Below are 115,111 nucleotides of genomic sequence, written 5' to 3'. Positions count from 1 at the left end.
ATGGTTGAGGGTGCCGATCTGGTCCTCGGCGCCCCAGCGGCCCCAATTGGACAGTGCGTCGGCGGCTTCATAGATGGCAGCCTTGTTGACTTTCATGGCGTTTCCTCGACTTTTTTGATTATCGATCGATAATTTGCACCGGTCGGCGCCGGTCCGCAAGGGGCGACCGCGCCGATGTGAAGCGGGGCCGGTCGCCACCTCCCGTCTTTGCGATGCGGGGGCGGGAGGGCTAGCATGGCCGGCCTCTGGGCGTGCAGGCGGCGAGCGAGGACGGGTCAGGGGCGATGGTCAAAGTGGCAAAACGCGCCGTGGTTTCCACGGCGGAGGCGACTGTTCCGGGGGCACCTGCCGCCAAGCGCCGGTTGGCGCCGGAAGACCGCCGCCGGGACATCCTGGCCAAGGCCATCGAATATTTTGCCCAGGTGGGCTTCGACGGCGGCACCCGGGAACTGGCACGGCATCTGGGCACCACCCAGCCCCTGCTCTACCGCTATTTTCCCACTAAGGAAGCGCTGATCCAGGAGATCTACAAGGCGGTCTTTCTCGACATCTGGCAGCCGAGCTGGGATGCGCTGCTCAGCGATACCACGCGCCCGCTGCGCGACCGGCTCCAGCAGTTTTACGAGGAATACATGGCGGCGATCCTGACGCCGCAATGGATCCGGATCTATTTCTTCGCCGGCCTGAAGGGCGTGACCATCAACGTCCAGTATCTGGCCATCGTGGAAGAGCGGGTGCTCAAGCGCATCATCCGCGAATTTCACCGCGAGCTGGGCCTGGCGGTGCCGGACGAGGTGGCCCCCGAAGACCTGGAGACCGCCTGGACGCTGCAAGGCGGCATCTTCTATTACGGCGTGCGGAAATATGTCTATGGCAGCCCCATGCACACCTCCGCCAAGACCGTGATCTCGCAATCCCTGGACGTGTTCTGCGCCGGATATCGCGCGGTGCTGGAACAGCGGGCGGCGGGCGCGCCGCGGACCACAGCGGCAGAGACGCCCGTGCCCCCGGCCAAGCCCACGCGACGCGCAGCGAAAGTCTGAGCCGCGCGGCCTGTTGCGTGCGCGTGAGGCTTCTGTTATTTTTCGATCGATAAATAAGAAGGCCGCGGCACCCGCATGGGATCGGGCTTGCCCCGTTTCGCGCCGCCGGCCCGCCCGATCTGGAAATGACCCCCGCCAAGGAGCCCGGCATGACCACCACCGGCATCAACCATCTGTCCATCGGCGCCACCGATCTGGACGCCTCCATCCGGTTCTATGAGACGGTGTTCGGGATGACCTGCATCCCCACCTACAATTTCGGCTTCCGCACCCAATACATGCGCTGCGGCAGCCAGCAGATCCACATCTTCCATCTGCCCGATGCCGTGCCGAAATATCAGCACTTCGCGCTGAACGTGGATGACTTCATGGCGGTCTATGACCGGGCCAAGGTGCTCGGCATTCTGGACCGCGAGACCTTCGGCAATCCGGTCAACGAACTGCCCGACGGCTCGGTGCAGCTCTATCTGCGCGACCCCGGCGGCAATCTGGTGGAAGTGGACTGGCCGGACATCACCACGCTGGACCGCGCCCGGCTGCCGGAACTGCGCCGGCTGGCGGATCGCTTTGAACAGGTGGGCGAGAATCTCGAAGCCACCCTCTATCTGGACAGCAAGGCCGTCGTCGCCTGACCGCGCCCCCGGCCGGCCCTGCCGGCCGGGGTGCTGGGCTTCGGCACCCTGTGTCTCTGCGGCCTTTCTATGCGGCCTTGGGGTCGGTCGTCGCCGCCGCCGGCGCCCCGGCGGGGCGGGCCATGTCCTTGAGCACCGAGAACAGCGCCGCGGTGTCGTCCGCATCCCGTCCCTGGGCCAGGGCGGCCACATAATAGGGCACGCTGGCGGCCATCAGCGGGGTCGGCGCCTTCATCTGGTGGGCAAAGTCGGTGATGAGGGTGAGATCCTTCATATAGACGTCCATCTTCATGGTCGCCGGCTGATAGCGCTCCGCGATCATCAGCGGCCCGCGCACCTCGAACATGCGCGAGTTGCCGGCGCCGTCGCGCACCGCATCGAACACCATGTTGAGGTCCAGCCCAGACTTGTCCGCCAGCACCAGGGCCTCGGCCGCCGCCAGATTGTGGATGGTCACCAGCAGATTGGCGATGAACTTCAGCTTGATGCCGGCGCCGAACGGCCCGACATAGCGGGTGTTGCGGGCAAAGCCGTCAAACACCGGGCGGATCTTCTCCACCACCGCTTCCGCGCCGCTGGCATAGATCACCAGATCGCGCACCGCCGCCTGGGCGCCGGTGCCACTCACCGGACAATCCAGCACCTCGACGCCGAGCGGCTCCAGCCAAGCCTTGCAGTGCTCCTTTGCGACCAGGGGCAAGGTGCCCATCTCGGCCACAACGCTCCCCTTGCGCAGCGTCTTGGCCAGGCCCGCCTCGCCCACGCACACGGTCTCCAGCGCCTTGATGGAGGCCAGCGCGATCAGCACCACATCGGCCTTGGCACCCACATCCGCCGGCGAGGCGGCGGGCACGCCGCCCACGACCGCGAGCGCCTCCATGCTGGCGGCAGCCACGTCATAGCCCACCACGTCGAACCCGCTCTCGCGCAGGTTGCGGGCATAGGACATGCCCATGATGCCGAGCCCGATGATGCCGACCACCGGCTTGTTGTCTGCGTCCATTGCCACGCTCAAACTCCCGACTGCGTTCACGCACAAACTGGCCCGCCCGCGTCGCAGGCCGGCCAGGCGAGGATGCCGGATCCCTGAGGGACGGCGATTTCAGGCGACGGCGGCGGGCGCCGTGGCCGTCCCGTCGCGCGCCCCTGCCCCCAGCGCCGACACCAGCAGCGCGTTGAACGCCTCCGCGGCATCGATGGGGGGCACATGGGCAGCGGCGGGAATTTCGATGAAGTCCGCATGAGGCGTTACCGCCGCCATGGCGCGCATGATCTCCGGCGGCGCGCCCGCATCTTCGGACCCGACCACATAGAGCACATGGGGGGTCATGGCGCCGAGGCGGGCCATCACCCCATGGCTCTGCAACGCCCGCGCGCAGCCCATATAGCCCACGGGATCGGTGGCGCGCAGCATGGCCGCGGTGGCGGCGGTTTCCGCCGGATGAGCGGCGCGGAAGGCCGGCGTCAGCCAGCGCTCCACCGTGCCCGCCACCACCGGCTCCATGCCCTGGGCGGCAACGGCGGCGATGCGGGTGTCCCAACTGTCCAGGAAGGCCGGGGCCGCATCGGCGCGCGCGTCGCAGCACAGGATGCGCCCCACCCGTTCCGGATGGTCGAGGCCGAGATTGAGCGCCAGGACACCGCCCAGAGACAGGCCCAGCATATCGGCGCGGGCGATCTCAAAATGGTCCATCACCCCCAGCAGGTCGGCCATGAGATCGGCCATGGCATAAGGCCCCGCCGGGGCGTCGGTGCGGCCATGGCCGCGCATGTTGGTGCGCAGGACGCGGTGGGTGCGCGTCAGTGTCTCGATCTGAAGATCCCACATGCCCAACGTGGTGCCGAGCCCATTGGACAGGACGATCCACGGCTTGGCGGCGGCACCTGCCCCTTGGGTGCCATCCACCCGCGCCTCGATGCCGAGGCAGTTTACCATTACCCGGTGCGCCCCACTCATTCGGCCGCCTCCACCTGATCGCGGGGCAATGCCGCATTCACCCGCGGCAGCACCTCTTCGGCCATCAGCCGCATGGATTTCTTGTCCAGAGCCGGCTCGCGCCAGTCCTTGCCCGCATAGAGCAAGGTGCCGAAGGCGCCCACCTCCTCGCGGAAGGCGAGGATCTCGTCGGCCACCTTGTCGGGGGTGCCGTAGATCACCAATTTGTCCAATACGCCCTCCAGCGTCACCGCGCTGTCCGGCTGGGCGCGGTCGTCCTTGAACAGTTCCGCCCGGCCGTTCTTCACCAGCTTGGTGAGCAGCTGCTGATAGTAGAACACATAGGCACTTCCGGCGCCGCGGGCATATTCCCGGGCGGTGGCCAGATCATCGGCCACGAAGATGCTTTTCGCCACCCGCCAGTTGGCGAGATCGCCGGGCCGCCCCCCCTGCTTGCACCCCTCCAGATAGGACGCCCGATGGGTCGCCACCCATTTGGGCATGAGGAAATTGGCCGAGATCGGGTCCCAGCCCCGCGCCGCTGCCGCCGTGACGCCCTTGGAGAATGGCGCCACCGCCGTGACCACGATGGGGGGATGCGGCCGTTGCATCGGCTTGCCGATGAAGCCCTGGCCGATGTCGGTCATCATGGTCCGGGCGGTGCTGATGGTCCAGTATTTGCCATGGATGTCATAGGGCGGCTCGCCGGCCCACAGCGCCAGGATGGTGTCGATGCTCTCCAGGAACATGGCCTGGCGATCCGCGTCCAGATTGCCGAACACTTCCGCATCCGACAGCAGGCCGCCGGGGCTGATGCCGAAATTGAACCTGCCTCCCAGCATATGATCCAGCATGGCCACCTGGCTTGCCACCGCGGCGGGATGGGCGTTGGGCAGGTTCACCGTGCCGGTCCCGAGCCGCATCTGCTTGATGCGGCCGGAGAGGCTGGCGAGGAAGGCGACGCAGGAGGTGATGGTCTCCGCCGCATCCGTGGTGTGCTCGCCCACATAGCCTTCGGTGTAGCCCAGCTCATCGGCCAGCAGGAACGCCTCCTGGTCCTCCCGCAAGGTGTCGGCCCAGGGCCGGGTGGTGGGATGCACCGGCATGGTGAAGAAGCCGAGCTTCATCCGCGCGCTCCATGGCGAGGGTGGGGATCTGTCGGCGCGACGCTAGCGGCTTCGTCCCGGCCTGCGAAAGCATAAGAACTGATGCGACCCGTGCGTTTTCCTAATGGGGCTGGCGCGCGAAACTGCGCTAGCCTTCACTGCCGAACCACCGACAGCCAATGCCGGGGCGCGGACGGGAGACGATTGACAAGGCGCCACGCCGTGCAATTATCGACCGATAAACAATAACCGTTGCATCGACGACGGCAAGGGAGAACGCCCGTGAAGCCAGCCACTTTCGCTTTTGCGAAAGCGCGTTCGGTCGAGGAGGCAACCGCCATGCTCGCACAGCATGGCGAGGACGCGCGCATCATCGCGGGCGGCCAGAGCCTGATGGCCATGCTCAATATGCGGCTCGCCAAGCCCAGCGTGCTGGTGGACATCAATGGGGTGCCCGGCCTTGCTGAGCTGGAGCACAGCGGCGAGGATCTGCGCATCGGCGCCCTGGTGCGCTATGCGCAGGCCCTGCGTCATCCCTTGCTTGCTATTTCCGCGCCGTTGCTGGCCCGCGCCTTGCCGCACGTGGCCCATGCGGCCATCCGCAACCGCGGCACGCTGGGCGGCTCCGTCGCCTTCGCCGATCCCGCCGCCGAAATGCCCGCCTGCCTGCTGGCTCTGGGCGGCGCGGTGGAGATCGCCGGCCTGGATGGCCCGCGCACGGTGGCCGCCGACGATTTCTTCCACGACCTCTACGAGACCGCCTTGGCCCAGGGCGAAATGCTGACCGCGCTGCGCATTCCCGGCCATACACCGGACCGGCGGGTGGGCTTTGCGGAATTTGCCCGCCGGGCGGGCGATTATGCGCTGGTGGGCCTTGCCGCCAGCGCCCGGGCGGTGGACGGGCGCCTCACAGAGGTTCGCCTGGTCTATTTCAGCGTCGGCGCGACGCCGGTGCGCGCCCGCACCGCCGAGGCCGCGCTGGAGGGCGCGCCGCTGGACGCCTTGCCCCTGGACGCCGCCGTGGCGGCGCTGGAGGACGACCTCGATCCACCCACGGACATCCAGGCCAGCCGCGACACCCGCCTGCATCTGGCCGGCGTGCTGCTGCGGCAGGTGGCCGGGCAATTGACGGAGCCCGTGGCATGACCGGCACCCTCCCCCCGGCCCGCGAACACCTCACCTTGCGCCTCGTGGTCAATGGCGCGGCGGTGGAAGAAGAGGTGGAAGCCCGCCGAAGCCTGGCGGATTTCCTGCGCGAGACGCTGGGCCTCACCGGCACCCACCTGGGCTGCGAGCACGGGGTCTGCGGCGCCTGCACCGTGCGGCTCGATGGCGCCATCGTGCGCGCCTGCCTGATCCTGGCCGCCCAATGCGAGGGCGCGCAGGTGGAGACCATCGAGGGCCTCAGCGACAGCGGCGAGATCGCCGATCTGCAACAGGCCTTCCACCATCGCAATGCGCTGCAATGCGGCTTCTGCACCCCCGGCATGCTGATGGCCGCCGCCGAACTGCTGGCGGACGGCGGCGTGCCGGAGCGGGACGCCATCCGCGAGCATCTGTCCGGCAATTACTGCCGCTGCACCGGCTATCACGCCATCATCGATGCGGTGGAGAGCACCGCCAAGGCGCGCGCGGACCAAGCCCGCGCGGAGGCCGGAGCATGACCAAGGGCCTCGACACCCCCGGCACGCCGCACGACACCGCCCCCGGACTCTCGGCGCTGGACCGGCCCAACTCCTATATCGGCCGCTCGGTGCCGCGCCCGAACATCGCCCGCCTCACCCAGGGGCGCGGGGAATATGTGAGCGACCTTGTGCTGCCGCGCATGCTGCATGTGGTCTATGTGCGCTCGCCTTATGCCCATGCCCGCATCCGCGCCATCGACACCATGGCCGCCAAGGCCGCACCGGGCGTCGCGGCGGTGGTGACGGGGGCGGAGCTGGCCAAGGTCTGCACCCCGTGGGTGGGGGTGCTCAGCCATCTGGCGGGGCTGAAATCGGCGCCGCAGCATGCGCTCGCCGTGGATCGCGCCTGCTGGCAGGGCGAGGCGCTGGTGGCGGTGCTCGCCCGCAGCCGCGCCTTGGCCGAAGATGCCGCCGAGCTGGTGGAGATCGACTACGAGCCGCTGCCGGTGGTCGCCGACATGTTCGCCGCTTTGGAGCCCGGATCGCCGGTCATCCATCCCGACTTGGGCGACAATCTCGCCTTCGAGCGCCGCCTCTCCGCCGGCGACCCGGACGGAGCCTTCGCCACCGCCGATCATATCGTGGAGGCGGACTTCGGCTTCGGCCGCCATACGGGCGTGACGCTGGAGCCGCGCGCCATGGTGGCCGACTATCAGCCCGGCACCGGCCGCCTCACCGCCTATCTGGGCACCCAGGCGCCGCACATGATGCAGAATATCCTGGCGCTCCACCTCGGCCTGGAGGAGGCGCAGGTGCGGGTGGTGTGCAAGGATGTGGGCGGCTCGTTCGGCATCAAGGTGCATGTCTATGCGGACGAGATGGCCACCGCCGCCTTGTCCAAGCATCTGAAGCGCCCGGTGAAATTCGTCGCCGACCGGCTGGAGAGCTTCGTCTCCGACATCCACGCCCGCGACCATCAGGTGAAGGGCCGCATCGGCGTGATGGCCGACGGCACCATCACCGCCTTCGAGATCGACGATGTCACCGGCATCGGCCCCTATTCGGTCTATCCGCGCACCAGCGCGGTGGAGGCCAACCAGGTGGTGAACCTCACCGGCGGCCCCTACACCTGCCCCAATTATCGGGCGCGGGCGCGGGTGGTGTTCCAGAACAAGACCCCCACCTCGCAATATCGCGCCGTGGGCCATCCCATCGCCACCGCCGTCACCGAGGGGCTGGTGGATCTGGCGGCCCGGCGCATCGGCATGGACCCGGTGGAGATCCGCCGCAAGAATCTGGTGCGGGATGATGCCTATCCCTGCGCCTCGGCCTCCGGCCTGAAGTTCGAGGCGCTCTCCCACCATGCGGCATTGGATAAACTGCTGGGGATGATGGACTACGCCGCCCTGCGCCGCGACCAGGCGGAGGCGCGGGCGCGCGGCATCTATCGCGGCATCGGCTTTGCCAGCTTCATCGAGATCACCAATCCCGGCGCCGCTTTCTACGGGGTGGGCGGGGCGCGCATCTCGTCCCAGGACGGGGCGGCGGTGAAGATGGATGCCACCGGCGCCATCACCTGCCAGATCAGCGTCACCGAGCAGGGCCAGGGCACCGAGGCGGTGATCGCGCAAGTGGTGGCCACCGCGCTCGGCGTGCCGCTGGAGCGGGTGCGGGTCATCACCGGCGACACCGACAACACGCCTTATGGCGGCGGCACCTGGGCCTCGCGCGCCGCCGGCATCGGCGGCGAAGCCGCCTGGCAGGCGGGCAAGGCGCTCAAAGCCAACATTCTCACCGTGGCCGGCGCCATCCTCCAGGCCGATCCCGCAACCCTGGACGTGCAAGGCGGCACGGTGGTGGACGCGCTGGATGCCCGCGAGCGCATGTCCTTGGCGGAACTGGGCCGCATCGTCTATTTCCGCCCCGATACGCTGCCCACCGGCTTCCAGGCGGAAATGATGGCGGTGCGCCATTATGTGCCGCGACAATATCCGTTCGCCTTCACCAATGGCGTGCAGGCCTCCTATCTGGAGGTGGAGCACGGCTTCGTGCGGCTCTTGAAGCATTGGGTGGTGGAGGATTGCGGCACCATCCTCAATCCGCAACTGGTGGACGAGCAAGTGCGCGGCGGCGTGGTCCAGGGGCTGGGCGGCGCGCTCTATGAGCACTGCGTCTATGATGGCGATGGGCAGATGCTCAATGCCAGCATGGCCGATTATCTGGTACCCATGGCCGGCGAAATGCCGGATATTGCGGTCGCCCATGTGGTCTCGCCCACCTCCGACAGCGAGCTGGGCGCCAAAGGCGCCGGCGAGGCCGGCACCGCGGGCGCACCGGCGGCGGTGATGAACGCCATCAATGATGCACTCAGCCCGCTGGGGGTGACGCTCACCGCCATGCCCTTTTCCCCCGACCGCATTCTTTCCGCTTTGAAGCGCGCCGCGCCAACGGCCGCCTGACGACGAACCAAGCCCGCACCAAAAGCGGGCACAGACCGGGAGCAACACGCCATGGATAGGTTTGACGCCAAGACGCCATTGAAAACCCCACCCACCGCCGCCCTCTCCCGCCGTGGGCTTTTGAAGGGCGCCGCTTTTGGCGGCGCCGCCCTCATCGCCGCGCCCGCATTTCTGCGCAGCGCCCGCGCCCAGAGCGGGCCGATCAAGATCGGCTTTCCGGTGCCGCTCTCCGGCCCCTATTCCACCGAGGCCCAGGATCAGGTGCGCTGCGCCCAGATCGCCATCGCCCAGTTCAACGACAAGGGCGGGCTGAATGGCCGGATGGCGGAACTGCTGGTGCGCGACGACAAATTGGACCCCGGCGAAGCCGCCACCCGCGCGCTGGAGCTGATCGAATCCGACAAGGTGAATTTCCTGTGCGGCTCGCTGTCCGCCTCGGTGCAGCTCTCGGTGAACCAGGTCGCCAAGCAGCGGGGCGTGATCTACAATTCCATCAGCCAGTCGGACAGCATCAATCAGGTGTCCGACTTTTCCAAATACACCTTCCATGAGGCGCTGAACCCGCACATGACCGCGGGCGCGGTCGCCCGCTATGCCTTCCCGAAATTCGGCAAGAAGGTCGCCTTCCTCATCGCCGATTATGCCTATGGCCATGAGATGGAGCGCGGCTTCAAGCGCGCCGGCAAGGAATTCGGCATCGAGGATGTGGTGGAGATCAAGCACCCGCTGGGGCAGGCGGATTTCTCCACCTTCTTCCCGCGAATCCAGGCCGCCCGCCCCAATGTGCTGGTGGTGTGCAATTTCGGCCGCGACCAGCTCAATCTGGTGAAGCAGGCCACCGACTATGGCCTCAAGCAGCAGATGAAGATCGTGTTCCCGGTGCTGCTGTTCTCCCAGCGGCTGGCGGGCGGCGCGGGGCCGTTCGAGGGTGTGATCGGCGGCGCCAATTATTATTGGGGCCTGGAGAGCGAATACGCCTCCGCCAAGCGCCTGAACGACGCCTATCGCGCCAAGCATAACAATGCGGTGCCCAGCGACTATGGCGCGCTGGGCTTTGCCGGCGTCTATGCTTTGCTGGAAGGGGCGAAGAAGGCCGGCGGCACCGATCCCGATGCGGTGATTGCCGCCCTGGAGACGCTGAAATACGACGCCTACAAGGGCGAGCAAACTTACCGCAAGTGCGACCACCAGGCGGTGCAGTCAGTGCTGGTGGTGGAATCCAAGCCCCAGGCCGAGGTAAAGGGGCCGAACGACGTGTTCAAGATCGTCGCCACCCAGCCGGCGGGGGACCAGTTCCTGCGCTCCTGCCAGGAACTCGGCCACAGCTGAGCTGCTCTCCACAGGCGGCCCCGGCCGCCTGTGTCCGCGCCAGTCCTGACCTGCCGCCCGCGGCAAGACGAAGGTGCCACCGTGACCCTTGATCTTCTTTTGCTCCAAGCCTTCACCGGCGTGGCGCTCGGCTCGATATTCGTGCTGGTGGCGCTCGGCCTGTCGCTGATCTTTGGTCTTCTGACCATCGTCAATTTCGCCCATAGCCAGTTCTTCATGGTGGGCGCCTATGTGGGCGTCGCCGTCATGGCCTATACCGGCAACTTCTGGCTGGCGCTGGTGATCGTGCCTTTGGTGGTGGGGGCCATCGGCATGGTGTGCGAGCGGTTCCTGATCCGCCCGCTCTATGGCCGCGGCATCGATTATCCGTTGCTGCTCACCTTCGGCCTCGGCCTGATCCTACTTGAGCTGGTGCGCATCATCGCCGGCACCGAGGGCTTTCCCTTCAGCGCCCCGGCGGAACTCACCGGCGCGGTGGATCTGGGCATCTTCTTCTTTCCCAAATACCGCCTGTTCCTGATCGGCGTCACCGCTTTGATATTGCTGGCCCTGTGGGTGTTCCTGGAGAAGACCCCCTACGGCCTCATCATCCGCGCCGGCGCCCGCGACCAGGAGATCGTCCAGGTGCTGGGGGTGGATGTGTCCAGGGTCTGGCTGGTGGTGTTCGGCATCGGCACCGGCCTTGCGGCGCTGGCCGGCGTGCTGGCGGCGCCCATTCGCGGGGTGTTTCCGGAAATGGGCGTGCCGGTGCTGGTGGAGGCGTTCGTGGTTACCGTGGTGGGCGGCATGGGCTCGCTCTTGGGGGCGGTGATCGCCGGCCTCCTGGTGGGCATCACGGTCAGCATGACCTCGCTGTTCTACCCGCAGATGACCACCCTCTCCATGTTCCTGCTGATGGCAGTGGTGCTGGTGTTTCGTCCCCGCGGCCTGTTCGGCCGCGCTGGCGTGATGGATTGAGGAGCGCGCCATGACCTCCGACGCCTATCTGGGCAAGCGCGCGCCCGCCTCCCGCCCCCGCGCCACCGGCGCGCGCCGGGCGCTGCCGCTCATCGCCTTCATCGCCCGGCACCGGGTGCTGTCGGCGCTGGTGGCGCTGGCCATCCTGCCGTGGCTGACGCCCTATCAGGCCCTGGCTGTGAACATCCTGATCTTCGGGCTCTATGCCATGGGGTTCAACCTCATCTTCGGCTATGCGGGCATGCTGTCGTTCGGCCATGCGGCGCTGTTCGGGCTCGGGGCCTATGGCTGCGGCATCCCCATCGCCAAGTTCGGCGTGCCGTGGTTCCTGGCCATCCCCTGCGGCATCGCGGTGGCGGGCGTGGCCTCGGTGATCATCGGCTGGTTCGCCATCCGCTCCCGCGGCATCTATTTCGCCATGATCACCTTGGCGCTGTCGCAGGTGGTCTATTATTCCGCCTATCAATGGACCTCGATGACCGGCGGCGAGGACGGGTTGCGCGGGGTCACGGTGCCGCGCATTTCCCTGTTCGGGCTGGAGCTGAACATGCTCAACCCGACGGTGAAATATTATGTGCTGTTCGCCATGGCGGCAGTGGCCATCTGGCTGTTCTCGCGCATCCTCGCCTCGCCCTTCGGCGCCACGCTGGAGGCGATCCGCGAGAATGAGAAGCGCGCGCTCGCCTGCGGTTATGACGTGGCCCGCACCCGCTGGCTGGCCTTCATCCTGTCCGGCCTGTTCTCGGGGTTCGCCGGCACGCTCTACGCCATCCACCTCTCGGTGGTGCCCATCGAGACGCTGCATTATTTCAACTCCGCCACCATCCTCATGATGACCTTGCTCGGCGGCATGGGCACCTTCTTCGGCGGCTTCGTCGGCGCCTTCGTCTACATCATGCTGCAGGATGTGGTGACGGTGATCACCGTGCATTGGCAATTGGTGGTGGGCACGCTGTTCGTGGTGCTGATCCTGTTCTTTCCCAGAGGCATCTGGGGCTCCCTGCTGAATTGGGTGAAGCCATGAGCGCCGTCTCGTCCCTCGCCTCCCCCTCCCTCGTGCCCGAGCCGATCCTGCGGGCGGAGGCGGTGACCAAGCGCTTCGGCGGCTTCACCGCGCTGTCGGGCATTTCCGCCAGCTTCCTTGCCGGCCAGCTCACCGCCATCATCGGCCCGAACGGGGCCGGCAAGAGCACCTTCTTCAATGTGCTGTCCGGCTCGTTCCCGCCCAGTTCGGGGCGCATCTTCCTGGATGGGACGGACATCACCCACACGCCCCAGCACCAATTGGCGCACATGGGCATCGCCAAGTCGTTCCAGATCACCAATCTGTTTCCCAAATTGAGCGTGCACGAAAATGTCCGCATCGCCGCACAGGCCTTGCGCTCGCGCTTCAACCTGTGGGCCGCGCGGGATGCGCTGGACCTGGACGGCGAGGTGATGGCGCTCCTCGCCCGCGTCGGCCTCACCGACCGGCGGTTCGAACAGGCCGATACCCTCGCCCATGGCCAGCAGCGCTGCCTGGAAATCGCCGTGGCACTGGCCTGCAAACCGCGGGTGCTGTTGCTGGACGAGCCCACCGCCGGCATGAGCCCGCAGGAAGCCCGCGAGATGATGGACCTGATCCTGGCGCTGAATGAAGAACGCACCGTGATCCTGGTGGAGCACCGGATGAAACTGGTGATGGGCATTTCCGACCGCATCGTGGTGCTGCACCACGGCACCTTGCTGGCGGAAGGCGCCCCCGACGACATCCGCCGCCATGACGAGGTGCGGCGCGTCTATCTCGGACAATCGGTGTAGCGATGCTTGAGGTCTCCCATCTCAACGCCTGGTACAAGCGCGCCCATGTGCTCCAGGGGGTGGAATTTTCCGTCGGTGAAGGCGAGGCGGTGTGCCTCATCGGCCGCAACGGCGCCGGCAAGACCACCACGCTGCGCTCCATCATGGGGCTGGTGGCCAAGCGCACCGGCAGCGTGCGTTTCAAGGGCGAGGACATCCTGGCCCAGCCCACCCATACACGGCTGGCGCGCGGGCTGGCCTATGTGCCGGAAGACCGCCGCATCGTGCCCGGCCTCAGCGTGCTGGACAATCTGCGGCTGGGGCTGGTGGCCTCGCCCAACCGCTCCCGCGAGAGCTTCATCATCGACCGCATCGCCGAGACCTTTCCGCGTCTGAAGGAGCGGTTGCATCAAGCGGGGGATACCTTGTCCGGCGGCGAGCAGCAGATGCTGGCCATCGCCCGCGCCATGGCCGCCGATCCGCAGCTCATCATGCTGGACGAGCCCTCCGAGGGCATCATGCCGGTGCTGGTGGACGAGATGTTCGAGCTGTTCGCCCGGCTGAAGCGCGAGGGCCTCACCATCCTCCTGGTGGAGCAGAATGTGGAGCGCGCGCTGCAACTGGCGGACCGCGCCTATATTCTCGACCAGGGCGAGATCGTCCATGCCGGGGACGCCGCTGCCCTGCTGGCAGACAGCGAAATCCAGGAGCGATATTGTGCGGTCTGATCGCCGCTGCGCGGCCCCTGCCCTGCCTTGCCCCGCCGCGAAAGGATCCCGCGTTGAGTGACCGTTTCCAGGAAATCGACCCGGCCCGCCTCTCCGCCGCGGCGCGGGCGGTGTACGACACCATCGCCGCCGGGCCGCGCCAGAGCGTGCCCTATATCTTCCAGGCGCTGGTCAAGAGCCCGGAACTGACCGAGCGCACCCAGGCGCTGGGGGTATTCTGCCGCTACAACACCGAATTCCCGCCGCGGCTATCGGAACTGGCGATCCTGGTGGTGGCCAAGCACTGGGACGCCACCTACGAATGGTCGGTGCATGAGCATGAAGCGCGCAAGGCCGGCGTCCCCGATGCGGTGATCGCCGCCATCGATGCCGGGCACGAGCCGGCATTCGCCGACCCGGACGATGCCCTGATCTACGCCTTCGCCCGCACCTTCTTCGCCACCAACGAGGTGCCCGATCCGCTGTTCGCCCAGGCCCAGGCGCGGTTCGGGGAAAAGGCGGTGGTCGAGCTGGCCGGATTGCTGGGCTATTATTCCATGCTGGCCATCATCCTGCGCATCTTCCGCGTACCGCCGCAGCGATAGGGCGGGCCCTCCCGCCCCTCGCCCAGGATTGCATTGACACATTCCAAGCTATTAAGTCTGACGGATGCCGATGCCCATCCCATGGCGGGCGGTGGGCGCGACGAGCGCACACTGAGCCCCAAGCCTTCAAGGTCACCTCATGATGCGAACGGTCACTCTTCACATCAATGGCGCTACGCACATGGTGACGGCCGATGAGGACACCCCTCTCCTGCACGTCCTGCGCAACACGCTGGACCTGAAAGCCAGCCGGTTCGGCTGCGGGCTGGAACAGTGCGGCGCCTGCATGGTGCTGGTGGACGGCAAGCCCAGCTACGCCTGCACCTTGTCGCTCTGGCAATGCGCGGACACAGCCATCGAGACCGCCGAAGGACTGATGGCGGGCGAGACGCCCCATCCTTTGGTGACAGCGTTCCTCGGCGAACAGGCCGGGCAATGCGGCTATTGCCTTTCGGGAATCCTGATGTCCGCCAAGGCTTTGCTGACCCACACGCCCACGCCGCAGCGCGCGGAGATCATCGCCGCCCTGGAGCCGCATCTATGCCGCTGCGGCGCGCAGCCGCGCATGGTGCAGGCGGTGGAGCGCGCGGCCCGCGCCATGGCGGGAGAGCCCGCATGATCGCCAATACCTTGCCCGCAAGCCTCAGCCAGAACCCGCGCCTCGACCACTGGCTGGATTTTTCCGAACCCGGCCATGTCACCGTGCGCACCGGAAAGGTGGAACTGGGACAAGGCATCCTCACCGCTCTCGCCCAGATCGCCGCCGACGAATTGGATGTGCCCATGGCGCGTCTGCGGCTGGTCTCCGGCGACACCCGCACAGCCCCCGCCGAGGGCTATACGGCGGGCAGCCTGTCGATCCAGCAATCGGGCGGCGCCATACGCCTGGTGTGCGCGGAAGTCCGGGCCAAGGTGCTGGATGCCGCTGCCGCACAGTTGGGCTGCCCGTCCGCCGCCCTGACACTGAGCGCGGGCGCCGTCATGCGCGGCGACAGCCCCACCGGGCTCGACTATTGGTCGATCGCGCCCCGGCTCGACCTCACCGGTGACGCCACCGGCAGCGCGCCGGTGAAGGCCCATGGCGAGTTGCGCGTGGTGGGCACCGACGTGCCGCGCCTCGATCTGCCGGCGAAGATCGGCGGCGCGCCCTTCATTCACGATCTGGCGCCGGCCGGACTGCGGCACGCCCGGATGCTGCATCCGCCACGCTGGGGCGCCCTTCTGACCCGCCTCGACACCGCCGTCCTGCAGCGTCATCCCGGCGTGGAGCTGATCCGCCACGGGCACCTGGCGGCGGTGCTGGGGGACGATGAGTTGGCGGTGGCCGCAGCCGCCGAAGCTCTCAAGGCCCGTGCCATTTGGACCGGAGGTGCCGTGCCCGCCGACGGGCTGGATGAAGCCGCGTCCCTGCGCAATATGCCCACCGATATCACCCGCCGCGACATCGGCACGCCGGGCACGGTGACGCGGCGGTTCAGCGCCGCTTATTCCCGGCCCTATCTGGCCCATGGCTCCATCGCCCCCTCCTGCGCCCTCGCCCAGTGGTCGGCAGATCGGCTGACGGTCTGGACCCATTCCCAGGGCGTCACCTTGCTGCGCGGCGCGCTGGCGACGGCGCTGCGCCTGTCGCCGGCGCAGGTGGACGTGATCCACCATCAGGGCGCCGGCTGCTATGGCCACAATGGCGCCGACGACGCCGCCTTCGATGCGGCAGTGATCGCCTTGCAACGTCCCGATGTGCCGGTGCGCCTGCTGTGGAGCCGCGCCGACGAGATGACCGCCGCCCCGTTCGGCGCCGCCATGGTGGTGCAGGTGGACGCCGGGCTCGATGCGGACTTCCGTCCCACCGAGTGGACGCTGAACATCTGGAGCGCCTCCCACGCCCGCCGGCCGGGCATCAATGGCGCCGTGCACCTGAACGGCGCCGCCGCCTTGCCCGAGCCGATCCTCGATCCGCTGGCCCCCGACCTCCCGGACGCCGCCGGCGGTGGTGCCAACCGCAATGCCGTGGCCCTGTATGATTTTCCCCACCAGCGCATCGTCCAGCATTTCGTGGCCCAGCCGCCGGTGCGCACCTCGTCCATGCGCGGGCTGGGGGCGTTCGCCAACACCCTGGCCATCGAGGGCGCCATGGACGAGGCGGCGGAACTGGCAGGCATGGATCCGGTGACCTACCGCCTGCGGCATATGTCCGATCCGCGCGCCCGCGCCGTGATCGAGGCAGCCGCCCGCATGAGCGGATGGTTCGAGGGCGCGGATGGCAACGGCCGGGCCAAGGGCTTCGCGTTCGGGCGCTACAAGAATGTGGCGGCCTATGTGGGCCTGGTGGCGGAAGTGGAGGTGGACGAGGCCCCGCGCCTCACCCGCGTGTGGTGCGCGGTGGATGCGGGCCTGGTGATCAATCCCGACGGCGCCCGCAACCAAGTGGAGGGCGGCATCATCCAGGGCGCCAGTTGGGCGCTCAAGGAGCAGGTGCGCTTTGCCGAAGGTGCCATTGCCACCGCGGATTGGGACAGCTATCCCATTCTGCGCTTCTCCGAGATCCCGGACATCGAGACCCGTTTCATCGGCGACCCGCGCAGCCCGGCCCTTGGGATTGGCGAGGTGACGCAGGGTCCCATCGGCGCCGCCATCTGCAATGCGGTGGCGCGCGCGCTGGGCGCGCGGGTGCGGGACCTGCCGCTCACCGGCGAGCGGATCGCCGCGGCGCTCCTGGCGGAAGGGTAGGCGTTCCGGTGCGGTCGAGCCGGGCGGCCCGGCGCGCGGTCACGCGGCGGAGGATTTGACCTGGGCTTGGCGGGCCTGACGCCCGCACCGGGCGGAAATGGCCTGCTGGAACGCCGCGAACAGACGGTGCATCACCGGCTTCTTGTAGGGGAAGGTGCGGGCGCAATCCGCATCATGGATCACCATCGCCACATCCGCCTCGAACAGCAGCAGGCGGCCATCGGGCAGTTCGGCGCTGTCGATGGCGAAATAATCGAGGCCGATCCGCTCGGACAGGGCCTTGAAGGCATCCGCGTGGCGCACCGCAAAGTCGCGGTCGAAGCCCGCCATGAAGGCCGCCTCTTCCGCCCGGCGCTCGGGGAAATGGCGCATGCTGGCATTGACGTAATGCACCATCCAATGGGCGGACGTCGCCGCATGGCTGGCATAAGCCTTGCCGTCGATGAAGGCGATGCGCTGCTTGCGGAACATGCCGTCCGCGCCGCGATAATCGATGAACGGCGAGAGGAAGAAATCCGGCTCGCGGCGCTCCAGCAGATAGACCAGCAAGGTGGCGGGATCGTCGATCTTCTCCAACCCCTCGCCCGCATGGCTGCCGATCGGGCGCACGATGAGCGGAAACGCGGTGCCCGGCATCACCGCCCCCACATGCTGGTCGCCGCGCGCGATATCCAGCAGCGTCTGGCGATCGACCCGCCTGGTGGCGGGCGCCAGGACCGAGGGCACGTCGGCGAACAAGGCGCATACCTGATCCCGCGTCAGCGCCGCGATGCGCATCGGCGGGCCATTGACGATCGGTGCCGGCCAATCCTTGAGCAGGCGGGCAAGCGTGCTCAGTACGGCCTGGTTCTCCGGCGACTCGCCGATGGCCACGATGGCCACATCATGGGCCGGCACGTCGGCCAACGTGGCGGTGTCCTTGTCCACATAGAACAGGTGCAACTCGAAATCGGAACCGGTGAGCAGAAAATCCAGCGGCGTATTGGCCATCAGGTCGCCGGCGGTGACAAAGGCCAGCAGGCGCACCCCGCCGCCGCCGCCATAGGTGCGGAGATAATCCCGGCGCAGGTTCAGGGCTGCAGCCTGGGCGGCCTCGCCCTTGCGGCGCGCCTTGCGAATGAGCAGCAATGTCGACATGTCCATCAATGCGGCCGCATCGGTGGGGTCGCTTTCAGCCCGGGCGACAAGATGGTCCCACACCGGTGCGAGATCGTGCCCCTCCTCGAACCACCGCACCAGGGCGGCTGTACCGATCAGCGCCCCTGAAGCGCGCGAAGCGGGGCCCGGCATCGCCGGGACTAGGACGGCATTCGTCATGAAGGCACAGTCACTCCAATAGTCCCACGTCCACCCTCGTGGGAGTGCTTGCGCCAGCCCTCATGGCCGTGCAGAGCGCGGGATACCGTGTGGGGACGAGCTTGCCTTGAGCTTGCATCCGGCCGGAACCGACGCCGGAAACCGTAATCAAAGCAGCACATTCGATTAGCGGGGCGCGATGACGGCGATGCGACATGCCCGAGGCTCGTGGGATTTTCGCCGCCATAACCCGCAAATAATACCTCCCACAAAACCTGTGGGCGCTTACCCCAAACGCGGCATGAAATCCGTTGTGTCCGCCCGGTGGGGTCTCAAGGTCGTGCCGCAGGCCCTACTCCGGTGGCGGCGTTCCGCCCTGAAGGGTCAGGCGCACGCAGAACCCCTCCGCCGCGGTCGAGAACGAGACCGCGCCGCCATGGGCCTTGGCCACGTCGGAGGCGATGGCGAGGCCGAGGCCGGAACCGGCCGTATCCGCAGCGCCGGTCTCGAACGGCGCCAACAGGCGCTCGCGCTCGGTCGCCGGAATGCCCGGCCCATCGTCGCACACCGCCAAGAACACCCCATCCCCGTCCTGGCCGACCCGCACGGTCAGGCGCGAGGTCGCACCATGGGTCAGGGCATTGTGGATGAGGTTCGACAGGGCTTCGCGCAGGCTGATGGCGTCGCCCATAACCAGCACCGCCTCGGCGCCGGGCACGAAGGCGATGCTGACCTCCCGTTCCAGCGACAGCGGCACCGCATGCGACAGTACCGACTGCGCCAGCCCATTCAGGTCCAGCATCTGGAACGGGATCATCTCGGTGCGATGGGCGATCATGGCATGATCGAGCAATTGGCTGGTGAGCCGCCCCAGATCGGATACGCCCTTGCGCAGGCGGGCGATCTGCGCCGCCTGGTCCTCTTCGGGCGCGGCGGAGAGCATTTCCGCCTGGGCGTCCAGCGCCGCCAGCGGGGTGCGCAATTGATGCGCGGCGTCGGCAATGAAGCGCTGCATCAGGCTCATGCGCTCGGACAGGCGCCGCATGAAGGCATCGATGGCGGTGATCAGTGCCCGCACCTCCAGCGGCGGGGTATGCTGGATCGGGCGCAGATCATCGGGGCGGCGGGCGGCGATCTCCCGTTCGATACGGGTCAGCGGCGCCAGGGCGATGCGCACCGAGAACGCCCCCGCCACCAGCGCCAGCAAGCTCATGACGCCGATCAGGCCCAGGGCCTTGGCGGTGAGATCGACGGCGAGAGCCTCGCGGGCGCGGACGGTCTGCGCCACCACCACCTCGGCCCACTCCCCGCCCGGAACCGCAGTGATCTGCTTACCGATGGCGGCAATGCGCACCTTCTGGCCCTGATAGACGCCATCGCTCAGCACCACCCCGGAGCGCATCTCCGCCAGCGGCAGGTCGGGCGCCAGATCCTCATAGCCCGCCACCACCACGCCGCGCGGATCGGTGACGCGGTAGAACACGAGATCATAGGCCGACAGGGTGGCAAACGCCGCCGCCGGCGGATCGAGCGTCACCACCCCGCCCTGCACGAACAGGTTCTCCGCCACCTGGATCACGCCGCCGATGAGCAATTTGTCATAGGCATCACGCGCCGCCACCGAGGCATATTGCCAGGCGGCCAGCCCCAGCAGCAGCGCCCCGCCGCACAGGATGGCGGCGATGAAGGCGATGATGCGGGCATGGAGGGAGGCCCGACTCTCAGACAATCGCAAGCTGATACCCCAGGCCCCGCGCGGTGCGGATCTCGATGCGCGTGGACGCCAGCTTGCGCCGCAGCCGGGCCACGAACTGCTCCACGGCATTGTTGCTGGGGTCCTGATCGAAGCTGAACAATTGCTCCACCAGTTCCTCCTTCGCCACGAACCGCCCCTGCCGCGCCGCCAGAATCTCCAGCACCGTGAGTTCGCGCCGTGTCAGATCCAGCGGCACGTCACCCACGGCAGCGGTACGGCCGGCGCGATGGATGGTGAGATCGCCGAAGCGCAGGATATTGTCCGGCGTGCCGGCGCTCCGCCGCAACAGCGCCCGCGCCCGGGCCTCCAGCTCGCGATAGTCGAACGGCTTGATGAGATAATCGTCCGCGCCCAGGTCCAGCGCGCTGATGCGGTCATCCACCGCCGAACGCGCGGTCAGGATCAATACAGGGGTCTTCAGGCCCCGCCCGCGCAGGCCCTTGAGAATGGCAAAGCCGTCGGCGCCCGGCAGCATCACATCCAGCACCACCAGATCATAGGCCTGCACCTCCAGCAGTTCGGAGGCGGTGCGGCCATCGGTTTCCCAATCCACCGCATGGCCCATCTTTTCCAGGCGCAGCACGATGACCTTGCCGATGTCGAGGGTGTCTTCCACCACCAGGATGCGCACCGATTTCCCCTTGCCAAGCGGAGTCAGTTTTGAGTCAGCGGACCTGCATATAGTCCAGGTGTCAAGCGAACCGGCAAGAGTTCGTGACCAACCGATCTGGGAGGATCCATGACCGCACATGCCGTGCCGGCCACGCCTGCGCCTTTGCTCAGCGTGGAGGGCGTGACGCTGCAATACAAGACGCCGGACACCTTGGTCACGGCCACGTATCGCGTCGATTTCAACGTCTTCCAGTCCGATCGCTTTGTGCTGCTGGGTCCGTCCGGCTGCGGCAAGTCCACCTTGCTGAAAGCCATCGGCGGCTACATCACCCCCAGCGAAGGCACCATCCGGCTCAAGGGCCGCGAAGTGCGCGAGCCCGGCCCCGACCGGATGATGGTGTTCCAGGAGTTCGACCAGCTGCTGCCCTGGAAGACGGTCGGCGAGAACGTCGCCTTCGCGCTCACCTCCAGCGGCCGCGCCAGCGGCAAGGACGCCCTGGAGCGGGCCCGCAGCTATATCGACAAGGTGGGGCTGACCAAGTTCATCGACAGCTTCCCGCACATGCTCTCCGGCGGCATGAAGCAGCGCGTGGCCATCGCCCGCGGCATGGCCATGGAGCCGGACGTGCTCTTGATGGACGAGCCCTTCGCCGCCCTTGACGCCCTCACCCGCCGCAAGATGCAGGACGAACTGCTCCAGCTCTGGGACGACACCCACTTCACCGTGCTGTTCGTCACCCATTCCATCGAGGAAGCCATCCGCATCGGCACCCGCATCCTGCTGCTCTCGCCCCATCCCGGCCAGGTGCGGGCCGAGCTGAACAGCCTTCCGAAAGAGATGATGGGAACCGGCGCCCAGGCGGCGCTGGAAACCCGCATCAACGACATGCTCTTCGCGCATTGACAGGGGACCAGGCCATGACCGACGTCGTCACCTTCCGCCCCGAAATCATCAATGCCGAACGCCGCACCGACCTGCCGCAGGTGGAAAAGACCCTGTCGTGGTTCGAGCGGGTCTATCGCATCGGCTTCGTGCGCAAGGCGTTCATTCTCATCAGTTTGGCGGTGGCCTGGGAAATCTATGGCCGCTGGCTGGAAAACCCGCTGCTGTTTCCCACCTTCCTGGAAACCCTGTCGGCCTTCTTCGCCAACATGGCCGACGGCACCATCCCCGCACGCGCCTTGGCCTCGATCCAGACGCTGCTGATCGGCTATTCCATCGGCATCGTGCTGGCGGCGCTCTTGACCACCTTGGCCATCGGCTCTCGCATCGGCTCGGATTTGCTGGAAACGCTGACCTCCATGTTCAACCCGCTGCCGGCCATCGCTTTGCTGCCGCTGGCGCTGATCTGGTTCGGCCTTGGGCAGGGCAGCGTGATCTTCGTGCTGGTGCATTCGGTGCTGTGGGCGATCGCGCTCAATACCCATGCGGGCTTCCGCTCGGTGTCCAACACCCTGCGCATGGTGGGGATGAACTACGGCCTGCGCGGGCTGAAGCTGGTGCGGCTGGTGCTGATCCCCGCCGCCTTCCCGGCCATCCTCACCGGCCTGAAGGTGGGCTGGGCCTTTGCCTGGCGCACGCTCATCGCCGCCGAGCTGGTGTTCGGCGTCTCCTCCGGCTCCGGCGGGCTCGGCTGGTTCATCTTCGAGAACCGCAACCAGCTGGAAACCGCCAATGTGTTCGCCGGCCTGTTCACGGTGATCCTGATCGGCCTGTTCGTGGAGAACATGATTTTCGCCACCATCGAGCGCAAGACCATCCGCCGCTGGGGCATGCAGCACTGACAACCGGACACAGATCCGGCACACCATACCTAGGGAGACACATCATGACATTTTCCAAGCGTCTTCAATCTCTTGCACTAAGCGTCGCTGTGATGCTCGGCAGTGCCGCCGCCCCGGCCTTGGCCGAGGTGAAGGAGATCCGCGTCTCCAAGGGCTACGGCATTTTGTATCTGCCGCTGATCGTGATGGAAGATCAGAAGCTGATCGAGAAGCAGGCCGCCAAGGCCGGCCTGGGCGACGTCAAGGTCAACTGGCTGATGCTGGATGGCGGCAACGTCATCAATGACGCCATGATGGCCGGTTCGCTGGATTTCGCCGGCATCGGCGCCCCCGGCTTCATCACGCTGTGGGCCAAGGCCAAGGGCATTCCGAAGGTGGAGGTCGTCGGCATCAGCGGATTGAGCGCCACCTCGCTCTGGCTCAACACCAACAAGCCTGACGTGAAGACCCTGAAGGATCTGGCCCCGCCGGACAAGATCGCTTTGCCCGGCATCAAGACCTCGCTGTCGGCGGTGGTGCTGCAGATGATTGCCGCCCATGAATTCGGCCGCGAGAATTATGCCAAGCTCGACCCCATGACGGTCAGCCTGCCCCATCCGGAGGGCCTCGCCACCCTGCTGACCGGCAAGACCGAGATCACCGCCCACTTCACCTCCCCGCCCTTCTCCTATCTGGAATTGAAGGACCCCAAGATTCACCGGGTGGTGAATTCGGTGGACGTGATCGGCAACATCACCCTGGACGTGGTGTTCGCCCCCAAGCGCTTCGTGGATGCCAACCCGAAGATGACGGAAGCCATGCTGGCGGCCCTGGATGAGGCCGACGCGCTGATTGCCGCCAACAAGCAGCTGGCAGCGGAGATCTTCGTCAAAAGCTCGAAGGTGAAGGTCTCCGTCGACGAGGTGCTGGAAATGCTCAACGACAAGGACACGCAATTCTCCACCACCCCCAATGGGGTGATGAAGTTTGCCGAATTCATGCAGTTGGCCGGCACCATCAAGGTGAAGCCGGCGAACTGGACCGACCTGTTCATTCCCCAGCTGAGCAGCCGCAACGGCAGCTGAACGCGAAATGGGCGCCGGCCCGGCCGGCGCCCATCTGGCTTGGCAATCTCAACGCCCGCCTCTTTGGCGGGCGTTCGCATTTCAGCGCTTGTGCGCGACCCGCCAGGCGGCGAAATCGATCTTGGTCTGCTCCTCGGTGGCCGGGTAGAGGCCAAGGATGGAGCGCCCCGCCAGCACCTGCTCGGTGGCGAAGTCCTCGAACACCGTCATCTCGGTGGCCTCCGAGGCCACCTCGTCGGCCAGATGCGCGGGGATCACGATCACCCCCTCCCCGTCACCCACCACGATATCGCCGGGAAACACCGGCGCATCGCCGCAGCCGATGGGCACATTGATGTCGATGGCCTGGTGCACCGTGAGATTGGTCGGCGCCGACGGCCGCTGGTGATAGGACGGAATCGCCAGCGCCCCGATCTCCGGGCTGTCGCGGAAGCCGCCATCGGTAACGATCCCCGCCACGCCGCGCATCATCAGCCGCGCCACAAGAATGGAACCAGCGGAGGCGGCGCGCGCATCCTTGCGGCTGTCGATCACGAACACCGCGTCCGGCGGGCATTCCTCCACCGCCTTGCGCTGGGGATGGGCGCGATCCAGGAACACGGTGATGGGGTTGAGGTCTTCGCGCGCCGGCATGTAGCGCAGGGTGAAGGCGGGGCCGACCATGTTCTCGCCCTTGAAGGCGATGGGGTGCACATTCTGGATATATTGATTGCGGAAGCCGCGCTTGAACAAGGCGGTGGCAAGCGTCGCGGTGCTCACATGCTTGAGCTTCTCGCGGGTCTCGGGGGCGAGCATGGTCTTTACTCCGGGTTCAGAAGATGACGGGTTCGGGAACGGGCGGGCCGAAATCGGTGCGCAGGAAATCGAAATCGCAGCCCTGGTCGGCCTGGCTGATGTGCTGGGAGAACATCCAGCCATAGCCGCGGCCATAGCGCGGCGGCGGCGGCACCAGGTCGGCGCCGCGGCGCGCCAGTTCTTCATCCGGCACGTCCAGCGATAGCGTGCGCGCCGGCACATCGACCGAGATGATATCGCCGGTCTGCACCAGCGCCAGCGGGCCACCCACATAGGATTCCGGCGATACATGCAGGATGCAGGCGCCATAGGAGGTGCCGCTCATGCGGGCGTCCGAAATGCGCAGCATGTCGCGCACGCCCTGCTTCACCAGCTTCTTCGGGATCGGCAGCATGCCCCATTCCGGCATGCCCGGCCCGCCCAGCGGCCCAGCATTGCGCAGCACCAGCACCGTGTCGGCGGTCACGTCGAGATCGTCGCGGTCGATATTGGCCTTGAGGGCGGGATAATCATCGAACACCAGCGCCGGGCCGGAATGCTTCAGCAGATGCGGCGCGGCGGCGGAGGGCTTCATCACGCAACCGTCGGGGGCCAGATTGCCCTTGAGCAGCGCCAGCGCCCCCTCCGCATAGATGGGATTGTCCAGCGGGCGGATCACGTCGTCATGATAGACCTGCGCGCCCTCCAGGCTCTGCGCCCAGGTCTGGCCGGTGACGTTGATCTGGCTCAGGTCCAGATGCGGCGTCAGGCGCGTGAGCAGGCCGAGCAGGCCGCCGGCATAATAGAAATCCTCCATCAGGTATCGATCGCCGCTGGGGCGGATGTTGGCGATCACCGGCACTTTGCGGCTGGCGGCGTCGAAGTCCGGCAGGCCGATGGCGTGGCCCGCGCGCCGCGCCATGGCGATGATGTGGATCACCGCATTTGTCGAGCAGCCCATGGCCATGGCCACGTTGATGGCATTGAGAAAGGCCCCGCGGGTCTGGATCTTGTCGGGCGTGAGATCCTCCCACACCATCTCCACCGCGCGCCGCCCGGCCGCCGCGCACATGCGGATGTGGTTGGCGTCGGCGGCGGGAATGGAGGATGCCCCCGGCAGGGTCATGCCGATGGCATCGGCCAGCGCGGTCATGGTGGAGGCGGTGCCCATGGTCATGCACACGCCATAGGAGCGGGCGATGCCCAGCTCCATCTCGTCCCAATCCTTGTCGGAGATGTTGCCGGCGCGGCGCTCGTCCCAATATTTGAAGGCGTCCGAGCCGGAACCCAGCACCTTGCCGTGCCAATTGCCGCGCAGCATCGGCCCGGCGGGCACGAAGATGGCCGGCACGCCGGCGCTGGTGGCGCCCAGCAGCAGGCCGGGCGTGGTCTTGTCGCAGCCGCCCATGAGCACCGCCCCGTCCACGGGATGGGAGCGGATCAGCTCCTCGGTCTCCATGGCCAGGAAGTTGCGATAGAGCATGGTGGTGGGCTTCACCTTGCTCTCGGACAGGGAGATGGCCGGCAGTTCCACCGGGAAGCCGCCGGCCTGGAGGATGCCGCGCTTCACATCCTCCACCCGCTGCTTGAAATGGGCGTGGCACTGGTTGAGATCGGACCAGGTATTGATGATCGCGATCACCGGCTTGCCGCGATATTCTTCCGCCGCATAGCCCATCTGGCTCATGCGGGAGCGGTGGCCGAAGGAGCGGAAGTCATCCGGCTCGAAATAGCGCGCGCTGCGCAACTGGTCGGGCGTCTTGGTCATGGGAGGACTCTCGTCTGGGGTAAGCGGCAGCTCAGTGCTGCAGGCCCCACTTGAGGACGGTGCGGCGCTCGATGGTGCGGAAGATGAGATTCTCCACCACCAGGCCGATGAGAATGACGGTGAGCAGGCCGGCGAACACCGCCGGGATCTCCAGCAGGTTGCGGTTCTCGAAGATGAACCAGCCCAGCCCGCCCTGGCCTGACGACACGCCGAACACCAGTTCGGCCGCCACCAGCGTGCGCCAGGCGAATGCCCAGCCGATCTTGAGGCCGGTGAGAATGGAGGGAAATGCCGCCGGAATCAGGATCTTGCGGATATAGCCAAAGCCGGTGAGCCCATAGTTGCGCCCCACCATGCGCAGGGTCTCGGACACCGCCCGGAACCCCGAATGGGTATTCAGCGCCACCGGCCACAGCACCGAATGCACCAGGATGAACACCAGGCTGCCATTGCCGAGGCCGAACCAGATCAGCGCCAGCGGCAGCAGCGCGATCGCCGGCAGCGGGCTGAGCATGGCGGTGACCGTCTCGAGGAAATCGGAGCCGGTGCGAGTGTTGATGGCCAGGATGGTCAAAGCGCCGGCCAGCACGATGCCCAGCGCATAGCCCATGAGCAGCACCTTGAGCGAAGCCCAGGCGCGCGCCGGCAAGATGCCGTTGGCGATATTCTCCGTCAGCGCCTGCAAGGTCTCGGTGAGGCTGGGGAACAGCAGCGGATTGTCCAGCCACCGCCCATAGATTTCCCAGGCCAGCGCCAGGAACAGGATGATGACCGTCTTGCGCACCACGCCCTGGTCCCAGGCGGCCTCCAGCACGCCCAGCTTGCGCTGGACCTCCGCCGTGGCGGTGCCGGATGCCTCGTACAGGATGATGCGGGCGGTGGAGGGCGGCACAGGGGTGGAGGCCGAAGGCGTGGCGGAGGCGGGAATGGAAGAGGCTGGTATCGAAGAGGCAGACATGGCGCTCACGTCCCGTGGCTGGTGTCGGCGAACAGCAGATCGTGAATGTCCCGCTCCAGCCGGGCGGCACTGCCGTCGGCGGCATGGGCGGTGTCCACGTCCACCACCTCGGCCTTCACCCGACCGGGATGGGGCGAGAGCAGCAGGATGCGGTTGCCGATCTTGATCGCCTCGGCGATGGAATGGGTGACGAACAGCACCGTGAACTTGGTCTCCTCCCACAGCTGGATCAGTTCGTCCTGGCAGGTGCGCCGGGTGAGCGCGTCGAGCGCGGCGAAGGGCTCGTCCATCAGCAGGATGTCCGGCTCCATGGCCATGCCGCGGGCGATGGCCACCCGCTGCTTCATGCCGCCGGACAGCGTATGGGGATAGCTGTCGAGAACGCGGGTGAGATTGACCTTCTCGATATAATGCCGCGCCCGCTCCGCTGCGTCCTTGCGGGACAGGCGGCGGGCATCCAGCAGCGGAAACATGACGTTTTCCAGCACCGTCTTCCACGGCAGGAGCTGGTCGAACTCCTGGAACACCATCATCCGGTCCGGCCCCGGCGCGGTGACGCGGCGGCCCTTGATGGTGATCGCCCCCTCGCTGGGGGCGATGTAGCCGCCCACCGCCTTCAGCAAGGTGGACTTGCCGCAGCCGGACGGGCCCAGCAGCACGAAGCGATCGGAGGTGTTGACCTTGAACGACACCCGCTCGGTGGCGGTGATCACCAGTCCCGGGGTCTTGTAGCGCAGGGTGACCGAGGAAACGTCGAGCAGCGGCTCAGCCATGGAACGATCCTGAACGGGTGTCACTGTGGCGCTGGCGGACGGGCGGGGCGCGCGGACGGCGCCCTGCCCCCGCGCCAGCTCAGCTGCCGGGGAGGTCATGGGCCACCGGCAGGTAATAGTCCTTCCAGGACGTCGCCTTGGTCTTGATGGCACCGATCCGGTTGAGGTGATCGGCGAACTTCATCGTGCCCTGGGGATAGATGTTCCACTCCATCATCCCCGGCTGCTTGAGCACCTCCAGAATGTCTTCCTTGGAGGTCTTGTCGCCGGTGACCTCGCGATAGATCTCCACTGCCGCGGCGGTGTCGGTCTCGATGAAGGTCTTGGCTTCCTCGGCGGCGTTGCGCAGCGCCTGGATGATCTTCGGATTGGCCTCCGCAAAGGCGGTGGTGGTCATGAACTGGCCCTGGCTCAGGGGCGAGCCGATGATGTCCGCCGAGTTGGCCACGATGTGCGCCTCGGGGATCTGCTTCAGCTCATAGGTCTGGAACGGCGGCGCCGCGAAATGGTTTTTCACCTCGTGGCTCCCGTTCTTCATGGCCACGAAGGCATCGGGATGGCCCAGCTGCACGGTCAGCGGATCGAACTTGTTCCAGTTCTCCGGCCCGTAGAGCTGGCTGGCGGCGAGCTGAAGCAGGATCGCCTGGGTGGACACGCGCACCGTGGGCACGGCGATCTTGTCGCCATCCTGGAAGTCCTTGAGCGCCTTGATCCGGGGATCGCGGCTGATCAACAACAAAGGCTGCGCGGAACTGGCCACTACGCCCTTCACCTTGCCGCGGGTCTTGTCCCACAGCACCAGCAGCGGCCCGGTGCCGGTATTGATGATGTCCACGCTGCTGGAGAGCAGCGCATCCTGCTGCGCCCCCCCGTTGGAGAAGGACATCCATTTGGTGGTGACGCCGGGCAGGCCGAGCTTTTCGGCATGCTTCTCGATCAGCTTCTGCTTCTCGATCACATGGGTCGGCATATAGAGGATGCCGGGTTGGCGGCTGATCGACACCTCTTTGCCGGCCTGGGCCAGCGCAGCCCTCTGCGGCGCGATGGCAAAAGCGGCACCGAGCGCAAGGGCATGCCTGCGGGAGATCATCATTTGGTCCTCCTGGGTCCACGGCCTCTGGCGTGCCGTTGGTGGATCGGGATCACGCCGTCGGCTCCGCACGACGACGCCTGCGCTCGAATGAGCAGGAGGCGCGATGGCACGGCTCTGGCGGCGAAACCCTGGCGTTTCCTCGATCGGCCCTGGGCCGCAGCGGTCTTTGCCGCTGTTTCAATGACCGAACTGAAACACTAATGCATTAGCGCGTCAAGCACGTTCATGCTATGCTCGCCCGGTCGAGAGAGGATGAACCGATGGTCGAACATTTGACGGGCCTGCCGTCGCGCGCGCGCGACCTCTCCAAAGGCGGGGCCGGCTTCGTGTGCGAGGTGCTGCGCGCGGAGATCATCTCCCTGGCGCTGGCGCCGGGCGCCGTGCTCTCGCGCCAGGAGCTTCAGGACCGGTTCGGCTTCTCGTCCACCCCGATTCGCGATGCCCTCATGCGGCTCCAGGAAGAAGCGCTGGTGGAGATTTTCCCCCAGCACGCCACGGTGGTCAGCCTGATCGACATCGAGCGCGCCCGTCAAGGCCAGTTCCTGCGCCGCTCAGTGGAGCTGGAATTGGTGCGCGAACTGGCACTCAAGCCGGAGCCGGCCCTGGTGGAAAAGCTGCGCAGCCTGATCCGCCAGCAGACCGCCTTTTCCGACCTCGGCGAAACCGCCGCCTTCGCCGCCGCCGATCAGGCGTTCCATCGCACCCAGTATGAGGCGCTCGGCATGGGCGCGCTGTGGCATCTGGTGCGGCGCCAGAGCGGCCATATTGACCGCCTGCGCAATCTGCATCTGCCGCGCGCCGGCAAGATGCGCGAGATCCTCGCCGACCACGCCGCCATCGTCGACGCCATCGCCGCTGGCCGGCCGGAGGCGGCGCAGGAGAGCCTGCGCGTCCATCTCTCCCATTCGCTGGAATTCGTCGACAGGCTGCGGCAGTCCAACCCGGAATATTTCAAGCCGTGACCCGCCGAGGCTGAACCGCTCGCTCACCCGCCCCGGTGCAGCACCATGCCGCCGGGAGCGGGCCTCACCGCGGCCCCGGTGCCCGCAGCAGGCGCAGGGCATTCAGGGTGACCAGAACCGTTGCCCCGGTATCCGCCAGGATCGCCGGCCAGAGGCCGGTGATGCCGACCACGGTGGTGACCAGGAACACCGCCTTCAACCCAAGGGCGATGACCAGATTCTGCCGGATGTTGCCCATGGTCCGCTTGGACAGGTCCATCATGGCCGCCACGTCGCCCACCCGCCCGTGCAGAATGGCGGCATCCGCGGTTTCCAGGGCCACATCGGTGCCGCCGCCCATGGCGATGCCGATGTCCGCCGCCGCCAAGGCCGGCGCATCATTGATGCCGTCGCCCACCTTGGCCACCACGAAGCCCTGCGCCTGCAACTCGCCGATGATGCGTTGCTTGTCTTGCGGCAGCAGTTCGGCCCGCACCTCGATGCCCAGTTGGCGGCCCACCCCTTCGGCGGTGCGGCGATTGTCGCCGGTGAGCATCAGGGTCTTGATGCCTGCGGCGGTCAGGGTCTTCAGCCCTTGCAGGGCATCGGGACGCGGCTCGTCGCGCATGGCGATGGCGCCGGCGGCGATGCCGTCCGCGATCAGCACGGACACCGTCTTGCCCTGGTCGCTCAGGGCCTCCAGTTGCGTCCTTTGCTCGGCGGTGAGCGCAACCCGTTCATGGGCCGCCTTGGCCGAGCCGAAAAACACCGCGCGCCCGTCCACCTGCGCCGTCACGCCCTTGCCGCTAAGGGCCATGGCGTCGGAGGCCGGCGGTACGGGCACGCCGTCCGCCGCCGCCCGGCCCAAAATGGCCTTGGCCAGCGGATGGCTGGAGCCCATCTCCAGGGCCGCCGCCAGCGCCAGAACCTCGGGCGCGGACCGGGCGAACGCCACCACATCCGTCACCTCGGGCTTGCCCGCGGTCAGGGTTCCGGTCTTGTCGAAGCACACGGCGGTAATCTTGCCCGCGCCTTCCAGAACCGCGCCACCCTTCAGCAGCAGGCCCCGGCGGGCGCCGGTGGACAGGCCGGCGGCAATCGCGGCGGGCGTGGAGATGACCAGGGCGCAGGGACAGCCGATCAGCAGAATGGCCAGGCCCTTGTAGATCCACTCATCCCAGGGCCCGCCGAACACCAGCGGCGGCACCACCGCCACCAGAGCGGCCACCACCACCACGGCGGGGGTGTAATAGCGCGAGAAGCGGTCGATGAAGCGCTCGGTGGGCGCCTTGGACTCCTGCGCCTCCTCCACCAGCTTCACGATGCGGGCAATGGTGTTGTCCGCAGCCGCCGCGCTCACCCGCACCCGCAGAGCCGCATCCCCGTTCACCGTGCCGGCGAACACCAGCGCCGCCACGCCCTTGCGCACCGGCGTGCTTTCACCGGTGACCGGCGCCTCGTCGATGGCGCTCTCGCCGGCAAGGATGACGCCATCGGCGGGCAGGCGATCGCCGGGACGCACCAGGATGATATCGCCCACCGCGAGGCTCTCCGCAGGCACCTCGCGGGGGCTCCCGTCGCGCGCCAGCAGAGCGGTCTTGGGCACGAGGTTCGTGAGCGACTGGATGCTGGCCCGCGCCCGCCCGGCCGCGACGCCCTCCAGCCATTCCCCCACCAGGAACAGGAACACCACCGCCGCCGCCTCCTCGCTGGCGCCGATGATGACAGCCCCCACGGCGGCAATGGTCATCAGGGTTTCGATGGTGAAGGGCATGCCGTTTACCCCCGCCATCACCGCCCGCCGGGCGATGGGCACCAGGCCGATCAGCATGGCCAGGGTGAACGCCCAGGGGCCCATCGCCGGAAAAAACCAGTCCACGGCGAAGGCCACCACGAACGCAATCCCGCTTAGCGCCGTGGTGCGGGCCTTGGCCGACCTCCACCACACGCCGCCCGTCGAGCCATGATCATGGCCGTGAAGGTCCGCAGCCGGGGCCGGCGCGCCATGATGGCCGTGAGGCGCGTGATCGTGATCGCCATGGGACGCATGATCATGCCCGTGATCGCCGGAAGCATGGATGTGGCCATGGTCGTGCGCGTGATCGTGATTTTTGCCGCCGCAACATGACCCATGGGCCGTGGCGTGCGGCGTCGCTGGATTCTCGACCGCGCCCGCGGGCCGCTCCAAAGGCAGCACCTCATAGCCCAGGCCAACAATGGTCTTGCGCAAGGCCGCGAGGTCGGTTGTGGGCGCATGCCGAACCGTCATGGTCCCGGCCGTCACCGAGACCGAGATGTCCTCCACGCCAGACGCGCGCCGGGCCACGGCGTCGATCTTCATGGCGCAGGACGCGCAGTCCATGCCGGTGACCCGGAAACGACTCTGCATCAACGGCGCTTTCATGGCGGTCCCTTTCACTTCACGTCAGGGGACCCTAAATGCTCTAGTGACTAGAGGAGCAAGCACCATGTTTGAGGGCCTGTCCATCAGCCGCGCGGCCAAGGCCAGCGGCGTGAAATCGCCCACCATCCGCTTCTATGAGCAGATCGGCCTTTTGCCGCCGCCGCCGCGCACGCAGGGCAACCAGCGCGCCTACAGCGACGGGGATGTGCGGCGCCTCGCCTTCATCCGTCACGCGCGGGAACTGGGGTTCGAGATCGACGCCATCCGCGCCTTGCTGGTGTTGCAGGATCAGCCGGAGCAGTCCTGCCAGGCGGCGGATGAGATTGCCCGCGCCCGGCTCGGCGACGTTGAGCGCAAGATCGCCAGCCTCACCGCCCTGCGCAAGGAATTGGAACGCATGGTGGCCGGCTGCGCCCATGGCAAGGTGGCCGAGTGCCGGGTGATCGAGATTCTGGCGGACCATGGCGAATGCCGGCATCACCAACACGCGTCCTGACTCACGCCCCATGACGATGTGAGTGATCACGTTAAGTGATCGACGGCTTTTCATTTGTCACCGGCACGGTCGTCCCTGCCCAAAAGCCCGAGCGGGCGACGCATCCCCTGGTTGCAGAAACGGGACCATTAACGTCTGCCCCTCACATTCTTGACAGGATAGCCAAACCCCCTCACTCTAATAATTGAGCAACGGGCAGAGCTGCCCGATTTTGTGGCACTTACGAACCCTTTCCAACGCGCACTCTGGATTCCGGAGTGTTTCGGTTGGTGGCGATGACGCCCGCGGCTTTCAGCCGACGGGCGTTTTTTTGTTGTTGCGAGGACACGGGATGACCGCCCACTACCGCATCGGCGTGATGTTTTCCGCGAACGGCCCCTATGCGGTCGTCGCGCGCTCGATGCTGAACGGCGCCCTGCTGGCCTTTGCCGAACTCGCCGCAGAGCGGGATGATGTCCGCCTCGAGCCGGTGGTGGTGGACCCATGCGGCGACCATGCCGCCTATCGCCGGTTGAGCCTCGATCTGCTGACGTCGGGCATCCGCAACGTGGTGGGGTGCTACACCTCGTCCAGCCGCAAGGAAGTCATCCCCTGCTTCGAGAAGCACGATGGGCTCCTGTGGTACCCCTCCCATTACGAGGGGTTCGAGAGCTGCGACAATGTCATCTATACCGGCGCCTCCCCCAACCAGCATGTGCTTCCCCTGGTGGAGTATCTGGCCGCCCATGTGGGCCACCGGGCCTATTGCATCGGCTCCAATTACATCTGGGCCTGGGAGAACAGCCGCATCTTCCGCGAGGCGTTCGGCGCCGTGGGCGGCACGGTGGTGGCCGAGCGCTACCTGCCGGTGGGCGACACCGACCTTGAAGCCCTGGCCGAAGCCATCGTCGACCAGCGCCCGGACTTCGTATTCAACAATCTCATCGGCACCAGCGCCTATGCCTTCTTCCGCGCCTTCCAGCAGGTGTGCGCCCGCCGGGGCATCGACCGCGCCGGCACCATCCCGGTGGCCAGTTGCACCTTGTCCGAGCCGGAACTGCACGAGATCGGCCCCGCGGCGGGCGACGGGCATCTGAGTTCCAGCGTCTATTTCTCCACCATCCAGACCCCGGCCAACCTGGCCTTCACCGCCGCCTACGGGCGCATGTTCCCCGATGGCCCTGCCGCCTGCGCCGATGCGGAAGCCTCCTATATTGCGGTCAAGCTGCTGGCCTCGGCCCTGGCGCGCGCCGGCACCGATGCCGCCAAGCCGGTGCGCGCCGCCGTCGCGGGCCAGACCTTGGCCGCCCCCCAGGGCGAAATCCGCATCGATCCCGACACCTTCCACGCCTGGCTGACGCCGCGCATCGGCCGGTCCACCGCCGACCACACCTTCCAGATCCTGCTGGAAGCCCCGCAAGCTCTGCCGCCCGATCCCTATCTGGTTCAATCCTCGCCCCGGCTCGCCGTGCCCATGCGCCCCCCCAAGCTGAGAGTGGTGCAGTGATGTCTGCTCGACTGGTCCAGAACTTCAGAGGCGGCCGCGCCTTCATCGTCACGGCCACACCGGGCCTGGAAGGCGCCCTCGCCTCCACCCTCACGAAGCTGGGGGTGGAGAGCACCTATCCCCGGCTCATGGATGGCAAGGCGGAGATCGCCCTCGCCACGCTCAGCCCCGAGCGGGACATGCTGTTCATCGATGGCGATCTGGAAGGGGCCATGGAGATCGAGCTGGACCCGTCCACCGCGCTGCCGCCGGTGCCGGTGATCGGCCTGGTGGGGGTGGAGGCGCCCAGCCGCCTGAAGGCGCTGGTGGGCCTCGGTGCCACCTCGTTCCTTCGCAAGCCGGTGCATGGCGGGGCGGTCTATGCCTCGCTGTTCATGGGCATCAACCAGTTCCAGCTGCGCAGCGAACAGGGCCAGCGCTTCGAGGCTCTGCACCAGCGCCACCGCGCCCGCCGCGCGGTGATCCAGGCCACGCTGCTGGTGATGAAGCGCACCGGCCTCGATGAGGATCAGGCCTATGCCCAGCTCCGCCACGAGAGCATGCGCATGCGCCAGACCGTTGAATTCTATTGCGAAGACCTGATCGCGCGCCACCCGCGCGCCGCCCCCAGCTCCCTCCGGCCCGATGACGCAAAGCCGCGGACCGGCAAGCCAAAAGCAATGTAGGAGACCGACCAGATGACGAACAAAGTTTTGCGGGGGCTGCAGGCCGCAGCCCTCTCGGGGACGCTTGTGCTCAGTTCCGGGCTTGCCTTCGCGGCGGACCCGGTGAAAATCGGCGTGCTGGAGGACCAGTCCGGCGATTTCGCCGTGGCCACCATCGGCAAGGTGCACGCCATTCAATTGGCCACCGAGGAGATCAACAAGGCCGGCGGCATCGCCGGCCGGCCTATTGAGCTGGTGATCTACGACACCCAGTCGGACAACACCCGCTACCAGGAATTCATGCGCCGCGTGCTCCAGCGCGACAAGGTGGACGTGGTGTTCGCCGGCTTCTCCTCCGCCTCCCGCGAGGCCTATCGGCCCATCGTCGACCAGTTGAACGGCTTTGCCTTCTACAACAACCAGTATGAAGGCGGCGTGTGCGACGCGCACATGGTGGTGACCGGCGCGGTGCCGGAACAGCAATTCTCTACCCTCATTCCCTGGATGATGGAGAAGTACGGCAAGAAGGTCTATACGCTGGCCGCCGACTATAATTTCGGCCAGATCTCCGCCGAATGGGTGCGCCAGATCGTCAAGCAGAATGGCGGCGAGATGGTGGGCGAGGACTTCATCCCGCTGGGCGTGTCGCAATTCTCGCAGAACATCCAGAACATCCAGAAGGCCAAGCCCGATTTCGTGGTGACCTTGCTGGTGGGCACCGCCCAGGCCTCCTATTACGAGCAGGCCGCCGCCGCCAATGTGAACCTGCCCATGGCCTCCTCGGTGAACGTCGGCCAGGGCTATGAGCACAAGCGCTTCAAGCCGCCGTCGCTCAAGGACATGTATGTCACCACGAATTATATCGAGGAGATCGACAGCCCGAAGAGCAAGGAATTCCTCGCCAAGTTCAAGGCCAAGTTCCCCAACGAGCCTTATGTGAACCAGGAAGCGGAAAACTCCTATCTGGCGGTCTATCTCTATAAGCAGATGGTGGAGCGGGCCAAATCCACCAAGCGCGACGACATCCGCAAGGTAATCGCCCAGGGCGACGTGTGCATGGACGCTCCCGAGGGCAAGGTGTGCATCGATCCCAAGAGCCAGCACATGTCCCACACCATCTATCTCGCCAAGGTGGGTGCGGACCATTCCATCACCTTCCCCAAGGTGTGGGAGGACATCAAGCCCTACTGGCTGGGCGAAGCCGGCTGCGACCTGACCAAGAAGGATCCGATGGCGCAATACACGCCCTCCAATCCGCCGCCGAAGCCCTGATTCACCGCGCCTGAGCTTCCGCTCAGCAGTTCCAGCCGCGCCATGCACCCCACGCTGCCGGAATTGCCCTGCCGTCCCGTGGTCCCCGCCACGGGACGGCATCCGCCCTGCGCTCCTTTAGCTTTCCACGCGGTGTTGATCGACGATGGATCTCGGAACCCTCATCTTCTCGGCGCTCTATCAATTCGCCGATGCGTTCGCCTTCCTGGTCCTGGCGGCCTGCGGGCTGGCGGTGATCTTCGGCATGATGGGCGTGATCAACCTCGCCCATGGCGAGTTCATCATGTGCGGCGCCTATGTCTCGGTGGCCGCCGCCCGCGCCGGCCTGCCGCTGCCGCTGGCCATTCTGGCGGGGGCTCTGGCCTCGGGCCTTGTGGGCATGCTGGTGGAACGAGTGGTGATCCGCCATCTCTATGAGCGCCCGCTCGATACCATCGTCGCCACCTGGGGCATCAGTTTGATCGCCACCCAAGGCACGCTCATTGTGCTCGGCTCCACCATGCAGGGCATGGGCACGCCGTTCGGCAGCTTCCAGGTGGGCGCCTATTCCTATTCGCTCTATCGCGTGGTGCTGTTTTTCTCCGCCTTGGGGGTGCTGGCGGCGCTCTATGCGCTGTTCAACTGGACGCGCTTCGGCGTGCTGGCGCGGGCCACCATCCAGGTGCCGCATATGGCGGCAGCGCTGGGGGTGGATACGCGCCTCGTCTACAGCCTCACCTTCGGCCTCGGCGCCGCTTTGGCGGGGCTGGCGGGCGGGCTCTATGCGCCCACCATGACCCTGGTGCCCACCATGGGCGCCACCTTCATCATGGAGGCCTTCGTCACCGTGGTGGTGGGGGGCGCCGACGTCTTCCTCGGCACCGCACCGGCGGCGGCGATCCTGGCTCTGGTGAAGGCAGGCATGACCTCCTGGCAAGGCCAATTGTTCGGCCAGATCGGCCTGCTGATGACGGTGATCGTCGTCATCCGCGTGCTGCCCAAGGGCATTTCCGGCTTCCTGCTGCGTGAGCGGGCGTGAGGACAAGACCATGAACGCCCTCTCCCGCTTTCTCTCCCGCCTGGAAGGCCCGCAGACCCTGGGGCGCGGCCCGCTGTTCTGGGGCGGCTTCTGTGTGGTGCTGGCCGCCGCCTGCGCCTATCCGCTGCTGGTGGACGGCTATACGGTGGGCAACACCGTCTATTTCTTCACCTGGGTGTTCATGGCGCTCGGCCTCAGCGTGATCTGGGGCTATTGCGGCGCGCTCAGCTTCGGCCAGACTGCCTTCTTCGGCATCGCAGGCTATGGCTATGGCATCCTCACATTGAACTTCGGCAGCGACTACGGCTTCACCTTGGTGGCGCTGGTGCTGGCGGTGGCGCTGGCGGCGCTGTTCGCGGCGCTGCTGGGCTATTTCCTGTTTTTCGGCCGCATCTCGGGCGTGTTCCTCGGCATCGTGACGCTGTCCATCACCTTGGTGCTGGAACGCTTCATGGCCCAGACCGCCGGGCCGGAATGGAAGATCGGCACCGCCCGCCTCAACGGCTTCAACGGCATGAGCAACATGCCCTCCCTCACCTTGCCCTGGCCGGGCGGCGACATCGTGCTCTTCCCCGACGTGCCGCTCTATTTCTTCGTGCTGGGGCTGCTGGTGGTGGTCTATCTCGGCTTGCGCATCCTGGTGAACTCGGCCTTCGGCAATGTGCTGGTGGCCATCCGCGAGAATCCGGAGCGGGCGGAAATGCTCGGCTATGATGTGCGCAAATATCAGCTGGTGGCGTTCGTGATCGGCGCTGCCTTGGCCGGGCTCTCCGGGGTGCTCTATACCACCTGGGGCCAATATATCACCCCGTCCAGCATGAGCATGACGGCAGCGGCGCTGCCGATCATCTGGGTGGCGGTGGGCGGGCGCTCGGACCTCACCACCACTTTGATCGGCACCATCGTCGTGCTCTCCGGTTTCCAGACCCTGACCATCTACGGCAGCCAATATGCGCTGGTGGTGATGGGCCTGCTGCTGGTCATCACCGTGCTGGCCGCCCCGCGCGGCCTGATCATGGCCTGCGCGGAGGGCCTCGCCCGCCTCGGACGGCGCAATGGGGGGAAAGCCTGATGGCCTTGCTCCAGACCCAAGCGCTCAACAAGCATTTCGGCGGCCTCCATGTGACCAATGCGGTGGACCTGACCCTGGAACAGGGCGAGATCCACTGCCTGATCGGCCCCAATGGCGCCGGCAAGAGCACCTTGTTCCGCCTCATCCTCGGCGAGCACCGGCCCAGCAGCGGCAGCATCACCTTTGCCGGCGAGGACATCACCGCCCTGCACTCGTTCGATCGCATCCGCCGCGGCATCTCGGTGAAGTTCCAGGTGCCCGGCGTGTTCAAGGGCCTCTCCGTGCGCCAAAACCTGGAGATCGCCCTGCAGCGCAAGCAGTCCGGCGCCGCCTTGCGCGGGCGCATCGACGAACTGCTGGAGTTCCTCGGCCTGAAGGCCGATGCCAGGAGTCTGGCCGGCAGCCTCAGCCATGGGCAGAAGCAATGGCTGGAAATCGGCATGGCCATCGCCCTGGAGCCGCGCCTGCTGCTGCTGGACGAGCCCACCGCCGGCATGTCGCCGGAGGAAACCCACGCCACCGGCGAACTGGTGCGACGGCTCAACGCCAAGGGCATGACCGTGCTGGCGGTGGAACACGACATGGCCTTCGTGCGGCAGGTGGCCCACACCGTCACCGTGTTGCATCTGGGCAAGGTGTTCGCCCAGGGCTCCATCGATGCCATCGTCGCCGATGAGCGGGTGGCGGCCATCTATCTGGGGCAGGCCCATGCGTAAGGAAGTCATCCTCTCCACGCTGGGCCTGCGGGCCGGCTATGGCGGCAAGCCGGTGCTCCAGGGGCTGGACATCGAGATCCGCGAAGGCGAGATCGTAGCCATCATCGGCCGCAACGGGGTGGGCAAGTCCACCCTGATGAAGAGTCTCATCGGCCTCGTGCCGGCCATGGACGGCTCCATCATCTATCGCAGCGCCGCCATCGAGAAGCTGCCCGCCCACAAGCGGGCGCGGCTGGGGCTCGGCTATGTGCCCCAGGGGCGCGACGTGTTTCCCCGCCTCACCGTGGCGGAGAACATCGCCGTGGGCGCGGCCTTGAAGGGCACGGCGCGCGAGGAAGATCTCGCGCCTCTGTTCGCCGCCTTCCCGATCCTGAAGGAGCGCTGGAGCCAGCGGGCCGGCACCATGTCCGGTGGCCAGCAGCAGCAATTGGCCATCGCCCGCGTGCTGGTGGCGAGACCCAGCCTCATCCTGCTGGATGAGCCCTCAGAGGGCATCCAGCCCAATATCGTTCAGGACATCGCCCGCAACATGGTGGCCCTGAATGCCGCCACCGGCGTCACCTTGGTGCTGGTGGAGCAGAATATCGACATGATCCGGGCCATGGCCCAGCGCTGCTACGTGATGGACAAGGGCCGCATCGTCGCCGCCCTCGACCGCGCCGCCCTGGACGATGCCCAAGAGATGCGCCGCCATCTGGCGGTATGAGTTCCTATTGAGTGAAGAAACAACAAGGGAAGATCACCATGTCCTGGCTCGAAAGCTCCATCATGGCCAAGAAGGGCGTCGCGGGCGGCGAGGCGCGCACCCGCCACGCCATCACCGAGGCCACCCAAGGCACCTATCATTATGTCTATGGCCCGTTCGTAAAGCCCACCCTGACCGTCGATCCCGGCGCGGTGGTGTCGGCGGAAACCCATGACGCCTTCGAGGGCAAGATCCAGCACGAGACCGACAAGCCCTCGGAAATCCTCAACTTTCCCTATCTCAACCCGCAGAACGGCCCGATCTATGTGAATGGCGCCAAGAAGGGCGACACCCTGGCGGTCTATATCGAGAGCATCGTGCCCCGCGGCCCGCAGCCGCGCGGCACCACCGTGGTGATGCCCGGCTTCGGCGGCCTGGTCTCCACCGATCACACAGCCATGCTGCATACCCCCCTGCCCGAGGTGGTGAAGAAGCTGCACATCACTTTGGAAGAGGGCACCAAGTGGAACGACAAGATCACCTTGCCCTATGAGCCCTTCATCGGCACCATCGGCACCTCGCCGGAGATCGAGGCTATTTCCTCGCTCCAGCCGGACTATTACGGCGGCAACATGGACATGCCGGACGTGGGCGTGGGCGCGGTGGTCTATCTGCCGGTGAACACCGATGGCGGCCTGCTCTATCTGGGCGATTGCCACGCCGCCCAGGGCGATGGCGAATTGTGCGGGGTGGCCATTGAGCACCCCACCGTGACCACGGTGCGCATCGATCTCATCAAGGACTGGACCATCAAGTGGCCGCGGCTGGAGACGGCGGACTTCATCATGTCCATTGGCTCCGCCCGCCCGCTGGAAGATGCCGCCCGCGTCGCCTATCGCGACCTGATCCGCTGGATGGCGGCCGACTACGGCTTCACCGAGATGGACGCCTACATGCTGCTGACCCAGGCGGGCCGGGTGCGGCTCGGCAATATGGTGGATCCCAAATACACCATGGGGGCCTCCATCAAGAAGGCCTATCTGGGCTGAGCTGCTGATCGCACGCTTGAGGAATTCAATAAGGGCATTCCCGCACTCACCACCGTCATGCCCGGCCTTGTGCCGGGCATCCACGCCGAGCCGCTTGTCCTTTCATCGGAAAGTCACTCCTGGCCGCGGGGCGTGGATGGCCGGGACGAGCCCGGCCATGACGAACGGAAACGGGCGCGGCAAGTTCTCAACTATGCACTGAGCATTTGCTCATCTTTTCTTGATATCCACCGATGCGCCGCAGGATTGCGCCTATGTCCCAGATCGTGAAAGTCGCCACCGTCCAGTTCGAGCCCACATTGGGGGAGAAGGAGCGCAACATCGCCGGCCTGCTGGCCCTGTGCGAAGACGCCGCGAAGGCCGGCGCCCGCCTGATCGTGACCCCGGAAATGGGCACCACCGGCTATTGCTGGTTCGACCGCGCCGAGGTCGCGCCACAGGTGGAACCGGTGCCCGGCCCCACCACCGCGCGCTTCTCAGCTTTGGCGAAGGCTTATGACTGCTGGATCGTCGTCGGCCTGCCGGAGATGGATGACGACAACATCTATTACAACAGCGCCGTGCTGATCGGCCCGGATGGCGTGGTCGGCACCCACCGCAAGAGCCATCCTTACATCTCCGAGCCGAAATGGTCGGCGCCGGGCGATCTGGGCCATCAGGTGTTCGAGACCCCCATCGGGCGTATCGGCCTGTTGATCTGCATGGACATCCACTTCATCGAGACCGCGCGGCTGATGGCGGTGCAGGGCGCCGATGTCATCTGCCATATCTCCAACTGGCTGGCGGAGCGCACCCCCGCGCCTTATTGGATCAGCCGCGCGTTCGAGAACGGCTGCTATGTGATCGAGGCCAATCGCTGGGGCCTGGAGCGCACGGTGCAGTTCTCCGGCGGCAGTTGCGTCATCGCCCCGGACGGCACCCTGGCGGCGGTGATCGACGGCGGCGATGGCTTTGCGCTCGCCGACATGGATCTGGACCTCGCCCGCGCCCGCACCGTGCTGGGGGAAAGCGTGTTCGCCCAGCGCCGGCCCGAGCTTTATCCCGAATTGTTGAGCGATACCTTCAGCTGGAACCCGCTGGATTTCTTCGCGCTCTATGGCCACCACCCGCTGCCGCCGGGCACGGTGTCGAAGGTGAGCGTGGCGCAATTTGCCCCCACCGCCGACGTCGCCGCCAATCTCACCCGCATCACCGCCTTCGCCACCCAGGCCCGCGCCGAGGGCGCCGATCTGGTGGTGTTCCCCGAACTGTCCCTCACCGGCCTGGACGATCCCGCGTCCCGCACCGAGGCCATCCCCGGCCCCTCCACCCGCGCGCTCATGGCGCTCGCCACCCGCCTGCGCATCCACATCGTCGCCGGGCTGGCGGAAGCGGCGGGCGATGCGCTCTACAACAGCGCCGTGCTGATCGGCCCGCAGGGTCTCGTCGCCGCGCACCGCAAGCTGCATCTGGCCACAGCCGACCGGGCCTGGGCCAGCGCCGGCGACACCTGGACCACCGCCGATACGCCGCTGGGCCGCATCGGCCTGCTCATCGGCCATGATGCGACCTTCCCGGAATCCGGGCGCATCCTGGCGTTGCGCGGCTGCGATCTGATCGCCTGCCCGTCCGCGATTCCCGGCCGCTTCAGCTTCGGCCATGACGGCAGCAGCGTTGCCCAGAGCTGGCCCATTCCCACCGGCGCGGATGCCTATCACTGGCACCATTTCCGGGTGCGGGCGGGCGAGAACAATGTCTTCCTCGCCTTTGCCAATGTGAGTGCGCCAGAGGCGGGCTATCCCGGCCTCAGCGGCGTGTTCGGGCCGGATACGTTCGAATTTCCCCGCCGGGAGGCCCTCGTCACCGAGGCCGAGGGGCTGGCCACCGCCCCCGTGGACACCTCCAACCTCGACAGCCGCTATCCCACCAACATCGTGCGGCGCAAGGATCTGGTGTCCATGCGCCTGCCGCACCATTATCGCGAGCTGGTCCGCAGCCCCAACCGGCTGCGCGTCCCCGCCATCTAGCAATCAAACCGAAGGAGCCGAGCATGGATCTGGGACTGAAGGGCGCCAAAGTGCTGGTCACCGGCGGCACCAAGGGCATCGGGCGGGCCATCGCCGAGACCTTCGCCGCTGAGGGGGCGGATGTGGGCATCTGCGCCCGCAATGCCGCCGAAGTGGCCACCATGGTGGCATCGCTGCAAAGCCAGGACAAAGTCGCCTATGGCGCGGCGGTGGATGTGTCCGACGGCCCGGCGCTCAAGGCCTGGGTGGCAGACATGGCCGAAACCCTGGGCGGCATCGACGTGGTGGTGGCCAATGTCAGCGCCCTGTCCATCGGCCCCGATGAGGACAGCTGGCAGCGGTCCTTCTCCACCGACATGATGGGCACGGTGCGGCTGGTGGATGCGGCCATGCCCTATCTGGAGAAGAGCGCGGCGCCGGCCATCGTCACCATTTCCAGCGTCTCCGGCCGCGAGGTGGATTTCGCCGCCGGCCCCTATGGCACCTTCAAGGCGGCGATCATCCATTATACCCAGGGCCTGGCGTTCCAGCTGGCGGGCAAGGGCATCCGCGCCAATTCCGTCTCTCCGGGCAATACCTATTTCGAGGGCGGGGTGTGGAACATGATCAAGGACGGCAACCCCGAGCTTTACGCCGCCTCGCTGGCGCTCAACCCCACCGGGCGCATGGGCACGCCGCAGGAAATGGCCAATGCCGCCGTGTTCCTGGCCAGCCGCGCCGCCAGCTTCATCACCGGCGCCAATCTGGTGGTGGATGGGGCGCTCACCCGCGGGGTGCAGTTCTGATGGCGGTGACGCATGGGGGATTATCTGCTCGCCATCCGCCGCGGCGCGACGCAACTGGCCCATCGCGAGAGCCAGGCCACGGTCCAATCCCTGGCGCTGCTGGTGGCAAGCGCCTGCCATGCCCCGTTGGATGAGGCCCATCCCGGCGAAGACCTCTCCCGGGAGGCCGTGCGCAGCCGCATCAAGCGGCACATCGACGAGAATCTCGGGGTGGCTGCGCTAGGCATCGAATCCCTGTGCCGCTCCTTCGGCCTGTGGCGGGCGGGTCTGTACCGGCGGATCGGATAACGGGTTCTATATCAATATATTAGGGCACATCATCCCGCCGCGCGCTCAGGGCGCCGTCCAGCGGCCCGAGCCCGAGGGCGTTCTGTGCAAAGGCGGGTTCCGGCTGCGCCCCCGGCGCAGCGTCTCGGCCGACAAGCGCGGATGACGGCGCTGATACTCCCGCCGAACCTCAGGTGCCGCCAACAGGCCCCACCGCTGCGATACCGGGGACGTATCGCACAACGGCACCTCGGCACCGATACACAAGTATATTTTCTTTCAATTTCTTTCAATACCATCATTTCGCGATATCATATTCGCCACACTCCGCGCCTATTGGCAGGCAATCTGTCCTGAGGCTGTCCACATGACTGCTGCAGGCGTGACATCACTGAAAATCGAATTTATAGACTATCCCATCAAAACGCTTCGTGGTGGGGGCTACATGAAATCTATCAATATCTTTCAAACCTGCATTCAATTACAGGCGCCTGATACAGCTTAAGCTCGGGCATATCCGTCCTTCATCTCGGAAATGATTACGCCCCCGGCCCACCGGTGCGGGCGAGCCTATTGCTATGGAGCCTGTCATGCGTTCTCTTCTCTCCGTGTTTTCAGTGGTGTTGCTGTCCTCGACAGCCTTCGCCCAGACTGCGGCACCGCAATACTCCGCGCTGTGGAGCCTGGGTGACAGCCTGACGGACGTGGGCCGCACGGGCGCCAGGACGCCGTACCCGAAAGGGAGCCTCTACTACAACAATCACTTCTCGAACGGGCCAGTCTGGGTCGAATATCTGGCGCAGCAGAATCGGATTCCCTACAATTCCGATCGCAACCTGGCGTGGGGTGGGGCCGTTACCGGCGATTATTACGACAAACGGCTCTACATCATCAACCATCTGGAAAACCAGGTCCGCCAGTTTCGCAACGGCGTGACTGGGGGTGAATTTTCCTGGTACGAGCAGATGCCTTGGACATGGCAGGTGTCCAAGATGCAATCCGCCGCCTATGGCGCTAAGCCCCTGGTCACCTTGACCATCGGCGGCAACAATTTTCGCCAGTATGTGGAAGATGGCCGCGTTCAGAACTTCTTCGGCTTCAAGGACGGCATTTCCAGAGAGAAGAATGCCATACTGGACAACGTTCCCACGGCGATCCGCGATATTCAGAACGCATTCAACAGCCGCTCCGACGTCGCCCAGCGCGGGGCGACCTATTATGTCTGGACCATCGCGGACATCAGCACCACCCCCAAGATCGCCACCGAGAGCGCAGCCTTGCGGCAGGAACTGAGCACCACGGTCAGCCAGACCAATCGCGGCCTGAAGGACAATCTCTACAAGCTCGGCGACGAGTTCGCGCGCACCAGCCCGAACTCACGCATCATCGTCGTCGATGCCGCCGCCTTCCTGGCGGAGGTGCAGGCCAATCCCACATCCTTCGGCTTCCTGAATGCCAAGGACAATTGCGTGGCCGCGGACACCGGCAAATATGTGAACGGCTGCTCGCAGGCCAATGTGCAGAATTACCTGTTCTGGGATGAGTTCCATCCCACCACCAAAGCGCACGAGATGATCGCGCAATACGCCACCACCACCGACTGGCTGGAGTATGGCGCGGCGGTGACGCTCTCCTTGCCCTATGTGGCCAATATCGAGATCCGCGACCGCACCTTTGCCGGCACCATCGGCGGCACCGGCTCCATGATCAAGCAGGGCGAGTCCACCCTCACCCTCGCCGGGCAGAACACCTATGCCGGCGGCACCCGGATCGACGCCGGCACGGTGCGGGTCTCGTCTGACGCCAATCTCGGCGATCGCTCCGGCCTGCTGACCCTGCAAGGGGGCGCGCTCTCCGCCAGCGCCTCGTTTGCCATGCAGCGCAATGTGCAGATCAATGCCGCCGGCGGCACGTTCGACACCAGCGGCGGCGTCACCCTCACGCTCCAGAACAACACGCTGAGCGGCGACGGCCGGCTGACCAAGACCGGCACCGGGACGCTGGACCTGCGCTCCACCATGAACACCTCGGCCAACAGCCAGAACCTCACGACGGCTTCGTCCACCGCGGGGCGGCAGCTCACCACGGTGGCGGCGGGCACGCTCAAGGTGAACACCGTCAATCCCTACATCTCCTACCGCATCGAAGTGGCCGACAACGCCACCCTCGGCGGCTCGGGAACGGTGACCACCACCAGCCGTGGCACCGTCAGCACGGACGGGCGCGCGGGCGGTCTTTATATCGGCGGCACGTTGGCGCCGGGCAATTCCATCGGCACGCTGACCATCAATGGCGATGTCACCTTCACCGACACCGGCCGCTACCAGTTGGAAGTGGACAATAACCGCGCCGACCAATTGGTGGTCAACGGCACCATGACGCTCGACGGCCAGGTGGTGATCGTCACCGACCCCACCGACAAGATCACCAGCCAGAGCTTCACCTTCGCCGCATCCGCCGGAGCGCTCAGCGGTGCCTATGACGGCGTATTGGATCTCAGCCCGTTCCTGTCGGAGACGCTGAGCTATAGCGGCAATGCCGCCACGGTTCAGTTCCAGCGCAATTTCGCCGCCCCGGCCACCACGGCCAATCAGCGCGCGGTCGCCGCCCATCTCACCGGCGCCTATCGCTCCTTCGCCCAGGGCGACCTGGACACCGTCTTCTATGGGCTCGACACCACGGAGACGAACGCGGCCGGCGCCAATGCCCTCGACCAGTTGTCCGGCATCTCCATCGGCGATCTCATGACCTCCGATGCCATCCAGCGCGGGCAGTTCACCCGCGCCATGGAGGACCGCATGTGGTCGCGCCGCTCCGGGCGCGAGGCCGCGGGCAGCGGCACCGATGTGGCTGCGCTCAGCCTCGGCCAGGATACGTCCGGCCTCGGCAACGTGCTGCGGGGCGCCTCCGCCGCGGTGGCGCAGGCCGCGCCCGGCCAAGGCACCGGCGGCATGGACGGTGTCTCGGCCTGGGCGCGGGTGATGGGTGGCCCTTCCACCATCTCCGGCCCCGGTGGCTACGACATGACCGGCCTCGGCGTCATGCTCGGCCTGGATCGCAGCTTCGGCAATGGCCTCATCGGCGCCAGCCTGGCCTATGGCGCGTTCGACAATGACGGCAACACCGGCGGCGACGGCAGCGCGGACAGCTACCAGGCGTCCCTTTATGGCTCCTGGCAGCAGGGCAACCTGTTCGTGGATGGCACTTTGGCCTATGCCTATGTGGATTATTCCACCACCCGGTCGCTGGCCTTCGGCACCTTGTCCCGCACCGCATCGGGCGGGGCCAACGGCAATGACGTGATGGCCTCGGTCAAGGCCGGCGGCACCTTCGGCCTGAATGCCGTGGCGATCGAGCCGAGCCTCGGCTTTGACTGGTACCATCTCACGCGCGGCGTCTTCACCGAGACCAACGCCGGTTCCGCCGGGCTCAGCGTCGGCTCGCAGGACATGGACCTGATCATGCCGTCCATCGGCGTCCGGCTCTCCAGCGTCGTCAATGCCGCCACCTTCGCCATCACGCCCGAACTGAACGCCCGCTATTACTATAATTTCGGCGATCAGAACGTGACGACGACGGCGGGCCTGATCGGCGCACCGGCGGCGCCCTTCACGGTGGAAGGCACCGGCCTCGGCCGCAACATCGCTGTGCTCTCCGCCGGCCTCACCGCGCAGCAGGATGCCAACCTGAAGGTCTCCACCCGCTATGACCTGCAGTTCTCCAACGACGTGACCGCGCAGGTGTTCTCGGTGGACCTGAAGTATCGCTGGTAGCCAACCTCGCCCATGCGCCGGGCCGTCATGGCCCGGCGCATGGGCCCCTATTCAAGTCTGATGCCGATATCCTGGGGGGAAGGTGGCCCCACCGGGCGACACACCGGGGACGACCATATCCCGTGCGACAGGCCCATCGCGGCAAGCCCCCTCGCCATCCCCCGGATCACACCGCACCGCCATCCGCCGCGGCCTCGCGAGGCCCCTCAGCCGCACCCATCCCGACGAAACCCATCCGCGCGCGATCCAGCCCGCACCCGAAGCCCCAAAGCGCGCGCCTTCTCGTCCCCCGACGACCGCGTGTGCGTCAGGGGACGAGAAGGCGCAGTCAGATCAAACGCTGACGGCCCGTCATCGCCACCGGCCGGTCAGAACTGCACGGCGAAGCGGGCGCTGACCTCATGGGAGAGGTAGCTCTCGGCGATATCCGCCTTGTACTCGGCCCGCACCTCATAGCCCTTGCTGCTGAACAGCTGCGCACCCGCACTGACGGTGACCAGTTCGCTCGGCATGGTCACGTCGGTCACGAACTCCAGGTTCGGCAGCGAACTGCTCAGGAGGCTCACCCCCACCGGCATGCTGTCCTTGGCGAAGAAGGTCATGCCCACCGTCGCATAGGGGCGAAGCCAGCTGTCCGGCGACAGGTTCACCCGGCCGCCGAACTCCACATTGGGGCTGAACGCCACATTCCATTGGTCGGCGGACGAGAAGCGCAGGGCGGCCCCCACCCCCTGCTCGCCATAGCCGGGCATGTAGGTGTAGAGCAGATCAAGGTCCGCATAGGGCTTGATGTACCAGTCCGGGAAGGCGAACTCATAGCTGGCCCGCAGGCGTCCGCCCGCCGTCACCACATTCCATTCGCTGTTGGACAGGGCAACGGCCGGGCCGAGATTGAGCACCCGGTCGGTTTCGTAATTGCCGAACCCGAGGCTGCCGGCGGCGGAAAACAGCCAGGGGCCGACCTGATGCTTCACCGAGAGGGCCACGTCGCCGCCATTACCCTGGGTGCTGGAGCCGTCCGAAGCGGTCTGCCAGGACTGGGTGAAGCCGGCGGTCACGCCGACGAACCAGTCGGTATAGACCTCCCGCTGCACGCCCACGCGATAGGTCACCGCGCTCTGGTCATAGCCGCTGACATCGGCGGAGGAGGTCTGCTGGGTCCAGGTGCCGATGATGCGCGCCCAACTGCAATTGGTCTCCTGCATCAAGGTGCCGGTGTCCGTAAATACCGGGCAGCTCAGGGCCGCGTGCATGGACGCCCTGGTGCCGAGCGTCTGCGTCGCCGCAGCGCTGGCCGACTCTTCCGGGGAGAGGCTGTCGATCCCCTGCATATAGTCCTGCGCCGAAGTGGAGCGCGCAAAGTCACCGAACACCATGGCGTCCTGCGTCGACACGCGGGGGGCGCCCCAGAGCTGCTGGAGATAGGTCATCACGTTGCGCTCGCTCGCCGTGGCGGTCAGCCCCGCCGGGGTGGCGAAATTGGCGCGGGGCGTGATCTCCAGCGCGTTGTTCGCCTGGGTCAGGTTCCAGGCGAACGGACTGCCGGCGGCCCATGACGTTGCGGTGGCCCGGTTCTCCAGGCTGCCGTCCACGGTGATGATGCGGAAGGTTTCGGGCCGCAATCCGCCCACCACGCTGGCCTGCACGGTGCCGCGCAGGGACAGGCCGCCGACCACATTGAGCAGATCGCTGCGGGCCTGCCCCGCCGCGGGCGTGCTGGTGACATCGGCCACCAGTGCACCGGAACTGCTTTGTTCCAGGCGCCCGGTGAGCGTGGCGGTGGCCAGGGTGCCGACGCCGCCGATGTCGAACCGCCCATCATTGAAGAACCGGCCATTCGGGCCAAGATTGACCGCGCCGGAACCGCCGGTCTGGTAGATCCCTCCCGGCGCATTCATGAAGCGATTGTCCTCCCGCGATCCGGTGGAGACCAGATCGATCTCGCCGATGACCGTTCCGGCATTGGTGATGCTCTCGGTGCCGAAGCTGCCGAGGATGGCGCGCCCGGAGACGGCGCTGATGACGGAATTGGCGTCGAAGTCGATCTGATTGAAGCTGCCGCCATCGATGCGGATCGCCGCGCCCTGGTCCGAACCGCCGGTGATGATGCCCGCGTGCCGGATCCGGATGGCGCCGCCGCTGCGGGTGGGGTCGAGCGCCCCCTCCGCGTCCTGGGCGCCGCTCTGGACGAAGATGCCATAGGCATTGCGACCGGTGGCCACGATCGACCCGGAGGTGCGGATGGAGACCTCGCCGCCGTTGCCATTGCTGTTCCGCCGCCCCGCGGTGCTCAGGAGCGGGCTCACCGACCCCAGAACATCGGTGACCGCGCCACCGCCGCCGCCGATGGACTGGGCGAAGATGCCATGGGCTGCCGCGCCGGTGGTGGCGATGGACAGATTGGCTGCGCTGCCGTCCATCCCGATAGAGATGGCGCCGCCGTCGCCGCTCGATCCGCCCTCGCGGCCAATGAACGGCAGGCGGATGCCTTGGGCCACAAACGCCCCGCCATAGCCGCCACCGCCACCAATGGACTGGAGGAACACCGCCGTGGCGCCATCGCCGGAGGTGGAAATCCCGGCACCCGAGCCGAACGTGATGTTGAGCGCGCCGCCATTGCCGGCCGCGCCGCCGGTGCCGCCAAGGCCGGCGGTGTATTTATGCCCGCCGGGATCGGCCGCATCCCCCACCAGGCCGCCGCCGCCGCCGATGGACTGGGCCAGGATGCCGAATGCGGCGGTTCCACTGGTGCTAATGCCGCCGGAATGGGAGATCGTGACCGCGCCGCCGTTGCCGGAGGCCCCGCCCGATCCGCCCAAGGTGAAGCTGCCGGACTTGGCCGGCGCCTTGTCGGATGAAGCTGTGGAGGCGGACGGCACCTGCTCGATGCCCACCGCCTTCAACAGCGCCAGGATGGTCTCGCCGGGCACCTCTTCGGCGGCCGCATCGCCGGTGCTGCTCGTCTTGCCGGTGGTGCTGGTCGCGCCGGTATTGGCCGGGTTCATGACGAAGGCGCCGCCGCCGCCGCCCACGCTCTGGGCCACCAGAGCGTGGGCCTCCACACCGCTGGTGGCGATGGTGCCCCGGTTGGTGACGCTCACGGCCCCGCCATGGGCGCCGGTGCCGCCATTGCCGCCGATGGTCAGATTGAGCGAGACATTCTTGTTGCCGGAACTGGTGGAGCCGACGCCGATGCCGCCGCCGCCGCCCACGCTCTGCGCGAACAGGCCGTAGGACAGTTCGCCGGTGGTGGCGATCGTCCCGTCATTGCGCACGCTCACCTGGCCGCCCGCGTTGCCGGCACCGCCGGTGCCGCCGAGCGTTCCACTGAGATTGGTCTTGTTGGTGCCCGAGGCATAGCCCAAGCCGCCCGCGCCGCCACCACCGCCCACCGACTGTGCGAACACGCCCAGGGACACATCCCCGAAAGTGGCGATCGCGCCGGTATTGGTCACGGTCACATCACCGCCTGTGTTGCCCGCACCGCCATTGCCGCCGAACGACAGGGTGAGCGAGACATCGGGAAGCTTGGTGGCGCTCTTGGACTGCCCATCCAGATAGGTGGTGGCGTTGGTCCAGAAGCTCTTCATCTGCTTGGCGAAGTCGGAATTCTTGAAGGCGTCGGACAGGTCCTTGTAGGTCCCGGTGTCCTGGATATCCTTGATGAATTCGGCGAGCTTTTCCTTGGTTTCCGCATTGCCCTTGTCGGCCGCCCAGGTGTTGTAGGCGGTCACGCCCACCGCATCCTTCAGGCTGGCCCAGACCTGCCCGACCGTGTCCGGGGTCTTGGAGGTGTCCGCGGTCAAGCTGCCGCCGCTGCCGCCACCGCCGCCGATGCTCTGCGCGAAAATGCCATGGGCGCCGTCCGCAGAGGTCTCCAGCACGCCCTTGTTGGTCACGCCCACGCTGCCGCCGCTGCCGCCACTGCCGCCCGTACCGCCGAAGGACAAGGTGATGGAGGCCTTGCCCGCCGCGGTGGCGCTGCCGCCACCGCCGGTGCCGCCGCCGCCACCGATGCTCTGGGCGAAGATCGCGCTCGCATCGGAGCCGGAGGTGCGCACCAGCGCGCCTGCGCTCGTCTCCACGCTCACCGCGCCGCCGTTGCCGCCCTTGCCGCCGCTGCCGCCGAGGGCGGTGACGATGGCCAGGCTGTCGGCGAGGGGGAGCTTTTCCACCAGGCTGCCCAGGGTCTTGTCGAACGACAGGCTCGCCGAGGTGGCCGCCTGCACCGAGCCGCCATTGCCGCCGCCGCCGCCGATGCTCTGGGCGAAGATGCCGGTGGCGCCGCTGCCGAGCGTCTCGATGAGGCCGTCCGTGTTCGACACCCGCACCGCGCCGCCGCAGCCGCCGCCATCGACGGACCTGCCGCCGATGGCGTCGCTGAGCTTGACGCTGGACTTGAGGCTCAGGGCATCGGAAGTGGCGGTGGCGGCGCCGGCATTGCCGCCGCCGCCGCCAATGCTCTGCGCCTGGATGCCGATGGCCTGGTCGCCGGTGGTGAAGATGCGGCCGAACTGATCGACGCTCACACTGGCGCCGTTGCCGCCGCCGCCGCCGCTGCCGCCGATGGACGAGGTGGAGCTGATGGCCGGCGAACCGGGCGCGGCAACCGCCAGTGCATAGGCATTGGCATTGCCGGCATTGCCGCCGCCGCCGCCGATGCTCTGCGCCTGGATGCCGATGGCGCCGACGCCGAGGGTCTCGATGAGCGTGTCGTTGCGCACGGTGACCGTGCCGCCGCTGCCGCCCGAACCGCCGGAGCCGCCGACCGATTGGGCGATGGCGATGGAGGGCAGCGACTGCCCGCTGGGGGTGACCAGAGGCACGGCAATGGCAATGGCGCCGGCCCCGCCGCCGACGCCACCGCCACCGCCGATGCTGAGCGCCTGGATCCCCATGGACTGGGTGCCCAAGGTGCTGAGCATGGTCTGGTTCGAGACCGAAACCGCGCCGCCAGTGCCGCCACCGCCGCCAGAGCCGCCGACGGAACTGGAGGCCGACAGGCCGGGCCCGATGGACTGGGCGCTGGCATAGCCGCCGGTGCCGCCGCCGCCGCCGATGCTCTGCGCCAGGATGGCGCTGGACCTGTCGCCATAGGTCTCGATGGTGCCGCCGAGGCCGCGATAGGTCACCAGCCCGCCGTCGCCGCCCCCGCCGCCGGCGCCCCCCAGCGCCACGGCCAGAAAGGCGCCGCGGCTGTTGGCGATGCCGCCGGTCCCACCGCCGCCGCCGATGCTCTGCAGCAGGACGCCGGTGGCGGCGTCGCCCGTGGTGACGATGGCGCCGCTCTGCTCGACGGTGACCGGGCCGCCGCCGCCGCCCGCACCGCCGGTGCCGCCGCTGGTGAAGGGCAGGAAGCCGCTGCGGCCACCCGCCCCGCCGCTGCTGGTGCTGTTGGCGGTGGGCGCTTCCGCCTGGAAGGCGAAGATGGCGTTGCCGCCGCCGACGCTCTGCGCCAGCAGCGCCGTGGCGCCGGTGCCAAAGGTCAGGATGGTGCCGGACTGGGTCACCGAGACGGCGCCGCTGACGCCCGCCGCGCCGCCGCCACCGCCGGACCCGAACGCGGCCGAGGCCCCCTGGCCCCCCGCCCCGCCCACGGACTGCGCCAGAATGCCGAAGCCGTAGCTGCCGAACGTCCACACCTCGCCGGTGTTCACCGCCGATACCGTGCCGCCATTGCCGCCCGGTGCCCCCGCCGCGGCGCTGGTGAACGCACCGCCCGCCCCGCGCCCGCCGGTGCCGCCGACGCTCTGCAGCACGATGGCGGATGCGCCCTCGCCAAAGGCGATGACATGGCCATCGTTCGTCACCCGGACGGTGCCGCCGGCCCCGCCATTGGAGCCGTAATAGGTGCTGGTATTGGCATCCGCATTGCCGCCATTGCCGCCATTGGACGCGGCGATCAGGGCCGGCGCGTTGGCGCCGGTGGTGACCACCCAGGCGCTCGCGGCGATGCTGGCGGTGACCGTTCCGCCGACCCCGCCCGCATCCAGGGCCATCCGGTCGCGGGATGTCCCGCCCCGGGAGGTGGTGGTCCCGCCGCGCAGACCGGCGGCGCCGCCTTGCGAGAGCAGCGAGATCGCCGGGGTGCCGATGCCGGAGGCCTCCACCGTGCCCCTCTGGTCGAGCGTGACGCTGCCACCGGCGCCACCCGCGCCGAAGGCGTCAAAACCGTTGCCGCCGGTGCCGCCCCGTGAGTAGAGCGAGACCAAAGGCGTGACGACGGTGGCGTTGGCGCCGCCCGAGATCGCGCCGCTATTGATCAGGCTCACCGCGCCGCCCGCGCCGCCATTGGCGCCGGGAACATTGCGCAAGATGCCGAAGTCGCCGGAGCCGCCCCAGCCGCCGATCGACCCCAGTTCGATGGCCGCTCCCGCGCCGGCCGCGATGGGGCTGGCGTTCGAGGCTGCCACCGGCGCGCCATTCGCGCCCTCGGTGGGGAAGGTGCGCCAATTGAACAGGATTTCGCCTTCGGTGCCATTGGCGCCGCGGTTGACGATCCGCACCGCATCGGCCGCATGGCTGGGACCGGCGGCCACCAGAAGCGCAATCAGGCTGGTGCCGCCCAGCAGGCCGCCGACGGCGGCGCGAACCCGCGTGCGGGCGATGGCGGGGATGGGATGAGCCTGATACGCAGGCATCCGGTGGGCGCGCGCATGGGGCGCCAGGCCGCCACCCTTGTCCGCCGCCGCAAGCCGGGACACGGGCAGCCACCATTCCAATAGAGAAACCACAATACCCCCCACCACCACTGCACTGCGGTAATTCTCAACGTCCGCGCGCATGTCAGGCTTGCTCGAAGCTTGTACAAACCACACAAGAACGGGACGAATGAAATAAACGAAATAAATGTGATAATGTTATCACGCATCTACGCTAGCAAATGCGCTACGGTTTCGGCAATTTACAAAAATGGCAATTTTCTTTCACTATCTTTCACTCAGCCACTCTATATTACCTCCTGTTTTCCGGGAATCTGTCCATTGAGCGAGACGTATTTGGCACAGGCGGGAAATCCCTCATGATACCTCCCAACCGCACGGACCGGGCCTGCGGTCCAACCCGGATCGCAAGCCCCGCGCTCACGCGCAGGATGCAGGTCTGGCCGTTTGCGCTGGCGTGCGTGCTCGTGCTGACACTTGTGCTCGGGACCATGCCCGGCGCCGCGCGCGCACGGGCGGCCGCGCTCGGGCTCACCGGCGAGGACCTGGCGGTGGCCGCCGCGGGCCACCTCTTCGTGTTGCGCGACGCCGATGGCCGCATGACATTGGACGATGTGATGGCCGCCCGGGAGACGTTTCAGCCGATCCCCGGCACGTTCAATGCGGGATATTCGCCACAGGGCGCCTGGTGGCTGCGCCTGACCGTGCAGCCCGATCAGGGGGGCGGCGGCCCGTGGCTGCTGGAACTCACGGCGCCCTATACGGACACCCTCGACGTCTATGCCCCCCTCGCCGGCGAGGCGGCGCCCCGCCCCCTCGTGCATCGCCGCACCGGCTGGCTGGTGCCGTTGGCGGAGCGCGATCTGTTCTCCCATCTCTATGTGGTGCGCACCGATCTTGCGGCCGCAACGCCGCAGGACATCTATATCCGCGTCTCCGGCACCCGCGCCCTGACCTTGGCCCCGACGCTGTGGCGCGAATCCCCGTTCCTGAGCCACCTGACCGCCAATGCGCTGATGATTGCGTTCATCGTCGGCGCGGCCTGCATCACCGCGCTGGGCTCGGTCATCTTTGGCCTGTGGCTGCGGGCGTCCGCCTTCGTCTGGTATGGGGCCTATCTGAGCTTCGCCGCCCTGGTGGTGCTCGGCAACTCAGGCCTCGCGACGTTTCTGCTGTCGCCGTTGTCGCCGACCCTGGTTCTCCGGCTGCAGGGCATGATCGGCTGCACCACCATCATGTCCGGCGCCTTCATGGTGCGGGCCATCTTCTGCGCGAAGGGGCAGCACCCGGTCATCGCGCGCATCTTCGCCGGCATCGGCCTGGCCGCGGGCGTGTTCGTCGGCGCGGCTGCCTTTGGATATTATAGCGCGATCGCCCCGGTGCTCATGGCCGGCCTGCTGCTGCTCTGCGTGCTGTTGCCCTGGCTGGCGATCATGCGCGTGAAGCGGCGGGAGCCCGCCGCGGGCTGGTATTGCTTCGGCTTTTCCGCCTATAGCCTGTCCGGCATCTGGTTCTGCTTGATGGTTCTGGGCATCGTGCCCATGAGCACCGTAGGGGAACGCGGCACTCAAATCTCCAGCCTGCTGACCATGGTGGCGGTTTTCGTCGGCCTGGCCACCTCGGTGCGGGCCGGCGCCCGCGAGCGGCGCGGCTTGCAGGAAAAGCTCCTGCAGGCCTCGCAGCAGAATGAGCGCGAACTGGAACAGGCCGTGGCCCAGCGCACCCAGGCGCTGGAGACCGAGATCGCGGCCCGCCGCGCGGCGGAAGCCGCTCTGGTGGAAGCCATGCGCGAGCAGCGGCACTTCCTGGTGATCGTCAGCCACGAGTTTCGCACCCCGCTGGCCTCGATCCGGGTGGCAATCGCGATCATCGAGCGCCGGCTCGGGGAAGCCGACGCCATGGCCCGCCGGGAAGCGGCGCGGATCATCCGCACCGTCGGCCGGCTGTCGCAGATGATCGATACCTTCCTGGCCGAGGAGGTGCTGGACAAGACCTCGGTGCAACTGCGCCGGGCACCGGTGGAGCTGTCGGCGCTGGTCCAGGACATCTGCCACGAGCATGCGACACAGACCGCACGCGACATCCGCTTCGAGGCCGGTGCTGCGCCGCCGATCGAGGCCGATTTCGACCTCTTGCGCACGGCGATCGAAAACCTGGTGAACAATGCCATCCGCTATACCGAGGGACAGGTCCGGGTCGCCGTTCAACCGGACACGGACGGCGTGACCGTCGCCGTCGAGGACGACGGGCCGGGCATCCCGGAAGACGAACGTCTCCTCATCTTCGAGCGCTATTACCGCGCATCCAGCAGCAGGTCCCATGCGGGCATCGGCATCGGACTGAGCATCGTGCGCAAGATCGTGACCCTCCACGGCGGCGAGGCCGCGGTGACGGGCACACCGGACGGTGGGAGCCGCTTCAGCATCTGGCTTCCCTATGTGGCGAAGCGCCCGTCAGAGGCGCAGGTTTGAACCCAGCCGGATCATGAGCAACAGAGCATCGGACGTCCTGGTCATGTCAATTCGCGTGCTGTTGGTGGAGGATGATCGCGACTTTCGTGAGAGTCTGGAGAGCTTCCTGTCCGATGCGGGGCTGGAGGTCTGCGCCGTGGGCGATGCCGCCGGCTTGGCGCGGGAGATGACGAAGGCCCCGCCCGACGTGGTCGTGCTCGACCTGAACCTGCCGGGCACCGATGGCCTCAGCGCCGCCTTGACCATGCGCGAGACCAGCAATGTCGGGATCGTGGTGCTCACCGGCCGCACGGAAAAGCAGGACCGCTTCCAGGGCCTCGCCATCGGGGTCGACCACTATCTGACCAAGCCCACCGACCCCGCCGAACTGGAACTGGTCATCCGCAATCTGCACCGGCGCCTGAGTGGGGCGGGATCGACGCCGGCGGAGGCGCGCGAGGCGGCCCCCTGGGTGTTCCACGCCAAGCAATGGGTGCTGGAGAGCCCGGCGGGAATTCCGGTCAAGCTGACCGGCACCGAATTGCAGATTCTCGAACCCCTGGTCAGCCGCCCGGGCGCGCCGGTCTCCCGCACCGAGCTGATGCGGCACGCCGGCCGGCAGGACCCGGACGAGACCGGGCGCGGGCTCGATCTGATCATCTTCCGCCTGCGCCGCAAGGTGGAGAAGGCGTGCGGCTTCGCGCTCCCCGTGGTGTCCGCCCGGGGCAAGGGCTATGTCTTTGCTGGAGAGGTCATCTTCCGCCCGGAGTGATCCTGCGGTCAGCGCGGCAGCCATCGCTGCGACGGCATCCGATGCGGCGGCCGCCCCACGCTGCCGCAGGCGGCGCGGCCGCAGCGGGCGCAGCCGGGGCCAGACCCACCTTCCGGTCGGGTCGGTTCCCGTCAGCCGCATCCCACCGCCGCGTTTGACAGGGCGTTCCGGGCACGTAACTATATGGTTAGATAACGACCGGACGCGGGCCGCGCGCTGCCATCCTATCGCCCTTGCGCCGGAGACACCGTTCTTCAACTCTGTCGTTTCGGGGGACCGCCGCAAAGGCATCCCTCGCCCCGCATCCGGGCGCCAAACCGGAGGCGAGGCAGGTGAATAAAAACAAACCGGGAGGAACACATGTCGGCCAAGCGCCCCTTGAAGACAGTCCTGACGCACCTGATCTGCGCCGCCACGGTCCTGGCGGCCACCGCCACGGTGGCCAGCGCGGCGGACAAAGCCGTGCTGCTGCTGAACTGGTACAATTATGGCGAGCACGCCCCGTTCTATCTGGGCGTGGAGAAGGGCCTGTTCGCCAAGGAAGGCATCGAGCTGGAGATCCAGGAGGGCCGCGGCTCCGGCATCACGGTGCAGGCCACCGCGGCCGGTTCCGCCACCTTCGGCTATGCGGATTTCGGCACCATGGTGAAGGCGGCGGTGAAGGGCGCCCCGGTGAAGGCCGTGGGCATCATGCTGCAGAAGAGCCCCATGTCGGTGGAGGGCTTTGCGGACAAGAACATCCGCACCCCCAAGGATCTGGTGGGCAAGACGGTGATCTCCACGCCGGGGGATTCGTTCTCGCAGCTGTGGCCGGCGCTGTTGAAGATCAACGGCGTGGACGAGAAGTCCGTGAAGATGATTTCCGGCGACGCCCCCACCAAGCGCAATGCGGTGATCTCCGGTCAGGCGGACGCCCTCTTGGGCAATGTGAACGACCAGAAGCCGCTGATCGAGGAGGCCACCGGCAAGCCGGTGCACGCCATGCTGTTCGGTGACTTCGGGGTCAATACGGTCAATGGCGCCTTCATCGTCACGACGGATCTGCTCAAGACCAATCCGGATCTGGTGAAGCGCTTCCTGCGGGCGGCCACCACGGCGGTGGCCGATGCCAAGGCCAATCCCGCGGCCGCCGTGGATGCCATGCTGAAGGTCAATCCCAAGGCCGGCAAGCGCGAGACCTTGCTGGCCAGCTGGACCGTCACCGTGCCCTTGCTGCACACGGAACACTCCGCCGGAAAGCCGCCGCTGTGGACCGACCCGGCGGATATTGCCGGCACGCTGGATATCCTCGCCACCTATTCCGGCGTGGATGTGAAGCCGAACCAGGCGGAGACTTTCTACACCAACGCCTTCCTGCCCTGAGCCGCAGGCCCATCTGACCTCACGCGGGCGGCCCGGCCGCCCGCGTGCGCCCGCGCCCCGGCCCGTTGACACCCCGATCCGGCCCAATTAAATAACTAACCAGTTCGTTACTTAGGACACCCCCATGGTCGCCGGCCACGCCCGCCTCTATGCCATCATCGGCGACCCCATCGCCCATGTGCGCACGCCCCTGGTGTTCAACGCCTTTTTCGAAGCCCACGGCATGGATGCGGTCTGCGTGCCGCTGCACATCCGCCCGCAGGATCTGGATGCGGCCATCGCCGGCCTGCGTGGCATCGCCAATCTGGACGGCTTCATCGTCACCGCCCCGCACAAGGCCCGGCTCGCCGCGCTGGTGGACCATCTGGAGGGCGACGGCGCCCTGGTGGGGGCGGTCAATACCGTGCGCCGGTCGGCGGACGGCCGCTTGTCCGGCACCATGCTGGATGGCCACGGCTTCGTCACCGGCCTCGCCCGCGCCGGCCACGGGGTGGCGGGACGCAGCGTCTATCTGGCCGGGGCCGGCGGCGCGGCCAGCGCATTGGCGTTTGCTTTGGCGGGAGCCGGCATCGCCCGCCTCACGGTGTTCAACCGCACGCCGGAACGGGCGGAGGCGCTGCTGGCGCGGGTGACGGCCGCCTATCCGCAATTGGAGACGGCGCTGGGCAGCCGCGATCCCCGCGGCCACGATCTGGCGGTGAATGCCACCCCGCTGGGCCTGGAGCCGGGCGATCCGTTCTCCTTCGACATCGACACGCTTTCCCCCGCCACCCTGGTGGCCGAGGTGCTGATGAAGCCGGAGACCACCGCCTTGCTCATCGCCGCCGCCGCCCGTGGCTGCCCGATCCACCAGGGCAAGCACATGCTGGACGGCCAGCGGGATCTGATGATGGCCTATTTCGGCCTGCGCCCCGCCGCCTGACCTTTCATCCCCGCACGAGGCCCCACCATGGCTTATGTGGTCACCGAGACCTGCATCCGTTGCAAATACACCGACTGCGTGGAAGTGTGCCCGGTGGATTGCTTCTATGAGGGCGAGAACATGCTGGTCATCCATCCGGATGAATGCATCGACTGCGGCATCTGCCAGCCGGAATGCCCCGCCGATGCCATCAAGGCGGATGGCGAGCCGGGGCATGGGGACTGGCTGGCGCACAACGCCACCTTCGCCGCCCAATGGCCCAATGTGACCGCCCGCCTGCCGCCCCCGCCCGATGCGGACGCCTGGAAGGACGTGGCCGGCAAACACAGCGCATTCTCTCCCGCCCCGGCCGCCCGATGAACCCGCAATCCCTCGCTGCCCGCCTCCACGCCGCCCGCGCCCAGGTCACCATCGTCCATGTGGGCGACGACCTGCCCGCCGGCATCGATGATGCCTATGCGGTGCAGGCGGAGATTCTGCGCCTCGGCGCCGATGCCGTCGCCGCCTGGAAAGTCACCGGCTTGCGGCCGCAGGACCAGCCGGGCTATGGCGCCGACCGGCCGGTGGCTGGCCCGCTGATGGCGCGCTTCGTCCATGACAGCCATGCCGTGCTGTCGCTGTCGGATTTCATCACGCCGATGCTGGAATGCGAATTCGCCTTGCGCCTCGCCCGCGACCTGCCGCAGCGCGCGGTGCCCTATACCCTGGAGGAGATCGCCGCGGCCATCGACGCGGTGGTGCCGGCATTCGAGATCGGCGATGGCCGCGTGCCCGCTGGCGCCCCCGGCGTGCTGCGGCTGGCGGACAGCATGGGCAACGGCGCGTTCATCATCGGCGCCCCCGTGCCCTGGACCGGCCAGGATCTTGACGCCGCATCGGTGACGCTGACCCTGGACGGCATCCCCGTCGGCGACGGCGGCGGCGCGCGCATCTGGGGCGGGCCGCTCGCCGCGGTGCAGGCGCTGGCCAATGCGCAGCCGCTCAGCGCACCGCTGCTGGCCGGACAGATCGTGACCACCGGCTCAGCAACGGTGCCGCTCGCCCTGACCCATCCGGTGGAGGCGGTGGCGGATTTCGGGCCGCTCGGCCTCGTCCACCTGCAACTCAGGGCTTAGGCACCGGCATCCCGGCGCGCTTTGAAGGCGCTGATGCCGTCCAGGCGGCCCTGGTCGGCCATGCAGATGACGTGCAGTTCGTTCTCATGGCGCAGGCCCGCCTCCAGCGGCATGGACAGCGCCGCGCGGGTGGCCGCCTTCACCGCCTGGGTGGCGATGGGGCTGAAGCCGGCGATGCGCGCGGCCAATGCCGCCACATGCGCGTCCAGCATGTCGTCCGCCACCACCTCCTCCACCAGCCCCATGCGCAAAGCGGCATCCGCGTCCACCGGCTCGCCGCCCAGCAGCAGCCGCATGGCCTGGCCGTACCCCACGAGGCGTGGCAGCATCTGCGAGGCGCCGCCGCCGCCGACCCAGCCGCGCGTCACTTCCGGCGCGCCCAGCCGGGCGCTGGCAGCGGCGATGCGGATGTCGGCGGCGAGCGCGATCTCCAGCCCGCCGCCCAGCACCCAGCCGCGCAGCGACGCGATCACCGGCTTGCGCAGATCGCGCACCACGGCGGCATATTCGATGCGATTGCGAAACGCCCAGATGTCGGTGATTTCGCCCAGCGCATTCATGTCCGAGCCGGCAGAGAAGGCTTTTTCGCCGCCGCCGGTGATCACCACCACCCGCACCCCGTCGTCGCGCTCCAGCGCCGCGCAGGCCTCGCTCAGCGCGCGGGCCATGGCCGGGGTGATGGCATTGTGCTTGCGCGGGCGATCCAGAACGATGCGGGCCACCGCCCCCTCATAGTCCACCCGCACCGCGCCGTCCGGCGCCTCCTGGTCGTGGGCATCCATGGTCATTCCCCCTCTCCCGGCCGCGCGGCGCGGCGGGCCACTTCATCCAGCACGGCGGAGACGTCGCGGTCGGTGCCGCCATGGGCCATCATGTCGGTGAACACGCCGGTGAGCGTATTGAGCAAGGTAAGCTCAAGGCCCATCTGCGCCGCCTGCGCCTGCGCGGTGCGCAGATCTTTCAGTTGATATTGCGCCGGAGAGCCGGGCACGAAATCCCGCGCCGCCATGCGGGCGCCGTGGATGTCCAGCACCTTGGAGCCGCCGAACCCGCCCATCAGCGCCTCGCGCAGGCGGACCAGATCCGCCCCGCCGCTGGCGGCAAAATGGAAGGCTTCCGCCACCCCCACCATGGCGGCCCCCACCATGATCTGGTTGGCGAGCTTGGCCAATTGGCCGGTGCCACTGGGGCCGATGCGCGTCGCCCGCCCCAACGCCGCGAACACGGGGGCGAGATGGGCGATCACCCCCGCTTCGCCCCCCGCCAAAATGGCCAGAGTGCCGTCGCGGGCGCCGACCTCGCCACCGGAGACCGGCGCATCCACATAGGCGATGCCATGCGCGGCGCAGGCCAGCGCCTGCCGCTGGGCGGTGGCCACCGGGATGGACGACATGACGATCAGGCTCGCCCCCGGCGGCAAAGCCGCGACGGCGGGCGGCTCATCGGCGAACAGCACATCGTCCACCACCTCGCCGGTGGAGAGCATGACGATGGCGGCGGCCGCCTCGGCCAGCGCCGCCTGCACCGTCGGCATGACCGTGACGCCGAAAACCTCAAGCGCGCGGCCTTTGGCGGCGCTGCGGTTCCACACCCGCACCATAAATCCCGCCTGCGCCAGGCGCCGGGCCATATGGCCGCCCATGATGCCGGTGCCGATCACGGCGATGACGCTGCCGGGCGGCAGCGTGTCACCGTCCTCTGTGGGGTCGCCCATGCTGTTCCTCCCGCGCGCCCCGCTCTGCCGGCGGGGTCGTCGCTGATTGCCGGCTTAAGCGCTTTTGGCCGCCTTCTTGGCCGCGGCCAGTTGCTTGAATTCGTCCGATTGCTTGTAGAAGGCATCCAGCGGATAGCAGCCGGAGACGATGCCGTTGCGCGGCGCCGTGGTGCAGTCGGAGAAGGTGCGGCAGATCTTCTTCTTCTGACTGCCGTTGCCGGCCAGCACGTCGCGCGGCAGTTCGGGATAGGACAGCACCATGCGGCCCAGCCCCACCATGTCGGTCCAGCCCTGGCGCACCACCGCCTGGGCCACATGGGGCAGGAATTCCTGCAGATAGGTGTAGCCCGAGCCGATCAGGCAGAAATCCGGGAACCGCGCTTTCAGCTGCCGCACCACCTCCAGATGGCGCATCACCCCCACCAGGGGATCTTCCGGCGGATGGTAGCCATCGGAGGGCGGATAGCTCGCCGGGCGGGTGACGTGGGGATTGTAATAGGGGCTGCCCAAGGTGACGTTCACCAGCTTGATACCGAGGGTGCGCAGGATCTCGAACAGCGCGAAGGTCTCGGAGAGATCGAACGCGGTGGGGTCATCGGGGTCGGTGCCGAAGCCATAGGCGTAAGGCAGGGCCGCGCTGGCATCGTCCGGCACGCCGGGGCCAAGCGCACCGGGCAGCGAGCGGGCGGGATCGGGCCGGTAGGACACCAGATCGATGGCGCTCACCCGCATGGCCAGCTTCAGATCCGGGCAGGCGGCGCGGATGCCCGCCACCAGTTCGCGCACGAAGCGGGTGCGGTTTTCCAGCGAGCCGCCGAAGGCCCCCGGCCGGGTCTTGGCGCTGAGGAATTCGTGGCCGAGATAGCCGTGGCAATGCTTCAGATCGACGAAATCGAAGCCGCAGGCGGCGGCGCGCCGGGCGGCGATGATGTAGTCGTCGATCAGCCGCCGGATGTCGTCGTCGCCCATCAGGGGATGATCGGGCGCCGTGCCGAACTTCCGGTCCAGAACCGGGTGGTGATAGAGGATCTGCTGCTCGAAGCGGCGGTTGTCATTGGGCTTGCAGAAGCGCCCGGAATGGGTGAGCTGAAGGCCCATCACCAGCCCGTCCACGCTGCCCATGGCGTCTCGATGGGCGGCGATCACGGTGTCGCGCAGGCCGGCGATGGCGCCCTGATTGGCCTCGGTCATCACCAGTTGCAGCGGATTGGCGCGGCCGTCCGGACGCACCGCCACCGCCTCGCCGCCGAAGATCAGTTTGGCCCCGCTCTCCCCGAACCGCCGCCAGCGTCGGGCGGTGTTGTCGGTGGGCGCGCCGTCGCGGGTGCCGTCCCAGCCCTCCATGGGGTGGATGCAGAAGCGGTTGCCGATGGTCATCCCGTCCACGGTGAGCGGCGCCGCCAAGGGCGAGTCCGCGCCTCCGGCCACGATGTCGTCGCAGGGCATGTCGATGCCGAGCGTCGCCAGATGCGCCCGGAAGCCCGCCACCCCATGCAGCGCGGTGATTTTCGGGAATTCCCCGTATTTCATGAAGCCGCTCCCTGGACGCCCCGGCCCCGAGAGCCGCAAAGCGTATGTAACCAGTTAGTTACATCATTTTCGCCCAAACCTGTCAATGCGTGCCAGTCCGCCCGGCGGTGCGCGGGAAATGCAGCGGCGCGAACGGTTCAGGCGGCGACGAAGCGGGTCACCACATCCACCACATGGGCGCGGCGGATCTTGCGCTCGGCCGGCGTGGCCAGATCGCGGCCGAAGGCGGTGGAGAGGGTGGGCGTGTTGGAAAAGTAGAAATAGCTGACCGCGGAAATGGTCATGTAGAGGTGCAAAGGGTCGATGCCCGGCCGCACCGTGCCGTCCGCGACGCCAGCGGCCAGCAGCGCCTTCAGCCGCTCGATCAGCGAGATCTGCATCTCCCGCAGCCGCAGCGAGCGGCGCAGATATTCCGCATTCAGCATGTTCTCGCCGTTCAGCAAGGTGATGAGATGCGGATGGGCGGCGGGATAGTCGAACTTGAATTCCACCAGCCGCTCGATGGCTTTCAGCGGCGGCAGATCGTCCAGCTCCAGCTCCGCCTCGGCAATGCGCATGTCCGTATAGACACGCTCCAGGACCGCCACATAGAGGTCCTCCTTGCTGCCGAAATAATAATAGATCATGCGCTTGTTGGCGCCGGCCTCCTCCGCCACCACATCCACCCGCGCCCCGGCCAGGCCCTTGCGGGCGAACTCCACCTCGGCGGCTTCCATGATCTTCAGCCGGGTCTTGTCCGCGTCCCGCGTCGCCAGCTCCTTGGCCGGCTCCGCCGCGGATGGGGCCGCGCCTTTCGCCTTGGCGGCGGCGGCGGGCTTGCGGGGGGGAGCGACGCGGGCGGTCATGAGGCGAGTCCTGGGTCTGGTCCTGGCGGGCGTGACGGTTGCGCCGCCGGAAGCCCTCAGGCCCGCGACGCACGCTCAGGACGTTGCGATACCTTTAGGCTGCGTTCAAGTCCAATGGGCTCGGGCCGGAACAGGCGGGCCTCCATGGGCTTGAGCGCGGTGGAGATGTCCGGGCGGAAGCCCATCTGGGCCAGCACGTCGCGCTCCAGATCCACGCCGGGGGCGATCTCGATCAGTTCCATGCGCCCGGCCTCGTTGCGACGGAACACCGCCCGCTCGGTCACATAGAGCGCCTCCTGCCCCACCGAGCCAGCATAGGCGCCGCTATAGGTGAGCTGCTGCAGCCCGGCCACGAACTTGCGGTCGCGGCCCTCGCGGGCGATGCGGGTCTGGCCGTCGGGCCAGGAGATGTCGAGGCCGGCGGCGGTGAAGGTGCCGGAGAACACCACTTTCTTGGCATTCTGCGAGATGTTGATGAAGCCGCCCGGCCCGATGATGCGATCACCGAAGCGCGAGACATTGACGCTGCCGGCGCCATCCACCTCGGCGAAGGAGAGGAAGGCCAGCTCCAGCCCGCCGCCGTCATAGAAATCGAACTGATAGGGCTGGTCGATCATGGCGTGATAGTTGCGGCTGGCGCCCACCTCATTGCCGGTGGCCGGGGCGCCGCCGATGAGGCCCTGCTCATTGGTCAGCGTAATGGCCTCCAGCATGCCCTCCTCCGCCGCCACCGTGGCGATGCCGGTGGAAATGCCCGAGCCCAGATTGCAGATGGCGCCGGGAAACAGCTCCAGCGCCGCGCGCCGGGCGATCACCTTGCGGGCATCGAACGCCAACGGCTCGATGGCGGACAGCGGGATCTTCAGTTCGCCCGCATAGGCCGGATTATAGTCGGAGACATAGGTCTGCATCTGGGTGGGGTCCACCACCACATAATCCACCATCATGCCGGGGATCTTGACGCTCTTGGGGGGAAGCGTGCCGCGTCGGGCGAGGCGCTTCACCTGCACGATGACCAGTCCTCCCACCCGCCGGGTGGCCTGGGCCATGGACAGCATCTCGCCGAAGATGGCCTCCTGCTCCATGGAGATGTTGCCATCCTCATCCGCCGTGGTGCCGCGCAGAAACGCCACTTGCGGCACGAACGGCTTGTAGAACAGCCATTCGCGGCCGGCGAGCTGCACCACCTCCACCAGATCCTCGGTGGCGCTCGGGCTCTGGCGGCCGCCGCCGAGGCGCGGGTCCACGAAGGTGCCAAGGCCGGTGTGGGTGATGAGGCCCGGCCGTCCTGCCGCCATCTCGCGGGTGAGCTGGGAGATGGCGCCCTGCGGCAGGGTGTAGGCCTCCACCCGGTCCTCCAGCGCCATGCGCTCGACGGGCGGCGAATCCACCAGCGTGCCGCATACCACCCGCTTCAAGAGGCCGTCATGGGCCAGATGGCCGATGCCGCGGCTCTTGCGGTCGCCCAGGCCCACCGGATGCACCGTAGTAAGGTTGCGCGGCGCGCCTTCGGCCAGGAAGCGCTCGGCCACGGCGGCGATCAGCGTATCGGGCACCGCATGCCCGCCGCCCGAGCCGCCGATCAGGAGCGTATCGCCCGTGCGCACCATCTGCGCCGCCTCACGCGCGCTGATCACCCGCATGCCCATGATCGTCCTCCCCCGGCGGCTGTGCCGCGCTTTTGCGTCGTGGCCGGCTTGGCGCCGACTTCGTCATCGCGGCGCGCCGCATGGGACGCGCTCTTGATTAACTCACTAGTTAGTTATAATTTCAAACCCATCCACCCGTCAATGCGCGCGGCCCCTTTGCGGGGGCGCGGCGGCCCCCTCCTGTCCCCGGCGCGTCGCCGCGCGCAACGTCCAAGCGAGCCTTGTCATGAGCCATCTCGACCGCGAGCAGGTCCTCTCCGTGCATCACTGGACCGATACGCTGTTTTCCTTCACCACCACCCGCAGCCGCACGCTGCGCTATCTCAATGGCCAGTTCACCATGATCGGCCTGGAGGTGGAGGGGCGCCCGCTGCTGCGGGCCTATTCCATGGTCAGCCCGAACTATGACGAGCAGCTCGAATTCCTCTCCATCAAGGTGCAGAACGGGCCGCTGACTTCGCGGCTCCAGCATCTGAAGGTGGGCGACACGGTGCTGGTGGGCCGCAAGCCCACCGGCACGCTGATCCATGACAATCTCCTGCCCGGCCGCCATCTCTATCTGCTGGGCACCGGCACCGGGCTGGCGCCATTCATGAGCATCATCCGCGATCCCGACACCTATGAGCGGTTCGAAAAGGTCGTGCTGGTGCACGGCTGCCGCTTCGTCGCCGAACTGGCCTATGAAGACCTCATCACGAAGGCCCTGCCCCGGGACGAGGTGCTGGGCGAGAGCGTGGCGGACAAGCTGCTCTATTACCCCACCGTGACCCGCGAGCCGTTCCGCAACACCGGCCGCATTACCGATCTGCTGGTCTCCGGCAAGCTGGCCGCCGATCTGGGCCTGCCGCCTTTCTCCCGCGCCGACGACCGGGTGATGATGTGCGGCAGCCCGGCCATGCTGGCGGACGTGCGGGCGCATCTGGACCGGGAGGGTTTTACGGAGGGCAGCATGTCCGAGCCGGGCGAATATGTGATCGAGAAGGCGTTCGTGGAGAAATAAGCGGGCGCTCAGTCGAACCACTCGTCCTCCGGGTCGAAGGCCGGGATCGGGATGTTGAGGATGCGCATGCGCCCCACCGCCCGATGCCGGCAGCCCGGCTTGATGAAAATGGAGGTGAGCGGGCCAACCGGGATGCGTTCCCCATCCAGCTCCATCACCCCCTCCCCCTCCAGGATCACGTAAATCTCGGTCATATGCTTGTGGTAGTGCACCCGCGCATCTTCCGTGATGTCGGTGAGATGGACGGTGGCGAGCGCATTGTCCGCGGTGGCGAACGCCCGGCGGGCGAAGCCGCAGGGGCACGGCACGGCGGGGATTTCGTCCAGCCGCGCGATCATGAAATTGGCTTCGCTCATGGCAGGACGCCTTCCGGGTTGAGAGGGGCGGCGTTGGGCGTCCACAGCGGCGACAGGCTGTCCCAATCGGGCAAGGCCGCCGAGGCGAAGCCCGGTACGCCAAGGCCCCCGGTCTCCAGCTTGCCGGCGCGGATCGCCAGACGCGGGCCGGCGGCGGTCGTCTCGTAAAAATCCGGATGCGCGGCGGCGAAGCGCCCGGCTTCCGCCGCCGGCGCGGCGCCGAAGCCGGGGGCATAATGATGGCCGTTGCGCTCCACATGCGTCAGGCCCAGGAAGGCCGCCAGCGCCGTGTCCTGCTGCACCGCCAGCCCCGCCTGGCAGGTGAGGTCTTCCCCGGTGAGGAAGCCGCCGAAGGTGCGGGCGCGGGCGCCGTTCAGCAGGGATTTGTAGAGGCCCTTGCAGGATTTCGACGACACCCCGCCATAACCCAGCGCCCGCGCGGCGGGAAAGGCGCCATAGCTATCGTCGGCCTCGTCGATGATCAGCGGCAGATCGGCACCCAGCCCGTCCAGCGGCGTCTCCAGGGTGAGGTCGCGCGGCAAAGGCTGCTCCAGATAGAGCAGCCGGTGGAACAAAGGTCGCAGGGCCGCGTCCGAGCTGAGCTGCGCCAGCAAGGCGCGCAGGCTGGCGAGATCGGCATATTGCTCGTTGGCATCCAGGCTGGCGCGGGCGCCCTCCACCTGCTCCAGCACCTGCCAGATCGCCGCCAGACGCGCCGCATCGGCGGCGCCATCGCCGGAGAGCTTCAGCTTGAAAAAGCGGGCGCCGGTTTCCTCAACGATGGCCGCCAGCCCGCCCGGCCCGGTCAAGGGATCGGCCATGCCCACGGTGTGCCGCAGCGCCACCTGCGGCAGGGGGCGGCGGGCGGCGAGGAAGGCGGTGATCTGGTCGGCGCTGAGGTCCGGCGTCAGGCGGGCATCGAGGCCCATGACATTGCCTGAGAAGCCGGTGAAGACGTCGATGCCCTGCGCCCGCAGCAGCGCATCCAGGATCGCCTTGTCCATCTGCGCCGGGCCGAACGCCGCCGCCAGCGCCGGCAGACCCGCCGCCGTGGCCGCCGCCATATGGGCGGGATAGCAGGCGCCATGGTGGCCGAAGGCGGTGGCGCGCCGCTCCGTGGCGAGATAGTGCGCCCGCGCCAGCGCCAGGGCGCCGCGCAGTTCGTCCACGGTGGCTTCAGGGGAGAGGTGCGGGCGCTTGTCGAACCATTTCGGCACCATCAGTTCGGCGGTGCCGCCGATGCTGCGCCGGCCGTCGGCCAGGACGATCTCCACCCGCACGAACGCCTGGTGCGCCCGCTCCACCGTCACCGCCCCGAACCGGAACGGGGTGACAAACTCCACCGGCCGCTCGAACAGCGCAATGTCGCCGAGCGCGAAGGCCGGCGCGTCCATCAATCCAGGCCGCCATGGGCGTAGAAATGGTGGCGGATCTTCTGGGTCAGCGCCACGAACTTGGGGTCGGCCATCACATCCAGGGTGCGCGGGCGCTCGATGTCCACGTCATAGACCGCGGCGATGGAGCCGGGGCGCTCGCTCATCACCAGCACCCGGTCGGCCAAAAACACCGCTTCCGGTATGGAGTGGGTGATCAACAGCACGGTCTTGCCGGTGGCGCGCTGGATGGTCTGCAACTCCACATTCATCTTCTCGCGGGTCATGGCATCCAGCGCACCGAACGGCTCGTCCATGAGCACGATCTTGGGGTCGTGGACCAAAGCGCGGCAGATGGCGGCGCGCTGCTGCATGCCGCCGGACAGCTGCCAGGGATATTTGCGCTCGAAATCCTGCAGGCCCACCATCTTGAGCAGTTCGTGGGCGCGCTTGGCGTGGCTGTCGCGATCGAGATGCTTGACCTCCACCGGCATCATCACATTGGAGAAAACCGAGCGCCACGGCAGCAGCAGCGGCTGCTGGAACACCACCCCCACATCCCCGTGCGGCTTGGTGATGACGCGCCCTTCCACCCGGATCTCGCCGGAGCTGGGCGGCAGCAGGCCGGCCACCATCTTCAGCAAGGTGGACTTGCCGCAGCCGGACGGGCCCACCACCACCAGGAACTCGCCGGCGTTGATGGTGAAGTCGATCGGCCGCAGCGAGGGCACATCGCCATCGCGGGTGCGATAGGTCTTCGATACGCCGGCCATTTCGATGATTGGGCGCGGCGAAGGCGCCGGAGCTTCGCTGGCCAGCCGCAGATGGGGTCGCGCCATAAGATCCTCGCGGGTTTGATCGCTACCGGGGCTCGAAACGGGGCACGCAACGCAGCAGGACGGCCCACCGCCCCGCGCACCTCAGACGGTCAGACCGCCACCACGAAGTCATGGCGCTGGCTGGCATGCCAGGGGATGGCGAGCCGCTCCACCGCATCGATGATCCAGAACAGGATCATGCCGATCATCGCCAGCACCACCAAAGCGGCGAACATGGTGGGCAGTTCGAAATTGCCGATCGAGCGCTGCAGCACGAAGCCGATGCCGGAATTGGAGCCGACGAACTCGCCCACCACCGCGCCCACCACCGCCAGCGTCACCGAGACCTTCAATCCGGCGAAGATGGCGGGCATGGCAAAGGGCAGGCTCACCATCCGGAACGTCTGCACGCCCTTGGCCTCCATGGAGCGGGCCAGATCGATCAGATCCGGATCCACCGACTTGAAGCCCTGCACCGCGGAGACCACCACCGGGAAGAAGCCCAGCAGGAAGGCCGAGATCACTTTGGGAAAGATGCCGAAGCCGAACCACACCACGAACAGCGGCGCGATGGCCACCTTCGGGATCGACTGGGAGAACACCAGGAGGGGATAGACATAGCTCTCCACCGTCTTGGAGGAGGCGATCAGCATGGCCATGGGGATGCCGAACGCCGCCGAAAGCAGGAAGCCGCACACGGTCGCCGTGGTGGTGGGCACCGCCTCGGAGAGCAGCATGGGCCACTCGCGATAGAGGGTGATGATGACGTCGGTGGGGGCCGGCACCTGATAGGCGGGAATGTGGAACAGCCGGATGGCCACGTCCCACAGCACCACCAGGGCGATCAATAAGATGGCAGGCCGCAGCCACGGGCCTTGCAAGGCCCCCAGGATGCGGCGTCGGCTTTCGCTGCGCGCCATGGCGCTCCTCCCCGGAGCCGGGCGATTATCGCCCTTAATTAACTCGATAGTTAATAGGACTGTCTGGACCTCGTCAAGCTCCAAGCTGGGGAAAGCCGACGGGCGCGCGCGCCCGGCCGCGGCACCGCAGGACGGACCGGCGGCGCGCCGGATGTGTCGCACCCGTGGGATGGGACATATCGCGTCTCATACGGACGTGATCATCGTGGGGAATTTCGGAGCCAAACGGGATGGACGCATGGACAATGTCACATGCCCCCGCCCGACCCCAGCCGCGTCCCTAATAACGATCGGCCCGCCGACGCAGGTCGAACCAGGCCACCAGCAGGAAGCCGCCCACCAGGCCGAGATGCTCGAAGAAGCCGTTGGCGGACATCATCCGCTCGGGCGGCGCCAGCTCCCAGAAGCGATTGGCTAACAGATTGGCCATGAAGGTAAATCCCGCCAGCGCCAAGGCTCCCGCCCAGCGATAGCGGCCGGACAGGATCAGCACCGAGGCACCCAGTTCCAGGGCGATGGTGGCCGCCGCCACCGGCGCGGCGGGGGCGATGCCGAAATGCACCATCTCCGCCACCGCGCCCTGGAAATCCACCAGCTTTGCCAGCCCGCCCTGAAGATAAGCCGCGCACAGAAAAAGCATCGCCAGCCACCGGATCAGCGGCGCCGTGTATAGATCTGCCAGCCGTTCCGCCACGGCTGGCGCGCCGCTCCGCCCGGCCATGCTCAGAACGCCCAGCAGGAGCAGCCAAGCGCGCCCCAGAAGCCGGTATCGGAGGTGGGCGCATCCGCAGTCCAGGCGGCCGCATGGGCATGGCCGTGAACCCCGCAGGAACTGGCGCAGCCACAGGCCGCAGCCATGGCATACTTGCTCTCGCTGGAGGACTCCGCCCGCTTCCGATAGCCGCCGAACGTGCCCACCGGCGACCAGTCCGGCATGGGCGCGGGCAGCACCGGCGCCAGGTGCTTGAAGTCGCCATCCCCATGCACCGGCATTCCGCCCAGCAGGGTGAGAACCGAGGTGATATCCTTGATTTTATCATCCTCGACCGCGAAATAATCTTCGGACAGCACGGCGAGATCGGCCAGCTGCCCGACCTTGATCCGTCCCTTCTTGCCTTCCTCGGTGGAGAACCAGGTATTGGCATGGGTCCACAGCCCCAGAGCGGTCTCCCGATCCACCCGATTGGAGGCCGGATAGAGCGACATGCCGCCCAAGGTCTTGCCCGTGACCAGCCAGGACAAGGAAACCCAAGGATTATAAGAGGCGACGCGGGTGGCATCGGTGCCGGCGCCCACCTTCACCCCCTTCTCCAGCATCCGCCGCACCGGCGGCGTCCGCTCGGCGGCGCGGGCACCGTAACGCTCGACGAAATACTCGCCCTGAAAGGCCATTCGGTGCTGCACCGCAATGCCGCCGCCCAGAGCGGCAATACGGTCGATGTTGCGGTCGGTAATGGTCTCGGCATGATCGAAGATGAAGTTGAGGCCGGTGAAGGGAATATCCTTGTTCACCTTCTCGAAGACATTGAGGGCGCGGTCGATGGTCTCGTTATAGGTGGCGTGCAGGCGCCAGGGCCAGCGATTTTCGGCCAGAAGACGGATCACCGGCTCCAGGTCGGTCTCCATGTTCGCCGGCATTTCCGGCCGCTCGACCCGGAAATCCTCGAAGTCCGCGGCGCTATAGACCAGCATCTCGCCGGCGCCGTTGTTGCGATAGAGGTCATCGCCCTGCCCCGGCTTCACCTGCTTCGACCAGCCGGAGAAGTCGGCCAGCTCCTCCTTCGGCTTCTGGGTGAAGAGATTATAGGCGATGCGCACCGTCAGCTGCCCATCCTTGTGCAGTTCTTCGATGATGGCGTAATCATCCGGATAATTCTGGAAGCCGCCGCCCGCATCGATCACCCCGGTCACGCCCAGGCGGTTCACCTCGCGCATGAAATGGCGGGTGGAGTTCTTCTGATATTCCGCCGGCAGCTTCGGCCCCTTGGCCAGGGTGGCATAGAGCACGGTGGCATTGGGCCGGGCCAGCAGCAGGCCGGTGGGGTTGCCCGCCGCATCCTTGACGATCTCGCCGCCGGGCGGGTTGGGCGTATCCTTGGTATAGCCCACCGCCCGCAAAGCCGCGCCATTCAACAAGGCGCGGTCATAGAGATGCAGGATAAACACCGGCGTGTCCGGCGCCACCGCGTTCAACTCCTCGATGGTCGGCAGGCGCTTCTCGGCGAATTGCTGCTCGGTGAAGCCGCCCACCACCCGGACCCATTGCGGCGCCGGCGTGCGATCCACCTGCTGCTTGAGCATGCGCATGGCATCCGCCAGCGAGAACACCCCATCCCAGCGCAGCTCCATATTATAATTGAGCCCGCCGCGGATGATATGCATGTGGCTGTCGATCAGCCCGGGAATGACCCGGCGGCCTCTCAAATCAATGACCTGCGTCGTCGGCGTGGCGAGCGCGCGAACGTCCCGCTCGTCGCCCACCGCCAGGAACTTGCCGCCGGCGATGGCCACTGCCTGGGGATTGGGATTCGAGGTGTCGAGCGTCGTGAAGCGTCCGTTCACGAGGATCAGGTCAGCGGTCATTTTCGATCCCTCTGGGGCAGGCGATTGGGCGGCGGCGCCGCGGCCGAACAGGCTGGATGCGGTGAAGGCGGCGGTGCCGAGGGCAACGTCCCGGCGTGTCAGGTCAGCCATGGCATACGGTCCTTCGAGTGGGAGGGCGCGGGGGCGCCTGCCATTGGGTGCGTGCGAGCGGACTAACCGTGCGTGACGGGAGGGGTGCCGCCGCCGTCCGTTGCCTTGGCGGGGACGGTCGGGGCGGCGGCGGTGGGCGCGGCGGCCGGGCGCGAGACGATCCCCAGCGTCGGCCATTCGCCCTTGAGGGCCTGGCGCACCGCATCAGGCAGTTGCTCGCCCGCCAGCATGCCGAGCAGGCCCAGCAAAGCGACCACCGGAGGCGCGGGCGAGCGGACGCCCACCAGGGCATAGAGCACGCCCACCAGCACGCCCACGGCGAGAGAGGCCAGATAAAGCTTCATCACATGGGCTTTCGGGCCGTGCCGGGAAAGGGTTTCGCCGCCTTGGCCATAGGCTGTCTCCTGACGTCGGACGGGGTCCGTTGCGCAGAGGCTAGGCAGAGGGCGCGATGGGGTCTTGTCGGATCCGCCGGCCTTTTGTCTGAAACCCCGGCCCGCGTGTCGCATCCCAAAGGAGCCTTTGCACCTGGCTCAGACCGGCGTATCTGCGGTCAGTATCAGCAGCAGCGCGAGGCCCCCGGTGGACCAATCCTATTTCTACGAGCCCGCCGCAGGCCATGGCCTGCCCCATGACCCGTTCAACGCCATCGTGGGGCCGCGCCCCATCGGCTGGATCTCCTCGCGCGCCCCGGACGGCGTGCTAAATCTCGCCCCCTACAGCTTTTTCAACGGCTTCAACTACCGCCCGCCGATCATCGGTTTCTCCAGCACCTCCTGGAAGGACAGCGTCGCCAATATCGAGCGCACCGGCGAATTCGGCTGGAGCCTCGCCACCCGCGATCTGGCAGAGGCCATGAATGCCACCTGCGCCGCGGTGCCGCCGGAGGTGGACGAGTTCGCCCTCGCCGGCCTCACGCCCGCACCCAGCCGCAAGATCGCCGCGCCCCGCGTGGCGGAAAGCCCGGTGTCATTCGAGTGCCGGCTCTCGCAGCTGATCCAGCTCAAGGCCGCGGACGGCAAGGATATTTCCGCCTGGCTGGTGCTGGGCGAGGTGGTGGGCGTGCATATCGACCGCCGCCTGCTCAAGGACGGCATCTACCAGACCGCGGACGCCTACCCGATCCTGCGGGCCGGCGGCCCGGGCGGCTATGCCCAGATCAGCCCCGACATCATGTTCCAGATGCTGCGCCCGGGCGCCTAGGGACGGCAAGCGAAGGGCGGCGCGCGTCGGCGCCTCCCTCAGTCGCCGAGTCCGGGACGTTTCTGCCGGCGGAACGGCGGCAGCCCATCCGGCCTGCCCCCCAACGGGGTGACGAACCGCCGGCCGGCACCCCCACTTGGGCGCCCGGTGGAGGCGCGGGTCACCAACTCCGGCGGCAGGACGATGCGGCGGCGCACATCGGCGCCGTCGGCAATCTCTTCCAACAGCAGGCGCGCCGCCTCGCGGCCCATGTCGCGGTGGCTGATCCGCACCGTGGTGAGCGGTGGGGCCACCAGATCCACCAACGGCATGTCGTTGTGACCCACCACGGAGATGTCGCCGGGGCAAGACAGGCCGCGGCTGTGCAGCGCGTCATAGACGCCCAAGGCGAGAAGATCATTGGCCGCCAGAATGGCGGTCAGGCCCGGGACCGTGTCCAGCAGCCGCAGCGCGGGGCCGATGCCCGCCTCGCGGGCATAGCGCTCGGCCTCCTCCACGTGCGGCGCCAGGCCGTGGCGCGCCATGGCCGCCCCGTAGCCGCTGCGCCGGAGTTCTCCGGTGGAGAGATGATGCGGCCCGGCCACATGGCCGATAACCGCATGACCTTGCGCCACCACATGATCCACCGCCAGGCACATGCCGGCGGCATCGTCCGACACCACGGCCGACACCCGTCCGCGCTGCTCGAAGCGGTTGACCAGCACCACCGGCACGCCCCGCGCCAGGCAGTGGCTCACCACCCCGTCCTCGCGGGTCACGGTGGCGAGGATCAGCCCATCCACCTGATGGTTGATGAGATTGTCCACGAACAGGGTCTGCAGCGAGGTGTCATCGCCCGCGTCCGCCACCACCGGGGAATAGCCGGCCGCCGCCAACACCTCGGCGATGCCGCCCAGGATGGGCGAAAACACCGGATTGGCGATATCCGGCAGGATGACGCCGATCAGCCGCGAGCGCCCGGTGCGCAGGCTCGCAGCCAGGCGGTTGGGCGTGTAGCCCAAGGCCTGCGCCGCCGCCAGGATGCGCTCGGCCACGTCGGCCGCCACCAGATGGCGGGTCTTCTCATTCAGCGCACGGGAGACGGTGGAAGGATGGACGCCCGTGGCCTCTGCCAGCCGCTTGAGGGTGATCGGGGGTGAGGGAGCCATTGCGCCTGTCGTGTCCTGTCCCGCCACCTGATTCCATCCATCCGGCCGATTCTGCGCGAAACCTGTCCCTCGGACCCTGATCCGCCAATTCGCGATTGACAAGCTGCAATCGATTGTAGAGCCTGCCTGCAATCGATTGTAAAAAGCAATCCTAGGGAGAACGCCATGTTGGACGCCGCACGCCTTGCGGTGGTCGCCGATGCGCGATCAGGCATCATCGAACGGGAGGAGGACCTCACCGGGGTGGTTCTTGCCGCCATGGAGGGGGCGCCTGCGGACCGCGTGCGTGTGGTGATGGATGCGCTGGTGCGCCATCTGCATGCCTTCGCCCGGGAGGTGAAGCTCACCGAAGAGGAATACGACCTCGCGATCGCCTTCCTGAACCGGGTGGGCCAGGCCACCAACGACAGCCACAACGAGGGCATCCTGCTCGCCGACATCCTCGGCTTCTCCACCCTTGTCTGCCTGCTCAACAATGGCAATGCCGGCGCCACGGAAACCGCGTCCGCGCTCCTGGGACCGTTCTGGCGCATGCACTCGCCGAAGACGGAGAACGGCGGCTCGATCGTGCGCTGCGCCACGCCGGGCGACCCGCTGTTCGTGACCTGCCGCGTGCTCGACCCCACAGGCGCGCCCATTCCCGGCGTTGAAATGGACGTCTGGCATGCCTCACCCGTGGGCTATTACGAGAACCAGGATCCCGAGCAGGTGGACATGAACCTGCGCGGCAAGTTCTTCACCGATGCGGAGGGCTACTTCTCCTTCCGCTCAGTAAAGCCCGCCGGCTATCCGGTACCCACCGACGGTCCCGTGGGCGACATCCTGCGCGCCCAGAAGCGCCATCCCTTCCGCCCCGCGCACATCCACTTCCTGGGCTTCCGCGACGGATTCAAGACCTTGGTCACGCAGGTGTTTGTCGATGATGATGAGCGTCTGGACAGCGATGTCGTATTCGGCGTCACCCGCCATCTCATCGGCGAATACCGCCGCCACGACGCGGGTACGTCGCCGGCGCCCGATGTGACGGGGCCCTGGTACACGCTGGACTACACCTTCGTGATGGAGCCGGGCATCGCCAAGCTCCCCTTCCCGCCCATCAAGTGAGCGCGCGTATGAGCTATCCCCTTTCCATCGCCGGCAAAGTGGCACTGATCGTCGGCGGCGCCGGCGGCATCGGCGCCGCGGCGGCGCGCATGTTTGCCGAAGCCGGCGCCAAGGTCGCGATCACGCATCGCCCCGGGGCTGACAAGGCCGAGGCGGCAGGGACCCTGCTGGCGGGCCTGCCCGGCGCAGGCCACGCCGCCTTCCCCGCGGACGTGGCCGACACCGCGACCCTGCTGGCCCTGCGCGAGGCCATCACTGCCACCTATGGATGCCTCGACATCCTGGTGAACAGCGCCGGCTTCACCAAGCCGGTGCCTCATGCGGACCTGGACGCGCTGGACGATGACCTCATCGACCGCATGTTCCAGGTGAACTGGCGCGGCCAGTTCGCCACCGTGCGCGCCTTTGCGCCGCTGCTCAAAGCCTCCGGCGACGGCCTGATCGTCTCACTGTCCTCCATTGCCGGCGCGAATGGCGTCGGCTCCAGCATCGCCTATTGCGCGGTGAAGGCGGGCATCGACGTGATGACCAAGTCGCTCGCCCGCGCACTGGCGCCGGAGGTGCGGGTGCTGGCGGTATCGCCCGGCGTGGTGGATACCGGCTTCGTACCGGGGCGCGGGCCGGACTTCAACGTCAAGGTTTCCGCCACCATCCCGCTCAAGCGGATCGCCACCGCCGACGATGTGGCTGCGGCCATCCTCGCCTGCGCCACCCATCTGGGATTCTCCACCGGCTCCGTGCTGGTGGTGGACGGAGGCCGCGCCCTGTGAGCCCGAGCATGTACGCCCCCCGCGACAAGATCTTCATCACCTGCGCCGTCACCGGCAATTTGACCACGCCGGACCAGACACCGCACCTGCCGATCACCCCCGAGGAGATTGCCGACGCCTGCCTGGGAGCTGCGGAGGCCGGGGCGGCCATCGTCCATATCCATGTGCGCGATCCCAACACCGGCGCGCCCTCCATGGCGCTCGACTATTATCGCGACGTGGTCGAGCGCATCCGCGCCAGAAATCCGCAGCTCATCCTCAACCTCACCACCGGCCCAGGCGGGCGCTTCGTGCCGTCCCCGGACGATCCGAAAGTCGCCGCGCCCGGCACCACCTTGATGGTGCCGGAGCAGCGGGTGACCCACGTGAGCGCGCTGAAGCCGGACATCTGCACCCTGGACCTCAACACCATGAATTCTGGTGCGCAGGTGGTCATCAACACCCCCGGCAACGTGCGGCGCATGGCCAAGGTGATCCGCGAGGCAGGCGTCCGACCGGAGATCGAGCTGTTCGATTCCGGCGACATCGCCTTGATGCATGCGCTGCTGGACGACGGCACCTTGAGCGGGCCAGCGCTGTGCTCCTTCGTCATGGGCGTGCGCTACGGCTTTCAGCCGAGCCCGGAGACGGTGCTCTACGCCCGTGGGATGCTGCCGCGCGATGCGCATTTCACCGCCATCGGCGTCGGGCGCTCATCGTTCCAAATGGCGGCGCAGTCCTATCTGGCCGGCGGACATATGCGGGTGGGGCTGGAAGACGCGGTCTATTTGTCAAAGGGGGAGCTTGCCCCCTCCAATGCGGCGATGGTGGAGAAGGCCCGGCGCATGGCGCAGGACCTCGGCGCCCAGATCGCCACCCCCAGGGAAGTACGAGAGATGCTCGGCCTGCCGACCCGGCTGGCGGATGCGGCGTAGTTGGCGTGAAGGATCAAGCGATGACCGCTCTGTCACCCACCTTTGAAACCGGCACCGAGGCCGTCGAGGCGCGCTGCCTGCGCCTCACAGCCAAGGCGGAAACCCCAGGCCTCATCTCCCCGAAGATCGAGGTGCGGTGCCTGTCGCGCCGCACCCCGGGCAACGTGCTGGTGAAGATCGCCGCCGCGGGTGTAAACCCGTCCGACGTGAAGGCCGCCATCGGCATGATGCCCTATGCGGTTTTCCCGCGCACGCCGGGCCGCGACTATGCGGGCCTGGTCATCGACGGCCCGGCGGAGTGGATCGGCCGCGAGGTGTTCGGCTCGTCCGGCGATCTCGGGATCCGGCGCGACGGCACCCACGCCACTCACTTGGTGGTCGAGGCGGACGCGCTGGTGGAGAAGCCCGCCAACATCACCGCCCTGGAGGCTGCCGGCATCGGCGTGCCGTTCGTGACCGCCATCGAGGGCTATCGTCGTGCCGGCCTGCCGAAGGCGGGAGACGTGGTGCTGGTGATGGGCCTCAACGGCAAGGTGGGCCAGGCGGCGACCCAGATCGCCACCTGGCTCGGCGCCCGCGTCATCGGCGTGGTGCGAAAGGATGAAGCCTATGCCGGTCACGCCTCGGCCCCGGTGGAGGTGGTGAACGCCGCCGCCGGCGATGTCGCCGCCGAAGTGCGCCGCCTCACCGAGGGCCGCGGCGCGGACATCGTCTTCAACACTGTGGGCGATCCCTATTTCCAGGATGCACACAAGTCGCTGGCCATCATGGGCCGGCAGATCCTGATCGCGGCGGTGGACAAGATCGTCCAGTTCAACGTGTTCGAATTTTACCGCGGTCGCCACACCTATGTGGGCATCGACACGCTGGCCCTGTCCTCACCCGCCACCGGCGCGGTGCTGCGGGAGATCGTACCGGGGTTTGCCAGCGGGCATCTGAAGCCGTTCCCTGTTCTGCCCCATGCAGTCTATCCGCTTGAGGCGGCCAAGGAGGCGTATGTGGCGGTGATGGGCTCCGCCCGCGATCGCATCGTCCTCAAGCCGTCGGAGGATTGACATGCACCTGACCCGACTTGCGGACGCACCGAGCTATTTTCCGGCCGAGCACCACGACATGCGCTGCCTGTATTTGCAGGGCAAGGAGGCTGGACCCAGCGAGACCCTATGGATGGGCATGTCGCAGATCCTGCCGGGTGGATACATCACCTCCAGTGCCTCGCCGTTGGAGAAGATTTACCTGGTCATCGAAGGGCAGTTAACCGTCGAGACGCCGGACGGAGAGACCCTGCTCAACCCGCTGGACAGTTGCCGCATCGCGCCCAATGAACCACGGGCGCTCAAGAACAAGACCAACCGCCCGGTGATCGTGGTTCTGGCCATGCCGCTGGCGCCCGCAGCATCACCGCCGCTGTGAGAAAAGGACATTCAAGAGTATTTCAAGCGTTAGCCAACCGGAAGACTTAAGGTCTTTTTTGACAATCCGCCGAACGCCAACGGCGCAACCAATAGACATCCGGGAGAAATTGCCATGTTCAAGACACTCAGACGCGCCGTCCCCCTCGCGCTGATGCTGGCCGCCACCCTGCCGGCCGTCGCCCAGGCCCAGGTGAAGATCGGGATCGGGTTCGGCATCGGCTTCCTGCCCATGTTCGTGGCCGACGAGATGAAGATGGTGGAGAGCCAGGCGAAGAAAGCCGGCCTCGACATCACCACCTCCTATCAGCGCTTTTCCGGCTCCTCGGCCATGCAGGACGCCATTCTCTCCGGTTCGGTGGACATGGGCGTCTATGGGGTGGCGGCCATGCTGATCGCCTGGGACAAGGCCAAGGGGACGCCGCAGCAGATTTTCGGCATCGCCGGGGTGAACTCTTCGCCGCTGGTCCTCATCACCAATCGGCCCGACGTGAAGTCTCTGGCCGACTTCGCCCCCACCGACAAGATCGCCATGCCGGCGCTGGTCTCACCCCAGATGTATGCGCTGCAGATGGTCTCCGAGAAGGTCTTCGGCCCCGGCCAACAGGACAAGCTCAAGCCGCAGGTGGTCGCGCTGCCCCATCCCGAGGCCCTCAATGCGATGATGTCGGGCTCGACCGAGGTGAAGGCCTATGTCTCCACTCCGCCCTTTACCCAGATCGCGCTGGCCAGCGGCAAGGCCCATGTGGTCACCACCTCCGAAGCGGCCTTCGGTGGGCGATCCTCATTCCTGGTGCTTGGTGCCACCAAGCGCTACATTGACCTTAACCCCAAGCTACCCGGCATCATGGTCGCGGCTCTCACCGAGGCCTCCGACTTCATCCGCGCGAACCCGCGCAAAGCGGCCGAAATCTACCTGAAGGTCGAGCCATCCAAGATCCTCGATGTGGACAAGGTGGAAGCCATGCTGAAGGCGATGCCCGATGACTTCGGCGTCGCGGTCTATGGCGTGAAGGCCACCGCGGATTTCATGAGCCGCATCGGCGTGCTGAAGACCGTCCCTGCTTCGTTCAAGGACGTGTTCCTGGCACCGATCCAGAGCACCGCGAGCAACTGACCCCTCGCATCCGGAACGGCGCGCCGCCGGAAGAGCGGCCGCCGCAGGTCTCAAGCGCCGCCCGCGCTTCCAGGAGGAAACCATGGCCCTCGTTCAACGCAAGCCGCCCCTTGCCGCGAGCCAAGACGCCGCATCGCAACCGGCCCCGCAGCCGGTCCTGACGGTGGATGGCGTGACGTTGCAGTACAAGACGCCGGACCATCTGGTCACCGCAACCTACCGGGTGGGTTTCGACATCCACCCGGCGGACCGGCTGGTGTTGCTCGGCCCCTCCGGCTGCGGCAAATCCACGTTGCTCAAAGCCATCGCCGGCTTCATCAAGCCGGTGGAGGGCACCATCACCCTCAAGGGCAAGGAGGTCACGGGGCCGGGTCCAGACCGGATGATGGTGTTCCAGGAGTTTGATCAGCTGCTGCCCTGGAAGAATGTCCACGATAACGTGGCCTTCCCCATGCTGGAGAATCGTGTTCCCCGCGCCGAGGCCCATGCGCGGGCGCTGGATGCCATCGCCAAGGTGAATCTGAGCAAATTCGCCGATGCCTATCCCCACATGCTGTCCGGGGGCATGAAGCAGCGCGTGGCCATCGCCCGCGCCATGGCCATGCGGCCCGATGTACTGCTCATGGACGAGCCCTATGCGGCGCTCGACGCCCTCACCCGCCGCAAGATGCAGGAAGAATTGCTGCAATTGTGGGATGACGTGCGCTTCACGCTGGTTTTTGTCACCCATTCTATCGAGGAAGCGGTGCTGGTGGGTTCCCGCGTCGTCGTGCTCTCGCCTCATCCCGGCCAGGTGCGCGCCGAGCTGAACTGCCACCACCTGGACGTCCGCCATCAGGACGGCCCGGAATTTCAGATCCTGACCCGCCGCATCTCCCAGATGCTGTTCGAAGACACATCCGTCGGCCACTGAGGGAGAGCGAGATGAGCGACACCACGGTTACTCTGACCGAGATCACCATCATCGAGCGGACGCTGAAGCCCACCCCGCCCGTCCGCGGCGAGGGGGAATACGACGTCACGGCACCGGTGGGGCTGGGCGACGTGGCAAAGCCTCTGTCTCTCATTGAACGGCTGGCCAACAATGGCGGCGTGCGGCGCGCGCTGATCCTGGTGGCCATCGCGCTGGTGTGGGAGCTCTATGCCCGCTGGCTGAACAATCCCCTCTCCTTTCCCACATTCACAGCGACCCTGGAGGCCCTGTGGGATGGCATCGCCTCCGGCATCATTCCCCAGCGCTTGTGGGTGACGCTGCAAACTTTGCTGCTGGGTTATGGCATCGGCCTCGTACTGGCCTCGGTGTTCACCAGCCTTGCAGTGACGACGCGGCTCGGTACCGACCTGCTATCGACGCTGACCGCCATGTTCAACCCTTTGCCCGCTATCGCGCTGCTGCCGCTGGCCCTGCTGTGGTTCGGCCTGGGGCGGCCATCACTGGTGTTCGTCATCATCCACTCGGTGTTGTGGGCGGTGGCGCTGAACATGCATTCGGGGTTCCTGTCGGTCTCCGAAACCCTGCGCATGGCGGGGCGGACCTTCGGGCTCACCGGCTTCCGCTTCGTCCGCAAGATCCTCATTCCCGCGGCTTTCCCGGCCATCCTGTCGGGTCTCAAGATCGGTTGGGCGTTCGCATGGCGCACCCTGATCGCCGCGGAACTGGTGTTCGGCGTCTCCTCCGGCCAGGGGGGCCTAGGCTGGTACATCTTCGAGAACCGCAACACGCTGGACACCGCCGCCGTCTTCGCCGGCCTGCTCACCGTGATGGCGGTGGGCCTGTTCGTGGAAGGGGTGATCTTTCGCGCCATCGAAACCCGTACCGTGCGCCGCTGGGGCATGCAGCGGGGCTAAATAATTAACGGGGAAACGCCCATGACCTTCGATCTGGATCGCCGCGCCCTCATCGCCGGCGCCGGCCTCTCGCTGCTCGCCTCGACGGCCCGCGCACAGGCCCCCGCTCAAAATAGCAGCGCGCCACCGACGCCGGGGCGCCCGCTGTTGATCCGGGGCGCAACCGTTATCACCATGGAAAGTCCGGACGCCACCGCGGTGCCCGGCGACGTCTTGGTCTCGAACGGTCGTATCGCCGCAATCTCCCCGACAGGGACGGCGATGCCGCCCGATGCCGAGGTGATCAACGCCGAGGGCTGCATCCTGCTGCCGGGGTTCATCAACAGCCATATCCATCTGGCACAGGCCATCCTGCGCGGCCTCGCCGGGGACGCGACCCTGGATGAATATTTCAAGCTGATCGTCGCCAAATATACCCGCCACATCCGCCCGGAGGATCTCGCCGCCAGCGACTATGCCGGCGCCCTGGAGCAGCTCAGTTGCGGCACCACCACGGTGTTCGACTGGTCGCGCGAAGCGCTGACCCCGGCCCATGCGGACGCCATTGTGGACGCCATGCGGCGTTCCGGCATCCGCGCCTTCTTCGGCTATGGTGTTACCGGCCCGGCGCAGGGCGGCACGGCGATCCGGGCCGATGTGGAGCGTCTGCGCAAGGGGCCGCTCGCCTCGGATACCGCCCGAGTTCGGCTGGCTCTGGCGCTGCGTGGTCCGGACTCCTCGCCCATGGCCGAGGCGGAAGATGACTTCCGTTTCGCCCGCTCGCTCGGCCTCCTCCACCAGTTCCATGTGGGCGTGCTGTTGTATTCCGCGCGGCAGCGGCGCGGCGTGGCCGAGCTTGCAGCCAAAGGGCTGCTCGGGTCTGGCGCCATCCTGGTGCACGCCAATGATCTCGATCCTGATGAATATGGCATCGTCGCTCAACACGGTGCCGGCATCGCGGTGACCCCCGAGGTGGAGATGATGATGGGCCACGGGCAACCGGCCACCGGGCGCGCCCGTGGTGCCGGCTTGATGCCCGGGCTTGGCGTGGACGTGGTCACCGGGGTGGGCGGGGACATGTTCTCGCAGATGCGCACCATGCTCAGCGCCCAGCGCCTTGCAGACAACCTCGCCGCCGCCCAGGCCGGCAAGCCCCTGGCCAAGGTCAGCCTGACCACGCGGCACGTGCTGGCTGCCGCCACCATCGATGGCGCCCGCCTGCTCGGCATCGACAAGGACGTTGGCTCAATCAGCGTCGGCAAGAAAGCCGATCTCATCCTGATCCGCGCCGACCGGCTCGGCACGGCGCCGCTCAATGACCCTATCGGCGCGGTGGTGCTGCAGGCGAGCGCAGCGGACGTGGATGCGGTGCTGGTGGAAGGCGAGATGGTCAAGCGCGGCGGCGTGCTGGTGGGGCGCGACGCCGCCCGCGCGGTGTCGGATCTCAATGAACGAGCGCGCGCCCTCTATGCCCGCGCAGATGCGGCCCGCGCACCGGGCTGAGTCCAATTGCCCCACAAACGCGGTGCGGGCGGTCAGGTTGGCCGTTCCCCGCCACTCCGGGAGAGTCAGCGATGATCACGCGCCGCCACATGATGGGGCAACTGGCCCTTGGCACGGGACTATTGGCCATAGGTACCGACCTCGCCGGCGGGTTGGGCCAAAGCACCGCCCACGCCCAAGCAACAACACCCTTCAAGGTGGTCGCGTTTGCCGGTGCCTCGAACCTGCCGTTCTGGGTGGGGCAAGACAAGGGACTGTTTGCCAAGGAGGGCATCGCCCCGGTGCTGGAGATCACCCCCAATTCGGTGGAGATGGCCAAGAACCTCTATGCCGGGCGCTATGATCTTGCGCTGACATCGGTGGACAATATCGTCGCCTATGACGAAGGCCAGGGAGAAGCCGTCCTCCCCGGTGCTGCGGACTTCGTGGCCCTGTTCGGGGTCGACAACGGCATGCTCAGCGTGATGGCGGTGCCGGACGTGAAGAGCTTCGCCGATCTCAAAGGCAAGACTCTCTCGGTGGATGCCATGACCACAGGATTCGCCTTCGTCCTGCGGGACATCCTCGCCCGCAACGGCATTGCCGAGAGCGATGTGACGTTCGTCAAAGTGGGTGGCGGGGCGCAGCGCCTGGAGGCCCTGCTGAAGCAGGAACAGGCGGGCACACTGCTGAACACGCCATTGGATCTGGTGGCCGAGGGCAAGGGCTTCACCCGCCTTGCCCGCGCCACCGAGACCCTGGGGGCCTATCAAGGCATCGTCGGCGCCACGCGCCGGGAAACCGCGGCGCGGATGCGACCGCAGATAGAGGCCTTCATCCGCGGCTTCCACGCATCCGTGGCCTGGCTCGCCGACCCCGCGCACAAGGACGAGGCCGTGGCACTTCTGGTGGCGCGGGTGAAGGGAATGGAACAGCCCCAGGCGGAGAAGGCCTATGCGGTGCTGATGGATCCGCAAAACGGCATCTTCCGCGATCTGAAGATCGACCGCGCGGGCCTGCAAACTGTGTTGGCCCTGCGCTCGAAATACGCGCCGGCCAAAATCACCCTGACCGATCCCGACCGCTATGTGGACCTGAGCTATCTGACCGCCGCGCTGGCAGGCCGGTAGCACGAGCCGCATCACTGCCCTTCCGCGAGAGCGGTGCGGGCGCCCTTCAGCGCCCGCACCAGGATCGTCAGTTCATGCTGTAGGGCGCGCAGGTCCGGCTCTCCAGGGGCACGTCGTAGGCGCCATAGTTGGTCTTATCGACCACCACCGGCGCCAGCACGATTTCCGTCTTCACCGGCTCCTTGCGCAGGGCGCGGATGGCCGTCTGCGTGCCCAGGCAGCCTTGGTTGAATCCGCCGTAATCGCCGGTCGCCAGCATCTTGCCGGCCTTGATGGCGTCGATGGCCTCCTTGGTGCCGTTCACGCCCACCACCAGTGCCTTGCGGCCCGCGCCATCGAGCGCCTCGATGGCGCCCGTGGCCATGGCATCATTGGCGGCCAGCACGCCGTCGATCTGCGGATAGGATTGCAGCAAATTCTCGGTCACCTGCAATGCCTGAAGGCGCTGGTAATTGGCGGGCTGCGAGGACAACAGCTTCACGCCGGGGGCTTCCTTCACCGCCTCATTGAAGCCACGCACCCGGTCGATGGAGGTGAGCGAACCCTTCACCCCCTCCAGGATCACCACATTGCCCTTGCCGTTCATCGCTTTGATGAGATAGCGGCCGGTGGCGAGGCCGAGATTGTAGTCGTCAGCGCCAACGAAGGCCACGAACTTGCCCCCGGCGCTGCGGTCGGTGACGTTGACCACCGGGATCTTGGCATCGTTGATCTTCTCGGCCCCCGGCACCATGGCCTTGTAGTCCACCGGAATGAAGACGATGGCGTCCGGCTTCTTGACGATCACATCCTCGATCTGACTGAGCTGCTCGGGAATGCTGTCCGGCTTGGTGGGGATGTAGTGGATCACCTTCGCCCCCAACTGCTTGGCCGCGGAATCCGCCCCCATGCGCACCGCCAGGAAATAGGGATTGGTCTGGTTCTTGGTGAAGACCGCAATGGTCTCGCCATCGGCATGGGCAGCGCCGGCCATCATGCCGGCGCAGGCCGCGCCCAGCAGCAAGGATCGCACGAAGGTCTTGGTCGTTGGCGTCGTCATTTTGTCCTCCCGGTGATTGTTTTGGGGTGTTGAAGATGCCGGTCTTGCTGCCGGCATTTGGGTTAGGCCTTCTCGCTGCTCCGACCGCCGGTCTTGATGTCGATCCAGACGGCGAAGATGACGATGGCGCCGGTGACCAAGGGTTGCCAGTTGGCGCTGACACCCAGGATGTTCATGCCGTTCAGCACGAGGGTAAGGATCAGCGCCCCGATCAGCGTGCCGGACACCGTCCCCACGCCGCCGAACAGCGAGGCGCCGCCGATCAGCGCCGCTGCGATCGCCGGCAAGGTGAGACTGTCGCCGATGTCGCCTTCGGCCGAGTTGAGCCGCGCCAGGAACACCAGCGAGGCAAGCCCCGCCATCGCGCCGGAGATGGCATAGACCAGAACGAGGCGCTTCATCACCGGAATGCCCGACAGGTGCGCCGCCACCGGATTGGCGCCGATGGCATAGATCTGCTGCCCGTAGGTGGTGCGCTGGGTGAAGATGCTGCCGATGGCGAGGAACACCACCATCAGGAACACCGGCACCGGAACGCCCCACAGATAGCCCGAGCCCAGCGCCCGGAACTCCGGCGGGAAGCCGTGGATGGTCTCGCCGGCCATGTAATAATAGGTCAGGCCATGAATGATCCACATGGTGCCGTAGGTGGCGATGAAAGCGGGAATGCGCAGGCTGGTCACCAGCACCCCGTTCACCAGGCCCACCAGCGTGCCGGTTCCCAGCCCCACCAGCCCGCCCAGCCAGGGCGAGCCGGTCGCCTTCATCACCGTTGCGGCCAAGCACGCTGACAAGGCGATGTTGGCGCCGATGGACAGGTCCAGCCCGCCGGTGAGGATCACCAGCGTGAGGCCCGAGGCCATGAAGAACAGCAGGCTCGCCTGCCGCAGCACATTGATGATGTTGGCAAACGACAGGAAGGCGTCGGTAGTGAGCGACAGCGCGAGGCAGATCAGCCCCGCCGCCAGCAACCGATAGGCCAGCCGCACCAGATCCTGCGAGACGGCGAAGGCGGGCGCGGGGCGTCGGATGTCGAGGGTGCTCATGGCTTGCTCCGCAGCGCGTCGATGAACAGGGCGAGGATGACGAGGACGCCGATGCAGGCCACCTGCACCGAGGAGGGCAGCGCCAGCAGGTTGAGCCCGTTGCGCAGCACGCCCACCGCCAGAACGCCCAGCAGCGTGCCGAACAGCCAGCCATTGCCGCGCTCGAACGATGTCCCCCCCACCGCCACCGCCGCAATGGCATCGAACTCCATGCCCAGCGCAGCGGTCGGGTGACCTGAGCTCATGCGCGCGGTGAGCAGCAGCGCCGCCAGCCCGGCCATGAAGCCGCCCAGGGCATAGACCGCCACCAGCACCCGCGTGTCGCGGATGCCGGCCAGCTTCAGCGCCTCGCGATTGCCGCCCAGGGCTGGGATGTAGGTGCCGAAGCGGGTGTGGTAGAGCAGTCCGTGGAAGGCCAAATAGACGACGATGGCGATGATCACCGGGATGGGGATGCCACCGAACGTGCCGGAATAGATCATCCGCACCTCCCGCGGGATGCCCACCACGCTCTGACCATCGCTGACGATCAGGGCTAGCCCCTGGGCAGCGCCCAGGGTGCCGAGCGTGGCAACGAAGGGTGGGATGCCCAGATGCGCCACCAATCCCCCATTCACCACACCGAACGCCACGCCGACCGCGAGGCCGGCACCAAGCCCCAGCAGCATTGACCCCGTGCTCACCACCACCAGGGCCAGAACCACCGAAGCCAGCGTGAGCACCGCGCCGATGGACAGGTCGAGCCCTTCGGTCATGATGATCAGCGTCATCGGCAAGGCCAGCATCAGGAGGATGGTGGACTGCATCAGCACATTGGAGAGGTTGGGCAGACTGGTGAAGCCCGGCGCGGCGATGGCGAAGACCAGCAGCAGCGCCACCAGAACCACCGCTACACCCGGCACGGTCGCGAGCCTGAAGCTACGCGCGGAAACAGCCATGTCGCTCATTGGTGCATCCCCAATCTGACGATGTTCTCTTCGGTCAAGTCCGCCCGGGCGAGTTCGCCCGCGACCCTGCCGGCGCGCATCACATAGGCGCGGTCGCACACATGGACGATCTCCGACTGCTCGGAGGAGATCATCAGCACGGCGGCCCCGGCCTTCACCAGCCCATCGATCAAGGCGAAGATTTCCGCCTTGGCACCCACGTCGATGCCGCGGGTGGGTTCGTCGAAGATGAACAATTGCGCCTGTGCGGCCAGCCATTTACCGATGACCACCTTCTGCTGGTTGCCACCGGACAACACCTTCACCGTTCGCCGCGAATTGGGCGTGGCGATGCGCAGCCGCTGCACCAAGTCATCCGCCTCGCGGCGCGCGAGACCGGGTTGGAATACCCCGCTGGGGAACAGGCGCCCCAGGGCGGAGACCAGCAGATTGTCGCCCACCGAGCGGATGAGGGCGAGGCCCTGGGTCTTGCGGCTTTCCGGGATCAAGGCGATGCCCGACCGCGCCGCCTGTTCCGGGCCGCCGCTGCGCAGCTTGCCGAACACCCGCACCTCGCCGGACACCACCTTGTCGGCCCCGAAGATGGCCCGCGCCACCTCGGTGCGCCCGGAGCCCACCAGCCCGCACAGGCCGACGATCTCGCCCGCCCGCACGGTCAGGTTCACATCCGTGATGCCGGTCTCTGCGGTGAGGCCGCGCACGTCCAGCACCACATCGCCCGGCGCCGTACAGAAGTCGCGGCCATAGGTGGTGTCCACCACCCGCCCGACCATGAGGCGCACCAGATCGTCCGCATTGGTCTCGGCCGGCAGAACGCTGCCCACCTTGCGCCCGTCCCGCAGCACGGTGATGCGGTCGCCCAGTTCGAACACCTCGGCCATGCGATGGGAGATGTAGACCAGCGCCACCCCATCCGCCTGGAGCTTGCGCACCATGGCAAACAGCCGCTCGGTCTCGCGGTCCGACAGGGCCGCCGTCGGCTCGTCCATGACCAGGATGCGCGCATTCTGGGAGAGCGCCTTGGCGATCTCCACCATCTGCTGCTGCGCCACGCCCAGGGTATGCACCAGGGTGCGGGTGTCGATGTCCATGCCGATCTGGTCCAGCACCCGCCGCGCCTCCGCATGCAGGCGTCTGGTATCGACGGTGCCAGGAATGCGGCCAGGGAACTCGCGGCCGAGAAAGATGTTCTGGGCGATGTCCAGATAGGGAACGAGCGAAAATTCCTGGAAGATCACGGCGATCCCCAGACGGCGGGCATCGGCGGGCCCGGTGATCTCCACCTGTTGCCCGCGATGAAAGAACGCGCCGCCGTCGGGGCGATAGGCGCCGCAAAGGACCTTCATCAGCGAGGACTTCCCCGCCCCGTTCTCGCCCAGCAGCATGTGGACCTCTCCCGGCCACACCGCAAAGGACACGTCGTCCAGTGCCTTGACGCCGGGAAAGGTCTTCGAAATGCCGCGCAATTCCAGCAGCGGGGTCGGCTCCGGTGTAACCATGGGCGGCGGCTCCCAGGCCGGTTCGAACGCAGCGGTCATGGGGTGCCCTCCGGTGCGGCGGCGGCGAAGATCTTGCCGGGATTCATCAATCCCTGAGGGTCCAGCGCCCGCTTGATGAGACGCATCACATCCACCGCCTCGCCCAGTTCCTCCCGCAGGAAATCCATCTTGCCGAGGCCGATGCCGTGTTCGCCGGTACAGGTGCCGCCCATGGCCATGGCCCGGCGCACCAGCCGCGCATGGAAGGCCTTGGCCCGGGCAAGCTCGGCGGCGTCATCCGGATCGATCATGATGTTGCAGTGGAAATTTCCGTCGCCCACGTGCCCGACAATGGGCGCCACCAGGCCCGTGGCGAGGATGTCGCGCTTGGTTTCCACCACGCATTCCGCGAGGCGCGAGATGGGCACGCAGACGTCGGTTACGAAACCGCGCGCGCCCGGTCGCAGCGCCTGGGCGGCATAGAGCGTGTTGTCCCGCGCCAGCCACAGGCGGCTACGGTCCTCCGGGCGAATGGCCCAGGCGAAGTCCTGGCCGCCGTGCTCCCGCGCCACTGCCTGCGCCAGGGCCGCCTGCTCGGCGACGCCGGCGTCGGTGCCGTGGAATTCATAGAACAGGGTCGGCGCTTCGGCATAAGTAAGGCCGGCGTGACGGTTCACGCCGCGCATCATCACCTCGTCCAGCAGTTCGATGCGGGCGATGGGCACGCCCGCCTGAATGGTGGCGATGACGCTGTCGACCGCCCCCTCCAGGGTCTCGAATGCACACACGGCCGAGGAGATCGCCTCCGGCACCGGATAGAGCTTCAGGGTGAGTTCGGTAATGATGCCGAGCGTGCCCTCGGCGCCCACGAACAGGCGGGTGAGGTCGTAGCCGGCGGAGGTCTTGCGGGCGCGGCTGGCAGTGCGGATCACCCGCGCGTCGGGGGTCACCACCTCCAGGGCGATCACATTGTCCTTCATGGTGCCGTAGCGCACCGCCAGCGTCCCCGATGCGCGGGTGGAGGCCATGCCGCCGAGTGAGGCATCGGCACCGGGATCATTGGGGAAGAACAGACCGGTATCGCGCAATTGCGCATTCAGCGCCTTGCGGCGGATGCCGGGCTGGATGCGGCAGTCCATGTCGGCGGCATTGACCTCGACGAGGCGGTCCATGCGGCTCATGTCGAGGCAGACGCCACCGGCCACCGCCGCGGTCTGGCCCTCCAGCGCCGTGCCGGCACCGAACGCCACCATGGGCAGCCCCGCCGCACCGCACAGCGCCACGATGCGCGCCACCTCCTGGGTACTCTCGGGGAACACCACCAGATCGGGCGCCGCCGCGGCGTGATAGGCCTCGCTGCGCCCGTGTTGCTCGACGATGCCGCGCGCGTCGCTGGCGCGCTCACCCATGAAATCGCGCAATTGGCGCGTCACAGATGCCATGCCCAAGTGCAGGCTCACTGTCCGTCCTCCCTGTTGGTGTCACGGCCCATTTGCGGGCTCTGTGATGACGGAGCGGGTGCGCCCGCTCCGGGCCCGGCTGTTGGCGCAGCCGGAAGGTCGGGCTGTCGTCAGCCGTGGCGCTTGATGAACGCGGTGATCGAGACCTGAGCCCAGATGCCGATGGTGTGGAATGGGTCGGCATGGTGGAAGGCCTCCACCGTCGCCCTGTCGGGGGCTTCCACCACAAACATGGAGCCCTTGGCGGTGGCGCCGTCGTCTTCCACCAGCGGGCCGGACATGAGGACGTTCACGCCGAATTTCGACGTGTCGGACAGGAAGGCCTTATGGGCCTCGTAATGGGCCAGCCGGGTCTGGAGGGCGCCGGGCTTATCCAGCGCATGGATCACGAACAGCATGAATACACTTCCTTTTCTGGCTGGTTCGGCTCAGGCCGCACGGGTCGCCGCGTGGTGCTGGAGGCCGAAGTCATAGTGCAGATGGTGGTAGGGTTCGGGCATCTCCCGGCCATCGGGCGCCGTGCCCGCCGGCTGAAGTGCAAAGTCACGGATCAAGCTGTCCTTCACCCCGAACACCGCATCGGAATCCAGATACGGATCGCCGTCCACGAACACGTGCGTGATCAGCGTCTCGAAGCCCGGCGCGGCGATCATGAAATGCACATGGGCGGGCCGATAGGGATGGCGGCCCTGTGCCTCCAGCATCTGCCCCACCGGCCCATCATGGGGAATGGGGTAGAAGGCCGGCTTGATGGTCCAGAAGCTGAAGGCCCCGCGGGCATCGGTGAGGAAGCGCGCCCGCAGGGCATGGTCGCCGGCGATCTCGTCCAGATGCTGGACGTCGTAATAGCCATCCTGATCGGAATGCCAGATGTCGACGATCGCGCCCGCCAGAGGCGTGCCGTCGGCGCTGGCGACCGTGCCGGAGACCAAGAGCGGAACACCGGGAATGCCGGCGGAGATGTCCGTCCCGCTCCGCTTCACCGGCGGGTTCTCCACATAGAACGGCCCGAGCACGGTGGTCTCGGTGGCCCCGTCGGGAAAGCGGTGGTTGATGGCATCCACCAGCATGGAGACGCCCAGCGTATCGGACAAAAGAATGAATTCCTGCCGGGTGTCCGTGCACATGTGGCCGGTGCGGGTGAGGAAATCGATGGCGTAGGTCCATTCCGCCTGGGTCAGCTCCACATCCCGCACGAAGGCATGGAGATGGCGCACCAAAGAGGTGCTGATCTGCTGGATGCGCGGATCGGCACAGCCGGCTAGGCGGCCCACCACTTCTTCGGTAATGGTGCCTTCATTCAGGTTTCTCATTGTCCGTCCTCCAGCGGCAGGTCCGGCTCTTGCAGGCCGGCGAGGCGTTCAGCGTGCATCACGGTGGCGATGAAATCGGTGTCGCCCTCCCCCTGGGCGATGAGCGCGCTGTAGGTCTCGCGCATCTGCGCCGCCAACGGCGCGGAAACGTTGGTGCCATGGGCGGCGCCGAGGATCAGGTCCAGGTCCTTGGCCATCTGGCGGCAGGAAAAGGTGGAGGAGAAATCCCGCGCCGCTAGGGGCGGCACCTTGTATTTCACCATGGGAGACGCGATCGCGCTCTGCTCCAGCACGCTCAGCATGTCGCCATAGGCAATGCCGCCCTTGCGGCCGAGAGCGAGGGCTTCGGCCATCATGCCGGCGGAGACGGCGATCATCAGATTGACCGCAAGCTTGGCGTAGCGCGCCTGCTCGTCGATGCCGAGCCAGGTCTGGGCACGGGTGAAGGCGGCGAGCAACGGGCGCAGGTGCTCGAACGCCTGCAACGGGCCTGACGCGAAACAGGTGAGCGTCCCCGCCTCCGCCAGCACCGGATTGCCCGACACCGGCAACCGCACATAGGCAATGCCCCGTGCGTCCGCCGCCTGCGCCACGTCGGCGGAGGCCGCAGCGCTCACCGTGCTGGTTTCCGCGAGGATCGTCCCCTTGGCCATGCGCGCCAACACTCCGCCATCGCCCAGCAAGACGGCGCGCAACACGCCGTCATCCGGCAGCGAGGTGAACACGACGCCGCACTGCGCAGCCTGCACGAGGTCCGCGGCGGCAATGCCGCGTGCCGCCGCCAGTGCCAGCCGGCCCGCGTCGCGGTCGAAGCCACGCACCTGATGTCCGGCCGTCGCCAGTCGCGCCGCCATGGGCAGGCCCAGCTTGCCGAGACCGATCCAGCCAATCTCCGAATGCGCGCTCATGCGGCGTCCACTCCCCTGGGTTCTTGATTGCGGCCCTCAAGGCCGATGGCTGCAGCAAGACGTTGCCCGGCGGCGGCGAGCGCTGCGATCTTGGCATCTAGCTGCGGGGTGAGGAGCCGCCCGCCCCGCTTCACGAACCGCCCCGCGATCAGCACATGTTCGATATTGGCGAGGCTGGTCTGGGTGATGATGGAGGCCACCGGATCGTGCACCGGCTGCATGTTCAGGGCATCGGCCCGCACCACCACCACGTCCGCCTGCTTGCCCGGCGTGAGGGAGCCGATGCGGTGCTCCTGCCCCAGCATGCGGGCGCCCTCCAGCGTGATCCACGACAGCGCCTCGCGCACCGGTATGCTGGAGGTGGCGGGGATCTGCCCCTCGCGCCGGCGGCCCTCGGCATTGTCCAGCATGCGCTGGGTGTTGAGGGCCATGCGCGCCACGGTGAACATGTCGCCGGACAGCACAGATTCCAGGTCCACGCCCAGCGAGGGCGCGGCACCCAGCGCCCGCAGCCGGCCTGTGATCGGCGCCCCGTGGCCCTGGGCCATCTCATTCTCCGGCGTCACCGAGAACGAGCATCCCAGATCCACCAGCCGCGCCAGCATCTCGTCGGACAGGTCGTTGCCATGAACGATATTGATGCCGGGGCCCACCAGCCCTTCGTCCATCAGCGCCTGCCAGCCGCCCGGCGTCTTGGCCGGCCCACCGCCCTGGTGCATGGAGGCCACCAGGCCGAACTCACGGGCAAGACGGAAATCGTGCCGCGCCACGTCCAGGGTGGCGTAGTGCGGGCCAAGGATCGCAAGGCCGAGCGTCACCAGACCATCGCGATCCGCCAGTGGCCCCCGCATCAGGCGCTCCACCTCGGCGCGCGGGTGCGGCACCTCCGAGAAGTGCGGCTGTCCGGGCTTGGGATCGGGCTTGGGCGAACCGTGGAAAAAGGCGGCGCGGATGCCGCTCTCCTGCAAGCCGGCCACCGCCGCGTCGGTGTGGGCGGCGGTGGGATTGTTGTGGCACCAGTCCACCAAGGTCGTGGTGCCGCAATTGATCTGGTTCAGCGCGCCCACCAGGGTGGCGATATGGATGTCATCTGGGGTGAAATGGGTGGCGAGGCCCGCATGCATGCGGCGGAAATACTCTGGCAGCGTCCAATTGGCGGCGGCGCCCCGCAGCCCGGTCTGCCAGGTGTGCATATGGGCGTTGATGAGACCGGGAATGACGATGCAGCCGGTGCCGTCGATCACCTCGGCACCATCCACGCCCTCCAGGCGCGGGGCGAGCGCTGCGATGCGGCCGTCCTCCAGCAGCAGGTCGGCACGGGCAAAGTCGCCCAGCTTCGCATCCATGGTGAGGATGGTGGCGCCAGTGATGAGGATGCGGGGTGCGGCCATGATCGCGGCCTAGGATGCCAGCGGGCGGTCGCCCGCCCAGGCCCGCGCGATCAGATCACGCACCGCTCCGCGCTCGATCGGGCGCGGGTTCCAATAGGGGTTCCGCACCGCCAGATCCGCCGCTCGCTCGATGCCGTCCTGCGGCATGCCGAGATCGCGCAGCGCTTGCTTGACGCCCAGCCGCCCGGACAGATCGAACAGCCCCTGCGCCGCATCCTGTGCCCCAAGGGCGCGGGCGATGCGGCCCATGGCCTCTGGTGCCGCAGGCGCCGTATAGGCGGCGGCATGGGGCAGCACCACCGCATGGGTCTCGGCGTGGGGCAGGTCAAAGGTGCCGCCCAGCGTGTGGCAGAGCTTGTGATGCAGCGCCATGCCCACGGAGCCGAGGCACAGGCCGCAGAGCCACGCCCCATAAAGCGCCGCCGCCCGGGCCTCGCCATCGGCGGGATCGTCCATGATGCGCGGCAGCGCGCCGGACAGCGCCCGAATGCCTTCCTCCGCCATCAGCGAAATGATGGGGTTGCGGTCCTTGGCATAAAGCGCCTCCACCGCATGGGCGATGGCATTGAGGCCGGAGGTGGCGGACAGGCTGGCCGGCAGGGTCAGCGTGAGATCTACGTCATAGATCACCACTTCCGGCAGCACCTTCAGGGTGCGCTGGGTGGTTTTCACCCCGCCCGCGGTCTCGCCCAGAATGGGGGTCATCTCCGAGCCGGCATAGGTGGTGGGCAGGCAGATCTGCGGCAGGTCTGTGCGCAGGGCGATGGCCTTGCCCAAGCCGGTGGTGGAGCCGCCGCCGATCGCGACGGTGGCGTCAGCGTTCAGCTCCCGCACCACCGACAGGGCAGCCTCGGTGACATCAACCGGCGTATGCATGCGGGCGCCGGTGTGGATGCCGGCGATGCGATCCGGCGCCAGGGCCGCGATGTCGCGCGCCTGCGCCTCCTGCTGCGGGGTCGCCAGCACCAAAGCGCGCCGACACCCCAGCCGCTCCAGCTCGGCGGCCAGCTGGGTGCGCGTGCCAGCACCAAACACCACCCGGTTGGGTAGGGCATCATAGACGAACGGGTCCATTAACGGACCCTCCTGGCGGCAGGCGCACGGGGGCGCTGCCGGCCTGAGGCCTGCGGCATGGTCGATCCTCCCATTCCATCACGCGGGCATCTTCGACCCGTCGCGAAAACTGGCCTTGCGGACAGTCGGTCTTAAGTCACACGTTCCAGTGCCAGAGCGACGCCCTGGCCCACCCCCACGCACATGGTGGCAAGGCCATATCGACCGCCGCTCACCGTGAGTTGGCGCGCCACGGTGCCGGCGATGCGGGCACCGGACATGCCCAAGGGATGGCCCAACGCGATCGCGCCGCCGTTGACGTTCACATGCGCCGCATCGTCGGCGATGCCCAGTTGGCGCAGGCAGGCCAGCGCCTGACTGGCAAAAGCCTCGTTCAGCTCGATGGCGTCGTAATCCTTGGCGGCGATGCCCAGGCGCGCCTCCAGCTTCTGCACCGCGGGCACCGGCCCCATGCCCATGAGGCGCGGCGCCACCCCTGCAGAAGCCATGCCGAGGACGCGGGCCATGGGCGTCAGCCCATGGCGGGCCACTGCATCGGCGGAGGCCAGCAGCAGCGCCGCCGCACCGTCATTGACCCCGGAGGCGTTGCCGGCGGTCACGGTGCCATCGGCGCGCACGATGGGCTTGAGCTTGGCCAAGGTCTCGATGGTCGTATCCGGGCGGGGATGCTCGTCGGCGGACACCACCACCGGGGCCTTGCGATCCGGCACCGTGACCGGGATGATCTCGCCGTCGAAGAACCCCGCCTGCGCCGCCCGCCCGGCCCGCTGCTGCGAGCGCAAGGCGAAGGCATCCTGGTCGGCGCGGCTCACCTGGAACTCGTCCGCGACATTCTCGCCGGTCTCGGGCATGGCATCCACGCCATAGAGCGCCCGCATGGCCGGGTTCACGAACCGCCAGCCGATGGTGGTGTCATGGATCTCGGCGCTGCGCTGGAACGCGGTCTCGGCCTTGCCCATGACGAACGGCGCCCGGGTCATGCTTTCCACGCCGCCAGCGATGGCCAGATCGATCTCGCCGGCCCGGATTGCCCGCGCCGCCGCACCCACCGCATCCAGCCCGGAGGCGCACAGGCGGTTCAGCGTCACTCCCGGCACACTCTGCGGCAAGCCGGCCAGCAGCAGGGCCATGCGCGCCACGTTGCGATTGTCCTCGCCCGCCTGGTTGGCGCAGCCCAGGAACACCTCGTCCACCGCCTCGCCGAGACCGGCGTGTGACGCCATCAGCGCACGAATAGGCATCGCGGCCAGATCGTCGGCCCGCACCTTGGCCAGCGCGCCGCCAGAACGGCCGATGGGGGTGCGGGCGAAGCCGCAGAGATAGACGTCCGGCCCGCTCACGCGTCGGCTCCGTGGGCGCGGCGGGTGCGCTCGTCCAGGGCCCGCAGCACGTCCAGTTCCTGGGGGGTTGCGGGCGGCGTCTCCCCCACGGAGTCCGCGAACATCACCGGCCAGCCGCATGCGGCCCGCACCTGGTCCGCCGTGACGCCGGGGTGAAGGCTGGTGACGGTGAGTTCCCGCGTCACCGGGTTCGGCTCGAACACGCACAGGTCGGTGATCACCCGGGTCGGTCCCTTGGTGGTCACGCCCAGATCCCTGCGGGCGGTGCCGCCGGTACCGTGGCCATAGGAAGTGATGAAGGGCAGTTCCGGCACGAAGGCGCGCTTGCCCATGGCCATGGTGATGAAGATCTCGCCGCAATTGGTGGCGATCTCCGGCGCCCCGCCGCCGCCGGGCAGGCGAACCTTGGGATGATGATAGTCCCCCACCACCGTCGTATTGAGGTTGGCGAAGCGGTCAATCTGCGCCCCACCCAGAAAGCCGACGGTAATCCGACCGCCCTGCAGCCAATAGCGGAACATCTCCGGCACCGAGACCGTGGTCAAAGCGGTGTCGCACAGCTCACCGTCACCGATGGACAGCGGCAGAACCTCGGGCTTGGTGTCGATGGTGCCGGATTCATAGATCAAGGTGATGCCCGGCGCATGGGTGAGACGCGCCAGATTGCAGGCGGCGGAGGGGGCACCGATGCCGACGAAACAGACATCGTCATTGCGCAGCGCCCGGGCGGCGGCGATGGTCATGATCTCGGACGGGGTAGCGGGGGTCTGGGCCATGGCGCTCATGCCTCCCTCAGGCCGCTTGCGGTGCGCGGCGCACCAGTTGGGCGAAATGCTCCGGGCGCTTGGCGAGGACATTCTCCCGGATCCAGGCCAGGAAGGTGTCGCGGTCGCGGGAGATGGCGTCCCAGGCCTTGTAGAAAGAATTGGCCCGCTTGTAATAGCCGGTGGCATAGGAGGGGTAGGCTCCGCCCGGCACCACCGCGATGGCGGCAATGGTCCAGTGCGGCAGGATCACCGCATTGGGGGAGCGGGGGCCGAAATCGTCCACCACCTCTTCCACGGTGACGATGGCGCGGCGAGCGGCCAGGACCGCCTCCTTCTGCACCCCGACAATGCCTTCCAGCAGCACGTTTCCGGCCCGGTCGGCGCGCAGAGCGTGGATGATGGCCACATCCGGGCGGATCGCCGGGACCGTGGCCAATTCCTCACCGGTATAGGGGCAAGTCACTGAGCGGATGAGCGGATTCACCTTTGGCAGGTCCACGCCCTTATAGCCGCGGAACACCGCGAACGGCAGGTTGGACGCGCCGGCCTCATAGGCATTGGCCATGGCGGCATGGGAGTGCTCCTCCAGCGCCAGCGGCTGCGGCCACTGGTTTTCCACCGCGTCGCGCAGGCGATGCAGGGAGCCGACACCGGGATTTCCACCCCAGGAGAACACCAATTTGTCCGCCGCGCCCACGCCGATCAGTTGGTCATAGATCAGGTCCGGGGTCATGCGGATCAAGGTGAGGTGGCGGCGACCCTGGCGGATCACCTCATGGCCGGCGGCGTGGGGAATGAGGTGGGTGAACCCCTCCATGGCGACGGTGTCACCGTCTTTCAGGCAGGCTTCCACCGCCTCGGACAAAGTGAGGAACTGAACCAACCGCGCCTCCCAACTTGTGCGCATATCGCACATAGTTCGCTATTCAGCTCAGAATGGGAGGAGTCCGGGGTGTCGTCAACAGTATTTGCAAAATAACGCACGTTGTGCGTTATTCGCACAAATCAGGACACCAAGGCACGGCTTGCGATGACGAACGGCACGGTGGATTTCCACCCGCGCGACATGGTCGGCGGACTGGAGAAGGGGCTCGCCATCATCGAGGCGTTCGACGAGGCGCGCCCGCGGCTGTCGCTGTCGGAAGCGGCCGAGATTACCGGCCTGACGCGCGCCGCGGCGCGGCGCTATCTGCTGACCCTGACCAAGCTCGGCTATGCGGAATTCGACGGCAAGTTCTTCTCGCTCAGCCCGCGCATCCTGCGGCTGGGCTATGCCTATGTCTCGTCCTCGCCCTTGCCCGCGCGCCTTCAGCCCTCATTGGAGCAAATATCTGCAATCACGGGGGAATCCTCGTCCGCGGCGATCCTGGACGGCACCGAAATTGTCTATATCGCCCGCTCGGCCACCAAGCGCATCATGTCCATCGGGCTGGGGGTCGGCACCCGGCTGCCGGCCTATTGCACCTCGCTGGGGCGGGTGCTTCTGGGGCAGTATGACGAGCTGGGGCTGAGCCGCTATTTCGCCACCGCCAAGCTGGAGCGGCGCACGCCCAAGACCCAGGCCACCGAAAGCCTTCTGCGGGCGGCCATCGCCGCCGTGCGGGAGAGCGGATATGCGGTCAATGACGAGGAACTGGAGCTGGGGCTGCGCTCGCTGGCGGTGCCGGTGTTCGACAGCCAGGGGCGGATCGTGTGCGCCATCAATGTGGGCGTCCAGGCGGCCCGGATGAGCCTGGCGGACATGCCGGAAAAGCTGCTGCCCCCATTGCTCAAAGCCCAGGACGACCTGCGTCGGATCGTCTAAATCTATCGTATTTTCAGCCTGTTACGACAGCGCCGGACCCAAGGCCCGGCGCTGCGATGTTGCCTGTCAGGGGCGCTGAAACCGCCCGCTCAGAAGATCAGCCCCACATGGCTGGCATCCAGCGTTCCAGTGCCGGTGAAGCCGAAGCTGATGTCCGCATCGGCCCCCACGGTGCCGTTCCAGGCGGCGTTGCGGATCACATAGCCGTCGGCGTCGTGGGAGACGATTTCGGCGTTCCAGATGCTGGAAATCTCGTTGGTCATTTCCAGCTTCACCTGCCATCCCGTGGTGGGGATGGTTCCGTCGTTATGGACGGAAATACTCGCGTTGAACCCACTATTCCACGCATCGACCACCGTGAGTGTTCCATGCAGATCCGCGTCCGTGGGCGTGGTCGGCGTGGTGGGGGTCGTCGGGGTGGTGGTGGTGCCGTCAGTGTCCAGGATGGTGCCGGTCCCGGTTTCCTCCGCAATGGTAATTCCCACGGGATTACTAAGCACTACGGCGAAATGCTCGGTTGCCTCCGCCACCTTGTCGGCGGTGATGGCGATCGAGATCACCTTGGTGGTCTCGCCCGGCTGGAACACCACGGTCCCGGTTGTGGCAGTGAAATCCGCCGCGGAAGCCGCGTCCGATGCCACTGTATGATACTCGACACTTACGGCGACCGTTGAGGCTTCCGACAAAGTGACCTGGAACTCCGCATAGACGCCCGCCGGGGTCTCCCCGCTGCCGTCCAGCGCCGGGAACGGCGACTCGATGGGGGTGAGATAGACCATCTTGTTCTCGTTCACCGAGGTCCAGTCGTTCTGCAGGATGCCGCCGGTGTCGGTGGAGTTGGGGTTCCAGGACCAGAAGGTCCAGCTCGGCCCATGCTCGCCCTCGGCGGTGTCCTTGACGCCGTCATTGTTGAAGTCGCCGCCGAGATAGGCGGTGATGACCTCGAACCAGGCCACGTCCTTGGGATCGGTGAGCTTGGTGCCGAATTCGCCGATGTAAACCGGGGCGATCTCCTCCTTGTAGATGAAGCCCCACATCTGGTCGAACTTGGCCGGCAGGTCCTCGGCAAAGTCGGCGCTCTGGAACCACGACTGCTCATAGATCGAGTTGGGGTAGTCGTGGGCCGAATAGACCAGCTTGTTGTCCACCTCCAGCTCGATGGGATGGTCGCGCACCCCCATCAAATTGCCGCCCCACCAATAGCTCTGGCCCTGATAGGTGCCGATGCCCTCGACGAAGATCAGCCAGTTGGAATTGACCTCGCCGATGGCATTGCCGGCGTCCGTCGCCGCCCGCGCCCAGTCATTGGTGCCGCCGTCGCCCCAGGTGCCGTTATAGGGCTCGTTGTGCAGGTCGGCGCCGATGACCGCGGTGTTGTCCGCGTAGCGGGTGGCCAGCATCTGCCAGTCGGCGATCCAGGAGGCTTCCGAGTGGCTGCTATCGTACCACAGGCCATTGGACGAGGTGCCGTCGCCGGCGCTGCTGCGGTGGTGGTCGAGGATGATCTTGATGCCGATCTCTTCGGCATACTCGACGATCTTGTCCATCACCTGCAGGGAGGTGAGGCCGGCCAGATCCGGGTTCTTGCTGTAGTCGATGCTGCCGGCCTGTCCGGTCCGGTGCAGCATGTCGCTGGAGAAGGGCAGACGAATGGTGTTGAACCCCTCGTCCAGCATCTGCTGCATCATCTCCTTGTAGCCGCGGGTCCACAGGCCGTGCGGCGAGCCGGTGTTGGATTCGAACCCGAACCAGTTCACCCCGGCGATCTGCACGCTGTTGCCGTCGGAATCGATGATCTGGTTGCCCGAGGTGCTGAACCAGCCGGTCTCGGTGGCCACCGTGGGATTGCCCTCGGTCACCGTGGTGTCGCCGATGGAGACCGTGGGCGTGGTGCCGCCGGGGGTGACATCGTCATTGACGATGGTTCCGGTGGCGGTGCCGGTGGCGATGGTCGCCCCGGTGGGCTGGCTGAGGATCAGCTTCAAGGTCTCATTGGCTTCCACCGCCGTGTCGCCATTCACCGCCACATGGACGACCTTCGAGGTTTCGCCCGCCGCGAAGGTGATGGTGCCAGAGCCTGCCGCATAGTCCGAGCCGGCGGTGGCGGTGCCGTCCGCCGTGGCATAGCTCACGGTCACCGCCGTGGTGGTGGCCTGGGACAGCGACACGGTGAAGGCCAGGTCCGTGGTGCCAGACGCCCCTTCGGTGACGCTGGCGTCCGCCACAGACGCGGTGGGCACCACCGGCGCCACGTCGTCATTGGTGATGGTGCCGGCCCCGACGCCATCGGCAATGGTGGCGTTGGTGGGAGACGACAAGGTGAGCGTGAGGGCCTCATTGGCCTCCACCACGGTGTCGCCGGTCACCGGCACCCGGATCACCTTTGAGGTTTCTCCGGCGGCAAAGGTGAGCGAACCGCTCAGCGCCGTATAGTCGGCGCCGGCCGTCGCCGTGCCGTTGCCGGTGGCATAGGCCACCGTCACCGCCGAGGCGGCGGCGGCCGAGAGGGCGACCGTGAACACCAGTTCACTGGTGCCGGCATTGCCCTCCACCACGGTGGCGTCCGACACCGACAGGGTCGGCAGCGTCGGGGTGGGCGTGCCGCCGCCGGAGGCCGCGCCATTGATCAGGAAGCCGTCCGCCGCCGTGCCGCCGCTCCCCGGCGTTGCCTGGAAGCCGAAGGAGGTATCCTTCCCCGCCCCGACGCTGCCGTTATAGCTGGCGTTCTTCAGCACATAATGGTTGCCCACATGGCTGACGATCACCGCATTCCAGATGTTGGTGATGGTGAAGCTGGCGTCGAACTCCACCGTCCAGCCGGTGAGCGCGCTGCTGCCCGCTTCCACGGTCATGGCACCGGTAAAGCCCGAGCCCCAATTGCCGGTGACGCTGTAGTCCACCGCCGCCCCGTCCGTGGGCACGCTGGCCACATCGTCATTGGTGAGCGTGGCGGTGGCCGAGCCATCCGCCAGGGTCGCCCCGCTGGGCGCCGACAAGGCGACCGTGAAGGTCTCGTTGGCCTCCACCGCCGTATCGCCGGTGACGGAAACCTGGATGGTCTTGGAGGTCTCGCCCGGCGCGAACGTCACCGTGCCGGTCTTGGCGGTGTAGTCCGAGCCCGCCGTGGCGGTGCCGTTGGCGGTGGCATAGCTCACCGTCACTGCGCCGGTGGTGGCCGCCGACAGGCTGACCACGAAGCTCATGAGCGTGGTGCCGCTGTTGCCTTCCACCAAGGTGGCATCGGCAATGGAGAGGGTGGGCACCACCACCGCCACATCGTCATTGGTGATGGTGCCGGCCCCGACGCCATCGGCCAGGGTGGCATTGGTAGGCGACGACAAGGTCAGGGTGAGGGCCTCGTTCGCCTCCACCGCCGTGTCGCCGGTGACCGCCACATGCACCACCTTGGAGGTCTCCCCCGGTGCGAAGGTCAGCGTGCCGGAAGCCGCAGTGAAGTCCGCGCCCGCCGTGGCGGTGCCGTTGGCGGTGCCATAGGCCACCGTCACCGCCGTGGCCGAGGCCGCCGACAGGGTCACGGTGAAGGCCAGATCCGAAGAACCGGCATTGCCCTCCACCACGGTGGCGTCCGACACCGACAGGGTCGGCAGGGTCGGGGTGGGCGTGCCGCCGCCGGAGGCCGCGCCATTGATCAGGAAGCCGTCCGCCGCCGTGCCGCCGCTCCCCGGCGTCGCCTGGAAGCCGAAGGAGGTGTCCTTCCCTGCGCCGACGCTGCCGTTATAGCTCATGTTCTTCAGCACATAATGATTGCCCACATGGCTGACGATCACCGCATTCCAGATGTTGGTGATGGTGAAGCTGGCGTCGAATTCCACCGTCCAGCCGGTGAGCGCGCTGCTGCCCGCTTCCACCGTCATGGCGCCGGTGAAGCCGGAGCCCCAATTGCCGGTGACGCTGTAGTCCACCGCCGCCCCGCCCGTGGGCACCGTGGCCACGTCGTCATTGGTGAGCGTCGCCAGCGCCGAGCCATCGGCAATGGTTGCCCCCGTGGGCGCCGACAAGGCGACCGTGAAGGTCTCATTGGCCTCCACCGTCGTGTCGCCGGTGACGGAAACCTGGATGGTCTTGGTGGTCTCGCCCGGCGCGAACGTCACCGTGCCGGTCTTGGCGGTGTAGTCCGAGCCCGCCGTGGCGGTGCCATTGGAGGTGGCATAGCTCACCGTGACGGCGCTGGTGCTGGCCGCCGACAGGCTGACCGTGAAGCTCAGCGCCGTGGTCCCGCTATTGCCTTCCACCAGGGTGGCATCGGCGATGGACACGGTGGGGACCACCACCGCCACATCGTCATTGGTGAGGGTGCCGGTGGCCGCGCCATCGGCAATGGTGGCATTGGTGGGGGCCGAGAGCGTCACGGTGACGGTCTCATTGGCTTCCACCGCCGTGTCGCCCGCCACCGCCACCTGAATGGTCTTGGAGGTTTCCCCCGGCGCGAACGTCACCGTGCCGGTGCCGGCGGTATAGTCCGAGCCCGCCGTGGCGGTGCCATTGGCGGTGGCATAACTCACCGTCACCGCGCTGGTGCTGGCCGCCGACAGGCTGACCACGAAGCTCAGCGTCGCGCTGCCGCTATTGCCTTCCACCACCGTGGCATCAGCGATGGAGATCGTCGGCAGCGCGGTGGCCGTATCGTCATTGACGATGGTGGCGATAGCGGTGCCGTCGGCAATGGTGGCGTTGGTGGGCGCGGACAAGGTGACGGTATAGGTCTCGTCCGGCTCGATCGTGGTGTCGCTATACATGTGGGCGTGGATGGTCTGGGTGGTCTCGCCCGGCGCAAAGGTGATGGTGCCGTCCAGGATCTCGTAATCGGTGTCGCCAGTGGCGGTGAGATCCGACGACGAATAGTGCACCGTGATGGTCTCGGTGGAGGCCTTGTCCAAGGTCACCTGGAAGCGGAAATGGGCCATGTCCGTATTGCCCTCCACCACCGAAATGTCGGCGATGGAGATCTTCGGCAGCACGCCCGGGCTGGTGTCCGCATCATTGTCGACGATGGTGCCCACGGCGGAGCCGTCATTGATGCTGGCGCCGGAGGCCGAGGACAATTGCAGGCTGAACGCCTCGTTGAACTCATGCAGCGTGTCGCCGCTCACCGAAATGGTGATGGTCTTCTCGGTCTCGCCGGCGGCGAACGTCACCGTGCCCACGGCGGACGCATAGTCCGCGCCGGCGGTGGCGGTGCCGTTGAGGGTGGAATAGCTGACGCTCACCGGCCCATCCGCCGCATGGGACAAGGAGACGGTGAAAACCATCTGCGCGGTGCCGGCATCGCCTTCCACCACTTGGCCGTCGGACAGGTTGATCACCGGCGGCGTCACGGGCTTGGGCGCCGCATCGATCGCGCTCTGCCATTCCGCGCGGGCGGTGGTGTCCAAGGCGATGATATTGTTGATCGCCAGTTCACCGATGCTCACGCCGGTCAGCGTATAGGTCTGGTGGTTGTTGGTGATGGAGATCACGGTGGAGCCGTTGACCTCGGTGATGTCGAACTCATGGGCCTTGAACCAGCCGAAATCGAGCTTGTCGACCGCCGGGTTGAACGTCAGCACCGTGCTGCTGTCATAGTCCCATTCGATGGCATAGGTGGTGCCGGTGACGCCGCTGGGAGCATCCCCGCCGCCCGCCGCGGTCGGCCAGGTGTTGGTGCCGGCCATCGCCACGCCCTGCGCGATCACCTGGCTGTCCGGCACGGTGGTGAAGCCCAATTGCAGGTGCACCCGGTCCTCGCGCACCTCGGCGGCGTAGAACACGAAATTGGTGACGCTCAATTCCGCCTTGGTCACCCCCAGCAGGATCAGCGCCTGCCCGGTGCCGGAATTGGAGATGATCACCCCTTCCGCGCTGTCGCTCATATAGATCTGTTCGCGGGTGCCGAAATAGCGGAAGTCCACCACGTCGGTGGCCGGATCGAACGCCACCTTGTCGATCTGCCCCAGTTCGTGGGAACGGGCATAGACCGTGTTCGGCGCCTCGACGATGCCCTGTTCCCAGGCCAGCGCCCCGGACAGGGTCTGGCGCAGATGGTCGTTCACGATCGGCACGAAGCTGTCGATGGTCAATTGCGCCAGGGAGACCCCCTGGACGATCAAGGTCTCCCCCGACCACGGGTTCATGAAGCCGACCCCGGTGGGGGTGTCGACGATGATGAAGTTGTGAACCGAGTTGTCGCCGAGGTCCAACTTGTCCTTGGCCGGATCGAATCCAATGATGTCCGCGCCTGCGGTGTCGACCACGAAGATGCGGCCTTCGGTGCTGCTGGTGTCGGTCATGATCGGCGCTCCCTTCTGCACGGCGTGAAGCGTGCTTCTGGAGCGTTCGTCTCACAAAGCGGCCGGGGATTTTAAGGCCAAGCCTGCGGTACTCGGTGAAGCGGCCCGGAAAAACGACGAGGCCGCCCGGCCCGCCTTCCCCAAGGTCTGCGGCGGCCCGTCTTGCCCCTCGCCCGCAAATGCCGTTACCTCCGCTGAGAGCCGCAAAGACCCAGGTTCGAGCGGGGTGGGACGTGTCGATATTCGGAGATGGAATCACCACCGCCCAGGGCCGCTTCCGCATCTGGTGGTATCAGATACCGGTGTTCTGGCGGGTGCAATTGGTGGTCTGGGGGGTGTTTTCCCTGGTGGATCTGGCCACCCGCAGCATCGTCTACCAGAGCTTCACCCTGGCCCTGACCATCACCTTGGTCATGGAGCCGCTGCTGATGCTGGTGGCGGCCACCTTGCGGGCGGCGTTCGGGCGCATGGGGTTCGATGGCCGGCTGTCGGGCCTGGCGTTCGGCTGCATCCTGCTGCTGAGCGCCGCCAGCGCGGTGGCGGTGGTCTCGGCCATGACCCTGGTGCGCGCGCCCATGGGCTGGAACATCCCCGACTGGAATTCCCGGCAGGAGGTGCTGGCGCCGCTGGCCTATTACATGCTGATCTTCGCCGGGTGGAGCCTGGCCTATTTCTGGGTCAAGGCGGAGCTGGGCGGGCGCACCGACCGCCAGCGCGCCGCGCTGGCCGAGGCCGAGGCGCTGCGGGCGGAATTGCAGCAATTGCGGCTGCAGCTCGATCCGCATTTCCTGTTCAACGCCCTCAACGGCGTGGCGGAGGAGATCCCCGAGCATCCCGCCGCCGCTCTGGCCATGCTGGGTGATCTGTCCGCCTATCTGCGCCATTCCCTGGCGGGGGTGGACAAGACCGTGGTCTCCGTCGCCGCCGAGACCGAGGCGCTGGCCGCCTATCTGCGGGTGCAGGAAGCCCGCTTCGGACCCCGCCTGCACACCGCCATCGAGACCGACCCCGCTGCCGCGCCCCGCGCCATCGTCAGCTTCCTGCTGCAACCCTTGGTGGAAAACGCGGTCAAATATGGCGACCGGGAAAGCCATCTGGATGTGCGGGTGCGCATTCATGCGGAAGGCGACAACCTGCGGGTGCAGATCCAGAACAGCGGCACCCTGGCGCCGGCGGGCACTGGCGCCCTCACCCGCACCGGCATCGGCCTGGAGAATGTGCGCCGGCGCCTTGCGCTGCACTATCCCGGACGGCACCATTTCAGCCTGCGCCAGGAACCCGCCGGGCCGCAGACCGAGGATTGCACCCATCGCGACGTGGTGGTCGCGGAACTGTTGCTGGAGGGCGAACCATGCTCCGGGTCGTGATCGTCGATGACGAACCTCTGGCCATCCGCGCCATGCGCCGGCTGCTCGCCGCCCACGGGGACGTGGCCATCCTGGGCGCCGCCGACAGCCTTGCGGGCGCGGTGCGGCTGATCGCGGCGGAAAAGCCCGACGCGGTGTTCCTGGACATCGATCTGGGCGCCAGCGACGGCTTCGAATTGATTTCGCGCCTGGAGCCGGCGCCCAAGGTGGTGTTCGTCACCGCCCATGCGGAATATGCGGTGGATGCGTTCGCCGCCGATGCGGTGGACTATCTGCTGAAACCCGTGCGGCCGGAGCGGTTGGCGGAAGCCCTCGCCCGCCTGCGCCGCAACCGCCCGCCGCCGGAGCCCGACGGCGCGGGAGAGGCCGGCAGCGGCCGGGACATCCTGGAACTGCGCACCCCCAACCGCACCGTGCTGGCGGCCCCCGCCGAGATCGCCGCGCTCTGCGCCGAGGGCGATTTCACCCGCGTGGTGCTGGCGGACCAGCCGCCCTTGCTGATCTGGCGCACCCTCAGCCATTTCGAGACCGTGCTGCCCGCCCCGCCCTTCGTGCGCCTGAGCCGCTCGCTGATCCTCAATCGCGACCGCCTGCGCAGCTTCGACACCCCCTCGCGCAACCGCTCCCGCGTCACGCTGGAGGGGGTCGGCGAGACCCTGGTGCTGGGCCGTGCCGCCACCAGCCGCCTGCGCGACGTGGTGGCCGGGGACGCCGAGCGGCTTTAGCGTCAAACTGGACCACTCAATCGGGGCGGGTCAGCCGCCGAACCAATGCGCTGCCCCCCATCGCACCTCGTGCGGCTGACCTCGGAGTCCGTCAGTCGAACGCCGCCATTCGCTGCGGAAAAACCGTCTGCAGATCGCTGAGGAAGGCGCGTACGGCGGCGTTGGAGCGGCGGCTTTCGGGCCAGACCGTCGTGATATTGTCCCGCGTGACGGCAGTAGGATCGGCGCCAATTCGGCCCGCGCCACATAAGGCGCCGCAACAAAGCTCGCGCTGATGCCGATGCCGCCGCCGACAACGAGCGTGGCGATCAGCGCTTCGCCGCATCCACCACAATGCCGGACGGCGGCACTATCTCCAGATCGCCATTGCCCACCCGGAACGGCCGGCGCAAGACATGACCGGTGCTCTGATAGCGGAACTCGGCTGGGGCGTGCCTCGTTCATCGGAAGGCGGACAAGCGGCAGTGAAGGCACCGGCTCGTCACTTTCTGTCGTTTTGTTTTCGTTTTCTTTCGCTTTTGGCCCAAGTTTGGTTTCGAACGCTTGCGAAAAGTTACCAAACAGCGAAAAATGAACGCACCGGCCCTACCGGGTCGGTCACCAGTCCCACGCGAAACCGCGTGGGCGACTGCCTGACAAAAAGTCAGGCAGAACCGGGCGCCAACCCGACCTGATAGGGAAGAAACGGAGACGACTATGAGCATGACAATGCGCGGATTGCGCATGGTGGCGATTGCGACCACCTTCGCAGTCGCGGTGATGGCCAACGCCTTCGCCGCCGACTACCCCGCCCCCAAGACCGGCATGTGGATCGCCAAGGATTTCAAGTTCCACACCGGCGAGGTCCTGCCCGAGCTCAAGCTCGGATACACCACCGTGGGAGAGCCATCCGGCGAGCCGGTCCTCATCCTGCACGGAACCACCGGCTCGGCCGCCTCAATGCTGACCCCTGCCTTTGCCGGCGAACTGTTCGGTCCAGGCCAACCGCTGGATGCCCGCCGCTACTACGTCATCCTCACCGATTCGATCGGAGCGGGCACCTCTTCCAAGCCGTCCGAGGGGCTGCGCGCCAAGTTCCCGCGCTACAATTACGACGACATGGTTCGCGCCCAATACGACCTCGTGACCAAAGGGCTTGGTGTCAAGCACTTGCGGATGATCATCGGCTATTCCATGGGCGGCATGCACGCCTGGCTCTGGAGCTCCAAATTTCCCGACATGGCGGATATCATGGTGCCGATGGCGTCGCAGCCGACCGAAATGTCGAGCCGCAACTGGATAATGCGCCGCATGATTATCGATGCGGTGCGCAACGATCCCGACTGGAAGGGCGGCGACTACACGCAGCAGCCCAAGGCGGTGCAGGTGGCGAATGTCTTCTTCGGCATCGCCACCAATGGCGGTACGCTGGCCCTGCAGAACATGGCGCCAACCCGTGAGAAGGCTGACGCCCTCCTGGACGCCAGGCTGAAGATGCCGCTCACCGTGGACGCCAACGACTTCCTGTACCAGTGGGATGCCTCCCGCGACTACAATGCGGCGCCCGGGCTCGACAAGATCACGGCTACCCTGCTCGCCATCAACTCCGCCGATGACGAGCGCAACCCGCCCGAAACCGGCATCATGGACCGCGAGATCAAGCACGTGAAGAACGGCCGCGTGCTGCTCGTCCCCGCCAGCGCGGACACGAGAGGCCATGCAACGCTAAGCATGGCCAAGTTCTACGCGAAGGACCTCGCCGATCTCCTCGCAACCGCCCCACGCGCTGCGCCTGCCAAGTAAGCCCGTGCCGCCTCCCGGTCCTCTGCGGCGCATGGGAGGCGGCCACTTTCCTTTCGGGTGTGGCGGTTCTTCATGACATCAACCACGCAATCCGCTTCGCGGAACCCATCTGCCTGCTGAAGGAGAGCAGGACCAGTGTGCAGTGCCCGTCGATAATCGGAGCGCAGGCATTGAGAGTGGTCGCAGCGTCCTGCATGGCCGGATCGACTAGGTTCGCTCGCCAGCGCTTAACCTTGTTGCTGCAACCGCCGCAATCTGACGCTCAAAGCATGGATCGTGATGTTGCAGGAGAACTGTCCGTGGACTTCGATCCAGCTATAGCGTGGATCGGCGGCAGTATCTAGGCCCGCACCGGTCTGTCCGCGGTCAGGCGGAATCCGCGGCGGCTGTCTGTCCGCTGCGTGGCGGGATGGGCGTGCCGTGATCCGCCCCAGCGCAGTCCCGCCGCTGCGGCTAAAACCGGTTTTGCCCCAGGCTGAATGCTACCGGGCGTGCGGCCTCAAACCTTCGTATGAGCGCTCCAGCCCTAGTCATGACCTGATGATCCCCACGTAGAATACGAACAACTGGGGACGCTTGCTAAGTTGTCTTTACCGAAACGGAGTAAAGACAATGTTCAACACCAACAAGCTTCTCGCCCTTGGCACCGCCGTCGCCCTGATGGGCCTGTCCACCGCCGCTTTCGCCGGCCCCGACATCGGCCCCACCAATGAGCAGCAGTATCAGGTCTCCGCCCAGGAGAGCCTGAACCCGGTGGCGCCCAAGCTCTCCGCCGCCGCCGTGGATCAGACCGGCATCGGCTCGCTGATCGGCCCGGCCGACCCGCACTCGGGCCCGGCCTTCGATCCCGACGTCGAGTGATCGCCCCTCCCCCGCCTCTTCCTCTTCTTCTTCCCCTTCTCGAACCGGAGTCACGACCATGTTCAACACCAAAGACCTTCTCGCCCTTGGCACCGCCGTCGCCCTGATGGGCCTGTCCACCGCCGCCTTCGCCGGCCCGGATATCGGCCCCACCAACGCCCAGCAGTATGCGGTCTCCGCCCAGGAAACCCTCAAGCCTCTGCTGATGCCCAAGCTCGCCGCCGCCGCCGTGCACCAGACCGGCATCGGCTCGCTGGTCGGCGCCGCTGATCCGCACTGGGGCCCGGCCTTCGATCCCGACGTCGAGTGATCCACCCTCCCCTGTCCCAGTCCCCGTCCCTGTCCCCTTCCTCTTCTTCTTCCGCTTCTCGAACCGGAGTCACGACCATGTTCAACACCAACAAGCTTCTCGCCCTTGGCACCGCCGTCGCCCTGATGGGCCTGTCCACCGCCGCTTTCGCCGGGCCGGATATCGGCCCCACCAATGCCCAGCAGTATGCGGTCTCCGCCCAGGAAACCCTCAAGCCTCTGCTGATGCCCAAGCTCGCCGCCACCGCCGTGCACCAGACCGGCATCGGCTCTCTGGTTGGCGCCGCTGATCCGCACTGGGGCCCGGCCTTCGATCCTGACGTCGAGTGATCGCCCCTCCCCCGTCCCCTTCCTCTTCTTCTTCCGCTTCTCGAACCGGAGTCACGACCATGTTCAACACCAAAGACCTTCTCGCCCTCGGCACCGCCGTCGCCCTCATGGGCCTGTCCACCGCCGCCTTCGCCGGCCCGGATATCGGCCCCACCAATGCCCAGCAGTATGCGGTGTCCGCCCAGGAAACCCTCAAGCCGCTGCTGATGCCCAAGCTCGCCGCTACCGCCGTGCACCAGACCGGCATCGGCTCGCTGGTCGGCGCCGCTGATCCGCACTGGGGCCCGGCGTTCGATCCCGACGTCGAGTGATCCCACTTCCCCCTCCAGAGGCGGCCGCTTCCCCCGGCCGCCTCTTGGCGGTTCAGAGCCGGTCGCGCCCCGGATCGGTCAGTGCCTGCGGCCCCGCTCCGCCTTGATGGCGACGCGCTTCAGGGCCTCGGCGGCGGCGAGATAGGCCAAGGTCAGGCCGGCAATGGCGCCCAGCAGCGCCGGCGGCAGCGCGGCAAAGCCGATCTCCCGGCCAAGGGGGGTCAAAGCCAGCAGCAAGGCCACCGCCAGAGCGGTGAGCGAGGTGAAAGTGAGCACTTTGTCCGGCCGGCTCAGCCACGCCGGGCGGCGGGTTCGGATGATGAAGATCACCAAGATCTGCGACGCGATGGATTCCACGAACCAGGCGGTGCGGAACTGCTCCACCCCGGCCTCGAACACCAGCCGCAGGATGGCGAAGGTGGCGAGATCGAAAAGCGACGAGAGCGGCCCCATGATGAGCGTGAACCGCAGCACCGCGCTCATGTCCCAGGCGTGCGGCCGGGCCAGATCCTCGTCATCGGCGCTGTCGAACGGAATGCCGATCTCGGACAGATCATAGATCAGATTGTTGAGCAGGATCTGCAGCGGCGCCAGCGGCAGGAACGGCAGCACCAGGGAAGCCGCCGCCATGGACAGCATGTTGCCGAAGTTCGAACTGGTGCCCATGCGCACATATTTCATGATGTTGGCATAGGTGCGCCGGCCCTCCGCCACCCCGTCCGCCAGCACCCCCAGATCCGTATCCAGGAGGATGATGTCGGCGGCTTCGCGGGCGACGTCGGTGCCGCCCTCCACCGAGAGCCCCACATCGGCGGCATGGATGGCCGGGGCGTCATTGATGCCGTCGCCGATGAAGCCCACGGTGTGACCGCGCCGGCGCAAGGCGCGCACGATGCGGCTCTTCTGCTCCGGCGACACCCGCACGAACAGGTCCACGCCGGACACCCGCTCGGCCAAGGCGCCATCGGAGAGGCCCTCGATCTGGGCGCCGGTGAGCAGCCCGCGCGCCGGCAGGCTCAAGGTCTCCACCAGATGGCGCACCACCGCTTCCGCATCGCCGGAGACGATCTTCACCCGGATGCCCGCATCCGCCAGCCGCGCCACCGCGCCGGTGGCCGAGGCCTTGGGCGGATCGAGAAACACCACGCAGCCGATGAAGATGAAATCGGCGTCGCCGGCGGGGATTTCGGCGCAGTCCGCCGCCACCGGACAGCGCGCCACGCCCAGCAGGCGCAAGCCCTGGCGGCCCTTGGCCTCCATCAGCTCGGCCACGCGCGCCCGCACCGCCTCATCCAGCGGCGCCACGCTGCCGTCGGGCAATTCCACCCGCCCGCAGGCCGCCAGCACCGCTTCCGGCGCGCCCTTGGCGATCAACTGCCGCCCCTCCGGCCTCGCCAGCAGCACTGTGGCGCGGCGGGTGTCGAAATCGAACGGCTTGTCATCCAGCAGGCTGAGGCCGGTTGCCTCCGGCGGCCCCGAGGCCAGCAAGGCATCATCCAGATTGCTGCGCAGGCCGCCGATGAAATGGCTGTTCAGCCGCGCCAGATCGCCGGCGCGCGTCCCCTCCACGCCATCGGCGCCAAAGCTGCCCATGAGGGCGATGCGGGCTTCGGTCAGGGTGCCGGTCTTGTCGGTGCACAGCACGTCCATGGCGCCGAGATCGTGGATGGCGGACAAGCGCTTGACCACCACCTTGCGCGCCGCCATGCGCACCGCGCCGCGGGACAAGGTGACGGTGGTGACCATGGGCAGCAGTTCCGGCGTCAACCCGACGGCGAGGGCCACCGCGAACAGGAAGGCTTCCAGCGACAGCCCCTGCTTGACCAATTGGGTCAGCAGCACGAACAGCACCAGAAAGCCGGTCAGCCGCAGGATCAGCATGCCCAAGGCATGGATGCCGCGCTCGAACGCGCCGGGCGTGACTTTCTCCTGCACCGCCAGCGCGATGCGGCCGAAGCGGGTGGCGCTTCCGGTGGCCACCACCAGCATCACCGCCTCGCCGCCGACGATGCTGGTGCCGGCGAACAAAGCGTTGGTGGCATCGCTCGCTTCGGTGGCGGCGCAGGGTCCGGCGCGCTTTTCCGCGCCATAGGCCTCGCCGGTCAGCGCCACCTCATTGGCCAGCGCGCCCCGGCCCGACAGCAGGATGCCGTCGGCCGGCACCAGATCGCCGGCGGTCAGCTCCACGATGTCGCCGGGCACGATGTCGCGCACCGGGACGGTGAGATGGCCGCCGTCCCGCCGTACCCGCGCGGTGACGGCCACGGAGCGCTTCAGCGCCTCCACCGCCGCCTCGGCCTTCTGCTCCTGGAAAATGTCGAGGCCGATGGAGAACAGCACGATCAGCACGATGACCACGAAGCTCTGCCAATCGCCGGTGGCGCCGGACACCGCCGCCGCCAGCAGCAGAATGGCGATGAGCGGTTCGGCCAGGCGTTTCAACAATTTGGCCAGCAGGCTACGGCTGCGGCTCGCCACCGCCACATTGGCGCCCGCCGTGGCCAGTCGTGCGGCAGCTTGCGCCGAGGTGAGGCCGGCGGGGGTGGCATCCAGGCCGGCCAGGAGCGCGTCGGCCTCCTGGGTCCAGAAGGCGGGCGCGGCGCCGCCGGGGGGCATGGGCGCCGGGGCGGCAGTCAAGGACGGCTGGGTCATGGAGGCCTGCGGCGCCGGAGAGCGGGTGCCTCCCCCTATAGGCTGGCGCAGTGCGACGCCTTGCGCTGGCGCAAGCACACCGACCCACGCAGGCGGGGGCGCGGCTCGCCCGCCCCGCCCCCGGGACCGACGAAGGCTATTTCCGCGCCAGAAAGCTGGCCAGTTGATCGAAGGTGCCGCCGAAGCCCTGGGTCATGCTGGCGAACCCGGCTTCGAAGGTGGCGATCTCGGCG

100 protein-coding genes (2 of these 100 running past the window's edge) are annotated in these 115,111 nt (G+C 67.0%); 57 read left to right on the top strand and 43 right to left on the bottom strand.

Features of this window, described 5'->3' with window-relative positions; genetic code table 11:
- Window positions 1-96, bottom strand: partial view of a cyclase family protein gene (locus AAG816_RS01230; RefSeq protein WP_341987483.1) — the beginning only. It extends 852 nt beyond the left edge of the window; 96 of the gene's 948 nt are visible here — the first part of the coding sequence; it begins with the start codon at window positions 94-96; its stop codon lies beyond the left edge, outside the window.
- A 197-nt stretch (window positions 97-293) separates the two neighbouring features.
- On the opposite strand from AAG816_RS01230, the gene AAG816_RS01225 reads away from it, so the two are divergent.
- Both AAG816_RS01225 and AAG816_RS01220 read left to right on the top strand, forming a co-directional pair.
- On the top strand, window positions 294-1,043 hold the full coding sequence (locus AAG816_RS01225; protein WP_341987482.1) for a TetR family transcriptional regulator: 750 nt from the start codon (window positions 294-296) through the stop codon (window positions 1,041-1,043).
- Between the two features lie 149 nt (window positions 1,044-1,192).
- Window positions 1,193-1,675 (top strand): VOC family protein, encoded by a 483-nt coding sequence (locus tag AAG816_RS01220; protein ID WP_341987480.1) that lies wholly within the window; start codon window positions 1,193-1,195, stop codon window positions 1,673-1,675.
- Between the two features lie 67 nt (window positions 1,676-1,742).
- Here AAG816_RS01220 and AAG816_RS01215 read toward each other — a convergent pair whose 3' ends face one another.
- The 3 genes from AAG816_RS01215 to AAG816_RS01205 form a co-directional block, all read right to left on the bottom strand.
- Window positions 1,743-2,678 carry an NAD(P)-dependent oxidoreductase gene (locus AAG816_RS01215; protein WP_341987564.1) on the bottom strand — a complete coding sequence of 312 codons (936 nt, stop codon included), beginning with the start codon at window positions 2,676-2,678 and terminating at the stop codon, window positions 1,743-1,745.
- Between the two features lie 99 nt (window positions 2,679-2,777).
- Entirely contained in the window at window positions 2,778-3,632 is an 855-nt protein-coding gene (locus AAG816_RS01210) for an alpha/beta fold hydrolase (RefSeq protein WP_341987479.1), read from the bottom strand.
- Entirely contained in the window at window positions 3,629-4,738 is a 1,110-nt protein-coding gene (locus AAG816_RS01205) for an LLM class flavin-dependent oxidoreductase (RefSeq protein ID WP_341987478.1), read from the bottom strand. The genes AAG816_RS01210 and AAG816_RS01205 overlap by 4 nt, the downstream gene beginning before the upstream one ends.
- A 261-nt stretch (window positions 4,739-4,999) precedes the next feature.
- Here AAG816_RS01205 and AAG816_RS01200 point away from each other — a divergent pair, with 261 nt between their 5' ends.
- From AAG816_RS01200 to AAG816_RS01150, 11 genes are all read left to right on the top strand, one after another.
- Window positions 5,000-5,863 (top strand): xanthine dehydrogenase family protein subunit M, encoded by an 864-nt coding sequence (locus tag AAG816_RS01200; protein WP_341987477.1) that lies wholly within the window; start codon window positions 5,000-5,002, stop codon window positions 5,861-5,863.
- Window positions 5,860-6,381 (top strand): (2Fe-2S)-binding protein, encoded by a 522-nt coding sequence (locus tag AAG816_RS01195; protein ID WP_341987476.1) that lies wholly within the window; start codon window positions 5,860-5,862, stop codon window positions 6,379-6,381. The genes AAG816_RS01200 and AAG816_RS01195 overlap by 4 nt, the downstream gene beginning before the upstream one ends.
- Window positions 6,378-8,801 (top strand): xanthine dehydrogenase family protein molybdopterin-binding subunit, encoded by a 2,424-nt coding sequence (locus tag AAG816_RS01190; RefSeq protein ID WP_341987475.1) that lies wholly within the window; start codon window positions 6,378-6,380, stop codon window positions 8,799-8,801. Before AAG816_RS01195 ends, AAG816_RS01190 begins: the two co-directional genes overlap by 4 nt.
- 51 nt (window positions 8,802-8,852) lie before the next feature.
- Window positions 8,853-10,130 (top strand): ABC transporter substrate-binding protein, encoded by a 1,278-nt coding sequence (locus AAG816_RS01185; RefSeq protein WP_341987474.1) that lies wholly within the window; start codon window positions 8,853-8,855, stop codon window positions 10,128-10,130.
- 81 nt (window positions 10,131-10,211) lie between these two features.
- Window positions 10,212-11,087, top strand: coding sequence for a branched-chain amino acid ABC transporter permease (locus AAG816_RS01180; protein ID WP_341987472.1), 876 nt, complete (start codon window positions 10,212-10,214; stop codon window positions 11,085-11,087).
- 10 nt (window positions 11,088-11,097) lie between these two features.
- Window positions 11,098-12,111: a branched-chain amino acid ABC transporter permease gene (locus AAG816_RS01175; RefSeq protein ID WP_341987471.1), complete on the top strand. Its 1,014-nt coding sequence runs from the start codon at window positions 11,098-11,100 to the stop codon at window positions 12,109-12,111.
- Between the two features lie 32 nt (window positions 12,112-12,143).
- Window positions 12,144-12,887: an ABC transporter ATP-binding protein gene (locus AAG816_RS01170; protein WP_341987563.1), complete on the top strand. Its 744-nt coding sequence runs from the start codon at window positions 12,144-12,146 to the stop codon at window positions 12,885-12,887.
- Window positions 12,888-12,889: 2 nt separating this feature from the next.
- Window positions 12,890-13,594 (top strand): ABC transporter ATP-binding protein, encoded by a 705-nt coding sequence (locus AAG816_RS01165; RefSeq protein WP_341987470.1) that lies wholly within the window; start codon window positions 12,890-12,892, stop codon window positions 13,592-13,594.
- A gap of 53 nt (window positions 13,595-13,647) precedes the next feature.
- Window positions 13,648-14,178, top strand: a complete 531-nt coding sequence (locus AAG816_RS01160; RefSeq protein WP_341987469.1) for a carboxymuconolactone decarboxylase family protein — start codon at window positions 13,648-13,650, stop codon at window positions 14,176-14,178.
- Window positions 14,179-14,317: 139 nt separating this feature from the next.
- Entirely contained in the window at window positions 14,318-14,797 is a 480-nt protein-coding gene (locus AAG816_RS01155; protein WP_341987468.1) for a (2Fe-2S)-binding protein, read from the top strand.
- Window positions 14,794-16,905: a molybdopterin cofactor-binding domain-containing protein gene (locus tag AAG816_RS01150; RefSeq protein ID WP_341987467.1), complete on the top strand. Its 2,112-nt coding sequence runs from the start codon at window positions 14,794-14,796 to the stop codon at window positions 16,903-16,905. The genes AAG816_RS01155 and AAG816_RS01150 overlap by 4 nt, the downstream gene beginning before the upstream one ends.
- Window positions 16,906-16,944: 39 nt before the next feature.
- Here the strand turns inward: AAG816_RS01150 and AAG816_RS01145 are convergent, their stop codons facing one another.
- The 3 genes from AAG816_RS01145 to AAG816_RS01135 all read right to left on the bottom strand — a co-directional run bounded on the left by AAG816_RS01145 (window position 16,945) and on the right by AAG816_RS01135 (window position 20,588).
- Window positions 16,945-18,222: a tetratricopeptide repeat-containing protein gene (locus AAG816_RS01145; protein WP_341987465.1), complete on the bottom strand. Its 1,278-nt coding sequence runs from the start codon at window positions 18,220-18,222 to the stop codon at window positions 16,945-16,947.
- Between the two features lie 331 nt (window positions 18,223-18,553).
- On the bottom strand, window positions 18,554-19,936 hold the full coding sequence (locus AAG816_RS01140; protein ID WP_341987464.1) for a sensor histidine kinase: 1,383 nt from the start codon (window positions 19,934-19,936) through the stop codon (window positions 18,554-18,556).
- Window positions 19,923-20,588, bottom strand: coding sequence for a response regulator transcription factor (locus tag AAG816_RS01135; RefSeq protein WP_341987463.1), 666 nt, complete (start codon window positions 20,586-20,588; stop codon window positions 19,923-19,925). Before AAG816_RS01135 ends, AAG816_RS01140 begins: the two co-directional genes overlap by 14 nt.
- Window positions 20,589-20,696: 108 nt before the next feature.
- Between AAG816_RS01135 and AAG816_RS01130 the strand changes: the two genes are divergently transcribed.
- The 3 genes from AAG816_RS01130 to AAG816_RS01120 are packed head-to-tail and all read left to right on the top strand — an operon-like array spanning window position 20,697 to window position 23,418.
- Window positions 20,697-21,473 (top strand): ABC transporter ATP-binding protein, encoded by a 777-nt coding sequence (locus AAG816_RS01130; RefSeq protein WP_341987462.1) that lies wholly within the window; start codon window positions 20,697-20,699, stop codon window positions 21,471-21,473.
- 14 nt (window positions 21,474-21,487) lie between these two features.
- Window positions 21,488-22,354, top strand: a complete 867-nt coding sequence (locus AAG816_RS01125; protein ID WP_341987461.1) for an ABC transporter permease — start codon at window positions 21,488-21,490, stop codon at window positions 22,352-22,354.
- A 44-nt stretch (window positions 22,355-22,398) separates the two neighbouring features.
- Complete coding sequence (locus AAG816_RS01120) at window positions 22,399-23,418, top strand: ABC transporter substrate-binding protein (protein ID WP_341987460.1); 1,020 nt, start codon at window positions 22,399-22,401, stop codon at window positions 23,416-23,418.
- Between the two features lie 81 nt (window positions 23,419-23,499).
- Here the strand turns inward: AAG816_RS01120 and AAG816_RS01115 are convergent, their stop codons facing one another.
- The 5 genes from AAG816_RS01115 to AAG816_RS01095 all read right to left on the bottom strand — a co-directional run bounded on the left by AAG816_RS01115 (window position 23,500) and on the right by AAG816_RS01095 (window position 28,781).
- On the bottom strand, window positions 23,500-24,213 hold the full coding sequence (locus tag AAG816_RS01115) for a ribonuclease activity regulator RraA (RefSeq protein WP_341987459.1): 714 nt from the start codon (window positions 24,211-24,213) through the stop codon (window positions 23,500-23,502).
- 16 nt (window positions 24,214-24,229) lie between these two features.
- A complete protein-coding gene (gene araD / locus AAG816_RS01110) occupies window positions 24,230-25,960 on the bottom strand; it encodes an L-arabinonate dehydratase (protein ID WP_341987458.1) in 1,731 nt (576 codons plus the stop codon).
- 31 nt (window positions 25,961-25,991) lie between these two features.
- Window positions 25,992-26,918 (bottom strand): ABC transporter permease, encoded by a 927-nt coding sequence (locus tag AAG816_RS01105; protein WP_341987457.1) that lies wholly within the window; start codon window positions 26,916-26,918, stop codon window positions 25,992-25,994.
- 5 nt (window positions 26,919-26,923) lie between these two features.
- Window positions 26,924-27,691 (bottom strand): ABC transporter ATP-binding protein, encoded by a 768-nt coding sequence (locus tag AAG816_RS01100; RefSeq protein WP_341987456.1) that lies wholly within the window; start codon window positions 27,689-27,691, stop codon window positions 26,924-26,926.
- Between the two features lie 79 nt (window positions 27,692-27,770).
- Complete coding sequence (locus tag AAG816_RS01095; protein ID WP_341987562.1) at window positions 27,771-28,781, bottom strand: ABC transporter substrate-binding protein; 1,011 nt, start codon at window positions 28,779-28,781, stop codon at window positions 27,771-27,773.
- A 263-nt stretch (window positions 28,782-29,044) separates the two neighbouring features.
- On the opposite strand from AAG816_RS01095, the gene AAG816_RS01090 reads away from it, so the two are divergent.
- Window positions 29,045-29,746 carry a GntR family transcriptional regulator gene (locus AAG816_RS01090; RefSeq protein ID WP_341987455.1) on the top strand — a complete coding sequence of 234 codons (702 nt, stop codon included), beginning with the start codon at window positions 29,045-29,047 and terminating at the stop codon, window positions 29,744-29,746.
- 64 nt (window positions 29,747-29,810) lie between these two features.
- Here the strand turns inward: AAG816_RS01090 and AAG816_RS01085 are convergent, their stop codons facing one another.
- The gene (locus AAG816_RS01085) at window positions 29,811-32,129 is read right to left on the bottom strand and encodes a heavy metal translocating P-type ATPase (RefSeq protein WP_341987454.1); all 2,319 of its coding nucleotides are present in this window, start codon (window positions 32,127-32,129) and stop codon (window positions 29,811-29,813) included.
- Between the two features lie 64 nt (window positions 32,130-32,193).
- On the opposite strand from AAG816_RS01085, the gene AAG816_RS01080 reads away from it, so the two are divergent.
- From AAG816_RS01080 to AAG816_RS01020, 13 genes are all read left to right on the top strand, one after another.
- Window positions 32,194-32,625: a helix-turn-helix domain-containing protein gene (locus AAG816_RS01080; protein ID WP_341987453.1), complete on the top strand. Its 432-nt coding sequence runs from the start codon at window positions 32,194-32,196 to the stop codon at window positions 32,623-32,625.
- A gap of 331 nt (window positions 32,626-32,956) precedes the next feature.
- Entirely contained in the window at window positions 32,957-34,111 is a 1,155-nt protein-coding gene (locus AAG816_RS01075; RefSeq protein ID WP_341987452.1) for a transporter substrate-binding domain-containing protein, read from the top strand.
- Window positions 34,111-34,776 carry an ANTAR domain-containing protein gene (locus AAG816_RS01070; protein WP_341987451.1) on the top strand — a complete coding sequence of 222 codons (666 nt, stop codon included), beginning with the start codon at window positions 34,111-34,113 and terminating at the stop codon, window positions 34,774-34,776. The genes AAG816_RS01075 and AAG816_RS01070 overlap by 1 nt, the downstream gene beginning before the upstream one ends.
- Window positions 34,777-34,788: 12 nt before the next feature.
- Window positions 34,789-36,027: an urea ABC transporter substrate-binding protein gene (locus AAG816_RS01065; protein ID WP_341987450.1), complete on the top strand. Its 1,239-nt coding sequence runs from the start codon at window positions 34,789-34,791 to the stop codon at window positions 36,025-36,027.
- 145 nt (window positions 36,028-36,172) lie between these two features.
- Entirely contained in the window at window positions 36,173-37,045 is an 873-nt protein-coding gene (locus AAG816_RS01060) for a branched-chain amino acid ABC transporter permease (protein WP_341987449.1), read from the top strand.
- A 10-nt stretch (window positions 37,046-37,055) separates the two neighbouring features.
- Window positions 37,056-38,117, top strand: a complete 1,062-nt coding sequence (locus tag AAG816_RS01055) for a branched-chain amino acid ABC transporter permease (protein ID WP_341987448.1) — start codon at window positions 37,056-37,058, stop codon at window positions 38,115-38,117.
- Window positions 38,117-38,833: an ABC transporter ATP-binding protein gene (locus tag AAG816_RS01050; RefSeq protein ID WP_341987446.1), complete on the top strand. Its 717-nt coding sequence runs from the start codon at window positions 38,117-38,119 to the stop codon at window positions 38,831-38,833. Before AAG816_RS01055 ends, AAG816_RS01050 begins: the two co-directional genes overlap by 1 nt.
- Window positions 38,826-39,539, top strand: a complete 714-nt coding sequence (locus tag AAG816_RS01045) for an ABC transporter ATP-binding protein (protein ID WP_341987445.1) — start codon at window positions 38,826-38,828, stop codon at window positions 39,537-39,539. Before AAG816_RS01050 ends, AAG816_RS01045 begins: the two co-directional genes overlap by 8 nt.
- 38 nt (window positions 39,540-39,577) lie before the next feature.
- Complete coding sequence (locus tag AAG816_RS01040) at window positions 39,578-40,567, top strand: acetamidase/formamidase family protein (protein WP_341987444.1); 990 nt, start codon at window positions 39,578-39,580, stop codon at window positions 40,565-40,567.
- A gap of 254 nt (window positions 40,568-40,821) precedes the next feature.
- Window positions 40,822-42,573 carry a nitrilase-related carbon-nitrogen hydrolase gene (locus tag AAG816_RS01035; protein ID WP_341987443.1) on the top strand — a complete coding sequence of 584 codons (1,752 nt, stop codon included), beginning with the start codon at window positions 40,822-40,824 and terminating at the stop codon, window positions 42,571-42,573.
- 23 nt (window positions 42,574-42,596) lie between these two features.
- Window positions 42,597-43,358 (top strand): SDR family NAD(P)-dependent oxidoreductase, encoded by a 762-nt coding sequence (locus AAG816_RS01030; protein ID WP_341987442.1) that lies wholly within the window; start codon window positions 42,597-42,599, stop codon window positions 43,356-43,358.
- Between the two features lie 12 nt (window positions 43,359-43,370).
- Entirely contained in the window at window positions 43,371-43,646 is a 276-nt protein-coding gene (locus tag AAG816_RS01025) for a hypothetical protein (RefSeq protein WP_341987441.1), read from the top strand.
- Window positions 43,647-44,215: 569 nt separating this feature from the next.
- On the top strand, window positions 44,216-47,398 hold the full coding sequence (locus AAG816_RS01020) for an autotransporter domain-containing protein (RefSeq protein ID WP_341987440.1): 3,183 nt from the start codon (window positions 44,216-44,218) through the stop codon (window positions 47,396-47,398).
- Window positions 47,399-47,766: 368 nt separating this feature from the next.
- Here AAG816_RS01020 and AAG816_RS01015 read toward each other — a convergent pair whose 3' ends face one another.
- The gene (locus tag AAG816_RS01015) at window positions 47,767-54,183 is read right to left on the bottom strand and encodes an autotransporter outer membrane beta-barrel domain-containing protein (protein ID WP_341987439.1); all 6,417 of its coding nucleotides are present in this window, start codon (window positions 54,181-54,183) and stop codon (window positions 47,767-47,769) included.
- A gap of 344 nt (window positions 54,184-54,527) precedes the next feature.
- Between AAG816_RS01015 and AAG816_RS01010 the strand changes: the two genes are divergently transcribed.
- The 6 genes from AAG816_RS01010 (at window position 54,528) to AAG816_RS00985 (ending at window position 60,681) form a co-directional block, all read left to right on the top strand.
- The gene (locus AAG816_RS01010) at window positions 54,528-56,531 is read left to right on the top strand and encodes a sensor histidine kinase (protein ID WP_341987438.1); all 2,004 of its coding nucleotides are present in this window, start codon (window positions 54,528-54,530) and stop codon (window positions 56,529-56,531) included.
- A gap of 43 nt (window positions 56,532-56,574) precedes the next feature.
- Window positions 56,575-57,282 carry a response regulator transcription factor gene (locus AAG816_RS01005; RefSeq protein WP_341987437.1) on the top strand — a complete coding sequence of 236 codons (708 nt, stop codon included), beginning with the start codon at window positions 56,575-56,577 and terminating at the stop codon, window positions 57,280-57,282.
- A gap of 360 nt (window positions 57,283-57,642) precedes the next feature.
- Window positions 57,643-58,644, top strand: a complete 1,002-nt coding sequence (locus AAG816_RS01000; protein WP_341987436.1) for an ABC transporter substrate-binding protein — start codon at window positions 57,643-57,645, stop codon at window positions 58,642-58,644.
- Between the two features lie 124 nt (window positions 58,645-58,768).
- Complete coding sequence (locus tag AAG816_RS00995) at window positions 58,769-59,566, top strand: shikimate dehydrogenase (RefSeq protein WP_341987435.1); 798 nt, start codon at window positions 58,769-58,771, stop codon at window positions 59,564-59,566.
- 27 nt (window positions 59,567-59,593) lie between these two features.
- Window positions 59,594-59,926: a ferredoxin FdxA gene (fdxA, locus tag AAG816_RS00990; protein ID WP_341987434.1), complete on the top strand. Its 333-nt coding sequence runs from the start codon at window positions 59,594-59,596 to the stop codon at window positions 59,924-59,926.
- Complete coding sequence (locus AAG816_RS00985) at window positions 59,923-60,681, top strand: hypothetical protein (protein WP_341987433.1); 759 nt, start codon at window positions 59,923-59,925, stop codon at window positions 60,679-60,681. Before fdxA ends, AAG816_RS00985 begins: the two co-directional genes overlap by 4 nt.
- Here the strand turns inward: AAG816_RS00985 and AAG816_RS00980 are convergent.
- From AAG816_RS00980 to AAG816_RS00960, 5 genes are all read right to left on the bottom strand, one after another.
- Window positions 60,678-61,469, bottom strand: a complete 792-nt coding sequence (locus tag AAG816_RS00980) for an enoyl-CoA hydratase/isomerase family protein (protein ID WP_341987432.1) — start codon at window positions 61,467-61,469, stop codon at window positions 60,678-60,680. The two genes, AAG816_RS00985 and AAG816_RS00980, sit on opposite strands and share 4 nt — an antisense overlap.
- A complete protein-coding gene (locus AAG816_RS00975) occupies window positions 61,466-62,395 on the bottom strand; it encodes an NAD(P)-dependent oxidoreductase (protein WP_341987431.1) in 930 nt (309 codons plus the stop codon). Before AAG816_RS00975 ends, AAG816_RS00980 begins: the two co-directional genes overlap by 4 nt.
- Window positions 62,396-62,449: 54 nt before the next feature.
- Entirely contained in the window at window positions 62,450-63,925 is a 1,476-nt protein-coding gene (locus AAG816_RS00970) for a hypothetical protein (protein WP_341987430.1), read from the bottom strand.
- Between the two features lie 137 nt (window positions 63,926-64,062).
- On the bottom strand, window positions 64,063-64,770 hold the full coding sequence (locus AAG816_RS00965) for a TetR/AcrR family transcriptional regulator (RefSeq protein WP_341987429.1): 708 nt from the start codon (window positions 64,768-64,770) through the stop codon (window positions 64,063-64,065).
- Window positions 64,771-64,826: 56 nt separating this feature from the next.
- Window positions 64,827-66,419: a CoA-transferase gene (locus AAG816_RS00960; RefSeq protein WP_341987428.1), complete on the bottom strand. Its 1,593-nt coding sequence runs from the start codon at window positions 66,417-66,419 to the stop codon at window positions 64,827-64,829.
- A gap of 226 nt (window positions 66,420-66,645) precedes the next feature.
- Between AAG816_RS00960 and AAG816_RS00955 the strand changes: the two genes are divergently transcribed.
- On the top strand, window positions 66,646-67,419 hold the full coding sequence (locus AAG816_RS00955) for a ferredoxin--NADP reductase (protein ID WP_341987427.1): 774 nt from the start codon (window positions 66,646-66,648) through the stop codon (window positions 67,417-67,419).
- 8 nt (window positions 67,420-67,427) lie between these two features.
- On the opposite strand, the gene AAG816_RS00950 is transcribed toward AAG816_RS00955, so the two are convergent.
- The 7 genes from AAG816_RS00950 to AAG816_RS00920 all read right to left on the bottom strand — a co-directional run bounded on the left by AAG816_RS00950 (window position 67,428) and on the right by AAG816_RS00920 (window position 73,924).
- The gene (locus AAG816_RS00950; protein ID WP_341987426.1) at window positions 67,428-67,775 is read right to left on the bottom strand and encodes a cupin domain-containing protein; all 348 of its coding nucleotides are present in this window, start codon (window positions 67,773-67,775) and stop codon (window positions 67,428-67,430) included.
- Window positions 67,772-69,169, bottom strand: coding sequence for a hypothetical protein (locus AAG816_RS00945; RefSeq protein ID WP_341987423.1), 1,398 nt, complete (start codon window positions 69,167-69,169; stop codon window positions 67,772-67,774). Before AAG816_RS00945 ends, AAG816_RS00950 begins: the two co-directional genes overlap by 4 nt.
- Window positions 69,169-69,987 (bottom strand): ABC transporter ATP-binding protein, encoded by an 819-nt coding sequence (locus AAG816_RS00940; protein ID WP_341987421.1) that lies wholly within the window; start codon window positions 69,985-69,987, stop codon window positions 69,169-69,171. The genes AAG816_RS00945 and AAG816_RS00940 overlap by 1 nt, the downstream gene beginning before the upstream one ends.
- Window positions 69,988-70,076: 89 nt before the next feature.
- The gene (locus tag AAG816_RS00935) at window positions 70,077-70,886 is read right to left on the bottom strand and encodes an ABC transporter permease (protein ID WP_341987419.1); all 810 of its coding nucleotides are present in this window, start codon (window positions 70,884-70,886) and stop codon (window positions 70,077-70,079) included.
- Between the two features lie 280 nt (window positions 70,887-71,166).
- Window positions 71,167-71,526: a DoxX family protein gene (locus AAG816_RS00930; RefSeq protein WP_341987417.1), complete on the bottom strand. Its 360-nt coding sequence runs from the start codon at window positions 71,524-71,526 to the stop codon at window positions 71,167-71,169.
- 83 nt (window positions 71,527-71,609) lie between these two features.
- Window positions 71,610-73,469, bottom strand: coding sequence for an amidohydrolase (locus tag AAG816_RS00925; protein ID WP_341987561.1), 1,860 nt, complete (start codon window positions 73,467-73,469; stop codon window positions 71,610-71,612).
- Window positions 73,470-73,642: 173 nt separating this feature from the next.
- Complete coding sequence (locus tag AAG816_RS00920) at window positions 73,643-73,924, bottom strand: DUF1427 family protein (protein ID WP_341987416.1); 282 nt, start codon at window positions 73,922-73,924, stop codon at window positions 73,643-73,645.
- 238 nt (window positions 73,925-74,162) lie between these two features.
- On the opposite strand from AAG816_RS00920, the gene AAG816_RS00915 reads away from it, so the two are divergent.
- Window positions 74,163-74,783 (top strand): flavin reductase family protein, encoded by a 621-nt coding sequence (locus AAG816_RS00915; protein WP_341987414.1) that lies wholly within the window; start codon window positions 74,163-74,165, stop codon window positions 74,781-74,783.
- A gap of 38 nt (window positions 74,784-74,821) precedes the next feature.
- Here the strand turns inward: AAG816_RS00915 and AAG816_RS00910 are convergent, their stop codons facing one another.
- Window positions 74,822-75,931 carry a LacI family DNA-binding transcriptional regulator gene (locus AAG816_RS00910; protein WP_341987413.1) on the bottom strand — a complete coding sequence of 370 codons (1,110 nt, stop codon included), beginning with the start codon at window positions 75,929-75,931 and terminating at the stop codon, window positions 74,822-74,824.
- A 165-nt stretch (window positions 75,932-76,096) separates the two neighbouring features.
- On the opposite strand from AAG816_RS00910, the gene AAG816_RS00905 reads away from it, so the two are divergent.
- The 10 genes from AAG816_RS00905 (at window position 76,097) to AAG816_RS00860 (ending at window position 85,687) form a co-directional block, all read left to right on the top strand.
- Window positions 76,097-77,035 carry a dioxygenase gene (locus tag AAG816_RS00905; RefSeq protein WP_341987412.1) on the top strand — a complete coding sequence of 313 codons (939 nt, stop codon included), beginning with the start codon at window positions 76,097-76,099 and terminating at the stop codon, window positions 77,033-77,035.
- 8 nt (window positions 77,036-77,043) lie between these two features.
- Window positions 77,044-77,805 carry an SDR family oxidoreductase gene (locus AAG816_RS00900; protein ID WP_341987411.1) on the top strand — a complete coding sequence of 254 codons (762 nt, stop codon included), beginning with the start codon at window positions 77,044-77,046 and terminating at the stop codon, window positions 77,803-77,805.
- An 8-nt stretch (window positions 77,806-77,813) separates the two neighbouring features.
- Window positions 77,814-78,719, top strand: coding sequence for a 3-keto-5-aminohexanoate cleavage protein (locus AAG816_RS00895; protein ID WP_341987410.1), 906 nt, complete (start codon window positions 77,814-77,816; stop codon window positions 78,717-78,719).
- A 20-nt stretch (window positions 78,720-78,739) separates the two neighbouring features.
- Entirely contained in the window at window positions 78,740-79,774 is a 1,035-nt protein-coding gene (locus AAG816_RS00890) for a zinc-binding alcohol dehydrogenase family protein (RefSeq protein ID WP_341987409.1), read from the top strand.
- A gap of 1 nt (window position 79,775) precedes the next feature.
- Window positions 79,776-80,132, top strand: a complete 357-nt coding sequence (locus tag AAG816_RS00885; protein WP_341987408.1) for a cupin domain-containing protein — start codon at window positions 79,776-79,778, stop codon at window positions 80,130-80,132.
- Window positions 80,133-80,246: 114 nt separating this feature from the next.
- Window positions 80,247-81,248, top strand: coding sequence for an ABC transporter substrate-binding protein (locus tag AAG816_RS00880; RefSeq protein WP_341987407.1), 1,002 nt, complete (start codon window positions 80,247-80,249; stop codon window positions 81,246-81,248).
- A gap of 82 nt (window positions 81,249-81,330) precedes the next feature.
- Window positions 81,331-82,161 carry an ABC transporter ATP-binding protein gene (locus AAG816_RS00875; protein ID WP_341987406.1) on the top strand — a complete coding sequence of 277 codons (831 nt, stop codon included), beginning with the start codon at window positions 81,331-81,333 and terminating at the stop codon, window positions 82,159-82,161.
- Window positions 82,162-82,172: 11 nt separating this feature from the next.
- A complete protein-coding gene (locus AAG816_RS00870; RefSeq protein WP_341987405.1) occupies window positions 82,173-83,096 on the top strand; it encodes an ABC transporter permease in 924 nt (307 codons plus the stop codon).
- Window positions 83,097-83,117: 21 nt separating this feature from the next.
- Window positions 83,118-84,578 carry an amidohydrolase family protein gene (locus AAG816_RS00865; protein WP_341987404.1) on the top strand — a complete coding sequence of 487 codons (1,461 nt, stop codon included), beginning with the start codon at window positions 83,118-83,120 and terminating at the stop codon, window positions 84,576-84,578.
- A 71-nt stretch (window positions 84,579-84,649) separates the two neighbouring features.
- Window positions 84,650-85,687 carry an ABC transporter substrate-binding protein gene (locus AAG816_RS00860; RefSeq protein WP_341987402.1) on the top strand — a complete coding sequence of 346 codons (1,038 nt, stop codon included), beginning with the start codon at window positions 84,650-84,652 and terminating at the stop codon, window positions 85,685-85,687.
- 67 nt (window positions 85,688-85,754) lie between these two features.
- On the opposite strand, the gene AAG816_RS00855 is transcribed toward AAG816_RS00860, so the two are convergent.
- The 13 genes from AAG816_RS00855 to AAG816_RS00795 form a co-directional block, all read right to left on the bottom strand.
- Window positions 85,755-86,663, bottom strand: coding sequence for a sugar ABC transporter substrate-binding protein (locus AAG816_RS00855; protein ID WP_341987560.1), 909 nt, complete (start codon window positions 86,661-86,663; stop codon window positions 85,755-85,757).
- Window positions 86,664-86,788: 125 nt separating this feature from the next.
- Entirely contained in the window at window positions 86,789-87,772 is a 984-nt protein-coding gene (locus tag AAG816_RS00850; RefSeq protein WP_341987400.1) for an ABC transporter permease, read from the bottom strand.
- A complete protein-coding gene (locus AAG816_RS00845) occupies window positions 87,769-88,719 on the bottom strand; it encodes an ABC transporter permease (protein ID WP_341987399.1) in 951 nt (316 codons plus the stop codon). Before AAG816_RS00845 ends, AAG816_RS00850 begins: the two co-directional genes overlap by 4 nt.
- Complete coding sequence (locus tag AAG816_RS00840; protein WP_341987398.1) at window positions 88,716-90,257, bottom strand: sugar ABC transporter ATP-binding protein; 1,542 nt, start codon at window positions 90,255-90,257, stop codon at window positions 88,716-88,718. The genes AAG816_RS00845 and AAG816_RS00840 overlap by 4 nt, the downstream gene beginning before the upstream one ends.
- Window positions 90,254-91,639: an FAD-linked oxidase C-terminal domain-containing protein gene (locus AAG816_RS00835; protein WP_341987559.1), complete on the bottom strand. Its 1,386-nt coding sequence runs from the start codon at window positions 91,637-91,639 to the stop codon at window positions 90,254-90,256. The genes AAG816_RS00840 and AAG816_RS00835 overlap by 4 nt, the downstream gene beginning before the upstream one ends.
- A gap of 128 nt (window positions 91,640-91,767) precedes the next feature.
- Window positions 91,768-92,055: a YciI family protein gene (locus AAG816_RS00830; protein WP_341987397.1), complete on the bottom strand. Its 288-nt coding sequence runs from the start codon at window positions 92,053-92,055 to the stop codon at window positions 91,768-91,770.
- Between the two features lie 30 nt (window positions 92,056-92,085).
- On the bottom strand, window positions 92,086-92,970 hold the full coding sequence (locus tag AAG816_RS00825; RefSeq protein WP_341987396.1) for an intradiol ring-cleavage dioxygenase: 885 nt from the start codon (window positions 92,968-92,970) through the stop codon (window positions 92,086-92,088).
- Entirely contained in the window at window positions 92,967-93,878 is a 912-nt protein-coding gene (locus AAG816_RS00820) for an NAD(P)-dependent oxidoreductase (protein WP_341987395.1), read from the bottom strand. Before AAG816_RS00820 ends, AAG816_RS00825 begins: the two co-directional genes overlap by 4 nt.
- Window positions 93,875-95,269, bottom strand: coding sequence for an amidohydrolase family protein (locus AAG816_RS00815; RefSeq protein ID WP_341987394.1), 1,395 nt, complete (start codon window positions 95,267-95,269; stop codon window positions 93,875-93,877). The genes AAG816_RS00820 and AAG816_RS00815 overlap by 4 nt, the downstream gene beginning before the upstream one ends.
- Window positions 95,270-95,278: 9 nt before the next feature.
- Window positions 95,279-96,343: a maleylacetate reductase gene (locus AAG816_RS00810; RefSeq protein WP_341987393.1), complete on the bottom strand. Its 1,065-nt coding sequence runs from the start codon at window positions 96,341-96,343 to the stop codon at window positions 95,279-95,281.
- A gap of 131 nt (window positions 96,344-96,474) precedes the next feature.
- Entirely contained in the window at window positions 96,475-97,683 is a 1,209-nt protein-coding gene (gene pcaF / locus AAG816_RS00805) for a 3-oxoadipyl-CoA thiolase (protein ID WP_341987392.1), read from the bottom strand.
- On the bottom strand, window positions 97,680-98,459 hold the full coding sequence (locus AAG816_RS00800; protein WP_341987558.1) for a CoA-transferase subunit beta: 780 nt from the start codon (window positions 98,457-98,459) through the stop codon (window positions 97,680-97,682). The genes pcaF and AAG816_RS00800 overlap by 4 nt, the downstream gene beginning before the upstream one ends.
- A gap of 16 nt (window positions 98,460-98,475) precedes the next feature.
- Window positions 98,476-99,333: a CoA-transferase gene (locus AAG816_RS00795; RefSeq protein WP_341987391.1), complete on the bottom strand. Its 858-nt coding sequence runs from the start codon at window positions 99,331-99,333 to the stop codon at window positions 98,476-98,478.
- 147 nt (window positions 99,334-99,480) lie between these two features.
- Here AAG816_RS00795 and AAG816_RS00790 point away from each other — a divergent pair, with 147 nt between their 5' ends.
- Window positions 99,481-100,254, top strand: a complete 774-nt coding sequence (locus AAG816_RS00790; protein WP_341987390.1) for an IclR family transcriptional regulator C-terminal domain-containing protein — start codon at window positions 99,481-99,483, stop codon at window positions 100,252-100,254.
- Between the two features lie 89 nt (window positions 100,255-100,343).
- Here AAG816_RS00790 and AAG816_RS00785 read toward each other — a convergent pair whose 3' ends face one another.
- Entirely contained in the window at window positions 100,344-106,541 is a 6,198-nt protein-coding gene (locus AAG816_RS00785; protein WP_341987389.1) for a Calx-beta domain-containing protein, read from the bottom strand.
- 233 nt (window positions 106,542-106,774) lie between these two features.
- Between AAG816_RS00785 and AAG816_RS00780 the strand changes: the two genes are divergently transcribed.
- The 8 genes from AAG816_RS00780 to AAG816_RS00745 all read left to right on the top strand — a co-directional run bounded on the left by AAG816_RS00780 (window position 106,775) and on the right by AAG816_RS00745 (window position 112,226).
- Window positions 106,775-107,908 carry a histidine kinase gene (locus AAG816_RS00780; RefSeq protein WP_341987388.1) on the top strand — a complete coding sequence of 378 codons (1,134 nt, stop codon included), beginning with the start codon at window positions 106,775-106,777 and terminating at the stop codon, window positions 107,906-107,908.
- Window positions 107,893-108,633 carry a LytTR family DNA-binding domain-containing protein gene (locus AAG816_RS00775; RefSeq protein ID WP_341987387.1) on the top strand — a complete coding sequence of 247 codons (741 nt, stop codon included), beginning with the start codon at window positions 107,893-107,895 and terminating at the stop codon, window positions 108,631-108,633. The genes AAG816_RS00780 and AAG816_RS00775 overlap by 16 nt, the downstream gene beginning before the upstream one ends.
- Window positions 108,634-109,028: 395 nt before the next feature.
- The gene (locus AAG816_RS00770) at window positions 109,029-109,307 is read left to right on the top strand and encodes a hypothetical protein (protein ID WP_341987386.1); all 279 of its coding nucleotides are present in this window, start codon (window positions 109,029-109,031) and stop codon (window positions 109,305-109,307) included.
- Between the two features lie 49 nt (window positions 109,308-109,356).
- Window positions 109,357-110,415 (top strand): alpha/beta fold hydrolase, encoded by a 1,059-nt coding sequence (locus AAG816_RS00765; RefSeq protein ID WP_341987557.1) that lies wholly within the window; start codon window positions 109,357-109,359, stop codon window positions 110,413-110,415.
- Between the two features lie 612 nt (window positions 110,416-111,027).
- Window positions 111,028-111,276, top strand: a complete 249-nt coding sequence (locus AAG816_RS00760; RefSeq protein ID WP_341987385.1) for a hypothetical protein — start codon at window positions 111,028-111,030, stop codon at window positions 111,274-111,276.
- A 58-nt stretch (window positions 111,277-111,334) separates the two neighbouring features.
- Window positions 111,335-111,586 (top strand): hypothetical protein, encoded by a 252-nt coding sequence (locus AAG816_RS00755; RefSeq protein WP_341987384.1) that lies wholly within the window; start codon window positions 111,335-111,337, stop codon window positions 111,584-111,586.
- 77 nt (window positions 111,587-111,663) lie between these two features.
- Window positions 111,664-111,915 (top strand): hypothetical protein, encoded by a 252-nt coding sequence (locus AAG816_RS00750; RefSeq protein WP_341987383.1) that lies wholly within the window; start codon window positions 111,664-111,666, stop codon window positions 111,913-111,915.
- 59 nt (window positions 111,916-111,974) lie between these two features.
- Window positions 111,975-112,226: a hypothetical protein gene (locus AAG816_RS00745; protein WP_341987382.1), complete on the top strand. Its 252-nt coding sequence runs from the start codon at window positions 111,975-111,977 to the stop codon at window positions 112,224-112,226.
- A gap of 78 nt (window positions 112,227-112,304) precedes the next feature.
- Here the strand turns inward: AAG816_RS00745 and mgtA are convergent, their stop codons facing one another.
- Window positions 112,305-114,878, bottom strand: coding sequence for a magnesium-translocating P-type ATPase (gene mgtA, locus AAG816_RS00740; protein ID WP_341987381.1), 2,574 nt, complete (start codon window positions 114,876-114,878; stop codon window positions 112,305-112,307).
- A 136-nt stretch (window positions 114,879-115,014) separates the two neighbouring features.
- On the bottom strand, window positions 115,015-115,111 hold the 3' end of the coding sequence (locus AAG816_RS00735; RefSeq protein WP_341987380.1) for an SRPBCC domain-containing protein. It continues 416 nt past the right edge of the window; 97 of the gene's 513 nt are visible here — the last part of the coding sequence; the start codon falls outside the window, past its right edge; the stop codon is at window positions 115,015-115,017.

The organism is Azorhizobium sp. AG788 (assembly GCF_943371865.1).
GTDB lineage: Bacteria > Pseudomonadota > Alphaproteobacteria > Rhizobiales > Xanthobacteraceae > Azorhizobium.
The sequence above is the reverse complement of the archived record's forward strand: the minus strand, read 5'-3'. Positions and strand labels throughout refer to the sequence as shown.

Excerpts from the sequence above, each read along its gene's own strand:
- AAG816_RS01220 (WP_341987480.1), top strand. The coding sequence starts at position 1,193 with ATGACCACCACCGGCATCAACCATCTGTCCATCGGCGCCACCGATCTG.
- AAG816_RS01215 (WP_341987564.1), bottom strand. The coding sequence starts at position 2,678 with ATGGACGCAGACAACAAGCCGGTGGTCGGCATCATCGGGCTCGGCATC.
- AAG816_RS01210 (WP_341987479.1), bottom strand. The coding sequence starts at position 3,632 with ATGAGTGGGGCGCACCGGGTAATGGTAAACTGCCTCGGCATCGAGGCG.
- AAG816_RS01205 (WP_341987478.1), bottom strand. The coding sequence starts at position 4,738 with ATGAAGCTCGGCTTCTTCACCATGCCGGTGCATCCCACCACCCGGCCC.
- AAG816_RS01195 (WP_341987476.1), top strand. The coding sequence starts at position 5,860 with ATGACCGGCACCCTCCCCCCGGCCCGCGAACACCTCACCTTGCGCCTC.
- AAG816_RS01190 (WP_341987475.1), top strand. The coding sequence starts at position 6,378 with ATGACCAAGGGCCTCGACACCCCCGGCACGCCGCACGACACCGCCCCC.
- AAG816_RS01185 (WP_341987474.1), top strand. The coding sequence starts at position 8,853 with ATGGATAGGTTTGACGCCAAGACGCCATTGAAAACCCCACCCACCGCC.
- AAG816_RS01175 (WP_341987471.1), top strand. The coding sequence starts at position 11,098 with ATGACCTCCGACGCCTATCTGGGCAAGCGCGCGCCCGCCTCCCGCCCC.
- AAG816_RS01165 (WP_341987470.1), top strand. The coding sequence starts at position 12,890 with ATGCTTGAGGTCTCCCATCTCAACGCCTGGTACAAGCGCGCCCATGTG.
- AAG816_RS01155 (WP_341987468.1), top strand. The coding sequence starts at position 14,318 with ATGATGCGAACGGTCACTCTTCACATCAATGGCGCTACGCACATGGTG.
- AAG816_RS01150 (WP_341987467.1), top strand. The coding sequence starts at position 14,794 with ATGATCGCCAATACCTTGCCCGCAAGCCTCAGCCAGAACCCGCGCCTC.
- AAG816_RS01145 (WP_341987465.1), bottom strand. The coding sequence starts at position 18,222 with ATGACGAATGCCGTCCTAGTCCCGGCGATGCCGGGCCCCGCTTCGCGC.
- AAG816_RS01130 (WP_341987462.1), top strand. The coding sequence starts at position 20,697 with ATGACCGCACATGCCGTGCCGGCCACGCCTGCGCCTTTGCTCAGCGTG.
- AAG816_RS01125 (WP_341987461.1), top strand. The coding sequence starts at position 21,488 with ATGACCGACGTCGTCACCTTCCGCCCCGAAATCATCAATGCCGAACGC.
- AAG816_RS01120 (WP_341987460.1), top strand. The coding sequence starts at position 22,399 with ATGACATTTTCCAAGCGTCTTCAATCTCTTGCACTAAGCGTCGCTGTG.
- AAG816_RS01115 (WP_341987459.1), bottom strand. The coding sequence starts at position 24,213 with ATGCTCGCCCCCGAGACCCGCGAGAAGCTCAAGCATGTGAGCACCGCG.
- araD (WP_341987458.1), bottom strand. The coding sequence starts at position 25,960 with ATGACCAAGACGCCCGACCAGTTGCGCAGCGCGCGCTATTTCGAGCCG.
- AAG816_RS01105 (WP_341987457.1), bottom strand. The coding sequence starts at position 26,918 with ATGTCTGCCTCTTCGATACCAGCCTCTTCCATTCCCGCCTCCGCCACG.
- AAG816_RS01100 (WP_341987456.1), bottom strand. The coding sequence starts at position 27,691 with ATGGCTGAGCCGCTGCTCGACGTTTCCTCGGTCACCCTGCGCTACAAG.
- AAG816_RS01095 (WP_341987562.1), bottom strand. The coding sequence starts at position 28,781 with ATGATCTCCCGCAGGCATGCCCTTGCGCTCGGTGCCGCTTTTGCCATC.
- AAG816_RS01090 (WP_341987455.1), top strand. The coding sequence starts at position 29,045 with ATGGTCGAACATTTGACGGGCCTGCCGTCGCGCGCGCGCGACCTCTCC.
- AAG816_RS01085 (WP_341987454.1), bottom strand. The coding sequence starts at position 32,129 with ATGAAAGCGCCGTTGATGCAGAGTCGTTTCCGGGTCACCGGCATGGAC.
- AAG816_RS01080 (WP_341987453.1), top strand. The coding sequence starts at position 32,194 with ATGTTTGAGGGCCTGTCCATCAGCCGCGCGGCCAAGGCCAGCGGCGTG.
- AAG816_RS01075 (WP_341987452.1), top strand. The coding sequence starts at position 32,957 with ATGACCGCCCACTACCGCATCGGCGTGATGTTTTCCGCGAACGGCCCC.
- AAG816_RS01070 (WP_341987451.1), top strand. The coding sequence starts at position 34,111 with ATGTCTGCTCGACTGGTCCAGAACTTCAGAGGCGGCCGCGCCTTCATC.
- AAG816_RS01065 (WP_341987450.1), top strand. The coding sequence starts at position 34,789 with ATGACGAACAAAGTTTTGCGGGGGCTGCAGGCCGCAGCCCTCTCGGGG.
- AAG816_RS01060 (WP_341987449.1), top strand. The coding sequence starts at position 36,173 with ATGGATCTCGGAACCCTCATCTTCTCGGCGCTCTATCAATTCGCCGAT.
- AAG816_RS01055 (WP_341987448.1), top strand. The coding sequence starts at position 37,056 with ATGAACGCCCTCTCCCGCTTTCTCTCCCGCCTGGAAGGCCCGCAGACC.
- AAG816_RS01050 (WP_341987446.1), top strand. The coding sequence starts at position 38,117 with ATGGCCTTGCTCCAGACCCAAGCGCTCAACAAGCATTTCGGCGGCCTC.
- AAG816_RS01045 (WP_341987445.1), top strand. The coding sequence starts at position 38,826 with ATGCGTAAGGAAGTCATCCTCTCCACGCTGGGCCTGCGGGCCGGCTAT.
- AAG816_RS01040 (WP_341987444.1), top strand. The coding sequence starts at position 39,578 with ATGTCCTGGCTCGAAAGCTCCATCATGGCCAAGAAGGGCGTCGCGGGC.
- AAG816_RS01035 (WP_341987443.1), top strand. The coding sequence starts at position 40,822 with ATGTCCCAGATCGTGAAAGTCGCCACCGTCCAGTTCGAGCCCACATTG.
- AAG816_RS01030 (WP_341987442.1), top strand. The coding sequence starts at position 42,597 with ATGGATCTGGGACTGAAGGGCGCCAAAGTGCTGGTCACCGGCGGCACC.
- AAG816_RS01025 (WP_341987441.1), top strand. The coding sequence starts at position 43,371 with ATGGGGGATTATCTGCTCGCCATCCGCCGCGGCGCGACGCAACTGGCC.
- AAG816_RS01020 (WP_341987440.1), top strand. The coding sequence starts at position 44,216 with ATGCGTTCTCTTCTCTCCGTGTTTTCAGTGGTGTTGCTGTCCTCGACA.
- AAG816_RS01015 (WP_341987439.1), bottom strand. The coding sequence starts at position 54,183 with ATGCGCGCGGACGTTGAGAATTACCGCAGTGCAGTGGTGGTGGGGGGT.
- AAG816_RS01005 (WP_341987437.1), top strand. The coding sequence starts at position 56,575 with ATGTCAATTCGCGTGCTGTTGGTGGAGGATGATCGCGACTTTCGTGAG.
- AAG816_RS01000 (WP_341987436.1), top strand. The coding sequence starts at position 57,643 with ATGTCGGCCAAGCGCCCCTTGAAGACAGTCCTGACGCACCTGATCTGC.
- AAG816_RS00995 (WP_341987435.1), top strand. The coding sequence starts at position 58,769 with ATGGTCGCCGGCCACGCCCGCCTCTATGCCATCATCGGCGACCCCATC.
- fdxA (WP_341987434.1), top strand. The coding sequence starts at position 59,594 with ATGGCTTATGTGGTCACCGAGACCTGCATCCGTTGCAAATACACCGAC.
- AAG816_RS00985 (WP_341987433.1), top strand. The coding sequence starts at position 59,923 with ATGAACCCGCAATCCCTCGCTGCCCGCCTCCACGCCGCCCGCGCCCAG.
- AAG816_RS00980 (WP_341987432.1), bottom strand. The coding sequence starts at position 61,469 with ATGACCATGGATGCCCACGACCAGGAGGCGCCGGACGGCGCGGTGCGG.
- AAG816_RS00975 (WP_341987431.1), bottom strand. The coding sequence starts at position 62,395 with ATGGGCGACCCCACAGAGGACGGTGACACGCTGCCGCCCGGCAGCGTC.
- AAG816_RS00970 (WP_341987430.1), bottom strand. The coding sequence starts at position 63,925 with ATGAAATACGGGGAATTCCCGAAAATCACCGCGCTGCATGGGGTGGCG.
- AAG816_RS00965 (WP_341987429.1), bottom strand. The coding sequence starts at position 64,770 with ATGACCGCCCGCGTCGCTCCCCCCCGCAAGCCCGCCGCCGCCGCCAAG.
- AAG816_RS00960 (WP_341987428.1), bottom strand. The coding sequence starts at position 66,419 with ATGGGCATGCGGGTGATCAGCGCGCGTGAGGCGGCGCAGATGGTGCGC.
- AAG816_RS00955 (WP_341987427.1), top strand. The coding sequence starts at position 66,646 with ATGAGCCATCTCGACCGCGAGCAGGTCCTCTCCGTGCATCACTGGACC.
- AAG816_RS00950 (WP_341987426.1), bottom strand. The coding sequence starts at position 67,775 with ATGAGCGAAGCCAATTTCATGATCGCGCGGCTGGACGAAATCCCCGCC.
- AAG816_RS00945 (WP_341987423.1), bottom strand. The coding sequence starts at position 69,169 with ATGGACGCGCCGGCCTTCGCGCTCGGCGACATTGCGCTGTTCGAGCGG.
- AAG816_RS00940 (WP_341987421.1), bottom strand. The coding sequence starts at position 69,987 with ATGGCGCGACCCCATCTGCGGCTGGCCAGCGAAGCTCCGGCGCCTTCG.
- AAG816_RS00935 (WP_341987419.1), bottom strand. The coding sequence starts at position 70,886 with ATGGCGCGCAGCGAAAGCCGACGCCGCATCCTGGGGGCCTTGCAAGGC.
- AAG816_RS00930 (WP_341987417.1), bottom strand. The coding sequence starts at position 71,526 with ATGCTTTTTCTGTGCGCGGCTTATCTTCAGGGCGGGCTGGCAAAGCTG.
- AAG816_RS00925 (WP_341987561.1), bottom strand. The coding sequence starts at position 73,469 with ATGACCGCTGACCTGATCCTCGTGAACGGACGCTTCACGACGCTCGAC.
- AAG816_RS00920 (WP_341987416.1), bottom strand. The coding sequence starts at position 73,924 with ATGAAGCTTTATCTGGCCTCTCTCGCCGTGGGCGTGCTGGTGGGCGTG.
- AAG816_RS00910 (WP_341987413.1), bottom strand. The coding sequence starts at position 75,931 with ATGGCTCCCTCACCCCCGATCACCCTCAAGCGGCTGGCAGAGGCCACG.
- AAG816_RS00905 (WP_341987412.1), top strand. The coding sequence starts at position 76,097 with ATGTTGGACGCCGCACGCCTTGCGGTGGTCGCCGATGCGCGATCAGGC.
- AAG816_RS00900 (WP_341987411.1), top strand. The coding sequence starts at position 77,044 with ATGAGCTATCCCCTTTCCATCGCCGGCAAAGTGGCACTGATCGTCGGC.
- AAG816_RS00895 (WP_341987410.1), top strand. The coding sequence starts at position 77,814 with ATGTACGCCCCCCGCGACAAGATCTTCATCACCTGCGCCGTCACCGGC.
- AAG816_RS00890 (WP_341987409.1), top strand. The coding sequence starts at position 78,740 with ATGACCGCTCTGTCACCCACCTTTGAAACCGGCACCGAGGCCGTCGAG.
- AAG816_RS00885 (WP_341987408.1), top strand. The coding sequence starts at position 79,776 with ATGCACCTGACCCGACTTGCGGACGCACCGAGCTATTTTCCGGCCGAG.
- AAG816_RS00880 (WP_341987407.1), top strand. The coding sequence starts at position 80,247 with ATGTTCAAGACACTCAGACGCGCCGTCCCCCTCGCGCTGATGCTGGCC.
- AAG816_RS00875 (WP_341987406.1), top strand. The coding sequence starts at position 81,331 with ATGGCCCTCGTTCAACGCAAGCCGCCCCTTGCCGCGAGCCAAGACGCC.
- AAG816_RS00870 (WP_341987405.1), top strand. The coding sequence starts at position 82,173 with ATGAGCGACACCACGGTTACTCTGACCGAGATCACCATCATCGAGCGG.
- AAG816_RS00865 (WP_341987404.1), top strand. The coding sequence starts at position 83,118 with ATGACCTTCGATCTGGATCGCCGCGCCCTCATCGCCGGCGCCGGCCTC.
- AAG816_RS00860 (WP_341987402.1), top strand. The coding sequence starts at position 84,650 with ATGATCACGCGCCGCCACATGATGGGGCAACTGGCCCTTGGCACGGGA.
- AAG816_RS00855 (WP_341987560.1), bottom strand. The coding sequence starts at position 86,663 with ATGATGGCCGGCGCTGCCCATGCCGATGGCGAGACCATTGCGGTCTTC.
- AAG816_RS00850 (WP_341987400.1), bottom strand. The coding sequence starts at position 87,772 with ATGAGCACCCTCGACATCCGACGCCCCGCGCCCGCCTTCGCCGTCTCG.
- AAG816_RS00845 (WP_341987399.1), bottom strand. The coding sequence starts at position 88,719 with ATGAGCGACATGGCTGTTTCCGCGCGTAGCTTCAGGCTCGCGACCGTG.
- AAG816_RS00840 (WP_341987398.1), bottom strand. The coding sequence starts at position 90,257 with ATGACCGCTGCGTTCGAACCGGCCTGGGAGCCGCCGCCCATGGTTACA.
- AAG816_RS00835 (WP_341987559.1), bottom strand. The coding sequence starts at position 91,639 with ATGGCATCTGTGACGCGCCAATTGCGCGATTTCATGGGTGAGCGCGCC.
- AAG816_RS00830 (WP_341987397.1), bottom strand. The coding sequence starts at position 92,055 with ATGCTGTTCGTGATCCATGCGCTGGATAAGCCCGGCGCCCTCCAGACC.
- AAG816_RS00825 (WP_341987396.1), bottom strand. The coding sequence starts at position 92,970 with ATGAGAAACCTGAATGAAGGCACCATTACCGAAGAAGTGGTGGGCCGC.
- AAG816_RS00820 (WP_341987395.1), bottom strand. The coding sequence starts at position 93,878 with ATGAGCGCGCATTCGGAGATTGGCTGGATCGGTCTCGGCAAGCTGGGC.
- AAG816_RS00815 (WP_341987394.1), bottom strand. The coding sequence starts at position 95,269 with ATGGCCGCACCCCGCATCCTCATCACTGGCGCCACCATCCTCACCATG.
- AAG816_RS00810 (WP_341987393.1), bottom strand. The coding sequence starts at position 96,343 with ATGGACCCGTTCGTCTATGATGCCCTACCCAACCGGGTGGTGTTTGGT.
- AAG816_RS00800 (WP_341987558.1), bottom strand. The coding sequence starts at position 98,459 with ATGGCCCAGACCCCCGCTACCCCGTCCGAGATCATGACCATCGCCGCC.
- AAG816_RS00790 (WP_341987390.1), top strand. The coding sequence starts at position 99,481 with ATGACGAACGGCACGGTGGATTTCCACCCGCGCGACATGGTCGGCGGA.
- AAG816_RS00785 (WP_341987389.1), bottom strand. The coding sequence starts at position 106,541 with ATGACCGACACCAGCAGCACCGAAGGCCGCATCTTCGTGGTCGACACC.
- AAG816_RS00775 (WP_341987387.1), top strand. The coding sequence starts at position 107,893 with ATGCTCCGGGTCGTGATCGTCGATGACGAACCTCTGGCCATCCGCGCC.
- AAG816_RS00770 (WP_341987386.1), top strand. The coding sequence starts at position 109,029 with ATGACCGGTGCTCTGATAGCGGAACTCGGCTGGGGCGTGCCTCGTTCA.
- AAG816_RS00765 (WP_341987557.1), top strand. The coding sequence starts at position 109,357 with ATGGTGGCGATTGCGACCACCTTCGCAGTCGCGGTGATGGCCAACGCC.
- AAG816_RS00760 (WP_341987385.1), top strand. The coding sequence starts at position 111,028 with ATGTTCAACACCAACAAGCTTCTCGCCCTTGGCACCGCCGTCGCCCTG.
- AAG816_RS00755 (WP_341987384.1), top strand. The coding sequence starts at position 111,335 with ATGTTCAACACCAAAGACCTTCTCGCCCTTGGCACCGCCGTCGCCCTG.
- AAG816_RS00750 (WP_341987383.1), top strand. The coding sequence starts at position 111,664 with ATGTTCAACACCAACAAGCTTCTCGCCCTTGGCACCGCCGTCGCCCTG.
- AAG816_RS00745 (WP_341987382.1), top strand. The coding sequence starts at position 111,975 with ATGTTCAACACCAAAGACCTTCTCGCCCTCGGCACCGCCGTCGCCCTC.
- mgtA (WP_341987381.1), bottom strand. The coding sequence starts at position 114,878 with ATGACCCAGCCGTCCTTGACTGCCGCCCCGGCGCCCATGCCCCCCGGC.